This window comes from Streptomyces sp. NPDC020983, assembly GCF_044333485.1.
In the GTDB taxonomy this organism is placed as follows: domain Bacteria; phylum Actinomycetota; class Actinomycetes; order Streptomycetales; family Streptomycetaceae; genus Actinacidiphila.
Genome location: NZ_JBIRRA010000005.1, coordinates 172,881 through 269,988, shown reverse-complemented (window position 1 = coordinate 269,988; position 97,108 = coordinate 172,881). Strand labels below are relative to the sequence as shown.

The 97,108-nt window shown below is 75.4% G+C and carries 78 protein-coding genes and 1 pseudogene (1 of these 79 running past the window's edge); 46 read left to right on the top strand and 33 right to left on the bottom strand.

Features of this window, described 5'->3' with window-relative positions:
• Positions 1–127 precede the first annotated feature (127 nt).
• From ACH4SE_RS12865 to ACH4SE_RS12845, 5 genes are all read right to left on the bottom strand, one after another.
• Positions 128–1,207: a GDSL-type esterase/lipase family protein gene (locus ACH4SE_RS12865; RefSeq protein ID WP_398543388.1), complete on the bottom strand. Its 1,080-nt coding sequence runs from the start codon at positions 1,205–1,207 to the stop codon at positions 128–130.
• Entirely contained in the window at positions 1,204–2,682 is a 1,479-nt protein-coding gene (locus ACH4SE_RS12860) for an MFS transporter (RefSeq protein WP_398543387.1), read from the bottom strand. The genes ACH4SE_RS12865 and ACH4SE_RS12860 overlap by 4 nt, the downstream gene beginning before the upstream one ends.
• 211 nt (positions 2,683–2,893) lie before the next feature.
• The gene (locus ACH4SE_RS12855) at positions 2,894–3,733 is read right to left on the bottom strand and encodes a class I SAM-dependent methyltransferase (RefSeq protein WP_398543386.1); all 840 of its coding nucleotides are present in this window, start codon (positions 3,731–3,733) and stop codon (positions 2,894–2,896) included.
• A gap of 52 nt (positions 3,734–3,785) precedes the next feature.
• A complete protein-coding gene (locus tag ACH4SE_RS12850; RefSeq protein ID WP_398543385.1) occupies positions 3,786–4,619 on the bottom strand; it encodes a cyclase family protein in 834 nt (277 codons plus the stop codon).
• Positions 4,620–4,637: 18 nt separating this feature from the next.
• Positions 4,638–5,873: a serine hydrolase domain-containing protein gene (locus ACH4SE_RS12845; RefSeq protein WP_398543384.1), complete on the bottom strand. Its 1,236-nt coding sequence runs from the start codon at positions 5,871–5,873 to the stop codon at positions 4,638–4,640.
• A 139-nt stretch (positions 5,874–6,012) separates the two neighbouring features.
• On the opposite strand from ACH4SE_RS12845, the gene ACH4SE_RS12840 reads away from it, so the two are divergent.
• From ACH4SE_RS12840 to ACH4SE_RS12830, 3 genes are all read left to right on the top strand, one after another.
• Entirely contained in the window at positions 6,013–6,660 is a 648-nt protein-coding gene (locus ACH4SE_RS12840; RefSeq protein ID WP_398543383.1) for a nitroreductase family protein, read from the top strand.
• Positions 6,661–6,975, top strand: a complete 315-nt coding sequence (locus ACH4SE_RS12835; protein ID WP_398543382.1) for an ArsR/SmtB family transcription factor — start codon at positions 6,661–6,663, stop codon at positions 6,973–6,975. It abuts the gene before it with no gap.
• Between the two features lie 70 nt (positions 6,976–7,045).
• Positions 7,046–8,023: an LLM class F420-dependent oxidoreductase gene (locus ACH4SE_RS12830; protein ID WP_398543381.1), complete on the top strand. Its 978-nt coding sequence runs from the start codon at positions 7,046–7,048 to the stop codon at positions 8,021–8,023.
• A gap of 34 nt (positions 8,024–8,057) precedes the next feature.
• Here the strand turns inward: ACH4SE_RS12830 and ACH4SE_RS12825 are convergent, their stop codons facing one another.
• The 4 genes from ACH4SE_RS12825 to ACH4SE_RS12810 form a co-directional block, all read right to left on the bottom strand.
• Entirely contained in the window at positions 8,058–8,552 is a 495-nt protein-coding gene (locus ACH4SE_RS12825; protein WP_398543380.1) for a MarR family winged helix-turn-helix transcriptional regulator, read from the bottom strand.
• Positions 8,553–8,769: 217 nt separating this feature from the next.
• The gene (locus tag ACH4SE_RS12820; protein WP_398543379.1) at positions 8,770–9,972 is read right to left on the bottom strand and encodes a cytochrome P450; all 1,203 of its coding nucleotides are present in this window, start codon (positions 9,970–9,972) and stop codon (positions 8,770–8,772) included.
• A 15-nt stretch (positions 9,973–9,987) separates the two neighbouring features.
• Positions 9,988–11,184 carry an acyltransferase family protein gene (locus ACH4SE_RS12815; protein ID WP_398543378.1) on the bottom strand — a complete coding sequence of 399 codons (1,197 nt, stop codon included), beginning with the start codon at positions 11,182–11,184 and terminating at the stop codon, positions 9,988–9,990.
• Between the two features lie 118 nt (positions 11,185–11,302).
• Positions 11,303–12,025 (bottom strand): LuxR C-terminal-related transcriptional regulator, encoded by a 723-nt coding sequence (locus ACH4SE_RS12810; RefSeq protein ID WP_398543377.1) that lies wholly within the window; start codon positions 12,023–12,025, stop codon positions 11,303–11,305.
• 283 nt (positions 12,026–12,308) lie between these two features.
• Between ACH4SE_RS12810 and hutH the strand changes: the two genes are divergently transcribed.
• From hutH to ACH4SE_RS12725, 17 genes are all read left to right on the top strand, one after another.
• Entirely contained in the window at positions 12,309–13,982 is a 1,674-nt protein-coding gene (gene hutH, locus ACH4SE_RS12805) for a histidine ammonia-lyase (RefSeq protein WP_398543376.1), read from the top strand.
• Positions 13,966–15,399 carry a phenylacetate--CoA ligase family protein gene (locus ACH4SE_RS12800; protein ID WP_398543375.1) on the top strand — a complete coding sequence of 478 codons (1,434 nt, stop codon included), beginning with the start codon at positions 13,966–13,968 and terminating at the stop codon, positions 15,397–15,399. The genes hutH and ACH4SE_RS12800 overlap by 17 nt, the downstream gene beginning before the upstream one ends.
• 12 nt (positions 15,400–15,411) lie before the next feature.
• Entirely contained in the window at positions 15,412–17,247 is a 1,836-nt protein-coding gene (gene asnB / locus ACH4SE_RS12795; protein WP_398543374.1) for an asparagine synthase (glutamine-hydrolyzing), read from the top strand.
• 51 nt (positions 17,248–17,298) lie between these two features.
• Positions 17,299–18,288 (top strand): carbohydrate kinase family protein, encoded by a 990-nt coding sequence (locus tag ACH4SE_RS12790; protein WP_398543373.1) that lies wholly within the window; start codon positions 17,299–17,301, stop codon positions 18,286–18,288.
• Complete coding sequence (gene metF / locus ACH4SE_RS12785) at positions 18,285–19,232, top strand: methylenetetrahydrofolate reductase [NAD(P)H] (RefSeq protein ID WP_398543372.1); 948 nt, start codon at positions 18,285–18,287, stop codon at positions 19,230–19,232. Before ACH4SE_RS12790 ends, metF begins: the two co-directional genes overlap by 4 nt.
• A gap of 124 nt (positions 19,233–19,356) precedes the next feature.
• A complete protein-coding gene (locus tag ACH4SE_RS12780) occupies positions 19,357–20,784 on the top strand; it encodes a class II 3-deoxy-7-phosphoheptulonate synthase (protein ID WP_398543371.1) in 1,428 nt (475 codons plus the stop codon).
• The gene (gene aroC, locus ACH4SE_RS12775; protein WP_398543370.1) at positions 20,781–21,965 is read left to right on the top strand and encodes a chorismate synthase; all 1,185 of its coding nucleotides are present in this window, start codon (positions 20,781–20,783) and stop codon (positions 21,963–21,965) included. Before ACH4SE_RS12780 ends, aroC begins: the two co-directional genes overlap by 4 nt.
• Positions 21,965–22,537 carry a shikimate kinase gene (locus ACH4SE_RS12770; RefSeq protein ID WP_398543369.1) on the top strand — a complete coding sequence of 191 codons (573 nt, stop codon included), beginning with the start codon at positions 21,965–21,967 and terminating at the stop codon, positions 22,535–22,537. The genes aroC and ACH4SE_RS12770 overlap by 1 nt, the downstream gene beginning before the upstream one ends.
• The gene (locus ACH4SE_RS12765) at positions 22,473–23,204 is read left to right on the top strand and encodes a hypothetical protein (protein ID WP_398543368.1); all 732 of its coding nucleotides are present in this window, start codon (positions 22,473–22,475) and stop codon (positions 23,202–23,204) included. Before ACH4SE_RS12770 ends, ACH4SE_RS12765 begins: the two co-directional genes overlap by 65 nt.
• Complete coding sequence (locus ACH4SE_RS12760; RefSeq protein ID WP_398543367.1) at positions 23,191–24,894, top strand: GH3 auxin-responsive promoter family protein; 1,704 nt, start codon at positions 23,191–23,193, stop codon at positions 24,892–24,894. The genes ACH4SE_RS12765 and ACH4SE_RS12760 overlap by 14 nt, the downstream gene beginning before the upstream one ends.
• Positions 24,894–25,799: a class I SAM-dependent methyltransferase gene (locus tag ACH4SE_RS12755; protein WP_398543366.1), complete on the top strand. Its 906-nt coding sequence runs from the start codon at positions 24,894–24,896 to the stop codon at positions 25,797–25,799. The genes ACH4SE_RS12760 and ACH4SE_RS12755 overlap by 1 nt, the downstream gene beginning before the upstream one ends.
• Positions 25,799–27,145, top strand: a complete 1,347-nt coding sequence (locus tag ACH4SE_RS12750) for a tryptophan 7-halogenase (protein WP_398543365.1) — start codon at positions 25,799–25,801, stop codon at positions 27,143–27,145. Before ACH4SE_RS12755 ends, ACH4SE_RS12750 begins: the two co-directional genes overlap by 1 nt.
• Positions 27,142–28,314 carry a hypothetical protein gene (locus tag ACH4SE_RS12745; RefSeq protein WP_398543364.1) on the top strand — a complete coding sequence of 391 codons (1,173 nt, stop codon included), beginning with the start codon at positions 27,142–27,144 and terminating at the stop codon, positions 28,312–28,314. Before ACH4SE_RS12750 ends, ACH4SE_RS12745 begins: the two co-directional genes overlap by 4 nt.
• Positions 28,311–29,105, top strand: coding sequence for a DUF6182 family protein (locus ACH4SE_RS12740; protein ID WP_398543363.1), 795 nt, complete (start codon positions 28,311–28,313; stop codon positions 29,103–29,105). Before ACH4SE_RS12745 ends, ACH4SE_RS12740 begins: the two co-directional genes overlap by 4 nt.
• A complete protein-coding gene (locus ACH4SE_RS12735) occupies positions 29,102–29,785 on the top strand; it encodes a LysR substrate-binding domain-containing protein (protein WP_398543362.1) in 684 nt (227 codons plus the stop codon). The genes ACH4SE_RS12740 and ACH4SE_RS12735 overlap by 4 nt, the downstream gene beginning before the upstream one ends.
• Positions 29,782–30,633 carry an alpha/beta fold hydrolase gene (locus ACH4SE_RS12730; protein ID WP_398543361.1) on the top strand — a complete coding sequence of 284 codons (852 nt, stop codon included), beginning with the start codon at positions 29,782–29,784 and terminating at the stop codon, positions 30,631–30,633. Before ACH4SE_RS12735 ends, ACH4SE_RS12730 begins: the two co-directional genes overlap by 4 nt.
• Entirely contained in the window at positions 30,627–31,496 is an 870-nt protein-coding gene (locus ACH4SE_RS12725) for a class I SAM-dependent methyltransferase (RefSeq protein WP_398543360.1), read from the top strand. The genes ACH4SE_RS12730 and ACH4SE_RS12725 overlap by 7 nt, the downstream gene beginning before the upstream one ends.
• A 59-nt stretch (positions 31,497–31,555) precedes the next feature.
• On the opposite strand, the gene ACH4SE_RS12720 is transcribed toward ACH4SE_RS12725, so the two are convergent.
• The 4 genes from ACH4SE_RS12720 to ACH4SE_RS12705 all read right to left on the bottom strand — a co-directional run bounded on the left by ACH4SE_RS12720 (position 31,556) and on the right by ACH4SE_RS12705 (position 35,135).
• On the bottom strand, positions 31,556–33,103 hold the full coding sequence (locus ACH4SE_RS12720; RefSeq protein WP_398543359.1) for a metallophosphoesterase family protein: 1,548 nt from the start codon (positions 33,101–33,103) through the stop codon (positions 31,556–31,558).
• Positions 33,104–33,178: 75 nt separating this feature from the next.
• Positions 33,179–33,841, bottom strand: coding sequence for a nitroreductase family protein (locus ACH4SE_RS12715; protein ID WP_398543358.1), 663 nt, complete (start codon positions 33,839–33,841; stop codon positions 33,179–33,181).
• 106 nt (positions 33,842–33,947) lie between these two features.
• Positions 33,948–34,277: an ArsR/SmtB family transcription factor gene (locus ACH4SE_RS12710; RefSeq protein ID WP_398543357.1), complete on the bottom strand. Its 330-nt coding sequence runs from the start codon at positions 34,275–34,277 to the stop codon at positions 33,948–33,950.
• Positions 34,278–34,379: 102 nt separating this feature from the next.
• A complete protein-coding gene (locus tag ACH4SE_RS12705; RefSeq protein WP_398543356.1) occupies positions 34,380–35,135 on the bottom strand; it encodes a LuxR C-terminal-related transcriptional regulator in 756 nt (251 codons plus the stop codon).
• Between the two features lie 608 nt (positions 35,136–35,743).
• Between ACH4SE_RS12705 and ACH4SE_RS12700 the strand changes: the two genes are divergently transcribed.
• The 4 genes from ACH4SE_RS12700 (at position 35,744) to ACH4SE_RS12685 (ending at position 41,397) form a co-directional block, all read left to right on the top strand.
• Positions 35,744–37,411, top strand: a complete 1,668-nt coding sequence (locus ACH4SE_RS12700; RefSeq protein ID WP_398543355.1) for an ABC transporter substrate-binding protein — start codon at positions 35,744–35,746, stop codon at positions 37,409–37,411.
• Positions 37,408–38,388: an ABC transporter permease gene (locus ACH4SE_RS12695; RefSeq protein ID WP_398543354.1), complete on the top strand. Its 981-nt coding sequence runs from the start codon at positions 37,408–37,410 to the stop codon at positions 38,386–38,388. The genes ACH4SE_RS12700 and ACH4SE_RS12695 overlap by 4 nt, the downstream gene beginning before the upstream one ends.
• Entirely contained in the window at positions 38,385–39,305 is a 921-nt protein-coding gene (locus ACH4SE_RS12690) for an ABC transporter permease (RefSeq protein ID WP_398543353.1), read from the top strand. Before ACH4SE_RS12695 ends, ACH4SE_RS12690 begins: the two co-directional genes overlap by 4 nt.
• A 241-nt stretch (positions 39,306–39,546) precedes the next feature.
• Complete coding sequence (locus ACH4SE_RS12685) at positions 39,547–41,397, top strand: dipeptide ABC transporter ATP-binding protein (protein ID WP_398543352.1); 1,851 nt, start codon at positions 39,547–39,549, stop codon at positions 41,395–41,397.
• Between the two features lie 43 nt (positions 41,398–41,440).
• On the opposite strand, the gene ACH4SE_RS12680 is transcribed toward ACH4SE_RS12685, so the two are convergent.
• Entirely contained in the window at positions 41,441–42,061 is a 621-nt protein-coding gene (locus ACH4SE_RS12680; RefSeq protein ID WP_398543351.1) for an L-threonylcarbamoyladenylate synthase, read from the bottom strand.
• Positions 42,062–42,242: 181 nt separating this feature from the next.
• On the opposite strand from ACH4SE_RS12680, the gene ACH4SE_RS12675 reads away from it, so the two are divergent.
• Together ACH4SE_RS12675 and ACH4SE_RS12670 are read left to right on the top strand one after the other, a co-directional pair.
• On the top strand, positions 42,243–43,205 hold the full coding sequence (locus ACH4SE_RS12675; RefSeq protein ID WP_398543350.1) for a slipin family protein: 963 nt from the start codon (positions 42,243–42,245) through the stop codon (positions 43,203–43,205).
• A 250-nt stretch (positions 43,206–43,455) separates the two neighbouring features.
• On the top strand, positions 43,456–45,399 hold the full coding sequence (locus ACH4SE_RS12670) for a discoidin domain-containing protein (RefSeq protein WP_398543349.1): 1,944 nt from the start codon (positions 43,456–43,458) through the stop codon (positions 45,397–45,399).
• 37 nt (positions 45,400–45,436) lie between these two features.
• Here the strand turns inward: ACH4SE_RS12670 and ACH4SE_RS12665 are convergent, their stop codons facing one another.
• Positions 45,437–46,348, bottom strand: coding sequence for an EamA family transporter (locus ACH4SE_RS12665; protein WP_398543348.1), 912 nt, complete (start codon positions 46,346–46,348; stop codon positions 45,437–45,439).
• Positions 46,349–46,766: 418 nt separating this feature from the next.
• Here ACH4SE_RS12665 and ACH4SE_RS12660 point away from each other — a divergent pair, with 418 nt between their 5' ends.
• Together ACH4SE_RS12660 and ACH4SE_RS12655 are read left to right on the top strand one after the other, a co-directional pair.
• Complete coding sequence (locus ACH4SE_RS12660; protein WP_398543347.1) at positions 46,767–47,699, top strand: MBL fold metallo-hydrolase; 933 nt, start codon at positions 46,767–46,769, stop codon at positions 47,697–47,699.
• Between the two features lie 60 nt (positions 47,700–47,759).
• Positions 47,760–48,689 (top strand): glycoside hydrolase family 5 protein, encoded by a 930-nt coding sequence (locus tag ACH4SE_RS12655; protein WP_398543346.1) that lies wholly within the window; start codon positions 47,760–47,762, stop codon positions 48,687–48,689.
• A gap of 10 nt (positions 48,690–48,699) precedes the next feature.
• Here the strand turns inward: ACH4SE_RS12655 and ACH4SE_RS12650 are convergent, their stop codons facing one another.
• Positions 48,700–49,236, bottom strand: a complete 537-nt coding sequence (locus tag ACH4SE_RS12650) for a hypothetical protein (RefSeq protein ID WP_398543345.1) — start codon at positions 49,234–49,236, stop codon at positions 48,700–48,702.
• A gap of 275 nt (positions 49,237–49,511) precedes the next feature.
• On the opposite strand from ACH4SE_RS12650, the gene ACH4SE_RS12645 reads away from it, so the two are divergent.
• From ACH4SE_RS12645 to ACH4SE_RS12625, 5 genes are all read left to right on the top strand, one after another.
• Positions 49,512–51,455 carry a hypothetical protein gene (locus ACH4SE_RS12645; RefSeq protein WP_398543344.1) on the top strand — a complete coding sequence of 648 codons (1,944 nt, stop codon included), beginning with the start codon at positions 49,512–49,514 and terminating at the stop codon, positions 51,453–51,455.
• A 56-nt stretch (positions 51,456–51,511) separates the two neighbouring features.
• Positions 51,512–52,348 (top strand): preprotein translocase subunit SecD, encoded by an 837-nt coding sequence (gene secD, locus ACH4SE_RS12640; protein WP_398543343.1) that lies wholly within the window; start codon positions 51,512–51,514, stop codon positions 52,346–52,348.
• A 125-nt stretch (positions 52,349–52,473) separates the two neighbouring features.
• A complete protein-coding gene (locus tag ACH4SE_RS12635; RefSeq protein ID WP_398543342.1) occupies positions 52,474–53,055 on the top strand; it encodes a hypothetical protein in 582 nt (193 codons plus the stop codon).
• Between the two features lie 52 nt (positions 53,056–53,107).
• Positions 53,108–53,632, top strand: coding sequence for a SigE family RNA polymerase sigma factor (locus ACH4SE_RS12630; protein WP_398543666.1), 525 nt, complete (start codon positions 53,108–53,110; stop codon positions 53,630–53,632).
• Between the two features lie 5 nt (positions 53,633–53,637).
• Positions 53,638–54,405 (top strand): hypothetical protein, encoded by a 768-nt coding sequence (locus ACH4SE_RS12625; protein WP_398543341.1) that lies wholly within the window; start codon positions 53,638–53,640, stop codon positions 54,403–54,405.
• A gap of 102 nt (positions 54,406–54,507) precedes the next feature.
• Here ACH4SE_RS12625 and ACH4SE_RS12620 read toward each other — a convergent pair whose 3' ends face one another.
• Both ACH4SE_RS12620 and ACH4SE_RS12615 read right to left on the bottom strand, forming a co-directional pair.
• Positions 54,508–56,196 (bottom strand): ricin-type beta-trefoil lectin domain protein, encoded by a 1,689-nt coding sequence (locus ACH4SE_RS12620; protein WP_398543340.1) that lies wholly within the window; start codon positions 56,194–56,196, stop codon positions 54,508–54,510.
• 160 nt (positions 56,197–56,356) lie between these two features.
• Positions 56,357–57,112: an ArsR/SmtB family transcription factor gene (locus tag ACH4SE_RS12615; RefSeq protein ID WP_398543339.1), complete on the bottom strand. Its 756-nt coding sequence runs from the start codon at positions 57,110–57,112 to the stop codon at positions 56,357–56,359.
• A gap of 56 nt (positions 57,113–57,168) precedes the next feature.
• Here ACH4SE_RS12615 and ACH4SE_RS12610 point away from each other — a divergent pair, with 56 nt between their 5' ends.
• The 3 genes from ACH4SE_RS12610 (at position 57,169) to ACH4SE_RS12600 (ending at position 61,135) form a co-directional block, all read left to right on the top strand.
• The gene (locus ACH4SE_RS12610) at positions 57,169–57,807 is read left to right on the top strand and encodes a flavin reductase family protein (RefSeq protein WP_398543338.1); all 639 of its coding nucleotides are present in this window, start codon (positions 57,169–57,171) and stop codon (positions 57,805–57,807) included.
• Between the two features lie 109 nt (positions 57,808–57,916).
• Positions 57,917–58,396 carry a hypothetical protein gene (locus ACH4SE_RS12605; RefSeq protein WP_398543337.1) on the top strand — a complete coding sequence of 160 codons (480 nt, stop codon included), beginning with the start codon at positions 57,917–57,919 and terminating at the stop codon, positions 58,394–58,396.
• 1,170 nt (positions 58,397–59,566) lie between these two features.
• Positions 59,567–61,135, top strand: a complete 1,569-nt coding sequence (locus ACH4SE_RS12600; RefSeq protein WP_398543336.1) for a hypothetical protein — start codon at positions 59,567–59,569, stop codon at positions 61,133–61,135.
• Between the two features lie 42 nt (positions 61,136–61,177).
• Here the strand turns inward: ACH4SE_RS12600 and ACH4SE_RS12595 are convergent, their stop codons facing one another.
• Positions 61,178–61,723 carry a hypothetical protein gene (locus ACH4SE_RS12595; RefSeq protein ID WP_398543335.1) on the bottom strand — a complete coding sequence of 182 codons (546 nt, stop codon included), beginning with the start codon at positions 61,721–61,723 and terminating at the stop codon, positions 61,178–61,180.
• 140 nt (positions 61,724–61,863) lie between these two features.
• On the opposite strand from ACH4SE_RS12595, the gene ACH4SE_RS12590 reads away from it, so the two are divergent.
• Both ACH4SE_RS12590 and ACH4SE_RS12585 read left to right on the top strand, forming a co-directional pair.
• On the top strand, positions 61,864–62,781 hold the full coding sequence (locus ACH4SE_RS12590; protein WP_398543334.1) for an NADP-dependent oxidoreductase: 918 nt from the start codon (positions 61,864–61,866) through the stop codon (positions 62,779–62,781).
• Between the two features lie 365 nt (positions 62,782–63,146).
• The gene (locus ACH4SE_RS12585) at positions 63,147–64,655 is read left to right on the top strand and encodes a cryptochrome/photolyase family protein (RefSeq protein ID WP_398543333.1); all 1,509 of its coding nucleotides are present in this window, start codon (positions 63,147–63,149) and stop codon (positions 64,653–64,655) included.
• Between the two features lie 258 nt (positions 64,656–64,913).
• On the opposite strand, the gene ACH4SE_RS12580 is transcribed toward ACH4SE_RS12585, so the two are convergent.
• The 4 genes from ACH4SE_RS12580 to ACH4SE_RS12565 all read right to left on the bottom strand — a co-directional run bounded on the left by ACH4SE_RS12580 (position 64,914) and on the right by ACH4SE_RS12565 (position 69,583).
• Positions 64,914–65,750 (bottom strand): transglycosylase SLT domain-containing protein, encoded by an 837-nt coding sequence (locus ACH4SE_RS12580; protein WP_398543332.1) that lies wholly within the window; start codon positions 65,748–65,750, stop codon positions 64,914–64,916.
• Between the two features lie 363 nt (positions 65,751–66,113).
• Positions 66,114–67,565, bottom strand: a complete 1,452-nt coding sequence (locus ACH4SE_RS12575; RefSeq protein ID WP_398543331.1) for a glycoside hydrolase family 6 protein — start codon at positions 67,563–67,565, stop codon at positions 66,114–66,116.
• Positions 67,566–67,818: 253 nt separating this feature from the next.
• Positions 67,819–68,703, bottom strand: a complete 885-nt coding sequence (locus ACH4SE_RS12570; RefSeq protein WP_398543330.1) for a universal stress protein — start codon at positions 68,701–68,703, stop codon at positions 67,819–67,821.
• A gap of 313 nt (positions 68,704–69,016) precedes the next feature.
• The gene (locus tag ACH4SE_RS12565) at positions 69,017–69,583 is read right to left on the bottom strand and encodes a TetR/AcrR family transcriptional regulator (protein WP_398543329.1); all 567 of its coding nucleotides are present in this window, start codon (positions 69,581–69,583) and stop codon (positions 69,017–69,019) included.
• A 179-nt stretch (positions 69,584–69,762) separates the two neighbouring features.
• Between ACH4SE_RS12565 and ACH4SE_RS12560 the strand changes: the two genes are divergently transcribed.
• Positions 69,763–70,209 carry a nuclear transport factor 2 family protein gene (locus tag ACH4SE_RS12560; protein WP_398543328.1) on the top strand — a complete coding sequence of 149 codons (447 nt, stop codon included), beginning with the start codon at positions 69,763–69,765 and terminating at the stop codon, positions 70,207–70,209.
• Positions 70,210–70,229: 20 nt separating this feature from the next.
• On the opposite strand, the gene ACH4SE_RS12555 is transcribed toward ACH4SE_RS12560, so the two are convergent.
• From ACH4SE_RS12555 to ACH4SE_RS12535, 5 genes and pseudogenes are all read right to left on the bottom strand, one after another.
• Positions 70,230–71,627: a GH1 family beta-glucosidase gene (locus tag ACH4SE_RS12555; protein ID WP_398543327.1), complete on the bottom strand. Its 1,398-nt coding sequence runs from the start codon at positions 71,625–71,627 to the stop codon at positions 70,230–70,232.
• Positions 71,628–71,742: 115 nt separating this feature from the next.
• A complete protein-coding gene (locus ACH4SE_RS12550) occupies positions 71,743–72,966 on the bottom strand; it encodes a hypothetical protein (RefSeq protein WP_398543326.1) in 1,224 nt (407 codons plus the stop codon).
• Between the two features lie 157 nt (positions 72,967–73,123).
• Positions 73,124–77,107, bottom strand: a complete 3,984-nt coding sequence (locus ACH4SE_RS12545; protein ID WP_398543325.1) for a GH92 family glycosyl hydrolase — start codon at positions 77,105–77,107, stop codon at positions 73,124–73,126.
• Positions 77,108–78,063: 956 nt separating this feature from the next.
• Positions 78,064–80,427 (bottom strand): annotated as a pseudogene (locus ACH4SE_RS12540) (GH92 family glycosyl hydrolase); the annotation flags it as partial.
• A 323-nt stretch (positions 80,428–80,750) separates the two neighbouring features.
• Positions 80,751–81,023, bottom strand: a complete 273-nt coding sequence (locus ACH4SE_RS12535) for a hypothetical protein (protein ID WP_398543324.1) — start codon at positions 81,021–81,023, stop codon at positions 80,751–80,753.
• Between the two features lie 179 nt (positions 81,024–81,202).
• Between ACH4SE_RS12535 and ACH4SE_RS12530 the strand changes: the two genes are divergently transcribed.
• Positions 81,203–81,517, top strand: coding sequence for a DUF1232 domain-containing protein (locus ACH4SE_RS12530; RefSeq protein WP_398543323.1), 315 nt, complete (start codon positions 81,203–81,205; stop codon positions 81,515–81,517).
• A gap of 126 nt (positions 81,518–81,643) precedes the next feature.
• Here ACH4SE_RS12530 and ACH4SE_RS12525 read toward each other — a convergent pair whose 3' ends face one another.
• From ACH4SE_RS12525 to ACH4SE_RS12510, 4 genes are all read right to left on the bottom strand, one after another.
• Entirely contained in the window at positions 81,644–81,829 is a 186-nt protein-coding gene (locus ACH4SE_RS12525; protein WP_398543322.1) for a CsbD family protein, read from the bottom strand.
• 16 nt (positions 81,830–81,845) lie between these two features.
• Complete coding sequence (locus ACH4SE_RS12520) at positions 81,846–82,769, bottom strand: YihY/virulence factor BrkB family protein (RefSeq protein ID WP_398543321.1); 924 nt, start codon at positions 82,767–82,769, stop codon at positions 81,846–81,848.
• Between the two features lie 346 nt (positions 82,770–83,115).
• On the bottom strand, positions 83,116–83,937 hold the full coding sequence (locus ACH4SE_RS12515; RefSeq protein ID WP_398543320.1) for a DUF1206 domain-containing protein: 822 nt from the start codon (positions 83,935–83,937) through the stop codon (positions 83,116–83,118).
• Positions 83,938–84,645: 708 nt separating this feature from the next.
• A complete protein-coding gene (locus tag ACH4SE_RS12510; protein WP_398543319.1) occupies positions 84,646–86,475 on the bottom strand; it encodes a protein kinase in 1,830 nt (609 codons plus the stop codon).
• A gap of 489 nt (positions 86,476–86,964) precedes the next feature.
• On the opposite strand from ACH4SE_RS12510, the gene ACH4SE_RS12505 reads away from it, so the two are divergent.
• Genes ACH4SE_RS12505 through ACH4SE_RS12485 form a run of 5 tightly spaced genes read left to right on the top strand, consistent with a single transcriptional unit; the run spans position 86,965 to position 93,355 of the window.
• Positions 86,965–88,584, top strand: a complete 1,620-nt coding sequence (locus ACH4SE_RS12505; RefSeq protein WP_398543318.1) for an ABC transporter substrate-binding protein — start codon at positions 86,965–86,967, stop codon at positions 88,582–88,584.
• Positions 88,581–89,510 (top strand): ABC transporter permease, encoded by a 930-nt coding sequence (locus tag ACH4SE_RS12500; protein WP_398543317.1) that lies wholly within the window; start codon positions 88,581–88,583, stop codon positions 89,508–89,510. The genes ACH4SE_RS12505 and ACH4SE_RS12500 overlap by 4 nt, the downstream gene beginning before the upstream one ends.
• Positions 89,507–90,388 carry an ABC transporter permease gene (locus ACH4SE_RS12495; RefSeq protein WP_398543316.1) on the top strand — a complete coding sequence of 294 codons (882 nt, stop codon included), beginning with the start codon at positions 89,507–89,509 and terminating at the stop codon, positions 90,386–90,388. The genes ACH4SE_RS12500 and ACH4SE_RS12495 overlap by 4 nt, the downstream gene beginning before the upstream one ends.
• Positions 90,381–92,174, top strand: coding sequence for a dipeptide ABC transporter ATP-binding protein (locus ACH4SE_RS12490; protein WP_398543315.1), 1,794 nt, complete (start codon positions 90,381–90,383; stop codon positions 92,172–92,174). Before ACH4SE_RS12495 ends, ACH4SE_RS12490 begins: the two co-directional genes overlap by 8 nt.
• A gap of 2 nt (positions 92,175–92,176) precedes the next feature.
• Positions 92,177–93,355, top strand: a complete 1,179-nt coding sequence (locus ACH4SE_RS12485; protein ID WP_398543314.1) for an LLM class flavin-dependent oxidoreductase — start codon at positions 92,177–92,179, stop codon at positions 93,353–93,355.
• 33 nt (positions 93,356–93,388) lie between these two features.
• On the opposite strand, the gene ACH4SE_RS12480 is transcribed toward ACH4SE_RS12485, so the two are convergent.
• Positions 93,389–96,187: a LuxR C-terminal-related transcriptional regulator gene (locus ACH4SE_RS12480; RefSeq protein ID WP_398543313.1), complete on the bottom strand. Its 2,799-nt coding sequence runs from the start codon at positions 96,185–96,187 to the stop codon at positions 93,389–93,391.
• A 234-nt stretch (positions 96,188–96,421) separates the two neighbouring features.
• On the opposite strand from ACH4SE_RS12480, the gene ACH4SE_RS12475 reads away from it, so the two are divergent.
• Positions 96,422–97,108, top strand: the 5' portion of a protein-coding gene (locus tag ACH4SE_RS12475) for a 2-oxo acid dehydrogenase subunit E2 (RefSeq protein WP_398543312.1). 78 nt of this gene lie beyond the right edge of the window; the window shows 687 of its 765 coding nt (coding positions 1–687); its start codon is at positions 96,422–96,424; its stop codon lies off the right edge, out of view.

Genomic DNA, 97,108 nt, shown 5'->3' with positions numbered 1-97,108 from the left:
ACCTCAACTACCTGGGGCGCCCCCGGGGGGGGGGGGCGCGGGGGGGGGGGGGGGGGGGGGGGGGGGGGGGGGGGGGCGGGGGGGGGCCCCCCCCCCCCCCCCCCGGACCGGGCCTGCGGCGCCCGTGTCAGGGCGCCGCAGGCGGACGCAGCAGGCCCTCCAGCGCCGGGCCGATCCGGGCGGCCAGGACGTGCTCGCCGTCCGCCGTCGGGTGCAGTCCGTCGGCGAAGTGCTCGCCGGCCTCGTCGACGGGGACGACGGACAGGCCGTCGACGACGTGGAGGTTCCGGTCGCCGAGCGCTTCCAGCACCCGGACCGCGGCCACCGTCCCGTCGCGCACCTGCTCCAGCGTCAGCCCGACCTTGTTGGGGATGCGTTCGCGGGTGGGCGACGCCAGCGGGGTGATGACGGCGAGCGGCAGGTCGGGGTGCCCGTCCCGGACGGTCTCGACGAATCCGCACACCGCCGGGCCCCAGCTGCGGGGGGAGAAGCTCTCCCGCAGGTAGACGTTGATGCCCAGTTCGACGGAGATCAGATCGGCGGGGAGGCCCCTGATCGTCCGGGCGACCACCGGGTCGAGGTGCGCCTCGCCGGCGAAGCCGAGGTTGTGCAGCCGCCATCCGCGCCGGGCCGCGGTCAGCGCGGCCCAGGTCTCGGACGGACCGGCGGCGAACATGCTGTGGGTGAGGGAGCTCCCGTAGGTCACCCAGCGCGGGCCCGGCCGCTGCGCGGGCAGCAGCGCGCGGTGCCCGCGGAAGCCGACCTGCGCCACCTGGACGTGGCCCAGGTGCGGCAGCCACACCTCGACGTCGTGCGCCGCGGACCCGGCCTCCGCCGGCTCCGCGGCGCGGGCGGGCGGCGCGAGCGGGACGACGATCTCGCACGCGCCGGAGACGGCGGCCCGCCGCACGAGGGCGCCGTCGACCCGGACGTCCACGGGCGCGCTGTCGGCGGTCACGTTCAGCCGCAGGGTCACCTCGGCGGCGTCGGTGCGGACGCCGAACCGGACGCCGGCGGGCATGGCCGCGTAGCTCGCGAAGCTCTGGGAGAGCGTGGTGGCGAGCCGTCCTCCGGGGATCCGCCGGGGCAGCCAGCCGTCCGCGGTGCGCTCCAGCTCCGCGACCCCGTCCCAGGACAGCACCGGGTCGTCGGGCGCGAGCCACTCCACCGGTCCGGCGGCGACGCCCGGCGCGGCCGTCCCGCTCATGCGTGCTCGCTCCGGAGCCCGGCGCCGGACGGCTCGGCCGCCGGGGCCCCGGTGTCGCCCTTGCCGTCCGCCGCGGCGCTCCTGGGCGCACCGAGGCCCACCGCGGACGCGATCACGCCGACCAGCGAGAAGATGCTGACGGCGACGAAGGCGTGGTGGTAGCTCTGCACCCCGGAGCCGCTGGAGCCGGCCAGCACCGCGGCGCCCACCGCGACACCGAGGCCGCCGCCGAGCTGCACGGCGGACTGGATGAGCGAGGCCGCCAGGCCCTGCTTCTCGTCCGGTACGCCACCGACACCGGCGATGTTGAAGCTGAGGAAGCTGGTGCCGTTGCCGAGGCCGTGCAGGATCAGGGCGGGCAGCAGCGCGGCGGCGTACGAGGCGTGGGCTCCGGCCCGCAGGAACAGCACGATGCCGAGGCCCTGGAGCACCATGCCGATCACGGCCGGCACCCGCAGACCGGCCCGGCGGATGAGCCGGGGCGCGAGGTTGACGGCGACCAGGATCGACGCGGCCATCGGCACGATCGCCATGCCCGCCTGGAGCGCGCTGTAGCCGAGCACGTCCTGGAGGTAGAGCAGCGCGACGAACTGCCAGCCGATGGTCGCGCAGGCCCAGACGACGCCCACGACGTTGGCCGTGGACAGGGTGCGCGAGCGGAAGATGGCGAGGTCGACGAGGGGGTCCTTGCGGCGGCCCTCGATGAGGACGAAGACGGCGAGCAGCACCACCGCGACGGCCAGGCCGCCCACGGTGGACGCGGAGCCCCAGCCGGCGTCGGAGGCACGGGTCAGGGCGAACACCAGCAGCAGCAGTCCGGCGGTCGCCGTGACGGCGCCGACGACGTCGAAGCCGCGGCGCTCCCCCTGGCGGGACTCGTCGGGGGCGACGACGCCGCGCACGAGCGTGAGCACGAGGGCGGCCACCGCGAACGGGACGAAGAAGGTGAGCCGCCAGCTGACCGACGTGAGCAGCCCGGAGAAGACCAGGCCCGCCGCGTAGCCGCTGGCGCCGGTCAGGCCGAACACGCCCATCGCCCGGTTGCGTTCGGGCCCCTCGCGGAAGGTCGTGGTGATGATCGACAGCGCGGCCGGGGCGATGAACGCGGCGGCGACGCCCTTGACCACGCGGGTGAGGATCAGCAGCGACCCGCTGGAGACCAGGCCGCCGACGAGGCTGACGACGGCGAAGACCGCGGTGGCCCAGAAGAACATGCGGCGCCGGCCGAAGAGGTCGGCCGCCCGCCCGCCCAGGAGCAGGAAGCCGCCGTAGGCGACCGCGTAGCCCGAGATGACCCACTGGAGCTGCTGGGCGTCCAGATGCATCGAGTGCTGCATCTTGGGCAGCGCGACACCCATCAGCGAGACGTCCATGGAGTCCAGGAAGAGCTGTGCGCACAGCACCAGGAGCAGCAGGTTGCCGCTGCGGCCCGTGCTCGGCACCGGCACCGAGGCCTGTGATTGACGCTCCGTCATCATCCCCACCGTTCCGTTGCGGCAGACATGGTCTGCAGCTCAATGATTGGGTCATAAACGTAGCAGTGAAATCATCTTTCTTCCAACTGTTTTACAGCAGATGGGAGATCGGTCTTCCGCCGTCCCGGCGCCTGGAAACGCCAGGGCGGCGCCCCGGCCCCGGGCGCGGTTGCCGCGCGCCCGCGGCCGGAGGCACCGCCCCGGCGGCCCGTCAGTCCTGCCTGGTGCCCCAGGCGGTGAAGACGGCGAGCGAGAGGTCGTGGAAGCCGGGGTCGTTCAGCTCCCGGTAGGCGGCCTCGAAGTCCTCGTCCGTCGCCCGGCCCGCGGCGACCGCCGCCTCCCGGGTCTGCTCCAGCGTCAGCTGCCACCACGCCGCCTCGGCGTCGCCGCCGGCGATCCGCTGGAAGCGCGCGTCGTAGCCAATACCGCTGAGCCCCTTGCCCTCCAGCGGCACCGGAAGGGTGCGGGCCCATTCGGTGTCCGTGCCCACGGCGCTCTCCAGATGGTCCCGGAAGGCCCGCATGACGGTGCGGTAGGCCGGGTGCGGGGAGTCCTGGATGGGGAAGAAGGCCGGTTCCTCCAGCAGCAGCACGCCCCCGGGCCTGAGCCAGCCCGCGAGCCGGGCCACGGCCTTCTCCGGGTCCGGCAGGTGGATCACGACGTAGCGGGTGTGGATGAAGTCGAAGCTCCCCGCGGGGAAGTCCTCGGTGTACACGTCGTGCCGCAGCACCTGGACGCCGTGCCCGGCCAGCTCGTCGAGGTAGGTGGTGTCGAGGTCGGTGACGGTCACCTCGGCGCCCTGCTCGGCCAGCCAGCGGGCGACCGAGCCGCCACCGCCGCCGACCTCCAGGACGCGGTGGCCCGCGCGCAGGCCGCGGCGCCGGAAGCTCTCGCGGGTGTGCTCGTCCAGTACGGACTCCAGCAGCCGCAGCCGCTCGCGCTCGGTGCCCACCGCATGGCTGAACACGCCGTCCCTGTACCGCTCCTCCTTCCACTCCCAGCGCTCCCGGGGCGGGTGCACGGAGGCTGACGTACCCGATGATGAGGTCACGTGCGTTCTCCTAGATCGGTTCCGACTCGGGCCCGACGGCCCGCGGAGGCACTCATACGAACGCGAGGACGCGCGCCGGACCGCCCGTTCCCCCGGCGTGCTTGGGCGCTCCCACGACCAGCGTCGCGCCCACGTCCGGGACGGTGTCCAGGTTCGCCAGGTTCTCGATGCCGTACTTCCCCGCCGGGAGCAGCACCCGGTGGGTGAACGGGTCGGCCGGGCGGGTGCCGGGCTCCAGGCTCGGCGTGTCGGTGCCGACCCCGACGACGGAGCGCTCCGTGACGAGGAAGTGCGCGGCCTCCACGGAGATGCCGGGGTAGCGGTAGTGGCCCTCCTTCTCGTCGAAGTTGAGGAAGGCCCCGGGGACACCGATCCGCTCGGACCAGCCGTTGTCGACCGCCACCACGGCCCTGTCCGGGATGCGGCCGTTGCGGCTCTCCCAGCGCAGCAGGTCGTCCACGGTCAGCTCGGTGACGTTGTCGCGCGCCGCGCGCTCGCGCACCCGTACCACCGCGAGCGGGGCGACGAGGGTCTCGGGCGGGATCTCCGCCACCGTCAGCCCGCCGTCGTCGAAGTGCGCGGGCGCGTCGATGTGGGTGCCGATGTGCTCGTTGAACGTCAGCTCGAAGGCGTTGTACTCGTGCTCCGAGAGGTTGGCCAGCCGGGTGATCCGCATCGGCTTCACGTAGAGGTCGAACACCGGCCAGTCCTCGCCCAGGACGTGCGTGAGGTCGCGCAGGACGCCCCGGGGGACGTGGACCGGGGCCGCGCCCTCCGGCCGGGGCTGCGACCGCTGTGCCTGCTCCGGCGGCTGGGCGGTGACGGGCGTGTGCCGGCTCGGCGGCTCCGGGGACGCCGCCCCGAGGATCGTTTCAGGACCGCACATGGCGATTTGCTCCCTCTCTCAGTCCACCAGGGCCTGGTTGACCAGTTGCCGCAGGCGGCTGTGCAGCGGATGGGCGCTGGACGGCATGAGCTGGGTGAAGAACAGGACGGTGATCTCCTCCACCGGATCCACCCAGAAGACCGTCCCGGCCACGCTGTGCCAGGCGTACTCCCCCGGGCTCGCCGGGACGCCGGCCGCGGCCGGGTCCTCGACCACGGCGAAGCCGAGCCCGAACCCGACGCCCGAGGTCGGCATCTCCGAGAAGACCGGCCGCCCCACGGAGGCCAGGTCGGCGCCGCCGGGGAGGTGGTTGCGCAGCATGTGCCGCACGGTGCGCGGTCCGAGGACCCTCGCGCCGTCGAACGTGCCGCCGCCGAGGAGCATCTGGGTGAAGCGGTGGTAGTCGGCGAGCGTGGTGACCAGGCCCGCGCTGCCGGACAGGCACGCGGGGCGGTGCAGCGCGCCGGCCCCCAGGTGGTCGGCCCTGACGGCGCGTCCGGTGGCGGGGTCCGCGGTGTAGAAGGCGGCCAGCCGGTCGGCCTTCTCCGGCGGGACGAAGAACGCGGTGTCGGTCATCCCGAGGGGTTCCAGGACGCGTGCGGCGTAGAAGTCGTCGAGGCCGCTGCCGGAGGCGACCTCGACGACGCGGCCGAGCACGTCGCTCGACACGCCGTAGTTCCAGGCCGTTCCGGGCTCGAAGAGCAGCGGGAAGGACGCCCACTGCTCGCAGCACTCCGCCAGCGACAGACCGGGCGGGGTGGCCCACTCGTAGCCGTTCCGGGTGTAGATCTCGTCCACCGGGTGGGCGCCGTGGAAGCCGTAGGTCAGGCCCGAGGTGTGGGTGAGCAGGTGCTGGATCCTGATGGGCCCGGCGACGGGCGTGGTGACCGGCCGGGAGGCCGGTCCGCGCTGGTAGATCCGGACGTCCTCGAACGCGGGTATGTACCGGCTGACCGGGTCCTGGAGACCGATCGTGCCGTCCTCCACCAGTGTCATCGCGGCGACGGAGGTGACGGGCTTGGTCATCGACCACGCCCGGTAGAGGGTGTCCCCCTCACTGGGGAGGCCGTTCTCGACGTCGCGGTGGCCGTACTGCGCGAGGTGCGCCACCCGGCCCCTGCGCGTCACCGCGATCTGCCAGCCGGGCAGCCTTCCGTCGTCGACGTAGGCGGCGAGGTAGCGGTCGAGACGCTCCAGGCGTCCTGCGTCCAGGCCGACCTCTGCGGGGTCGACTTCGATCTTGAGCTCAGGCACCTTGTCTCCTCGTGATCCCCGGTACCATGGTTCGCAAGTTCGCAACGTATGGAACTATAGGAACAAGGCGGCTCGCACAACAAGGGTTTCCTCGGGCCGAGTTGACATGACCATCGACCGCGAAAGGGGCCTCGGGGCCATGAGTCCACTTGACCTGTCCGTCGACGAGCTGCTCACGACCACACGGGCCGTGCGCAAGCGGCTGGACCTGACGCGCCCGGTGGGACGCGAGGTGATCGAGGAGTGCCTCACGCTGGCCGTCCAGGCCCCGACCGGACGCAACCGGCAGCACTGGGACTTCGTGTTCGTGACCGACCCGCGGCAGCGGGCGGCGCTCGCCGACCTCTACCGGGCCGGCCTCACCAGCCCGCGCGAGCCCGTGGCGGGCACGAACGTCAACCGGGGCGACTCCGCGGGCTGGGAGCGCATCGCGGACAGCGCCCGCCATCTGTTCGAGCACCTGCACGAGGTGCCGGTGCTGGTCGTGCCCTGCGTCCGGGTGGCGGACCGCAAGGACCTCGACTGGCCGGTGCGCCGCGCCAACGTCTACGGCTCGATCTTCCCGGCGGTCTGGCAGTTCATGCTCGCGGCGCGGTCGCGCGGGCTCGGCACCGCCTGGACGACCCCGCACCTGCAGTACGAGCAGGAGGCCGCCGAGCTGCTCGGCATCCCGTACGCCACCGTCGTCCAGACCGCGCTGATCCCGCTCGCGTACACGATCGGCACCGGCTTCCGGCCCGGACCGCGCGTCGCGGCGGCCGAGGTGGCCCACTGGGACCGGTGGTAGGTGCGCACGCTCAAGCACCCGCTCCGCAGCGAGATCCAGCTGACCGACGTCTTCCACGCGCTGAGCGATCCGACGCGGCTGGCCATCGTGCGCGGTCTGGACGGCGTGGGCGAGCGCTCCTGCAGCGGCCTGGACGTCCCGCTGTCGAAGTCCACGCTCTCGCACCATCTCAAGGTGCTGCGGGACTCCGGGGTCACGCACACCCGTATCGAGGGGACCCATCGCCTGATGTCGCTGCGCCGCGAGGACCTGGAGGCCCGCTTCCCGGGCCTGCTGGAGGTCGCCCTGCGGCGGGAGCCGACCCCTTCCGGCTGATCCACCCGGCCGGGAGCCCCCTGCCCGCTCGTGTCAGAACCCGCCCCAACCTGCCCGAGGGAGAGATCCAGTGGACCGGTACGGAGTGACGATCCCGCTGCGGACGGTGCCCCTGTCCGCGCACCGGCGCGTCGTCGAGCAGCTGCCCGACCTCGGCTACACCGACGCCTGGACGGGCGAGGCCGCGGGCCACGACGGCTTCACCCCGCTCGCCCTGGCCGCGGCGTGGGCGCCGTCCCTGCGGGTGGGGACGGCGGTCGTCCCCGTGCAGACCCGCGGGCCGGCGCTGCTGGCGATGACCGCCGCCACGCTCGCCGAGGCCGCGCCGGGCCGGGTGGTGGTCGGGGTGGGGTCGTCAGGACCGCCGTTCGTGACGCGCATCAACGGGATCCCCTTCGAGCACCCCTACCGCCGGGTCCGGGACACCGTGCGCTTCCTGCGGTCCGCGCTGGCCGGCGAGTTCGTCGCGGGCGTCTACGACTCGTTCACGATCGAGGGCTTCCGGCTCGCGTCCGTGCCCCGGCCGGCGCCGCCGGTCATGGTCGGCGCGCTGCGTCCGCAGATGCTCCGGCTCGCGGGCCGGGAGGCCGACGGGCTCATCATCAACTTCCTGACCGTGCAGGACGTTCCACGGGTCGTCGAGGCGATGGGGCCCGAGGGCAAGGGCAAGGAGGTGGTGGCGCGGATCTTCGTCTGCCCCACCAGGGACCGCGGCTTCGCCCGGGCCCAGGGCCGGGCCATGCTCGGCGGGATCCTCAACGCCCGTACGTACTCCGCCTTCCACGACTGGCTCGGCCGCGGGGACGCCCTCGCGGCCAGCCACCGGGCCTGGCGCGGCGGCGACTTCGCGGGGGCCGCGGCGGCGGTGCCGGACGAGCTGGTCGACGCGCTGCTCGTGCACGGCAGCCCGGAGGAGTGCCGTGCGCAGGTGGCGGGCTACGTCGAGGCGGGCGTGGTGACACCGCTGCTCGCCGTCCTCCCCTCCCCCGAGTTCGGGGCGGGTCCCGACGGCATGCTGCGGGCGCTGCGGGCGCTGGCCCCCGTGTGACGCGGCCGGGCCGCGGGGCGGACCCGGCGGCGGCTCACGCCACGTCGAGGATCTTGATCATCAGCCGGGCCAGGGTCCTGCGCTCCGCGGGCGTGAGGGCCTGGAAGGCGCGGTCGAGAAAACCGGGCACCCCGTTCTCGACATCCGCCAGCGCGGCGAAACCGTCGGGCGTGGGCACGATGACGTTGGCCCGGCGGTCCTTCGGATGCCTTTCCCGGCGCACGAATCCCGAGTCCTCCAGCCCGTCGATGCAGCCGACCATCACGCTGCGGTCGATCCGCAGCTGCTCGCTCAGCTCCTGCTGCGAGCACGGGCCGACATCGCTCAGCATCTTCAGCACCAGGTGCTGGGCCGCCGAGATCTCGTAGCCGGTCAGATCGGCGTCGATGGACTTCGCCACCAGTGTCGTAGCCCGGCACAGGCCGACGTCCGGCCGGTCCAGGGCGAGTTTGGCGAAATACTGCTCGCGCTTGATGTCGCCCACGACCCTGCTCGGCGAGGCACGGCGGATTTTCGGCGGGTTGCTCATCTGGATTCCCTCGGGCGGCTCTTCCTGCTGACAGGATAGGCGGTGCCAAGAATGTTTTTCTTCTCTATTTCTTGCACCTTACCGCCTCCGCGACCCGGTGCGCTCCCCTGATCCTGTGAGCTTCGCTGCGCGGGGCGGGGCCGGACAGGAGGCCGCGGGGCGGGGTCGCCGCGGGCCGGCGGCGGCCCCGCCCCGGTGGGCGGCGGGTGGGAGCGCGTCACCACACCACAGGCATGGCCCTCGGACGGAGCGTCAGCAGCCCGCCCAGCCACTCCACCTCCTCGGCCGGCACCGCCAGGCGCAGCGAGGGGAGCCGCTGCGCGAGGACGCCGAAGGCCGTCTGCAGCTCCACCCGCGCGACACCGGCACCCGGGCAGTAGTGGTGGCCGTGGCCGAAGGCGAGGTGGGCGGTGTCGCTGCGCGTCAGGTCCAGGGTCTCCGGGTCGGAGACGCGCCGGACGTCCCGGCCCGCGGCGTGCATCACCGGGATGACGCCCTCGCCCCTGGCTATGTGCGTGCCGGCCAGGTCCACGTCCTCGGTGGCGATCCGCATGAAGCCGATCTCCGACGGCGGGGCGTAGCGCAGGAGTTCCTCGGTGGCCGCGGGCACCAGGTCGGGCTTCTCGGTGAGCAGGCGCCACTGGTCGGGGTGGCGGAGCAGCTGGAAGAGGCTGCGGGAGATGGCGCTGACCGTGGTGTCGTGGCCGGCGACCAGCAGGTTGATGCCGAGCCAGACCATCTCCCGCTCGTCCAGCCGGTCGTCGTCGTCGCGTGCGGCGATGAGCGTGCTGAGCAGGTCGTTGCCGGGGTTCTCGCGGTGCCGGGCGATCAGGCCCGCCACGTAGGCGGCGGACTCCTCGCGCGCCGCGAGGCGCTCCTCCGGGGTGTGCGCGGTGATGCTGACCAGGCGGTCCGTCCACTCCTGGAGCCGGGCGCGGTCCTCGACCGGCGCCCCGACCATCTCGCAGATCACCCATACCGGCAGCACGGCCGCGAAGTCGTGGTGCAGGTCGGCCGGCCGGGGGCCCGCCTCCAGACGGTCGATCAGCTCGTGGGCGATCTCCTCGATCCTGGGCCGCCACCGCTCCGCCTTGCGGGGCGTGAAGGCCGGGGAGATGAGCCGGCGCAGCCGGGTGTGGTCGGGCCCTTCCATGTTCAGCAGGTTGTAGGGGTTGTCGGAGAAGTCCTCGCCCGCGACCGTGCGGACGGCTCCCGGCTCGCGCAGCGCCGCCCGGGACAGCCGCCGGTCGGACATCGCGGCCTCGACCTCGTCGTAGCCGGTCACCATGAGTGCGGTGCTGCCGCTGGGCAGCCGGACCCGGGTCACCGGGCACTGGGCGCGCAGTTCGGAGTACTCCTGCGGAGGTTCGCTCAGGGGTCCGAGCGGGAGCGGGTACGGCAGGAGCGCGTCGTCGGACATGCTGTCGACCACCTTTCAGGCGGTGGGTGAGGGAGAGGGTCCGGGGGCCGCGGAGGACGGCACCGCCGGCGGTGCCGCCGGTTCCGGCTCCGGCACGGCGGCGGGGGCGGCCCGCTTCCCGCCGAGGTACCGCACGGCGGGGCGTTCGACGGCCACGTGCAGCGCCCCCGACAGCAGCAGGGACAGGGCGAAGGCCGCGGCCAGCATGCCGATCGCCGAGGGCGTCGACCAGGTCCGCCCGGCGCCGGTCCACCGGTGCCCGAACACCAGCAGCAGCCGGTGCACCATGTAGAAGGCGAAGGACCACTCGCCCAGCCGGACGGCGGTGGGGGTGGCGAGGACCGAGGACGCCCCGCTGGTGTCGCGCTGCGCGACCGCGGCGATGAGCAGCCCGACGGGCAGCACGGTCACACTGGTCAGGCCGTACAGGAACGGCAGTTGCAGGGACACCGCGTACCCGCCCAGGACGAGCGCGGCGGCCGGGAGCACCCCGATCGGGACGCGCCGCCCGGACAGCAGCAGCTGGGCCAGGAGGATGCCCAGGCAGAATTCCGGGAGGCGGCTGGCCGGCAGGACGTAGACGAACCAGAACTGCCACACCGAGCCGGAGCCGAACGGCAGCGCCGGCGACTGCGGGAGCAGTTCGGAGACGAGCGGCAGCAGGGGGACCAGGAGGGCCGTGGCGGCCGCCCACATCCACAGGTGCCCGGCGCGGATCCGCCGCACCCCGCGCAGGATCAGCGGGAAGCCGAAGTAGAAGAACACCTCGCAGGACAGCGACCAGGTCACGTCGTTGAGGCTGGAGAAGACCGGGCGGGTGGGGAACCACGCGTGGATCAGGAGCAGGTTGGGTAGCGCCTGGTGCGGCGTGGCGGCGGTGCCGGCCCAGGCCAGGAGGGCGAGGGCGGCGCCCCAGGTGAGGATGTGCAGGGGGTAGATCTTGGCCGCCCGGCGCCGCCAGAACCCTGTCGCGGTGTCACGGGGGCGGGCCGACCAGGTGAGGACGAAGCCGCTCAGCACGAAGAAGAAGCTGACGCCCAGCCAGCCGGCGTTCGCGACGACGTCCGCGTACCGCCGGTTGGCGCCGGTACGGGAAAACGGAGCCTCCAGGGAGGCGTGGAACGCGAAGACGAAGAGCACCGCGACGAAGCGCAGCCCGGTGAGGGAGGGGAGCCGGGAGCGGGTGGTCCGTGTACGTGGAGCCGTGGTCATGGAGCGCTCCGGGTCTAGGAGTCCATATTCCAACGTTCGCTAAGCATCGAACCATACGGGCGCACGGCCGGGCAACCGATCAGCGCGCCCCGGGCCGTGCGGCCGGACCGCGGTCCCGTCACGCCAGGTCGAGCACGCGCCCGGCCGGCCCTTCCACGCACCCCGGCCGGCGGACCTGCGCGACGGCCTGCAGCCGGGTCCTGACCCCGAGTTTGCGCAGAATGTTGGAGACGTGGAATTTCACGGTCTTCTGGCTCAGATAGCAGGCCAGGGCGATTTCCGCGTTCGACTGGCCGGCGACCATGTGGGAGTAGATTTCCCGCTCGCGGCCGGTGAGCTTGTCGACCGGCGCGGGAGTGCCGGGGCTGAAGAACGGCAAGTGCGGCAGCACGCTGTCGATGATCTGCACGGCGATTCCGTGCGGCAGGAAGACCTCGCCGCGATCGGCCGCCTGCACCGCGCCCAGGAGATCGGCGAGCGGTGCGTCATGGCACACGAAGACGCGCGCCCCGAGCTGGAGGTACTCCACGATGCGCTGGGCGCAGGCGCCCTGCATCACCATGGCCAGTCCGCTCAGCCAGCGGCGACTCGGCTCCCCGGCCGCCGCGAGGCTCCTGGTGATGACCTCGGAGGGCGAGGACGCCGGATCGTCCGCCACGAGGAGGACGCGCCCCCGCTGTGCGCCGCCGTCCGGGCCGTCCTCCCGTAACTGGGCCGGCCCCACGACCTTCACGCTGGAAACGGAGCGGAGCGCCGCGGCTATACCGGCGGCCAGGATCGACGTCCCCCGAGGGGCGACGACGCAGATGGGTTCTTCAAGACCGTTCGCGAAATCGATCATTGTTGCCCCCTGTAACGACCTCACGGGGATCACCCGCCGGTGGCGAAGCGCAGCAGCGGGCCTTCTCCCTCAATGACCGCCAGATGCTAACCCGCAAACAATCTGCGACACAATGAATTTATTATAGAGTTCACAATGATTCCTCGGCCTCCAAAGCGCCGCATCCCGGCCGAAATGCTGACATGTCAAGGGGATCCGGGGCCCGCCCCTGGCCCTTGGACCAGGGGCGGACTGGCCGGGCGGACGAAGCGCAGGCCGCGGCATCTCGCTGACGATTACCGGCATGATGAATCGAAGCGGGTCCGGGGATGGCCCGAAGTCCGCGCAGCCCGATGGCGCGTCAGTCGAGCTGGACGGCCGGTCCCTCACTCTCCGTGACGTGCTGCGGCTGGCCCGCCCACCGCGGGAGGGCAAGGCCGTCACGGCGGCGCTGAGTCCCGGGGCGGTCGCCGCGGCGCGGCGGAGCGTCCGCCTGCGCGACTCCCTCATCGCCGAACGCAAGCCGATCTACGGTGTGACCACCGGTTTCGGAGACAGCGTCACCAGCCAGGTCAGCCCCGAGCGGGCCGCCCGGCTCCAGCGCAACCTGATCCGCTACCACCTCAACGGCACCGGTCCCGACACCGCGCCCGACGTGGTCCGCGCGACCCTGCTCATCCGGGCCAACGCGCTGGCCCGCGGGAACTCCGGCATCCGCCCCGAGGTCATCGGCAAACTCCTGGAGCACCTGAACGCCGACATCCTCCCGCGCGTCCCCGAGCGCGGGTCGCTCGGAGCCAGCGGGGACCTCGTGCCGCTGTGCTACATCGCGTCCGTGCTGCTCGGCGACGGCGAGGTGCGCTTCGGCAAGAAGTCCGTGCCGGCCGCGGTGGCCCAGCGGGAGGCCGGCATCACGCCGGTGTCCCTGGAGGCCAAGGAGGGGCTGGCGCTCATCAACGGCACGTCCTTCACTGCGGCCTTCGCGGCGATCGCCGCCCACGACGCCGCCTGCCTGGCCCGGGCGGCGGAGATCGCCACCGCCTTCGCCGTCGAGGCGCTGCTCGGCAACACCTCGCACTACGCGGCGTTCGTCCACGACGCCAAGCCGCACCCCGGTCAGCGGACGTCCGCCGCGCACCTGCGCCGGCTGGCCGCGGGCTCGGGCCTGTCCACGACCTACGAGGCGATCCTCGACAGCACCGAACCGCTGCACGAGGACTACCGCCGGCTCGACCACCGGATCCAGGACCACTACTCGGTCCGGTGCGCGCCGCACGTCGTCGGAGTGCTGCGCGACACCCTGAGCTGGGTCGAGCAGTGGCTCACCACCGAGATCAACGCGTCGACCGACAACCCGCTCTTCTCCGCCGACGAGCAGCGGGTGCACCACGGCGGCAACTTCTACGCCGGGCACGTCGGCCAGGCCATGGACAGCCTCAAGGTCGCCACGGCAAGCGTGGCCGACCTGCTGGACCGCCAGCTGGCCCTGCTGGTCGACCCGAAGTTCAGCGCCGGGCTGCCGGCCAACCTCGTCCCGCCCTCGGCGGCCGCCGAGGCCGGCCTGCACCACGGCTTCAAGGGCATGCAGATCGCCGCCTCCGCGCTGACCGCCGAGGCGCTCAAGACCTCGTCCCCCGCGAGCGTCTTCTCCCGCTCCACCGAAGCGCACAACCAGGACAAGGTGAGCATGGGCACGATCGCCGCCCGTGACGCCCGCACGGTCAACGAGCTGACGGGCGAGGTGGCGGCGATCGCGCTGCTGGCCGGGGCCCAGGCCGTCGAGCTGCGGGGACTCTCCCGGGCCGCCCCGTCCGTCCAGCGCGTCCACGCGCTCATCCGGGCCCATGCGCCGTTCGCGGACGGCGACCGCCGCATGGAGCCGGACATCACCGCCGTCAGCGAACTGATCTTCAACGGCGAGCTGGCTCGCGCCGCCGGTTTCTCCCCTGACAAGGATTCCGATGCTGCTGCTGCGTGACACCCGATCCGGGCAGGCTCTCCTCGGCACTGCCACCTCCCACGCGGAACTCGTCCGCGCCAGCCACGCGGGGACGGCCGACCCCGCCGCCCTGGGGGAGAAGTTCACCGCCACCCTGGAGGCCGCCCTCCAGTCCGGGCTGTACGACCGCGCGCCCCTCGCCGAAGCGGCCAGGAAGGCGCGGGCGGCGGACCCGGCGACGGTCGTCGCGGAACTCCTCCCGCAGCTTCCGTTCCTGCCCAAGACCAGCCTCAGCTCCGCCGGGCACCAGGCCTTCACCCGGGAGCTGTCGGACTTCCTGCACTACTACGAGTCGTCCGGGACGACGGGCAACCCGGTCGCGGCACCGAAGTCGCTGGACGACCTGATCGTGAACACCATCAACATCGGGGAGCAGTGGGCGCGCGTCCTGGACCGCGCCGACCGCGCCCTGATCCTGATCAACGCGCCCTTCGCGCCCGCGGCCTACCAGTTCGAGAAGGTCCTGGAATACCTCCAGGTCATGTCGATGCGGCCGTGGGTGGACAACATCACGGGCGACTACACCCGCGTCCTGCGGCTGACCCGCGAGCTCTCCGTCAACGTTTTCGTCGGCCCGCCGTCGCGGCTGCTGGAGATGATCCAGTTCGCCTACCGCAACGACGAGCCGGTCCCGGCCTTCGACAAGCTCCTGCTGATGGCGGAGCAGACCGGCCCGGGCTTCGTCCGGCACCTGGAACGGCTCACCGGCGCCACCGCCTACGTCGCGTCCTACGGGTCGTCGGAGACCGGCACGACCGCGGTCACCTGCGAACGCAACAACCTCCACCTCCAGACGCAGAGCTACCTGCTGGAGCTCACCGACGACTCCGGGACACGGCGGATCGACGGCAGCGCCGACCGCGGCGAACTCGTCGTCACCAGCCTCGACATGCCGGCCCGGCCGCTGCTGCGCTACCGCACGGGCGACCTGGTGGAGATCCCGGGCACGCCGTGCCCGTGCGGGGTGGCCACCCCGCTGCTGCGCACGCTGGGCCGCTCCCAGGACCTCATCGTCCTGGAGGGCAACGGCATCCGGCAGAACGACTTCGAGGCCGCCCTGTGGCCCGCCGAGCACAGCGGGCCCACCGTGCTCAACTACATGCTGGTGATCCGCGGCGACGCGATCGTGTGCCTGGCGACCACCGACACGGACGTCGACGAGGACTGGTCGCGCGGCACGGCGGAGCGCCTGGGCGCCCTCTTCCCCGGTTACGACCTGGTGCTGCGCGCGGTGGAGAAGCTGCCTCCGCTGGCCTCCCTGGGCCAGTACCTGGGGTGGAAGCTGTCCCGCGTCCTCGACCTGAACGACGCGCGCAACTGGGACCGGCTGCCCGCGCCGATCCGCGGCGTCGTGGAGACCACCCTGGCCGACCTGGCCCCCGCATCCCCGCGTTAAGGAGCCTTCGACATGTGCGGCATCACAGGCTGGCTGGACTGGGAGCGCGACGTGTCCGGCCAGGCCGGCGTGCTCTCCCGGATGACCGAGACCCTCGCGCTGCGCGGCCCCGACGGCGCGGGCGCGTGGACCTCCGCACGCATCGGGCTGGGCCACCGCCGGCTCGCGGTGATCGACGTCGAGCACGGGCAGCAGCCGATGCCGGCGTACAGCCCGGACGACGGACGGGAGACGGCGGTCGTCACCTTCAGCGGTGAGATCCACAACTTCCGGCAGCTGCGCGGCGAGCTGGCCGCGCGCGGCCACCGCTTCCGGACCGGCACGGACACCGAGGTGCTGCTGGCCGCCTACGACGCGTGGGGGGAGGACGCCGTCACCCGGTTCGCCGGGATGTTCGCCTTCGCCCTGTGGGACGTCGCCCGGCAGAAGCTGCTGCTGGCCCGCGACCCGCTGGGCATCAAACCCCTCTACTACGCCGAGCACGCCACCGGGGTGGTCTTCGGCTCCGAGCCGAAGGCGCTGCTCGCCAGCGGGCTGGTCGCGGCCGAGGTCGACGCCGAGGGACTGGTGGACGTGTTCACGGTGGCCGCCAAGCGCCCCGGGGACGCGGTCTTCAGCAGCATGCGCGAGGTCCGGCCCGGCCACCTGCTGGCCTTCGAGGCCGGCGGCACCCGGGTGCACCGCTACTGGCAGCTGCGCAGCGCCCCGCACGAGGACGACGTACCGACCACCGTCGCCCGGGTGCGGGAGCTGCTGGGCCGGGCCGTCGCCGAGCAGACCGAGGCCGACGTGCCGCTGGGCGCCCTGCTGTCCGGCGGCATCGACTCCAGCGCCATCACCGCGCTGGGCGCCGGCGCCCTCGCCGCGGCGGGCGCGGAGCCGCTGGCCACCTACTCCGTCGACTTCGCCGGCAGCGAGGAGGAGTTCACCGCGGACGCGCTGCACGTCTCCCGGGACGCGCCGTTCGTCCAGGCGGTGGTGGGGCACCTGGGCACCAAGCACACCGAGGTGCTCGTGGAGCCCGCCTCGCTGCTCGGCGTGTCCGGGACCACGCTGGCGGCCCGCGACGTCCCCGGCGTCGGGGACCTCGACGCGTCGCTGTACCTGCTCTTCCGCGACGTCCGCCGGCATCTGACGGTGGCGCTGTCCGGGGAGGGCGCCGACGACGCCTTCGGCGGCTACCCGTGGTTCGCCGGCGAGGCCCGGCAGCCGACGGACGGCTTCCCCTGGTCGGCCGGCGTCCAGGACCGCAACGCGGTGCTGTCCGCGCAGCTGCGGCAGAGCCTGGACCTGCACGAGCGCCTCGACAACCGCTACCGGGAGGCGCTGGCGGAAGTGCCCCGGCTGGAGGGCGAGACGGGGACGGACCGGCGCATGCGGGAGGTGTACTACCTCCAGCAGACCCGCTTCCTGCCCTTCCTGCTCGACCGCAAGGACCGGATGAGCATGGCCAACGGGCTGGAGGTCCGGGTCCCGTTCTGCGACCACCGCCTGGTGGACTACGTGTGGAACGTGCCCTGGGAGGTCAAGCGGCTGGGCGGCCAGGAGAAGGGCCTGCTGCGCAGCGCGGTGGAGGACCTGCTGCCCGCCGAGGTCGTGCACCGGCCCAAGAGCGGCTTCCCCGTAGGGAAGAGCTCGGCGTACCTCGACTCGGTGCGCGAGGCGGTGTCGGCGATGATCGGCGACCCCGGCTCGCCCGCCATGGACCTGCTGGACGCCGGGGCCCTGCGCGCCATGGTCGACAACAAGGACTGGTTCAACGGCGCGTTCACCCCGCCCCCCGTCCTCCCGCGGGCTCTCCAGCTCGACGGCTGGATGCGCCGCTACGGGGTGCGGGTGGTCCTGTGACCCGCCGGCCCGGCACGGCGCGGGCACCGCAGACGGCAACCGGAGGTTGAGATGCGCATAGCGGTCACCGGTTCGATCGCCACGGACCATCTGACGCACTTCCCGGGCCGGTTCACCGACCAGCTCGTACCGGAGGAGCTGGACCACGTGTCCCTGTCCTTCCTGGCCGACGAGCTGCACGTCCGGCACGGGGGCGTCGCCGCCAACATCGCCTTCGGCCTCGGGCAGCTGGGGCTCGCCCCGCTCCTCGTCGGTGCGGCGGGAGCCGACTTCGCGGACTACGGGGCCCGGCTCGCCGGGCACGGCGTGGACATCAGCGCCGTCCACGTGTCGGCGACCCGCCACACCGCGCGGTTCATGTGCACGACCGACGAGGCCGGCAACCAGATCGCCACCTTCTACGCCGGTGCGATGAGCGAGGCGGCCGTGATCGACCTGCGGGCCCTCGCCTCGGCCGCCGGGGTGGACCTGGTGCTGATCGGGGCGAACGACCCGGAGGCGATGATCCGGCACACGCAGGACTGCCGGGCGGCCGGTCTGCCCTTCGCGGCCGACCCCTCGCAGCAGCTCGCCCGGCTCACCGCCGAGGCCGTCCAGGAGCTGGTCTCCGGGGCGGAGTACCTCTTCACCAACGAGTACGAGAGCACCCTGCTGCTGCACAAGACCGGGTGGTCGGCCGCGGACGTCCTCGACCGGGTCGGCGTCTGGGTCACGACGCTGGGCGGGAAGGGCTGCCGCATCCGGCGGCGGGGCGAGCCGCCCGCCGAGATCAGGGCGGTGCCCGTCGCGCGGCCGGCCGATCCCACCGGGGTCGGCGACGGTTTCCGCGCCGGCTTCCTGGCCGCCGTCGCCTGGGGGGCCGGGCCGCTGCGGGCCGCCCAGCTCGGCTGCGCGGTGGCCGCGGCCGTGCTGCGCTCCGTCGGGTCGCAGGAGTACCGGGTGCGCACCGGCGAGCTGCTGGCGCAGTGCGGTGACGTCTACGGTCCGCGGTGCGCCGAGGAGCTGGCGGCCTGCCTCGGCCGGGTCGGGGTGCGCACATGACGGCCGGCCGCCGGCCCCCGGGCGGGGTGCGCCGTGCGCTGGCCGGCCGCGGCCCGGTCCTCTCGTTCGAGGTCTTCCCGCCGGGGACCCCGCAGGGCGCCACCGCGCTGTGGCGCACCGTCCGTGCGCTGGAGGCGCTGCGCCCGGCGTTCGTCTCCGTCACCTACGGGGCCGGCGGCAGTTCGCGGGACCGCACCCTCGCACTCGCCGAGCGGCTGGCGCAGGAGACGACGCTCCCGGTCCTGGGCCACCTCACCGCGGTGGGGCACTCGGTCGCGGAGCTGCGCCGGGTCGTCGGGCAGTACGCGCAGGCGGGGGTGCTCGACCTCCTCGTGGTGCGCGGCGACCCGCCGTCCGACCCGCAGGGCCCCTGGACCGCGCACCCCGAGGGCGTCCGCCACGCCGCCGAACTGGTCCGCCTGGTACGGGAGTCGGGCGACTTCGGCATCGGGGTGGCGGCCTTCCCCGAACGGCACCCGCGCTCGCGCGACTGGGAGGAGGACATCCGGCACTTCGCGGCCAAGGTGCGGGCGGGAGCCGACTTCGCCGTCACGCAGATGTTCTTCGACGCCGAGGACTACTTCAGACTCCGCGACCGGCTCGACGCGGCCGGCTGCACCGTCCCCGTCATCCCCGCGATCATGCCCGCCACCCGCTACCGGCAGATCGCGCGCTTCGCCGAGCTGAGCGGCGCGGCCTTCCCCGGGGACCTGGCCCGCCGCCTGGAGGACGCGGGCGACGACGCGGCCGAGGGGCACCGTATCGGGGTCGCCCACGCGACCGCCCTGGCCGCGCGGCTGCTGGACCAGGGCGCCCCGGGACTGCACTTCATCACCCTCAACCGGCCCGAGGCGACCCTCGGCATCCACCACGGGCTCGGGCTCTCCGGCGCCCGCCGCACCCCGCAGACGGCTGCCGCGGGAGCGTCCCCCCATGCCCCCTGACCAGTGCGCCACCGCGGGTGCGGCAGCCGTACCCGCCAGGCCCGGCCCGGGGAGACGTGCCCAGGGCGTCCCCCGGACCGCCGGCCGACCCCGGTCCTCTTCCCGCGCCCCAGGAGAACCCGTCATGCAAGCGAACCCGGAGGGCCCGGTGCCGGCGCTGCCCGCCCGGCGCGGCCTGCCCGCGGCGCAGCAGCCCGACTACCCCGACCCGCAGGCCCTGCGCGAGGTGGTCGCCGACCTGGAGGCCTGTCCGCCGCTCGTCTTCGCCGGGGAGTGCGACCGGCTGCGCGAGCGCATGGCGGCCGTCGCCCGCGGGGAGGCCTTCCTCCTCCAGGGCGGCGACTGCGCGGAGACCTTCGCGGCGGTGTCCGCCGACCAGATCCGCAACAAGCTCAAGACGCTGCTCCAGATGAGCGCCGTGCTGACGTACGCGGCACGGGTACCGGTGGTGAAGGTCGGCCGGATCGCCGGGCAGTACGCCAAACCGCGCTCCAGCGCGTACGAGACGCGCGACGGGGTGACGCTGCCGAGCTACCGCGGCGACGCCGTCAACGGGCTCGCCTTCACCGGCCGGTCCCGTACGCCCGACCCCGCCCGGCTGCGGCGCATGTACCACTCCTCGGCGGCGACGCTCAACCTCGTACGCGCCCTGTCCACCGGCGGCTTCGCCGACCTGCGCCAGGTGCACGCCTGGAACCGGGACTTCGTGGCGTCCTCCCCCTCCGGGGAGCGCTACGAGCGGCTGGCCCGCGAGATCGACAGCGCACTGAGCTTCATCCACGCGTGCGGGGCGAGCCCGGAGGAGTTCGACAAGGTCGAGTTCTTCGCCTCCCACGAGGCGCTGCTGCTGGACTACGAGCGCGCGCTGACCCGGGTGGACTCGCGTACCGGCGAGCTGTACGACGTCTCGGGCCACATGCTGTGGATCGGCGAGCGGACCCGGCAGCTGGACGGCGCGCACATCGCGTTCGCCGCGCGGATCCGCAATCCGGTCGCCGTCAAGCTGGGCCCGTCCACGACCGTGGACGAGGCGCTGCAGTACGCCGAGCGCCTCGACCCGGACCGTGAGCCGGGCCGGCTGACCTTCGTCGTCCGCATGGGCGCGAAGCGGATCCGCGACCGGCTCCCCGAACTGGTGGAGAAGGTCACCGCCTCCGGCCTGACCGTGGCGTGGGTGAGCGACCCCATGCACGGCAACACCTACGAGGCCCCCTCCGGTCACAAGACCCGGAGCTTCGACGACGTCCTCGACGAGGTCAGGGGCTTCTTCGAGGTGCACCGGGCGCTCGGCACCCATCCCGGCGGCATCCACGTCGAGCTGACCGGCGACGACGTCACGGAGTGCGTCGGCGGTGGCGCCGAGGTCTTCGTCGGCGACCTGCACCGGCGCTACGAGACCGCCTGCGACCCGCGCCTGAACCACAGCCAGTCCCTGGACCTGGCCTTCCTGGTGGCCGAGATGTACCCGCACCGCGGCGGCCCGGCCCGGCCCGCGCCCGGTGCCGCGGGCGGCGGGGAGCGGGCCGGGGCGCGACCGAGGAGCACCGCATGAACCGACTGCGCTGGCTCACCGCCGGCGAATCCCACGGCCCGGCCCTGGTCGCGACGCTGGAGGGGCTGCCCGCGGGCACCCCGCTGACCACGGAGATGGTCACCGCCGCCCTCGCCCGCCGCCGGCTCGGTCACGGCCGGGGCGCCCGGATGGCGTTCGAGCAGGACACGGTGACCCTGCTCGGCGGGGTACGGCACGGGCTGACGCTCGGCTCGCCGGTCGCCGTCATGGTCGGGAACACCGAGTGGCCCAAGTGGGAGCAGGTCATGGCGGCCGATCCGGTCGACCCGCAGATCCTCGCCGGGCTGGCCCGCAACGCCCCGCTGACCCGCCCCCGGCCCGGCCACGCCGACCTGGCCGGCATGCAGAAGTACGGCTTCACCGAGGCCCGCCCGGTCCTGGAGCGCGCCTCGGCACGCGAGACCGCCGCCCGGGTCGCGCTGGGCGCCGCCGCGCGCTCCTTCCTGGCGGAGACCGTCGGCGTCGAGCTGGTCTCGCACGTGGTCGGGCTCGGCGGGGCGGAGAGCCCGTACGGCGTCGTCCCGCTGCCCGCCGACCAGGACCGGCTGGACGCCGACCCCGTGCGGTGCCTGGACGCCGCCGCCTCCGCGGCGATGGTCGAGGAGATCGAACGGGCCCGCAAGGACGGCGACACCCTGGGCGGCGTGGTGGAGGTCCTGGCCTACGGCGTCCCGGTGGGCCTGGGCTCGCACACCCACTGGGACCGGCGGCTGGACGCCCGGCTGGCCGCCGCCCTGATGGGGGTGCAGGCGATCAAGGGGGTCGAGGTCGGCGACGGCTTCGGTCTCGCCCGGGTGCGCGGCTCCCTGGCCCACGACGAGATCGAGCCCGGCCCCGGCGGCATCCGGCGCAGGTCCGGCCGCTCGGGAGGCACCGAGGGCGGCGTGTCCACCGGCGAGACCCTGCGGGTGCGCGCCGCGATGAAGCCGATCGCCACCGTCCCGCGCGCGCTGGCCACCGTGGACGTGTCCACCGGTGAGGCCGCCCGGGCCCACCACCAGCGCAGCGACGTCTGCGCGGTGCCGGCCGCCGGGATCGTCGCCGAGGCGGTCGTCGCGCTGGTGCTCGCGGACGCCGTGGTGGAGAAGTTCGGCGGCGACAGCGTCGCCGAGACCCGGCGCAACGCCGCGGCCTTCCTCGCACGTCTCGCGGTGCGCTGATGGGCGGCCCGCGGGTCGTCCTGGTGGGGCCGACGGGGGTCGGGAAGACCACCGTCGGCGCGCTCCTTGCCGCGCGGCTCGGCCTGCCGTGCCGCGACACCGACGCGGACGTCGCGGCCGCCGAGGGCCGCCCGGTCGCGGAGATCTTCGCCGGCGAGGGCGAGGAGTACCTGCGGGAGGTGGAGGAGCGCGCGGTGGCCGCCGCCCTCGCCGAGCACCCGGGGGTGCTCTCGCTCGGCGGCGGGGCGGTGCTGCGCGCGCGGACCCGCGCGAGGCTGGCCGGCCGGCCGGTGGCGTTCCTGTCGATGGGGCCCGGGACCGCCCTCGGCCGGTTGCGGCGCGGCGGCGCCCGGCCGCTGCTGGCGGACGACCCGCTCGGCCGGTGGCGCGCGCTGGCGGACCTGCGGCGCCCCCTGTACACCGCGGTGGCCCGGGTGGTGATCGACACCGACGGCCTGGAACCGGACCAGGTCGCCGAGGACGTGATGCGAGCCTTGGAGCTGAGCCATGACGGGCATTCAGGAAAGCTGCAGGAGCACCGGTCCACGGCGGGGCGCACACCCCCGCCCTGACCGGACCGGGCCGCAGGGGCCCGCGGAGCCGCCGGGGCCGCCGGACTTCACCGTCCTCATCGGCGGTGACTTCGCCGGCAAGTCGACCGTCCTCGGCGCCCTGGCGGCGGCGGATCCCGCGGTGCAGGTGCTGTCGACCGACGAGGGGTTCCTCGGCCCGCGGCACCTCCAGGTCGGCCAGCTGCGCCGGCTCGCCGGGGGGCTGCTGCCGCACGTCGGGGGCGACTACACCCCGGACTTCCTGGCCGCGCTGTTCCACGCGGCGGTGGTGCACCTGCGCGACCAGCTGCGCCGCTGCGATCCCGGGCGACCGGTGATCATGGACTCCTATTACTACAAGTTCCTCGCCAAGTGCCGGCTGGCCGGCGCCCAGGAGAGCCCGCTGTTCGCCTGGTGGCGCTCCTACCCGCAGCCGCACCGCGTCATCGAGCTGGACGTGCCGCCCGCCACGGCCTGGGAGCGCTGCGGCCGCGGCGCCGGCCTCAACGCGCTGGAGTTCTACGGTGCCTCCCCGGTCCGGCCCGCCTTCGAGGACTACCAGAGCGACCTGCGCAGGCTGATGCGCGAGGAGGTCCGCCACCTGCCGCTGCGGCGCCTTCCCGCGATCGGCGACCCGTCGGTCACCGCCCACCGGATCAAGGAGGCACTCGCCGATGTCCGCGCCTGACCCCACCGCCTTCCACGACCGCAACGCCCGCTACCGCGCACGGGTCTTCGCCGAACGGGCCCGGCTGCGCGACGCCCTCGCCGACCCGGCCGCCCACCAGCGCAAGGTGCTCCGGGACCTGCTCGACCTCAACGCCGGCACCCGCTTCGGCACCGCCCACGGTTTCCGGCGGATCCGCTCGCTCGACGACTTCCGCAAGGCCGTCCCGATCCACGCCTACGCCGACCTGGCGCCCTGGATCGAACGGGCCGCGGCGGGCGAGGCGGACGTGCTGAGCGCCGATCCGCCCGCGGTGTGGTTCACCAGCAGCGGCAGTACGGGCGCGCACAAGAAGATCCCGGTGACACCGGCCTTCGTGCGCACCACCTTCCTGCCGTTCTACTTCGCCGCCTGGGCTCCCCTGCTGGAGCACTTCCCCGAGGTGCTCGACCGCCCGGACGCCGTGCTCAACCTCAAGCACGACCCGCTGGCGGCCCCGCCGACGCTCGCCGACGGCCGGCCCCACGTCGGCGCCAGCCAGGTCGACTTCGGGGAGCGGTTCGGCGAGCCGCTGGCGGCCGAGCCGGGCTCCTTCGCCCCCTGGGGGACGCTCCCGGTCCCGCTCGCCGCGGACGACCACGAGGGCAAGATGTACGCCCGGCTGCGGCTGGCCATGGAGAGCGACGTGCGGCTGGTGATCGGGATCAACCCGGCGATGGTCGCCGCCCTGCCCTTCCAGCTGCGCCTGTGGTGGCCGCGGCTGCTGCGCGACATCCGCGACGGCACCGTCGCCGGCGTCCCCGCCCGCGACCCCAACCCGCAGCGCGCGGCGGAGCTGGAGCGGGCGGCGCACCGCGCGGGGGAACCGCGGCCGGCCGTCGTGTGGCCGCGGATGCGGGCGCTGTTCTGCTGGACCACCGGCATGGCGAGCCTGTACCTGCCGCGGCTGCGCGAGGAGTACGGGACCGGGGTGACGGCCCTGCCCGCGCCGGTGGCCGCCTCCGAGGGCCCGGTCGGCACCGCGCTGGACCGGCACCCCACCGCGGGAAGCCCCGTCGTGACCGCCTCCGTCCTGGAATTCGCCGACGCCGACGAGGACATCGGCCCCGAGACCCCCACGTGGGACGTGCGGCAGCTCGACGTGGGCCACGACTACCACGTCGTCTTCAGCCACGTCGGCGGCCTGTACCGCTACGCCGTCGGCGACGTGGTCCGGGTCGTGGACCGGGTCGGCGGCGTCCCCCGGCTGGAGTACGCCGGCCGGGCCACGCGCTCGGACGCGGCGGGCGAGCGGCTGCGCGACGCGCAGGTGATCAGGGCGCTGGGCGGCGCCGCGGCGGCGGGCGGGCTCGCCGTGCGCAACGCCGCCTGCCGCGTGGAGCCGGACCCGGGCACCGGGCGCCCCGGCTACCGCTTCGCCCTGGCCCCGGCAGGCCCGTGGAGCGAGGACGAGCTGCACCGCTTCGGCGAACGCCTCGACGAGGAACTGCGGCACGGCTCCGCGGGCTACCGGTCGGCCCGGGAGGCGGCCCGCCTGGCCCCCGCGCGGGTCACCCTCCTGGACGGCGACGCCTTCGACCGCGACTGGCTCGCCGCCGTCGCCGGGGGCACCCGCCCGACGCAGGTCAAGGACCGTCTCTTCCGCCAGGACAGCCGGCAGTGGGACCGGCTGACCGCCCCCGGCCACGCTCCCGCCGACCGAGGTGAATGATGCACCAGCAGACCCGGCTCCCCGGCCACGCCCCCCACTCCCCCGCCGACACCGCACTGGACGCCGTCGAGCGCACCGCCCTGCTCACCGCCGCGCTGCGGGCGGCCGAGAGCCGGCGCCCCGACCGCATCTACGACGACCCGTACGCGGCCGCGCTCTGCGGCGACCTCGGCCCCCAGCTCCTCGCGGAGATCCGGGCGGTGACCTTCCCGCAGGACGCCGAGCGGACGCTGCCCAGCACCCCCGACTACAACGCGATCCGCACCCGGCTGTTCGACGACCTCCTCCAGGACGCCGCACACCGGCAGGGCCTGCGGCAGGTCGTGCTCGCCCCCGCGGGGATGGACTCGCGCGCCTACCGGCTGGACTGGCCGAGCGGCGTCAGGTACTTCGAGGTCGACCGCCCCGCGGTGCTCGCGTACAAGCGCGGGCGCCTCGCGGGCCTGGCCACGCCCCGGGCCGACCACCACGCGGTGGCCGTGGACCTGACCTCCCCGGACTGGGAGAGCCGCCTGACCGCCGCCGGGTACGACCCGGCGGCCCCCTCCGTGTGGCTGCTGGAGGGCCTGCTCTACTACATCCCCGAGGCGGACGCGCACCGCATGCTCGGCCGGGTGGCCGCGCTGATGGCCCCGGGCAGCCGGATCGTCGCGGACATCGTGAACCGCGCCGCGCTGACGCTGCCCGGCATGCGGGGCCTGCTGGAGGTGTTCGAGGGCTGGGGCTGCCCCTGGCTGTTCGGCGAGGACGAGCCCGAGCGGCTCTTCGCGCGCCACGGCTTCGACGTGACGGCGACGCAGCCCGGCGAGGGGGCCGCCGACTACGGCCGCTGGCCCGACCCGGTGCCGCCGCGCGCCGCCGGGCCAGTCCGCCGGGTGTTCTTCGTCCACGGTGCGAAACGCTGATGCGCGTCGTCGTGGCCGGAGGAAGCGTCGCGGGGCTGGCCGCCGCGCTCGCGTTCGCTGCCCGGGGGCACCGGGTCGACGTCCTGGAGGCGACACCGCCACCGCCGGACGGACCCGGAGAATGGCGGCGCGCGGCCGTACCGCAGGCCCTGCACGCGCACACCTTCACCTCGCTCGGCACCTGCCTGCTGCGGGACAGGGCCCCGGAGCTGCTGCAGGAGCTGCTGGCGGCCGGTGCCACGCTCCTGGACCTGACCCGGGCGGCCCCGCGCGGCGGCCCGCCGGTCGCCGACCCGGACCTGATCGGCCTCGCGTGCCGCCGGACCGTCTTCGAACAGGTCCTGCACCGGCACGTCGCGGCCCTGCCGGGTGTCCGCGTACGGCACGGCCGCCCCGTCACCGGCGTGCTGGCCGACGACGGGCGGGTGCGCGGGGTGCGGCTGGGCGGCGAGGAGGTGCGGGCCGACCTGGTCGTCGACGCCACCGGCCGCAGGGGCGCCGCCCGCCGCTGGCTGGCGGCGGCCGGGATCCCGCTGCCCGCGGACCGCGTCGAGCGCTCGGCGATCACCAGCTTCTCCCGGCTGTACCGGCGCACATCCGCGCAGCCGCCCGGCGCGCTCAACCGGGGCAACGCCGCCGGGGGGATCTGGGACGGCTACGCCGCGGTCCTGCACCCCGGCGACGGGGCGACCTTCACCGTCGCGCTGGGCACCCTGCCCGCCGACCGCACCCTGGGACGGCTGCGCGACGCCGGGGACTTCACCCGGGTGGCGGCCGCGAGCCCCTTCCTGGGCCCGTGGCTCGCGCCCGGCGCCGCCGAGCCCGTCTCCGCCGTGCACGCGCTCACCTGCCCGCCGAACGTGCTCCGCGCCGCGGCCGTCCGCCCGCCGGTGGCCGGGCTCTACCCGGTGGGCGACGCGGCGGTGGTCACCGACCCGATCTTCGGGCGCGGCATGTCACTGGCGTTCTCCCACGCCTTCGCGCTGGCCGGGCTGCTGGACACCCACCCCGGGGTGGACGCCGCGCAGCGCGCCGCCGCCGGGCGGCTGGCCGAGACCGCGCTGCGCCCGTGGTTCGAGCACGCGGCCGCCGCCGACCGGTCGCGCACCGCCGCCTGGACCGCCGGGATCCCGGCCGCCGGCTCGCCCGCGTTCGGGCTGCCCGGGGTGACCGCGGGCGAACTCGCGGCGGCGGCCGCCGTGGACGGCACGGTGTGGCGGGCCCTCACCCGTACGCTGATGAGCCTCGACACCCCGCAGCGGGCGTTCGCCGGCGACGCCCTGGCCGCGCGCGTACGGGCCGTGGCCGGCAGCCGGGAGCGTCCCGCGGCAGGAGCCCGGGCATGACGGCGCCGACCACCGCCGCCGCGACCGCCCGGCCGGCGGGCCCGGCCGCCCCGGCGGCGCCCCGCAGGCCGCGCGTGCTCATCGCTCCCGTGACCGTCACCCCGTCCAAGCCGCTCACGCCCTCGCACCTGAAGGGCCTGCTGTGGGCGGACGTGATGTACCGGGCGACCGGCCAGGTGGCCGACGCCGCGCTCCGCTACAGCCACACCGCCTACCACCCCACCGAGCAGACCCTGGGGTTCTGGGAGTTCCTGGACCGCGCGGTGGGGGACGCCGACTTCGGCGCCATGGACGAGGAGGGCATCGGCGCGCTGTACGTGCGCTTCCGGCAGGAGGGGCGGCGCGCGCCCGCCGCGGCCCTGCGCCCCTACGCCGACGCCGTCGAGCACCAGGGGTGGACCCACCCGGCGGCGCTGCGGGTGCTGGAGCTGTGGCAGCGGCACTACGCCCGGCTGGGCATGCACGACCCGGGCCTGACGGCCCACCAGCCGCCGGGCCTCGCCCTGGACGACGCCCTCGGCCTCCTCGCCGCCGACGGGCTGTGCCTGGACCAGCGCCCCATGGGCGGGCCGGTCTACCTCGACCTGACCGCCCAGGGCCTGCCGCTGCGGCAGATCGTGACCGCCGACGGGCGGCCCAACTACCTGGCGTGCGCCCTGCGCGACCTGCTCCCGCTGGCCGGCCGCTACGACGAGGTCGTGCTGCTGTACGACCCGGACCTCGACGCGGACTACCAGCTCCTCCAGCGCGTGCTCCAGGCGCGCGGCCCGGCGGTGCACCGGGTGGCGGTGGGGCGGGTGCCGATCGACGGGCGGATCCGCTCGGCCCGCGAGGGCGGCTGGCACGGCCTGCACGCCGGGGCGCTGCTGGACGCCCTGCTGTCCGGCCACGACCGCGCCGCCGTCGCCCTCGGGGCGCGGCTGTACTTCCTGGCCTGCCTCGGACCGGGGCAGCAGGAGTCCTTCCGCGCCGGGCTCCTCGTCCAGCAGGTCCGGCGGGCCCGGCGGATCCTGGACGCCGGCGGGGCCCCCGGCGCCCCGGCGGCCGAGCTGATCGGCCGTCACCGGCGCGGCCACGCCCACGTCGACGCCTACCGGCTCACCTCCGGCCTGCTGGGGCGGCGCCCCACCCGGCTGCCCCCGGACACCCTGCGGGAGGTGTTCCTGTGACGCCGGTCGGGACGGCCGGGGTGCTCGGCCAGGAGGAGCTGCGGCGCGCGGCCGCGGCCCGGCTGCACCGGGCCCGCCCGGACCTGCTGGACGGCGCCGACGCGGATCTGGAGCGGCTGCTGCGCGCCGCGGACGCCCTCGCGGAGGAGGACGAGCGCGACCCGCGCAGCGCGCACGCCGTCGCGGTGGTGCGCAGTTACGCGCCCGCCCGCTGGGTCGCGCAGGCCTGCGCGTTCGGCCTGTCGCTGCAGTCCCGCCCGGACGCCGAGCGCGTCGCGGCCTGGCGCCGCTCGCTGACCCGCACCGTCTTCCTGGCCGGTGACCCACGCCGCCTCCAGCGCCGCTTCGACTTCCACCACCTGTCCCCCGACGGGTCCGTCGCGTGGTGCGCACCGGGGCCGCCGGCCGCGACCGCGCCGCTGCGCCGGCTGCTCAAGACGCTGCGCGCCTCCGGCGGGGCCCCGGCGATCCCGCCCACCCCGGTGCGCGTCCCCGACGCCGCCCGGCCGGCCCGCCGGGCGCCGCTGCGCCGGCAGCTCTACGTCGCCACGGCGCGCACGCCGCTCCCCCGCCTGCTGGTGCACACCCACCACCTGCTGGTCGAGGCGGTGCTCGACGGACTCGTCGAACCCGGCGACCGGCTCGTCCTGCACCACGTCCCGTCGCTCGGCGGGCTGCGCGCCCACTTCGACGCGCTGCGCGTCGACGCCGAGGAACCGCCCTCCCACGGCACCTCCGCCCCGCCCCGCCTGCGCGCGTGGGCCGCCCTGACCCGAGGAGAACGCCTGTGACCACCTCCGCCCCGTCCGCGCGCGCGGACCGTGCCCGCGCGGAACACCCCCCGATCCGCTGCGGGCTGCACGCCTCCCACACCATGGCCGACCGGATCGTGGCGGGAGCGGGATGGCCCGCGGACGCCGTGCGGTGGCTCCCGTTCGAGGTGGACGACCCCTTCACCGCGCTGCGTGCCGGGCAGACGGACCTCATGGTCGTCAAGTACCTGCCGCGGACGCCCGATCTGGAGGTCAGCCGCCCGGTGTGGCACGACCCGCGGGCCGTGGCGGTGGGCGCGCACCACCCGCTGACCCGCCGCGGCGCCCTCACCCTGGAGGACGTCGCCGACTTCCCGGACTTCCGCTGCCCCGCGGACTTCCCGCCCGAGGTGTGGGACGAGGTGGTGCCCCGCACGGCCCCGTCCGGGCGTCCGATCCGCCGCGTCCACCCCATGACGACGGTGCGGGCCATGGCGGACGTCCTCCTCGCCGGCGACGCCGTCCACCTCTCCTTCCTGTCGCTGGCCACGGCCGTCCCCGCGGGGATCGAGGTGCTGCCCGTCCACGGCCTCCCGCCGGGTCCCGTCGCCCTGGCCTGGCTCCGCGGCACCCCGTTGCCCGGCCACGTGGCCCGCTTCGTGCGGGACGCCGAGAACGCCGAGGCCCGCCGCACGGCGGCCGCGGAGCCGGCCCGGTGACCGCGCCCCGATCCGGCGCCGGGGCCCGGCCGCCGGTGGTGCTGCTGCACGCCCTCGCGCTCGACGCCACGATGTGGCGGGCCCAGCAGCACGCCCTGGCCGGGCGCGGGCACCGGGTGCTCGCCCCGCACCAGCGCGGGTTCGGCGGCACGCCGCTGGGCGCGGAGCCGCCCTCCGTCGACGTGCTCGCGGACGACCTGCGCCGTGCCATGGACGGCCGCGGCGTGGAGCGGGCGGTCCTGGCCGGGGTGTCGATGGGCGGGTACGTGGCCATGGCTTTCGCCCGGCGCTGGCCGGACCGCGTGCTCGGCCTGGGGCTGGTCTCCACGCGGGCCGCGGCGGACGACGCGGCGGCACGCGAGGGCCGGCTGGCGTTCGCGGCCGCCATGGCCGATCCCGCCGCCGCGCCCGCCTGGGCCGCGGCGGCGGCCGGCCGGCTCTTCGGCCCCACCACGCGGGACCGCCGGCCCGCGGTCGCGGCGGAGCTGCGGGCCGCCGGGGCGGCCGCGCCGCCCGCGTCCGTCGCCTGGGCCCAGCGCGCCGCCGCCGAACGCCCGGACTCCGGGCCGCACCTGGCCGCTCTGGCGGTGCCCGCGCTGGTCGCCGTGGGCGAGGAGGACGGCCTCGTCACGGTCGGGGAGGCGGAGGCGACCGCACGCAGCCTCCCCGGCGCACGGCTGGCCGTGGTACCCACCTCGGGCCACCTGCCGCCGCTGGAGACCCCGCACACCCTGACCGGGCTGCTCGCCGACCTGCTCGACGAGGTCGCGGGCACCACCCGCGTCCCCGTCCCCGGCACGGCCCACCGCCCCCTCGTCACCGTCCACCCGGAGGACCTGCCGTGCTGACCGACGACCACGCGGCATGGGGCCACACCGCCTCCACCGGTCTGGGCTTCAGCACCGGGAACATCGTGGACGCGCACTTCGCGGCGTGCGCCGGCGCCTACCGCACCGCCCTGGACCTGGCCGGGGTGCACCGCGGCTGGCACGTGCTGGACGCCGGGTGCGGCAGCGGCACCTTCCTGCCGCTGCTGGCCGAACGCGTCGGCCCGCAGGGCAGGGTGTCGGCGGTGGACCTCGCGCCGGAGAACGCCGCGCTCGCCGGGCGCCGGGCGCGGCAGGAGCTGCCGGGCGGGAGCGGCGCGCCGCCGGTCGACGTCCGGACCGGCGACGTCCTCGACCTGCCCTACCCCGACGGCACCTTCGACGCCGTGTGGTGCGCCAACACCGTCCAGTACCTCGACGACGGCGAACTGCCGCGCGCACTGGCCGAGTTCCGGCGGGTGGTGCGCCCGGGCGGGGTCGTCGCCGTCAAGGACCTCGACGCCGCGCTCCTCACCCTCCGCCCCGGCGACCCCTTCCAGCTCACCGACTTCTTCCGGCACGCCGCCCGGGTCCCCGGCTACGCCCACCAGCTGCTGCGCACCCGGGACCTGCATCTGTGGCTGCGCCGGGCGGGCCTGACCGGCGTCCGCCAGCAGACCCTGCTGATCGAGCACTACGCGCCGCTCACCCCGGCGGCCGCCCACTTCTACGGCCTGGCCACGGCGAGCGTCGCCCGCCAGGCCCTCGACAGCGGCCTCCCGGAACGGACCTGGGCCCCCCTGCTGACCCCGGACCACCCCGGCCACCCGCTGCGCTCCCCCGACGCCTACATCAGCGAGGGCAACGTCGTGGCCGTCGGCACCGTCCCGCCGGACCGGCCGTAGCCGCCGGGCAGCCGTCGCCGGGCGGCAGGGCGGTGTCCGGCCGGCTGCTGCCGCGGGCCTCAGGTGAGCGGGATGGTGAAGTCGTCCTCGACCGGCGGTTCCAGCTCGTGGGGGCGCAGTCCTGTCGCGGCGAAGCAGCGGACGCGGACCGCCGTGGGGGTCACGTCCAGGCGCAGGAAGCTCTTGAAGAACGGCGGGCTGAAGGTGGCCGAGCCCGGTGACAGCACGCGGGTCAGCATGCGCCGCACCGGCAGCCGCAGCCGGCGCCTGCGGCCGGGGCGGGAGGCCACGCCGAGCACCGCGGCCACGAAGCGGGTGCGCCAGGTCACCTCGGCGCCCGCCGCCGTGCGGACGGGGGTGAGGCCCAGGCGGGCGGCGATCACGGCGGCCGCCTGGTCCGGCGTCAGGTCGAACAGCTTCGGCAGCCGCAGCCGGCGGCCGTACAGGCGGCTGTAGAAGGCCAGCGAGTCCGCGCGCAGCGGGTAGCAGCGGAACCGGTCCTCCGTCACGCCGCCCACGGTGACCGGGGGGATGGTGTGGGTGGCGTGCATGAAGGCGCCGCCGCCGCCCGAGACGACGTACTCGATGCGCCGCCCGTCCACGTCGACCGGGTAGTGCTGGTAGTTGTGGATGTCGCCGCCTATCGCCGCGACGAAGCGGTTCCGCGGGTCGCGCACGATGGCGTCGACGGTGCCGCCGCCCTCGATGGGACAGGGGTGGTGCTCGCCGTCGACGTAGAGCGGGGAGCCGGTCACCAGGATCTTCGGCCGGGGCCCGCTCGCCACCCGGGCGAGCCACTCGCCCTGCTCGCGGTCGATCCGGCCGAGCAGCCCGGTGTCTATCCCGATGATCCGCAGCGGCCCGGAGTCCATGGCCCAGTACGGCCCGGGGCACCGGGCGGCCTGCGCGGGCCGGTCCCGCATCCGGCGGGCCCGCGCGAGCCGCTCCTCGTCGACCGCCGCGGGCGACCGCCACAGCAGGGACCGCCACCACGCCGCCGACCCGAACCGCGGGCGGGGCGGGGCCGGGGGCTCCGGGGCGTCGCAGAAGACCCGCATGAAGCCGGTGAGGCCGTCGTACCAGTCGTGGTTGCCGGGTATCGGGTAGATCGGCGCGTCGTAGTCGCGGTAGGGCCGGAAGAACTTCGTGCCGTACTCGTCGGCGCTGCCCACCGGGTAGAGCACGTCGCTGCACAGCACCGCGTAACGGGTGCCCGCCCCGGCCTTCAGCAGGCCGGGGACGACGGCGTACTGCGGGGCGTCGCCCTCGCCGGTGTCGCCGAGCAGGAGGAAGGAGAAGGTGTCGGGGTCGTCCCGCTCGATCAGCAGGTCCTCGCCCGCGGCGCCGCGCTCGATCTGCCCGCGCACCCACTGGCGGCGCCGGTCCCCGGTCGGGTCGCCCAGCAGCGCGGCGAGCGGGCCGTTGCGCGCCTTCCACAGCGTCGCCGGGTTCAGCCACGACAGGTTCGACACCCGCGGCGGCATCAACGCGGAGTACGTGCCCGGTTCCTGAGCCTCCCAGCCGGCGCCCGCGAGCGAGCCACGGGAGGACGGCGGCGGCGCGGAGGAGGCCCCCGGGGAGGCTCCCGACGAGGTGGAAGGCGTCATGGGGCGACTCTAACTCCCCTGCGTGGCACGGAAGACGGAGTCCCTGGAGCTGCCCGCCGGACCGCCGCGGCGGTGCTAGGACCGGCCCTGCTTCCACTGGTCCCAGTGCAGGACGTGCTCGCGCGGGATGCGCGGAGCCGGTCTGAAGTCGGTGCCGATGCTGTAGGCCAGCGGGATGAACGCGGCCAGCATGACCTCGTCGTAGGGGACACCGAGCACCCCGGCCAGCTCCCGCTCCAGCGGGGCCTGCGCGGTCGTCCAGGTCGTACCCAGGCCGCGGGCGCGCGCGGCGAGCATGAAGCTCCACACGGCGGGCAGGATCGAGCCCCAGGTCCCGGCCTGCTCGGCGACGTTCGCCCGGTCGGTGCGCCCCTCCACCGCGGGGATGACGAACACCGGCACCCGGTGGATGTTCGCGGCCAGGTGGCGCAGGCCGTCGAAGACCCGCTCGGTGGAACCGGGGTGGTAGCCCATGCGCCAGGTGTCGCGCGCGGTCAGCCGCTGCCCCTGGGCCACGGAGAGGGCCCGCAGGAAGAGGTCGGCCACGGCATGCCGCTGAACGTCCTCGGTGACGACGACGAAGTGCCAGCGCTGCCGGTTGCGGCCGGTCGGGGCCTGGACGGCGAGGTCCACGCACTCCTCGATCAGCTCGCGCGGGACGGGACGGTCGAAGTCCAGGCGCCGGCGGACCGCGCGCGTGGTCGACAGGAGTTGGTCGGGCGTCAGATCCAAGGTCACTAAATCATCTTAGGGCAGACGATCAGCACGCATACAAATCAGCTGGTGGGCGGCGCGGAACGCCCCACGGGCACAGCCGGGACCAGGCGGAGGCGAGCAGGCGGGATCAGGCGGAGGCGAGCAGGGTGAGCGGCGCGTCGGGGAGCTGGGCGAGGATCGACCCCATGAGCCCGGGGAATCGCGCGTCCAGGTCGTCGCGCCGCAGGGAGATGTAGCGGTGCGTGCCCTCGAGGCGGGTGTTGGTGACGCCGGCCTCGCGCAGGATCTTCAGATGGTGGGAGAGCGTCGACTTCGACAGCGGGATCGCCATCGCGCCGCACGACATCTCGCCGCCGGCCACCAGCCCGACTATGGCCAGCCGCACGGGGTCGCTCAGCGCGTGGAAGAGCACGGCGAGTTCGAGGTCGTCGGCCTTGGGGTGGACCGGAGTGCGCACGGACGGTACCTCCCTTCCCGTGACCGCCGGCCGTGGGCGGGGCCCCGGTTCGCGGACTGCTCGCGGCCTGTCGTTTGACGGTTCAAGGATACTCGACCCTCCTCAGGAGGCGGCTGCCGGAAGGGTGCGGAAGTAGACGACGGCCTGGGTGCGGCTGCGCACCCGGAGCTTGGTCAGCACGTTGGAGACGTGGAACTTCACCGTCTTCTCGCTCAGGTGCAGCGCGGCCGCGACCTCCGCGTTCGACATGCCGGTGGCGACCAGGTCGAGTATCTCCCGCTCACGGGGCGTGAGTTCGCGCAGCGCGCCCTCCTCGGCGGCCGGCTCCTCGCCCTCCCCCGGCGGTACGGGCAGGTGCGGGGCGGCGAGGTCCAGGGCGACGCGGGCGAGCGGCGGCGAGAAGTAGGCGTGCCCGGCGGCGACCGCGCGCACCGCGGCGAGCAGCTCGTACTCCCGGGCGTCGCGGTGCACCAGCGCGCTCGCGCCGGCCCGCAGCAGCGCGCTGACCCGCCGCTCGCTGCGGCAGGTGATCACGACCGCGCCGGCGGCGCCCGCGGTGCGGCCGACCATCGACCGCACCAGGTCGGCGGTGTCCCCGTCCAGCCCGCCGTCCTCCAGGACGACCACGGCGGGACGGGCGTCGACGGACATCCGCAGCACGTGGCGGCTCCGGCAGACCTCGGCGACCACGTCGATGCCGCCGGCCGCGAGGAAGATGGTGCGCAGCCCTGTCCGCATCACCGGACTGCCCGCGCCCAGCAGCACGCGGGTCCCGCCGGGCACCGGGAGGCCGCCGCCTGACGCCGCGGCGCCGGCCGGGCGCGCCGGTGCCTCCGCGGGCAGGTGGGACATCGCCATGGATCCTCCCCTGTGGTGTCGCCGCGGGCGGGCGGCGCCGCGCGCGGGGCCAGCGCCCCGGGCGCGCCTGGAGTTCGATTGTTCCACGTTTTCCGAATCAGTACCCCGTCCGGAACCCGTACGTGCCGGGGCGCGGCCGGGGACGGGCGACGGCCCGCACGGCAGGCGAGCCCCGGGGACATCCTCCGGTCCCGCCCGCCGCCGGCGTCACCGATCACCCGGACCCCCGACCAAAGTCCAGGCCGGTGCGCCCGGTGACGGCCTTTCGGCGGGCACGCAGTCCCGCCTTGCGGCCGAGGCAGCCCGGGCTCCGCACACCGCAGACTGTGCGGCGACCGTTCACGTAGCCGGAGTGACCATGACGACGCAGCCGCCCCGCACGGGATCCGCACCCGGCGCCCACCGGTACCCGCCGGCCGGCGCCGCACCCGTGTCGCGGCCCCGGCCCGCTCCGATCCCCGCCGCGGGGGTCTGATGCCCTGCGTGCTCGCGCCGCCGCTCGTACGGCGGCGCCACATCGACCTGCTGCGGGTCTGCACCGCGGCGTGTCCGGGCCGACCGCCCCGCCCGCCGCCTCGCACCCGACCCGCCCGGAAGAGAGATCCGTCATGCCCACCCCGCTCCGCCGCGCCGCGTCCACCGCCGGCGCCGCCCTGCTCGCGGTCGCCCTCGCGGCCACCACCGGCTGCTCCGCCGACAGCGGTTCCGGCACCGCCGCCCCGGGCGGGAAGCCCGTCAACGGCGGCAGCCTGACCTTCGCCGTCAGCTCCGAGCCGTCCTGCCTCGATCCGCACGTCTCCCCCACCGACGCCTCCGCCGTCATCCAGCGCGGCGTCTTCGACTCCCTGGTCTCGGAGGACACCACCGGCACCGTCCACCCCTGGCTGGCGAAGTCCTGGAAGATCTCCCCCGACGGGCTCACCTACGACTTCACCCTCCGCGACGACGTGCTCTTCCACGACGGCACCCGGCTGGACGCCGCCGCCGTCAAGGCCAACTTCGACCAGATCACCGCGCCGGAGACGAAGTCGGCCTACGCGGCCAGCCTGTTCGGCCCCTCCTACAAGGGGACCGCCGTCACCGGCAAGGACACCGTCCGGGTGTCCTTCAGCCGCCCGTTCTCCCCCTTCCTCCAGGCCGTCAGCACCACCTACCTGGGCATCGAGTCGCCGAAGGCGCTCAAGGCGGGGTCGAGCGCGCTGTGCGCGGGCGGCGCCCACTCCGTCGGCAGCGGGCCCTTCGTGGAGGCCTCCCGGACCGTGGGCCGGCAGATCGTCTTCCACCGCAACCCCGCCTACCGGTGGGGCCCGCAGGACGGCGGCTACAACGGTCCCGCCCACCTGGACACCTTCACCATCCGCTTCCTCACCGACGACACCACCCGGCTGGGCACCCTGACGAGCGGACAGATCGACGCGGCCGTGGTGCCGGTGATCGCGGCGACCCAGGTCCGCACCGACCCGCGCCTGCGCCTGCTGTCCCACCAGTCGCCCGGCGCGGTCTACAGCCTCCAGCTCAACACCACCCGGGCGCCGCTGTCCGACGAGCGGGTGCGCACCGCCCTGCTGCACGCGCTGGACGTCGACAGCCTTGTCACGGCCATCTACATCGGCGTCTACCAGCGCGCCTGGAGCCCGCTGAGCCCGTCCACGCCGAACGCCTACGACGCCTCGCTGAAGGACACCTGGGCGTACGACCCGAAGCAGGCCGCGGCTCTGCTGGACCAGGCGGGCTGGACCGGCCGCGACAAGCAGGGCTACCGCACCAAGGACGGCAGGCGGCTCACCCTGTCGTGGCCCGTCCTCGCCGCCAACGTCACCCGCGACCAGCGCGGCGCCCTCGCCGACGGGATGAAGTCGCAGGCCAAGGCGGTCGGCATCGAACTCAAGCAGGTGACGGTGGACTCCGGCGGCTACTTCAAGGCCGCCTACTCCGCCGGCTACGACGTCCTGGACCTCAGCTGGTCGCGCGGTGACGGCGACATCCTGCGCGGTCTGTACTTCGGCGGCGCCAACCTGGAGAAGGGCGGCCAGAACGCCTCCCGCGTCGACGACCCGCAGCTCGACTCGTGGCTGCTGGCGGCCTCCGCCACCACCGACCCGGCGCAGCGCAGGGCCGCGTACGCGAAGGTCCAGCACTGGGTGCTCGACCACGCCGTGACCATCCCGCTGTACGTCGGCACCTACCTGCTGGGCACCTCGAAGTCGGTGCAGGGCGTCACCTTCGACGTCTCCGGCTGGCCGCTGTTCGCGCGCGCCTGGACCACCGGCCGGTGAAGGGCGCAGGCGTCGCACGCTACCTCGCGGGCCGGGCCGCGGCAGCGGTGCTGGTGGTCTGGGCAGCGGCCACCGTCGCCTTCGCCGTCCTGCACCTGCTGCCCGGCGACCCGGTGCAGATCATGCTGGGCAACGGCTACGCCGCCTCGCCCGGCATGGCTGCCCGCATCCGCCACGACTACGGTTTCGACCGCCCGTTCGCCGTGCAGTACGTCCGGTTCCTCACCCGGCTGCTGCACGGCGACCTGGGCACCTCCTACCAGCAGCAGCGGCCCGTGACCGCGATCGTCGGCGAACAGCTCGGGCCCACGCTCCAGCTGGCCGGCGCGGCCACCGTGCTCATCCTGCTGGTCGCGGTGGTGCTGTCGGTGGCCACCGCGGGCACCGGCGGCGGGCGCGGTCCGCTCGCCCGGCTCGGACGGCTGGGCCGCGGCGTGCTGTCCGGCGCGGAGCTGACGGCGATCTCACTGCCGTCCTTCTGGCTCGGGATGCTGCTGCTGACGGCCTTCTCCTTCCGGCTCCGGCTGCTCCCGGCCGCGGGCGCGGGGGGGTTCGAGGCCCTGGTGCTCCCGGCGGTCACGCTGGCGCTGCCGGCCGCCGGGCTGCTCACCCAGGTGCTGCGGGACGGCATGCAGGCGGCCTGGCAGGAGCCGTACACGCTCACCGCCCGCGCCCGCGGGCTGTCGGAGTGGGCGGTGCGGGCCCGGCACACCCTGCGGCACGCGGCGCTGCCCGCGCTCAACCTCACCGGCTGGTTCGTCGGCCACCTGCTGGGCGGCGCGGTCCTGATCGAGACGGTCTTCGCCCGGCCGGGGCTGGGCAAGGTGGCACTCGACGCTGTCGGGACCCGGGACATGCCGGTGGTGCTCGGCGTGGTGATCGTCGCGGCGCTCGCGTACGCGGCCGTCAGCACCGTCGTCGACCTGCTGTGCCTGGTGGTCGATCCGCGGCTGCGGGTGAGGGGGGCGGCGGTGTGACGGACGTGGAGCAGGCCGCGGGTGCGGCCGTGGAGCGGGCCGTCGGAGCCCCGGCGGCTTCCGGCGCGCCGCGGGGCACGCGGCGGTTGCGACGGTGGCCGCGGTGGCGGCGGGTGCGGCCGGGCACGGCGCTGGCGGTCGCGGTGCTGGTGGTGATCGCCGCGGTGGCCGCCATGCCGTGGCTCTTCACCGACGGCTCGCCGCTGGCCCCGCACCTCGACAGGGTGCTGCGCCCGCCGAGCCTCGCGCACCCGTTCGGCACCGACCAGCTGGGACGCGACGTGCTGACCCGGGTGGTGTACGGGTCACGGCAGTCGCTGGCCACGGGCCTGGGCGCGACCGCGCTGGCAGCCGTCGCCGGACTGGTGATCGGGATGGTCGCGGCGCTGACCGGCCGCGCCGCGGACGCGGTCGTGATGCGGCTGGTGGACGCGCTGCTGGCGCTGCCGTCGCTGCTGGTGTCGCTGCTGGTGCTGACCCTGGCCGGGCGCGGCTCGGGCAGCGAGGCGATCGCCATCGCCGTGCCCACCGCGCTGGGGTACGCCCGGCTGGTGCGTACCCAGGCGATGTCGGTGCGCAAGTCCGGTTACGTGCGGGCGGCGGTGTGCCTGGGGCAGCGGCCGGCCGTCCTGGTGGCGCGGCACGTCCTGCCGAACACCGTCGGGCCCCTCGCGCTCGTCGCGGCGATCGGCACGGGCTCCGCCATCACCTCCGGCGCCGCCCTGAGCTATCTGGGCCTCGGCCCGGAGCCGCCCTCCCCGGAGTGGGGCGCGATGCTCTCCCAGGGCCAGCAGTACCTGCCGGTGGCCTGGTGGACGGGCGTCTTCCCGGGCCTGGCCGTCACGGTCGCGGCGGTCGCGATCAGCGTGGCGGGCCGGAGAATGCACCACAGCTTCGCGGGCCGGAGCGCCGGGTGAGCCCGCAGCGGCAGCGGCCGCACGTACGCCGCCGGGCGACGCCGGCGCCCGCCGCGCCGGGCCCGGAGCGGCGACACCCCGCGCCGCAGCCGGCGGCGGCACCGGCCGCCCCGCACGCGACCGGCCCGGCACCGGCCGTACGCGCCCGCCCGCCCGTATCCGGTCCGCGGCGGCGGTACCCGCCGGGGCGCGGCCCGGCGACGGCGGCACCCGTCCGCCCGCCCGAGAGGAGCACCCGGTCATGACCGACGCCGTCGAGGCCGTCCCCGGCACCGCCGGACCCGCCGATACGGGCCCGCACGGGCCGCTCGTGGCCGATGTCGCGTCCCTGCACGTGCGGTTCGGCACCCCGGCCGGCCCGGTGGAGGCCGTGCGCGGCGTGTCGTTCCGGCTGGCCGCCGGGCGGTCCCTGGCGCTGGTCGGGGAGTCCGGGTCGGGCAAGAGCGTGACCGCGCGCAGCCTGCTGGGGCTGGTCGGCGGCCGGTCAGAGGTGCGGGCCGAGCGCCTGGAGGTGGGCGGCGCCGACGTGCGCCGGTACGGCGAGCGCGAGTGGCGGGCGGTGCGCGGCGTGGACGTCGGGCTGGTCTCCCAGGACGCGCTCGTCTCGCTCGACCCGCTGCGGCCCGTCGGCCGGGAGATCGCCGAGTCGCTCACCGCCCACCGCCGCGCCTCCCGGGAGGAGGTGGGCGCCCGGGTCCTGGAGCTGCTCACCAGGGTCGGCGTGCCCGAGCCGGAGCAGCGGGCCCGGCAGCGCCCGTACGAGCTGTCCGGGGGGCTGCGCCAGCGGGCGCTGATCGCCTCGGCCCTGGCCGGCGGCCCCCGGCTGCTGATCGCCGACGAGCCGACCACCGCGCTGGACGCCACCGTGCAGGCCCGCGTCCTGGCGCTGCTGCGGGAGCTGCGGGACGCGGGCACGGCGGTGCTGCTGATCAGCCACGACCTGGCCGCGGTGGCGCAGGTCGCGGACGACATCGCGGTGATGCGCGAGGGCGTCGTCGTGGAGCAGGCCCCGGCCCGGCGCATCCTGACGGCACCCGAACACCCCTACACGCGGGCGCTGCTGGACGCCGTGCCCGGGCGGCGCCCGCCCCGCGCCCGGACGGCGAGGCCGGACCCCGCACCCGCCGGGGAGACCGCGGGGCCGGGGAGGGCCGGGGGGCCCGGGGCGGTGGCGGGGCCCGCGGCGGCCGCGGAGGCGGAGACGGGGCAGTCGCCGGACCCCGCCGACGCGAGGGCCGCGCAGGCCGGGAAGCAGGCCGGCCCCGGGGCCGCAAAGCCCCGGGAGCAGGCAGGCGCCGGGGAAACCGGGGACTCCGGGGGCCCGGCAGCCGGGCCCGTGCTGGAGGCGAGCGGGCTGCGGTTGCGCTACCGGCGGCCGGGGGGCGGTTGGCGCGAGGCCGTGCACGAGGTGTCCCTCGCTCTCACGCCGGGCCGCACGCTCGGCGTCGTCGGGGAGTCCGGATCGGGGAAGTCCACGCTGGCGCGGCTGGTGCTGGGACTGGAACAGCCTGACGCGGGCTCCGTACGGCTGGACGGCGCCGTCTGGAGCCCTGCCCCCGAGCGGGCCCGGCGGCAGCGGCGGCGGCTCGTCCAGCTCGTGGACCAGGACCCGCTGAGCGCGCTGGACCCGCGCTACCCGGTACGGCGGCTGCTCGGCGAAGCACTGGCCGCGGCAGGGGTCGCCCGGGCGGACCGGCCGGCCGGCTGCGCCGAGCTGCTGGCGATGGTGGGGCTGGCGCCGGAGCACCTGCGGCGCCGGCCGAGGGAGCTGTCCGGCGGCCAGCGGCAGCGGGTGGCGATCGCCCGGGCGCTGGCCACCCGCCCGCGGGTGCTGGTGTGCGACGAGCCGGTCTCCGCGCTGGACGTGTCGCTCCAGGCCCAGGTGCTCGACCTGCTGGCCTCCCTGCGGGACCGGCTGGGCCTGGCGATGCTCTTCATCTCGCACGACCTGGCGGTGATCCGGGAGATCGCCGACGAGGTGATGGTCATGCGGGACGGGCGGGTCCTGGAGAGCGGTCCCGTGGAGCGGGTCTTCGCCGATCCGGCGGACCCGTGGACGCGCGAACTGATCGCTGCGGCACCGGCGTTGTGACCCGGTGGCCGTACCGCCCGCGCCGGGCGGTACGGCCGGCCGGCTACTCGAAGCGCGCGGCGTCCCCCGCGCCGTGGCGCAGGATCTCGGCGCCGCCGCCGGAGAAGTCGACGACGGTCGTCGGCTCGGTGCCGCAGTCGCCGGAGTCGACCACCGCGTCGACCACGTGGTCGAGCCGCTCCTTGATCTCCCAGCCCTGCGTCATCGGCTCGGCCTCGTCGGGCAGCAGCAGGGTGCTGGAGACCAGCGGCGTGTCCAGCTCCGCGAGCAGCGCCTGCGTCACGACGTGGTCGGGGATACGGACGCCGACCGTCCTCTTCTTCGGGTGCTGCAGCTGCCGCGGCACCTCCTTCGTCGCGGGGAGGATGAAGGTGTAGCTGCCCGGGGTGGCCGCCTTCACCGCCCGGAAGACGTCGTTGTCGATCTGCACGAACTGGCCGAGCTGGGCGAAGTCCCGGCAGACCAGCGTGAAGTGGTGCCGCTCGTCGAGCTTGCGGATCGTGCGGATGCGGTCGACGCCCTCGCGGTTGCCCAGCCGGCAACCCAGCGCGTAGCAGGAGTCCGTGGGGTACGCGACCAGCGCACCGTCCCGGATGCTCTCGACCACGCCGCTGATGATGCGCGGCTGCGGATTCTGGGGATGTACATCGAAGTAGCGTGCCATCGGCCCAGCCTAGGGCGGTCCGCCCGGTGACGGTGGTCACCGGGCCGCCGTGGCGGGACGCGGCCGCCGGAACCGAGAGGTGCGGACCGGGCGTCAAACCCTCGCCGAGGTAAGGCGGTTGCCCCCGCGGCGCCGGGCGGCAGGCCGTACCCCTCACGCACCGGACCGGGGAGTGGGAGACATGGAGATCGTCGTTGTACTGCTGATCGTCCTGGCCGTGGTGGGCCTGATCGTGCTGCCGAGCAGCATGCGCGTCGTCAAACAGTACGAGCGCGGGGTGATCTACCGCTTCGGCCGGGTCAGCCCGCTCCCGAAGCAGCCCGGCCCGCGGCTGCTGGTGCCCTTCGTCGACAAGATGACCAAGGTCAACATGCAGGTCGTCACGATGCCGGTGCCCTCCCAGGAGGGCATCACCCGCGACAACGTGTCGGTACGGGTGGACGCCGTGCTGTACTTCCGCGTCGTCGACCCGATCCGCGCGACGGTCGACGTGCAGAACTACCAGTTCGCCATGCTGCAGGTCGCCCAGACCTCGCTGCGGTCGATCATCGGCAAGAGCGAGCTGGACGACCTGCTGTCCGGCCGCGAGCGGCTGCACGAGGGCCTGGAGCTGATGCTGGCCACCCCGGCGACCGGCTGGGGTGTGCACATCGACCGGGTGGAGATCAAGGACGTGGCGCTGCCGGAGTCGATGAAGCGGTCGATGGCCCGGCAGGCCGAGGCCGACCGCGAGCGGCGGGCCAGGATCATCACCGCGGACGGCGAGCTCCAGGCGTCGCAGAAGCTGTCGGAGGCGGCCCGCACGATGGACGCCAACCCGGCGGCGCTGCAACTGCGCATGCTGCAGACCGTCGTGGAGGTGGCGGCCGAGAAGAACTCGACGCTCGTGCTGCCCTTCCCCGTCGAGCTGCTGCGGTTCTTCGACCGCGCGGCGTCGGGCGCGTCCGGCGGCGCGGCCCCGCAGCCGGCGGCGGCGTCCGCCCCGGTGGAGCCCGCCGGGGCGGACGGGGCCGGAGAAGTCGCCGGCGGGGCGGACGGGACCGGCGAACTCGCGGCGGCCGAGGAGCGGGCGGAGCTGCCCGGGGCCGTACCGCCGCAGGCCGCGTCGCCGAAGCCCGCCGGGTCGCCCGCCGCCGAGGCGTAACCCCGCGCCGCGGCACCCGCGCGGGTCCGCCGGCCGTGGCCCGCGCGGGTTTCCGTCGCCCAATCCTGTTACATCAGTTGTTTCATCGTTGCCCCCGCGACAAGCCCTCGCGGCACACCTCTTGACACCCGAGAGGCGTGCCGTCTTTGCTGATGCCCGCGCACACTGATGTCACCGGTGTTTCATTCCGTTTCACCCGGGCCGGGTCGCGCGACCGGTGGTCGGGTCCCGTCAGCAAGGAGAACCGTCCATGAAACGCGCCTTCGGTGCCTCGGCCCTCATGGCCGCCACACTGTGCATGGCCTGCCTGCCGGCCACCGCCACCGCCGCCGCGCACCCGGCCGGCGGGCCCGCCGGCCCGCAGGCACAGGTGTGGCTCACGACCGCCGACGACTCCGCGCAGCTTCAGCGGCAGGCACCGGTCGCCTTCCACGAGGGGGGTTCGGACCTCACGACCGTCACCGTCGACCCCACGCGGCGCTTCCAGCGGATGGACGGTTTCGGCGGCGCCCTCACCGACTCCTCGGCCGCGGTGCTCGGCGCGCTCCCCCGGCAGGCGCGGGACGACGCGATGCGGCGGCTGTTCGACCCGGTGTCCGGGATCGGCGTGAGCTTCCTGCGCCAGCCGGTCGGATCCTCCGACTTCACCGCCGAGGCCGAGCACTACACGTACGACGACATGCCCGCCGGGCAGACGGACTTCGCGCTGCGCCACTTCAGCATCGCGCACGACCGGAAGCTCGTCCTGCCCCTGCTGCGGCAGGCCGGGAAGCTGAACCCGCAGCTCACCGTGCTGGCCACCCCGTGGAGCCCGCCCGCCTGGATGAAGGACTCGGACTCCCTGGTCGGCGGCCACCTCAAGGACGACCCCGCGGTCTACCGGGCGTACGCCCGCTACCTGGTGAAATTCGTGCAGGCCTACGCCGCCGCCGGCGTCCGCGTCGACTACCTGACCGTGCAGAACGAGCCGCAGAACCGCACGCCCAGCGCGTATCCCGGTACCGACCTGCCGGTCGAGCAGGAGGCGAAGGTCATCGAGGCGCTCGGCCCGATGCTGCGGGCCGCCGGGCTGCGCACGAAGATCCTTGCCTACGACCACAACTGGACGACGCACCCCGGTGACGTCGCCACCGCCGAGAAGCTCGGCGAGGACCCGCAGACGGACTACCCGTACGAGATCCTCGACGGTCCGGCCGCCCGGTGGGTCGCGGGCACCGCCTACCACTGCTACTCGGGCGACCCGAGCGCCCAGAGCGCGCTGCACGACGCCCATCCCGGCAAGGGCATCTGGTTCACCGAGTGCTCCGGCTCGCACGGCGCCACCGACACCCCCGCGGAGATCTTCCGCGGCACCCTGACCTGGCACGCCCGTACCGTCACCGTGGGCACCACCCGCAACTGGGCGAAGTCCGTGGCCGACTGGAACCTCGCCCTGGACGCCGACGGCGGCCCGCACAACGGCGGCTGCGACACCTGCACCGCGCTGCTCACCGTCCGGCCGGACGGCACGGTGGCCGCCAACGCCGAGTACAGCACCATCGGGCACCTGTCGAAGTTCGTGAAACCGGGCGCCGTCCGCATCGCCAGCACCAGCTACGGCACCACCGGCTGGAACGGCAGGCTCACCGACGTGGCCTTCACCAACCCGGACGGCTCCACGGCCCTCGTCGTCCACAACGAGAACGACGCGCCGCGCTCCTTCAGCGTCGCGGTCGGCGACCGCTCCTTCGACTACACCCTGCCCGGCGGGGCGCTCGCCACCTTCACGTGGCCCGCCTCCGGCGCGCTGCACACCGCACTGCACCAGCTGGACCTTTCCGGAGCCACCGCCACCGCCTCACCCGGGGGCCAGGGCCCGGCCGCGGCCGTGCTGGACGACGACGGCAGCACCCGCTGGACGAGCGGCACCGCGCAGGCGCCCGGGCAGTACGTGCAGCTCGACCTCGGGCGCCGCACCGCCTTCGGCACGGTGGCGGTCGACACCGGCGACAACCCCGGTGACCACGCCCGCGGCTGGCAGCTGTCCGTGAGCGACGACGGCACGCACTGGCGGACCGCCGCGCAGGGGACGGGTACGGGGCAGCTCACCACCGTCCGCCTGCCCCGCACCGCCGAGAGCCGGTACCTGCGCATCACCCAGACCGGTACGGCCGCCAACTGGTGGAGCCTCGCGGACGTCCGCCTCTACCGCTGACCGCCCGCCGCCCCGCGCCGCGCGCGCGGGGCGGCGGTCACGCGTCCGGGCGGGCGCCGCGCGTCGCGCCCGCGGAGGCGGCCATCACGCACAGCACCGCCAGCCACTGCGACCAGTGCAGGGACTCGCCCAGCACGACGAAGCCGATGACCGCCGCCGTCGCCGGTTCGAGGCTCATCAGGATGCCGAAGACGTGCGGCGGGATCCGGCGCAGCGCCTCCAGCTCCAGCGAGTACGGCACCACCGACGACAGCAGCGCCACCCCGAGCCCGGCGATCAGCACCCACGGCCGGGCCAGGGCCGTACCGCTGTCCGCCACACCGAACGGCACGGCCAGCAGCGCGGCCACGGCCATTCCCAGCGCCAGCCCGTTGCCCTCCGTGGTGTGCCGTCCGAGCGCCGCGCCCAGCAGGATGTAGAGGCCCCAGCAGGCTCCGGCGGCCAGGGCGAGCAGCAGGCCCACGAGGTCGAGATCGCCACGCCCCTCCGCCAGCAGCGCCACACCGGCGCCGGCGAGCAGCGCCCAGAAGGCGTCCAGCCGCCGCCGCGAGCCGCCGAGGGCCACGGCGAGCGGCCCGAGGAATTCGGTCGTCACCGCGATGCCCAGCGGGAGCCGGGCGAGCGCCAGGTAGAAGCAGAGGTTCATCGTCCCCAGGACGGCTCCGTAACCGAGCACCACCGTCCACGCGCGGCGCCCCATCCGCAGCGGCGGCCGCCAGGCCGCCATCAGCACCGCGGCGGCGAAGAAGAGCCGCAGCGCGACGGTTCCGGAGCTGCCGACCGCGCCGAAGAGGTGCTTGGCCAGCGCCGCGCCCACCTGGACGCTCACGATGCCGAGCAGCACCAGGGCGGGCGGCGGGACGGCGCCGAAGGCACGCCCGGCGAGCGCGCGCGGCGAGGGGTGCGGGAGCGGGGCGGCGCCGGTCCCGTCCGCGTTCATGACGGCCATCCGGGGATTCTCCGCGATCGGCCGCCCGGCGGCACCCCCTTTCCTGCCGCCGGACGGGCGCCCGTCCGGCTCAGTGCGTCCGCAGCAGGTACGGGCCGCTCGCCCCGTACGCGCAGACGCAGACGCAGAGGCGGGTGCAGACCGGCCCGTGCACGGGCGCGTACGCCTGCGCCGGGGGGCACCGCTCTCGTTCGCGCGCGGTACCCACGGAACGCGAATCCGCTGCCGAGCGGCGGCGAAAGGCCTGCGCCGTCGTGGCGAGGCGAGGGGCGCACGCCGCTCACGGCTCCTTCCGGGCAGGCGGAGGTGGTGCGCTGCCCGTCCGGCGGCGGACGCGGGGCCGGTGCGCGCGCTGCAACGGAGCCCGGCCGGTGCGGAGGCGGCGTTGCGTGCGCGGGCGGCAGGCTAGGCTCCGCGCATGGTCTGGCCGTTCAGCCGCCCGGGGCTCGCCCCCTACCGCGGCATCCTCGAGGCCGCCGCACCGGCGGAGGGCGGCAGCGGGGTGCGGGCGACATGGCTCGGGGTCTCCACGCTGCTGTTCGACGACGGGGAGACGGCCCTGATGACCGACGGCTTCCTCTCCCGTCCCGGGCCGCTGCGCTGCCTCGGCCGGATCGCCCCGGACGAGCGCGTGGTGCGCCGCTGCCTGGCGCGGCTGGGCGTCAGGCGCCTGGCGGCCGTGGTCTGCGCCCACTCGCACTACGACCACGCCCTCGACGCCCCGCTGGTGTGCCGCCTCACCGGCGCCCGCCTGGTGGGCTCGGCGTCGACCGCCCACATCGGCCGCGGCGGCGGCCTCCCCGAGGACCGGCTGGCCGTGCCGGCCGAGGGCGAGCCGCTGGAGTTCGGCGCGTTCACGGTGACGCTCCTCGCCTCCCCGCACAGTCCCGGCGACCGCTTCCCGGGCACCGTCGACCGCCCCCTCGTGCCCCCGGCCCGGCTGCGTGCCTGGGCGACCGGCACCTCGTACACCGTCCACGTGCGTCACCGCCGCAGGGCCCTGCTCGTCCACGCCAGCGCCAACTACCGCCCCGGCGCGCTGGCCGGGGTGCGGGCCGAGACCGTCTACCTGGGGGTCGGGGCGCTCGGCCGGCAGAGCGCGGCGTTCCGGACGGCCTACTGGGACGAGGTCGTGGCCGCCACCGGCGCCCGCCGCGTCGTGCCCGTGCACTGGGACGACTTCACCCGGCCGCTCGAGCGCCCCCTCGTCCCGCTGCCGCGGATCGCCGACGACCTCGCCACCAGCATGGACTTCCTCCTCCACCGAGCGGCCGCCGAACGGGTGGAGGTCGCCCTGCCGGTGGCATGGCAGCCCGCGGACCCCTTCGCCCCGGGCCGCGCCCCGGCGTAGCCGCGCACTGCCGCGCGCCCCGGCCGCTGCCGCCGGTAGATTGCCCCCGGGGAGGCGTCGATGCAGCCAGGACTCGGGCGCGGGATCAATTTCGGCAACGCGCTGGACGCGCTGCCCGGCGGACCCCGGCTGCCGCTGGACGAGCGGTACTTCGACGAGGTGGCTTCGGCCGGCTTCGACACCGTCCGGCTGCCGGTCCGGTGGTCCGCGCACGCCGGGACCACCGCTCCGTACACGATCGACCCGGCGTTCCTCGCACGGGTGGACGCCGGGGTGCGCGCCGCCCTCGACCGCGGACTGAACGCCGTGGTGAACGTCCACCACTACCAGGAGATGAGCACCGCCCCCGACGCGCACCTGCCGCGTTTCCTCGCCCTCTGGCGGCAGATCGCGGCCCATTACGCCGGCCGCTTCGGACAGCTCTCCTTCGAACTGCTCAACGAACCGGGCGGCCGGCTCACCGCGAGCCGCTGGAACACCGTGCTGGCGCAGGCGCTCGCGGCCGTCCGCGCGTCGGATCCCGAGCGCACCGTGGTCATCGGCCCCGCCGAGCATAACGACCCGCGCGCCCTGCCCGCCCTCGCCGTCCCGGACGACGCCCACCTGGTGGCGTCCTTCCACTACTACGCGCCCTTCGGCTTCACCCACCAGGGCGCGGGCTGGGTCCCGGGCGCCGAAGGGTGGCTCGGCCGGTCCTGGGGCGGCGCGGCGGACGAGGACGCCGTGCGAGCCGATCTCGCCCGGGCCGCGGCGTGGGGGCGCGAGCACGGACTCCCCCTTTTCGTCGGCGAGTTCGGCGCCTTCCAGGCCGCGGCGACGGACTCCCGCGAGCGGTGGACGGCCTTCGTGCGCGCCGAGGCCGAGGCCCTCGGCATGAGCTGGGCCTACTGGGAGTTCGGCACGGACTTCGGCGCCTTCGACCCCGCCCGCGGCGTCTGGCGCGAGCCCCTCCGGCGGGCCCTGCTCGGCGGGGCGCCGCCCGCGCCCTGACGCGCCGGCCTCAGCCGCCGGGGGCCGGGGCGGGCGGGGCGGCGGGGCGCCCGAGCGTGAAGACGAGGCTCACCGGGTCGACACGGGCGGGCAGGACGGTGCCCTGCGCGGCGGCGCCGAACCGGTAGCTGTGGACCTCCACCTCGACCTCGAACGGCTCGACGCCCGCGCCGCCGATCCGCAGCCGGAGCCGTACCTGCGGGTGGTCGTCGTGCGTGGGAGGGGCCGAGGCGACGGCGAGCACCAGCGCCGTCGCCTCCAGGCCGCCGGCGGCGAGCCGCAGCGTCAATTCCCGCTCCTGCCGGGCGTTCACGGCGGTGGAGTAGCCGACGAGGCAGACGAACACCCCGAACACCGCCAGCACCCCGGCGACCGGCACCAGGCCGCCGTGCGTCCCGCCCGCCCCCGTCACAGCGAGGACGGCGCACACCACGGCGCCGCCGCACCCGGCCACCGCCAGGAGCACGCCGACGACGCAGGCGACGGCGGTGATCACCGGTCCCTTGGGATCCAGCAGCGCGGGCTCGGGTTCGGCGGTTGCGGCCACGGCGGCAGCGTAACCGCCCGGGCACCGTCAGGTCCCGGGCTTCGCCGACCGCCCCGGCCCGCTGCCGCGGCCGGACCCGCGAACCGCTCGGACGCGGCGCCTCCCGGGTCCCTCCGGCCCCGCGAGGCATCTCGCCTCCCAGCGCCGTCTTCATTACCGTGGCCGTACGTGCACTTTCCTGATCGGCGTCCGCCGGTTCCGGCCCGCGCGGTGACGGCCGCGGCGGCGGGAAGGCCGGCGAACGCCCCTTCGACGACGCCGAGGAGATGGTCTCCGTGCCGGGGACGACGCACAGGCGACGACGGACCGCGGCCGCCGTGAGCGCGCTCGCGCTGTTCCTCGCGGTGGGCCCCGCCGCGGGCCCGGCGCACGCGGCGGCGGTCTACGACCGCCGGCCCGCGGCGACGGCCGGGCTGTTCGCGGTCAACGGCCCGGACCACGCCGCGGCGCAGCAGTTCAGCACGGCCGGGCGCCACGTCCGCAGCGTCAGCGCCTTCCTGGTGAGCGCCTCACCGGCCGGGACGCTGGACGCGCAGATCCGCACCGACGTCGCCGACCCGGCCACCGCGGTCGCGGAGGGCCGGGTCGAGCTCGCGGACCTCGGCGGCGCCGGGGAGGGGTGGGTCGACTTCCCCGTCGACGCCGAACTGGCGGCCGGGCAGGACTACTACCTCGTCGTGCAGGCGAGCGGCACCTCCGGCAGCGTGGTGTGGAACGGCGTCAGGTCCGCCGTCCCCGGCGCGCTGCCGTCGTGGAACTACGACGTCGCCTACTGGGGCGGCTGGCACGCGTACGACTCCGGCACCCTGGCCACCACCCACGCCGCCTTCGGGATCGGCCTGACCGGCGCGGACGCCTGCGGCGCGTCCCACACCTGCTACCGGCCGGTCCCGGCCGGGGATCTCGCCGCCACCACCGCCGGGCTGCTCGGCAACGGCACGACCACGGTGGCGCTCTCCCCCCTCGATGCCCACGGCGCCTCCTACGTGCCGGACAGCAACGTCCTGCGGCTGCCGGACGGCGACTGGCGCTACCTGCCGGACGGTGCCGCGCAGCCCGTGACCGTACCGGCCGGCGACCCCGGTGCCGCGGCGCAGATCGCCGCCTCCCGGGCCTGGCTCGCCGCGGGCACCGTGCCCGGCCGCACCCCCGCCGAGAGGGACGCCGCCGCGCGGGCCCTGCTGACGCTCCGTCTCCTCACGCAGCCGAACGGGGCGGTCGCGGCGGCCTGGTACGGCGCGTGGAAGTACTCCTGGCCGCGCGACGCCGGTTTCACCGCCGCCGCCTTCGCCGCCACCGGCCACACCGACGAGGCCTACCGGATACTGGCCTACAACGCGCGGACCCAGCGCGCCGACGGCACCTGGGACGCGCGCACGCGGCTCGACGGCTCCGGCCCCCCGGACAGCCGGCACTGGCAGCTGGACGCCAACGGCTGGGTGCCGTGGGCGGTCTGGGAGTGGTACGAGGCCGCGCCCGGGGCGCACCGCGAGCGGGAGCTGCGCGCGCTCTACCCGATGCTGGAGAAGTCCGAGGACCACGTGGCCGGTTCGCTGGATGCCGGCGGGCTGCCGCCCGCGTCACCGGACTACTGGGAGATCGCCACCGCCGCACCGAACATCGGCACCGCCGCACCGCTGCTGTCGGGGCTGCGGGCCGCGGCCGACCTCGCGCGCGTCACCGGCCACCCCGCCGACGCGCACGCCTGGACGGACGCCGCGGGCCGGCTATCCGCCGGGATCGCGCGGGACTTCGCGCCGGGCGGCTACCCGCGCACCGCCGACGGCCTGCACGGCCGGGACGCCGCGGTGACGTTCATGGCGCCGCCCTTCGGCCCCGCTCCGGACGGGCTGGCCGGCGCGGTCGACGCCACCTACCGGGCCCTGCTGCGCCCCGGCGGCGGTGTCGTGCCGGGCGACGACCCCGGCCACCCCTGGGCCGACGCCTGGGGCCCCGAGACCGCCTTCTTCGCCCTGGCGTGGTCCGGCACGGGCCGTCCCGGCGCGGCGGGCCAGGTCGTGGACTGGCTGCTGGGCCACCGCAACATGCTCGGCGAGCTGCCCGAGCAGGTCGACCCCGCGGGCAACCCGGCGTCCGTCGTCCCCCTCGCCTGGACCGGCGCCGTCACGCTGCTCGCCCTCACCCAGCTCGACGGGCACCGGCTGCCCGTCCCGCCGGTCCGCTGCGCGCCCGCCGGCCACGGGCGGTACGGCGGCTGACGCGCCGTCTTCCGCAAGGCCGCACCCGGCGGTGACGGACCGGCCACACTGGGCTCATGCTCCCTCACCGCAAGGCGTGCGCCACCGCGTTCGCCACCGCCGTGCTCGTCCTCGGGCCCGCCGTCTCGGGCTGCTCGGACTCCGGCGGCAGCCCCGAGCCGGCGCCGCCCTCCGGCGCGCCGCGCACCACCACGACGTACACCGCGAGCCGCCCCGACTCCGGCCCGCCGACCGCCGAGGACATGCGGACGACCGCCGTGCGGCTGCGCGAGCGCGCGAAGTCCCTCGGGCTCCAGGCCACGGACGTGACGGTGACGGGCGACGTCGTCACCATCGAGGCCCCCCGCGCCGACGCCGACCGGGTGGCGCGGATGACGGCGACGGCCCTGCTGGAATTCCGCCCCGTGCTCGACCCGGCCGGCGCCGCGGGCGGCGGTCTCCGGCAGCGCTACGACGCCATGGTCTGCGACGGCACCACACGGGCGGTCACCTCGCTGCCGGACGGCCCGACCGTGGCCTGCGACCGCCGGATGAAGCAGAAGTACCTGCTCGGACCGACCGCGCTGCCCGGCGCCGAGGTGAGGACCGCGACAGCGGCCTTCGACTCCGCCAACGGCAACGGGTGGCTCGTCGACCTCTCCTTCACCCCGGCCGGCTCCACCCTCTTCACGGAGATCACCACCACCCTGTCGCGGAACACGCAGCCCGCCGACCAGCTCGCCATCGTGGTCGACGGCGAGGTCGTCTCCGCCCCCGCCATCAGCTCCCCCATCACCGGCGGCCAGGCCCAGATCAGCGGCAGCTTCACCCGCGACAGCGCCCAGGCCCTCGCCGCCGCGGTCTCCAGCGGCGCCCTCCCCGTCCGGCTCACCGCCAACGGCCGGTCCCGGTAGCCCGGCCCGCCGGGAAATGGCGGCGGGCGTGCAACCTCCACGGCGGTGCGGGAGTGAAGGAGGGAGGAGGAGCCGCGGGGGTGCTCCTCCCGTCGGAACCGGGAACACCGTTACGGAGGAGCTCCATGAAACTGCGTCATCTCGCGTCGGCCGCGGCCGTCGCCACCGCGGCCACGGTCGCCGCCGCCACCGCGCACGCGTCCGCCGCCCCGGAGCCCGCGGCCGCCGGGGCCGGGGCGAAGGCCGCGGCGCACGCCCCGGCCCACGCCGCTCCCGCCACGGCAGCCCCCGCCGTGGCGGCGAAGGCGCCCGGCGTGCTGGTGGTCGGGCCCGGACAGCTGGTGGACGCCGGGCACGGCCAGTACCTGAAGCTCACACGGACCGAGCGGTGCATCGGTACGCCGCCGGAGGACTGGGCCACGTGCAAGAGCGTGGTCGACGGGAACCAGGGCGCGGGGACGGTGAGCCTGCAGAGCACGGGTGACGCCTCGGGCACGCTGTACTCGCCGCTCTACATCGGCGACGGCCGGGCGGCGCGGATGACGGTGACCGCGGGCGGCGTCACCTACCAGGTGCAGGTGGTCACGCTCGGCGGGCACCCGGGGTACGCGACCGGGTACGTCTGGGGCGCCCCCGGCCAGGGCCCCGGCGCCATGTCCGAGGTCACGGTGTACGACGCCGCGGGCACGGTCCTTGCGCACTTCTGACGGGCCGTTGCTCGACGCCTCCGCGGTCGGCGGCGACGTCCCGGGACACCGGCTGTCCCGGGACGCCGCCGGCGCGGAGGCCTCGCCGGACTTCGAGTCGTGGGCGGCGCCGCGGTGGTCGCGGCTGGTGCGGACGGCGTACCTGCTGACCGGCGACCACCACGAGGCCGAGGACCTGGTGCAGACGACCCTCGCCAAGGTCTACGCCGGCTGGGCGCGTATCGGCCAGCTCGACGAGCCCGACGCCTACGTCCACCGCGCGCTGGTGAACAACAACCTCAGCAGGTTCCGCCGGCGACGGGTCGTCCACCTGCTCACCCCCCGGCTGCCGGAGCGGAGCCGGCCGGAGACCACCGCCAGTGTCGAGACCCGGGCGTCGCTGGTCGCCGCCCTCGCCGCGCTCCCGCCGCGCATGCGCGCGGTGGTGGTGCTGCGCTACTGGGAGGACCTGGGCGAACAGCAGGTCGCCGACGTGCTCGGCTGCTCGGTCGGCAACGTCAAGAGCCAGGCGAGCCGGGCCTTGCGCAAACTACGGGATCATCCGGCGCTGGCCGCCGCGGAGAGCGGGGAGAGGTGACGGGCGTGAGCAGCGACCGGCAGGAGGGCCGGGGCGGCACGGCCCCCGGGGACTCCCGCGAACTGGAGGAGCGGGTGCGCCGCGCCCTGTCCGACGCGGCGGGCGCGATCGAGCCCCGCCCCTGGCACGCCGGGCAGGTGCTGGGGCGCGCGGCGCGCCGGCGGAAGAGGCGGGTCGCGGTGTGGCTGCCGGCGCTGGGCGCGGTCGCGGCGGTGGCCGCCGTGGCGGTGGTGGCGGGCGTGCCGCGCGGCCCGGACGAGCCGGGCCCGGTGGCGGCCGCCCCGGTGCCGCGGCCGCACCCCGCCACTGCCTCCTCCCCCGCGCTCGTCTGGCCCGCCGTGCGGGTGGTGGCGCCGGGCAGGGCGTTCGGTATCGGCGGGGGGCACCGGATGCGCGTCACCCCCGGGGAACGCTGCGTCGACTGGGACGACGGCACCGGCTGGGACTGCCGGGACGAGTCCGACAAGGACGGGAACCAGCCGCAGGGCACCGTGGGCATGCAGGGCTTCGGCTACGGCGGCGGCACCCACGTCCTGCTGGTCTACCGGGGGCCGGCCGTGCCCGCGCGGATGGCCGTCACCACCCGGGGCCGCGTCCGTCCTGCGCAGGTGGTGACGCTCGCGGTGCACCCGGGGTGGGCGGGCGGGTACCTCGACCTCCCGGCGTCCGCCCTGTCGCACGACCCGCTCGACATCTCCGCCGTCACGGTGTGGGACGCGAAGGGCAGGGTGCTCGCGTCGCTCGCCGAGCCCTCCGCCCGCACCACGCCGTGAGGGGGGCGCCGCGGCACGGTGGCCGCGCGCCCGGCGCGCGCTGACCGGCCGCGGGGACCCCCGGTACCGGCCGCGGGCCGCGGCCGGTACCGGGGGCGCTGCTCAGGCCAGGGCGAATTTCTGGGCGCCGGAGCCGTTGCAGTCCCAGATCTGCAGCCGCGTGCCGTTGGCCGTCGCGCCCGACGGCGAGTCGATGCAGCGGCCGGTGGTCGGGTTGGACAGCGAGCCGTCCGCGCCGGCGACCCAGTTCTGGTAGCCGCCGCCGTTGCAGGTGGCCAGCTGGAGCTTGGTGCCGGCCGCGTTCACGCCACCGGCGATGTCCAGGCAGCGGCCCAGGGTGCGCAGGGTCTGGCCGCTCCAGGTCCACTTCTGGTCCTGGGCGGTGGCCTGCTGGCAGTCCCACAGCTGGACGGCGGTGCCGTCGCCGCCGGTGTCGTCACCGGCGACGTCCACGCACTTGCCGCCGGGGCCGTAGATCGGGGTGCCGATGGCGAAGGCCTGCGCGCCGGAGCCGTTGCAGTCCCAGATCTGCAGCCGCGTGCCGTTGGCCGTCGCGCCCGAGGGCGAGTCGATGCAGCGGCCGCTGGTGGGGTTGCGCAGCGAGCCGTCCGGCTGCCTGACCCAGGACTGGTAGCCGCCGGTGTTGCACGTGGCCAGTTGCAGTTTGGTGCCCGCGGCGCTGTTGCCGCCGGCGATGTCCAGGCACTTGCCGAGGGTCTGGAGGGTCTGGCCGCTCCACGTCCAGTGCTGGTCCTTCGCCCCGGACTGGCAGTCCCACAGCTGGACCGCGGTGCCGTCGCCGCCGGTGTCGTCACCGGCGACGTCCACGCACTTGCCGCCCGGGCCGGTGATCGCCTGGCCGGTCACCGAACCGCCGGTGCCCCCGGAGCCGGGGCCCTTGTTGTAGACGGCCACCGAGTCGATCACCAGCTTGCCGCCGGAGACGGTGGCCGCGTTCGGGCCGCCGCCGAAGGCGTCGGGGAAGCCGCCGCCGATCGCCAGGTCGTAGATGATGAAGAAGGGGTGGTCGACGGCGTCGGCCCAGGTCGTGGCGTCCACCTGGTTGGCGCTGACGGTGAAGAAGTTGCTGCCGTCGAGGTAGAAGCGGATCTGCTCGGGCGACACCGAGCGGTCGATCTCCGCCGCGTAGTCGTGGAAGCCGGTCTGGCAGCCGGAGCAGGCGCGCTCGCCCGAGCCGATGCCCGTCGACTCGTTGCACGGACCGCCGGGGTTGACGCCGCAGTGCAGGGTGCTGAAGTCGGAGCTGCGGCCGTTGATGTCCTCCATGATGTCGATCTCGCCGGACTTCGGCCATGTCACGCCGCTGCGCAGCGGCGCGCCGAGCATCCAGAACGCGGGCCAGTAGCCGGCGCCGTTGGCGGTGCTGACGTTCGGCTGCTGGAGGACGGACTCGATGCGGACGACGCCGCCCGCGGGGGCGCCGAAGGTGGCGGCCTGGGTCTCCACGCGCCCGGACGTCCAGCCGCTGCGCGCGTCGGAGCCGGAGTGCTGCGCCTGCAGCACCAGGTGGCCCTGGCCGTCGTAGTACACGTTGGACGTGCTGCTGGTCATGGTCTCGATCTCACCGGTGCCGAAGGTGCTGCCGGGGCCGGTGTCGTACTTCCACAGGCCCTGGTCGATGCCGGTGCCGGCGGCGCCGTTGAAGTCGTCGCTCCAGGTGAGCGAGAAACCGGACGGCGGCGCGGGCACCGCCGCCTCGGCGGCCGGTGACGCGGTGACGGTGGCCGCCACCGTGGCCACCACGACGGGGAGCGCAGAGAGCGCTCTCATCCACGCACGGCGTCGTGCTCGCAGGAAATTCCAGCGCATAGGTCCAACTCCAGGGAGAAGGCGTGAGGTCCGCATGTGCACCGCGCGGGGGCGCGCGGAAGCCCGTCAGCGCGCCGCGCGGAGCGGGCGGCACCGACGTGTCATGTACACAGCTTGGGGATCAGCCGAGCGTCCGGCAAGACGCCTGACCCGTTTCGCCGAACAGCTCCGCGGACAGGCCCAGGTGCCGGTGCAGCGCCTCGCGGCCGTGCGGGGTGACGGTGACCGCGCGCGTGGTGCCGACACGAACGACCCAGCCCTCGTCGAAGGCGTGGCGGCACAGGGCGCCGCCGACCGCGCCGGCCAGGTGCGGCCGGCGCTCCGTCCAGTCCAGGCACGGCCGCACCGAGGGCCGCCGGGTGCCCGCCGGCACGGTGACGCCGAGACCCGCGAGCCACTCCGCCCCGGCGCCGGTGAGGCCGAGCCCGTGCTCCGGGTCCAGCAGCCGCCGCTCGATCATCGCGTCGGCGACGGCCACCCCGAGGGCCCCGGCGAGGTGGTCGTAGCAGGTACGGGCGTGGGCCAGGGCCCGCCGGCGGCCCGCTCCCGACAGCGTGCGCGGGGACGCGGCACGCTCGGGCGCCAGCGCCGCCAGGCTCTCGATCACCTCCGCGACCTGCGGACCGGCCAGGCGTACGTAGCGGTGCCGCCCCTGCCGCTCCTCGGCCAGCAGGTTGCCGCGGACGAGCGCGTGCAGGTGCTCGGTCGCGGTCGACCGCGCCACCCCCATGTGCCGCGCCAGCTCCGTCGCCGTCCAGGCCCGGCCGTCGAGCAGCGCCACGCAGAAGCCCGCCCGGGTGCCGTCGGCCAGCAGTGCCGCCACGGAGGCCAGATCGGGGCCGGTCCCTCGCTCGCGCCGTACGTCCATGCACCCCATTGTCGCCCCGGACGCTTCGGCCGCCGCCGAACCGGCCCGCTCCTAGGCTGCCGGGCATGGACACCGCAACGCCGGACGCGCCGGCCACCACCGTGGAGATCGAGCCCGCCATCCTGTACTTCGGTACGCCCGTGGTGCTGCTGTCGACGGAGAACGAGGACGGCTCCTTCAACCTCGCGCCCATGTCCTCCGCCTGGGCGCTGGGGCGCACGGTCGTGCTCGGCCTGGGCGGCGAGGGCCAGACCGCCCGCAACCTCGCCCGCCGCCCCGACGTGGTGATCAGCCTCCCCTCGGCCGGGCAGTGGCCCGCGGTGGAACGGCTCGCGCCACTGACCGGCCGCTACCCGGTGCCCGCGGGCAAGCCGGCGGGCTGCCGCTTTGAACCCGACAAGTTCGGCGCCGCGGGCCTGACCCCCGAGCCCTCCCGCCTGGTCCGCCCGCCCCGCGTCGCCGGCTGCCCGCTCCAGCTGGAGGCCCGCGCCGAGCGCGTACGGACCGGCGCCGCCGGCGGCTTCGTCATCGCCGAGGCCGCCGTCCGCGCGGTCCACGCCGACCCCCGCATCGTCGTCCCCGGCACCGACCACGTCTCCCCCGCCGCCTGGAACCCCCTCATCTACAACTTCCGGCACTACTTCGGCCTCGGACCGGAGCTGGGCCACACCTACCGCTCCGAGACACCCCCGGCGGCGGACTGACGCGGGCCGGGACCGCCGCTCCCCCGGCGGCACGGGTGGTGACAGTCCTGTTGCAGGAAGTGTGGCCTCCGTCACAGTCACCGGGCTCGGCCTCTGCTGGACTCGCCCGATGGCCTACGCCCTGTTCGCCCTCCTGCCCGGGTGCCCGATCGCCGCCCTGGCCCTGGCCGGTTACGGCCTCGGCCGCCACCGGCTGCGGCAGGCCGGCCTGCAGGAACGGCTGCGCTCGCTGGCCGCGCTGCTGGGGGCCGTCGCGGCCGCCGTCTGCACCGTCGGCCTGCTCTGCCTGACCGGCGCGATCCTGGAGACGGACGACTCCGGGGCCGACTCCTCGCCGCTGCTGCCGTGCCGGGTGGCGGGGCATCCGGAACGGGCGGCGCACGTGACCGGCTACCGGGTGGAGTACGTGCCCCTCCGCTTCGTCTGCGAGACCGCGGACGGAGGCGGCTACCGGGCCGCGGCGGTACCCGGCTGGGTCAACCCGGCCGCGGCCGGCTTCGCGCTGGCGGCCGTGGTGTGCGCGTGCGCCGCGGCGGTCGAGGGCGAACGGCGCGCCCGCCGCGCCGCGGCCGCCGCGCAGAGCTCCTGACGGGAGCCGACGCGGCCGAGCCGGGGGCCTGCCCCCGGCTGCACCGCCGCAGGCGCCGTGCGGCGTCACGCCCGCAGCCGGCCCCCGCGCCCGGAGTTGCCCGGACCACCGGTGCCGGTCGGCGCGCGCTCCCCGCACTCCGCCGGGGGCAGCACGGCACCTGTGCGGCCGTTCGCCCGGATGCCGGCCGGACACACCCGTGTGCGCGGGGCACGCCGCGACAGCCGACCAGATCGCCCGCCACCGGCTCCCGTCCGTGCCGCAGAAGTCCACCGACCGGCGCGGGGCGCGCGAGCGGCACTCCGTTCCGTCCGAAGCCATGAGCCCCACCGGGACCGGCGAATTCCGCGTCGTCCTCGCCGATGTGGTCGGCCTCCCGGCACCGGACGCCGCCCGCCGCCGCAGGGAACGCGGAACGCGCCGCCGTCCCCGACCGCCTCACCGGCCTCGGCACCGGCGGCCGACCGCTGGACGGAGCGGCCCGCCCTCTCCCCCGTGCCCGGCCACTGCAGGACCACTGCGGGCTCAACCTCTCATCCAGAATCTGCGGCCGGTCTTCGTGGGCGAGCCCCCCGGCCATCAGAAGATCGCGCCAGTCGACCAGCTGCAGGCCCTCGACAAACCGGTCGACGTCCCCGGCGGCGAAGAGCACGACTGCGGCCAGCGGGCGCTCGCCGTCCTGACGGCTGTCGACGAGGTCGGCGGCCGGCGAGCGCAAGGCATCAGCCACCTCCTGCTGTACCTCCGGACAGGCACGCCGGATCCACTCCACCGGACGCGCACCGATCACGTCCTGTTCCACGCCCGCCCCCTCGTGGCAGGGCGGCCCGCTTCTCGCCGAAGTCCCGGGCCGCCCCCGGCAACCCACCCCGGCGCCGAACCGGAGACGCCAAGCACGGCTCAGCGCGACCGTCTGCGTACCGTATCGCCGCCCTCGGGCACGCTCCGGGAGGGACCTTCCGCGGGCAGGTGCCCAGCGGCGGGTGTGCCCCGCACGGTGGCGGCACCCGCGACGCGCTTCTGCGCCGCCCGCACGCCGTCGGGCGGACCCCCGGGGCCGGCCCGGCGACCGCGGCGGTGCGATGCCGGGGCTTCGCCCGCGCGTCGGCCGCTGTTCGCCTTGCGCGGCTAGTGTCCACACGCCCGGTCCTGCGCAGGGAAGGCACGTCCATGAGCACCCCGCTCCACCGCACGCCGGACCGCCGGTCCGATGCCGTCACCGCGCGGGGCCGCGGACGCCAGGAGCGGGGGCGTGCCGCGGGGCCGGCGGAGCGCGGGCTGCTCGCCGTGCAGGCCGGTGCGGGGAACCGGGCCGCCACCGCGATGGTGCAGCGTGCCGGGAACGCGGACGCGAAGGGGAAGGCACCCGAGGGCGGCGGGAAGGGCGCGCCGGCGTCGCCGGGCTACCGCGACCGGATCGCGGCCGTCCTGGACCGGCTCAAGAAGAATTTCGAGGTGATCGACACCTTCGTCAAGAACGTCCAGGTGCCCGCCAACGCGGGCTACGCGCAGCACGCGGCCGCCACCGCCGACGACGCCCTGAAGCACTCCGCCGCCGCCTCCGGGGGCGCCGCCGGGTCGGAGAGCCTCGTCGCGGAGGCCGTGGGCGCGGCGCTCGGCGGCATGGAGGCGGCCAAGGCACGCAAGGACGCCGCCAAGCACAAGGCCGGGGCCGCCTTCCACGGGGCGAACAAGAAGTTCACCTCCAAGGCGGCCGAGGCGGTCGTGGGCGCGGCGAGTGCCGGGAACAACGCGCTCGGTGTCGCCAAGGAGCTGACGAAGGCCGAGAAGGCGCTGCACGCCGCGCAGGCGGCCGAGGTGAGCGGCATCGGATCGAGCGTCGTGGGCGCAGTGAAGGGGGCGCGCGCCGCGCGCCGCGTCGGGCTGACAGCCCGCAAGTACCGCGCCCTGAAGGGCATCGAGCGGCCCGGCCGCACGGGCGAGGAGGCGCTCGCCCGGCTCCGGTCGGCGCGCGACGACGCGGAATGGGCCGCCGCCGAGGCGTACGTGGCCCTCGACGCGCAGTGGGACCACGAGGGCGGGGACCGGCTGGACCGGGTGTCGGAGGCGATCGACGCCGCCTGGTCGGCGATGGGCGAGGCCCGGGACGCGGGCCGGGACCTGCGGCGCGCCGAGGACGTCAACACGATGGACACCGCGCTGACGTACGCGCTCGGCAAGCAGCGCAACAAGATGGGCAAGCAGGCGCTCACGGCCGTGGGCGAGTCCACCAAGGCCGCCGGCGGCATCGTGACGGCGATCGCCGCGACCGCGGGAGGAGCGGCGCTGGCGAGCAACCCGGTCGGCTGGGGCCTCGCCGCGGGCGCGGCCGGCCTCATCCTCGGCGTCACCGCCTACAAGGCGGGCCGCGCGGGCACCAAGCGCTACGACGGGGCCCGCCACCCGGACCGCTGGGCGGCGGAGGGCGCGACGGCGGCGGAGCCCGCGTCCCGCGGGGACGCGCTGAAGGAGGCACTGAAGTTCTGGAAGAAGGTGGAGAACGGCGAGCGCCAGGCCATGGCCCGCAGGATCTACGCCCTCGCCGCGGGCCCGTCCGTCAGGGGAAGCGGCGACACCTCCGCGCAGATGCGGGAGTCGGCCAGGGACCTCCTCGTCGCCCTCAAGGCGGGCCCCGCCGACCAGCGGCTGACGCCCGAGGAGTGGGCCGCCTCCCTCGACGACCCCGCCGGAACGGCCGCCTGGGTCAAGGAGATCGCGGAGCAGCTGTCCTCGGCGTGACGGCGCGGCCCGGCGCCCGGCCGGCGCGGTCGCGCCCCGCGCTCAGTGCGTCAGCGCGTTCGCGCTCACGATGAACAGCCCGAGCAGGACGTCCACCAGGCCCACGCGGCAGGCCGGCGCCCAGCCCTGGCCGGCCGCCCGGGCCGCCAGCAGCCCCCACCCGAAGAGGGCGGCGGTGTTGACGACGAGGACGACGCCGACGGCGCCCTGCTCGCCCCACCAGCCGGCGGCGGCACCCAGCAGCGCGGCCACGGTGGGGAGGACCGCGGCGACGAGGGGCCACTCGGCGAGCACCGAGCGCACGCTCTCCGCGGTGGCCCGCTTCCCGCCGGCCGTCCAGTGGGCGACGGCGTGCGCGTAGCCGTGCGCCGCTGCGGCGGCCAGGGCCGCCACCAGGATCCACAGCGCGTCGTAGCCCGGGTTGTGCGTGCCGCCGTCCTCGTCCAGGGCGGAGGCGAGGGCGCTGGCGAGCACCGTGCCGTACACGCCGCCGAACAGCAGTCGCTGGAGCGGCACGCCCAGCGGCGCGGCGGGCGTGCCTTGCCCCGCGCCCTCCGGCGCGGCGCCGCCCCTCGGCGGAAGCGTCATCGCTCCACGATGTCACCGTGCCCGCGGGTGCGGCACGGGGGCGCGCCGCGCCGCCTTCCGGATCGGCGACCGGGGCCGTGGTGGGATGGGGGTGGCGGAGCAACGGAACGCGGAGAGGTCGGGAGATGGCCGGGAAGACCATGCGAGCGATTGTCTACGAGACGTACGGCGGGACGGAGGTGCTGCGCGAGGCCCAGGTGCCGATGCCGAAGGTCGGCCCGGGCGAGGTGCTCGTCAAGGTGCGCTGCGCGGGGGTCAACCCGGTCGACTGGAAGCTCATGGCGGGCGGGCTCGACGGCATGATGGACGTGGTGTTCCCGGTGGTCCCCGGGTGGGACGTCTCCGGCACCGTGGCGGAGGTCGGCATCGACGCCCCGGAGTTCGCCGTCGGCGACGAGGTGATGGGCTACGCCCGCAAGGACTACGTGCACGGCGGCACGTTCGCCGAGTACGTCAGCGCGCCCGTGCGCACCCTCGCGCCCAAGCCCGCCGCGCTCGGCTGGGCGCAGGCCGCCGGACTGCCGCTGGCCGGGCTCACGGCCTACCAGGTGCTGACGCGCCTGCACACGCGCGCCGGCGACACCGTGCTCGTGCACAACGCGGCGGGCGGCGTGGGCTCCTTCGGCGTGCAGATCGCCCGCTCGCTGGGCGCCCGCGTCATCGGCACGGCCTCCCCGCGCAACCACGAGCGGCTGCGCGCGCTGGGCTGCGAGCCGGTGGAGTACGGCGACGGGCTCACCGAGCGGGTCCGCGCCCTGGCCCCGGACGGCGTCGACGTCGTGGCCGACTTCGTCGGCGGGGTCCTGGACAGCACGCTCGCCGTCCTGGCCCCGGAGGGGCGGCACGCGTCCATCGCCGACCCCGCCGTGACCGGCTCCGGCGGCCAGTGGATGTGGGTGCGGCCGGACGCCGGGGACCTCGCCGCGCTGGGCCGGCTCGCCGACGCGGGCGACCTCGCGGTGGAGGTCGCGGAGACCTTCCCGCTGGGCGACCTCGCGGCGGCGTTCGCCCGCAGCCAGGAGGGCCACGCCGCCGGGAAGATCGTCGTCGAGGTCTGAGGCCGCGCCCCGGGGCGGTCGGGTCCGGCGGCCCCGGGCCCCGCACCGTCGCGCCGCCCCGGGCGGCCCGGTCGGGGGTGCGCCCTCCCGCGCCCCGGCAGGGCGGCGGCTGCCGCCGGGGCGGCGGAGGCGCGGCAGCTCGGCGGCGGCTCCTCCGGTCGCCGGTGCGGGCGCAGGACCCGCCCCGACCCCGACGCCCGGGCACACCGGAGTGACAGCCCGTCCGCCGGACCGGGCGGCGGGCGGCGGGCGGCGGGCACGGCGTACCGGCCGCCGGGGCGCGCCTGCGGGCCTGCGGGCCCTGCGTCGCCGATCATGCTGCCGACGGCCGGCGCGGCGCCGGAGCACGGCAGCGGGAGGTGGCCATGGCTGATCCGCACTGGTTGTTCGGCGACCAGCTCGGCCCCGCCTTCCTGCGGCCGGACGCGCGGGAGGCGGGTCCGCACCGCGACAGTCCCGTCGTGATGATCGAGGCGCGCTCGGTCTTCCGCCGGCGGCGCTTCCACCGGGCCAAGGCCCATCTCGTGCTCTCCGCGATGCGGCACCGCGCCGCCGAGCTCGGGAACCGCGTCCGCTACGTCCGGGCCGAGACGTACCGTGACGGGCTGCGCGAGGCGGTGCCCTCCGGGCCGGTCACCGTGCACCACCCCACCTCGCGTGCGGCGCTGGCCCTGGCGGAGCGTCTGGAGCGGGTGCGGGTGCTGCCCGCCCGCGGTTTCCTCGTCCCGCACGACGCCTTCGCGTCCTGGGCGGCCGGCCGCGAGGGGCACCGGCTGCGCCTGGAGGACTTCTACCGCTGGGTCAGGCGCACGCACGGGCTGCTGATGGACGGCGCGGAGCCGGCCGGCGGCCGGTGGAACCTGGACCGCGACAACCGCGAGCCGCCGCCCGCCACCGCCACCCTCGGCTCCCCCGCGCCCTACCGCCCGCGGGAGGACGACATCGACGCCGAGGTCCGGCACGACCTGGACCGCTGGGAGCGCGACGGTGACGTGAGCTTCGCCGGACGGGACGGGCCGCGGGTGTTCCCCGCCACGCGCCGCGAGGCCCTGGCGGCGCTGCGCCGTTTCGTCGGCACCCGGCTGGCGGGCTTCGGTCCGTACGAGGACGCGATGCTCGCCGGGGACCAGGTGATGAGCCACAGCCTGCTGTCGTCCTCGCTCAACCTCGGCCTGCTCGACCCGGCCGAGTGCGTGGAGCGGGCGGAGGCGGCCTGGCGGGCCGGCGAGGCCCCGCTGAACAGCGTCGAGGGCTTCGTACGGCAGGTCGCCGGGTGGCGCGAGTACGTCTGGCAGCTCTACTGGCACTTCGGTGAGGACTACCGGCGGCTCAACGCCCTCGGGCACCGCGGCCGGCTGCCGCGGTGGTTCACGGAGCTGGACGCGGAGGCGGTCACCGCGCGGTGCCTGTCCACCGTGCTGGCCCAGGTCCGCGACACCGGCTGGACGCACCACATCCCGCGCCTGATGGTGCTGGGCAGCCACGCCCTCCAGCAGGGGTGGGACCCCGCCGCGGTGACCGGCTGGTTCCACCGCAGCTTCGTCGACGGCTACGACTGGGTGATGCTGCCCAACGTCGTCGGCATGTCGCAGTACGCCGACGGCGGCCGCATGACGACGAAGCCGTACACCTCGGGCGGCGCCTACATCGACTCCATGAGCGACTTCTGCGGATCCTGCGCCTACCGCCCCGGGGACCGCACCGGCGACCGGGCGTGCCCGTACACCCGTGGCTACTGGTCCTTCCTGCACCGCCACCGCGAGCGGCTCGGCGCGAACCCGCGCACGGCGCGTGCCGTCTCGGGCCTGGACCGCCTCTCCGACCTCGACGCGCTGCTGCGCGAGGAGCGGCGCCGGGGGGACGGGCCGCCGTGACCCGGCCGGCGGCGTGCCGACCGGGACCGCCGGCAAGGACCGGTCGCCCCGGCTTCCTCCCACCGGGACGGCGACCGCCACGGCCCCGCACCGGGCCGCCCGCGTCCCGCCGCCCACCGCGGAGGACGGCGCGGGCGGCACCGTCACCCGGCCGTGACGGGGCGTACGCGCTCAGGCAGGACGACGGGAAACGCCGAAGGGCGGCGGGGCCGGTGTGGCCCCGCCGCCCTTCGTCTGCTGCTTTCCGGCGGTGACGGATCAGTACGCGGAATCCACGTTGTCCATCGTGCCGTAGCGGTCGGCCGCGTAATTGCAGGCCGCGGTGATGTTGGCGACCGGGTCGTAGATGTTGTGCGACGTACCGGCCACGTGGAAACGGTCGAACGTCGGGTCGATCACCTGGAGCAGACCCTTCGAGGGAATGCCGTTGCGGGCGTTGATGTCCCACAGGTTGATCGCCTTCGGGTCACCGCTCGACTCACGGATGATGTTGCGGTGGATTCCCTCGTACGTGCCGGGGATCCCCTTCTTGTGCATGATGTCGAGCGACTCGCGGATCCAGCCGTCCAGGTTGTTCGCGTAGGTCTTCGCGGCCGGCTTGGACGCGGTCACGTGCTTCTTCGGCACGGCCTTGGTGATGCTCTTCTTCACGACCTCGGCACGGTGGGCCGAGCGGTTCGCGGCGGCCTTCTTCGCGGCGCGCTCGTTCGCCTCGGCTGCGGCCTTCCCCGCCGCCGCGTCGGCGGCCTTCTTCTTGGCCGGCGCGGTCAGGTCCGCCTTGGCCTGAGCCTTCGGCGCGGCCAGCGCGGTCTTCGGCGCGGCCTTCTGCTGCGTGGTGCCGGTGGCCGCCTTCAGCTGCGCCGTACCGCTTCGCGCACCGAGTTCCTTGGCGTGCGTGACGGCGGACGCCGAGACCCCGGCCGTGCTGCTCGCCGCGGACGCCGAACCGGCGCCGGCGGTCGCTTGCAGCCCGGTGACGGTCAGCACGACCGCGGCAGCGGCGCCTGCGCCGGCTGCGGTGACCTTGTGCTTGGTCGACATCTGGTTGAACTTCGCGAACGTCGGGCGCTTCTTCGGAATCATGGGGAGCTGCATGGGGGAATTACCTCTTCCGTAGCGGGACCCCTGAAGTGTTAGGGGGCGGCGATCCGCGGGTCAAAGACCCCCACTACGGCGTGCTTTCGTAGTGCGCTCATTCGGCGCCGATATGCCGCGCAACCGGGCGGCGGGCGTCTACTAAGCGGCCTCGTATGTGATCCACGCCCTGTAGAGGGCATCACGTCGGGGCGCTTTTCCTCTCACCGGAAGCAAGGGCGGACGTGCGTTGCGTGAGCGGAAAAGGTGACGCCGGTCACGCGGAAATGGCATTTCGGCGCGCTCCGGTTCACCCGGCCGCGGACGTGCCGCGGCGGCCGGCCCGGAACTGCGGGCCGGCCGCCGCGGTGGAGCGGGAGCGGGTCAGGACACGGTGCAGGCGGCACCGTTCAGGGTGAAGGCGGTGGGCGAGCCGGTGCTGCTGCCCGTCCCCTGGAAGCCGAAGTTCGTGGAGCCGCCGGCCGGGATCGTCCCGTTGTAGCTCAGGTTGGTGGCGGTCACGGAGGCGCCGGACTGGGTGGCGGCGGCGTTCCAGGCGCTGGTGATCTTCTGGTCGCCCGGGAAGGTCCACTTGAGGGACCAGCCGTTGAGGCTGGTGCTGCCGTTGTTGCGCACGGTGACGTCCGCGGTGAAGCCGCCCGTCCAGGCACTGGGGACCTTGTAGGTGACGGAGCAGCCCGAGCCGGTCGGCGGGGTGGTCGGCGGCGTCGTGGGGGGCGTCGTCGGCGGGGTGGTCGGCGGGGTGGTGGGAGGCGTCGTCGGCGGGGTCGTCGGCGTCGTCGTCGGGTCGGAGGCCCCCGCGGACGCGAGCGCGTAGGCCACGTCCGGCAGGAAGGTGCCCGCGGCGCCCGCGCAGCCGTCGGCCTCACCCGGGGGCTTCACCCAGAGGAAGGCGTCGATCGCCTGGTCACCGGTGTTCGTCGTGGGGTAGGTGCCGATCGCCCGGCCGGACGGGTCGCACCACTCCCCTCCCGATGCCGGGCCGTTGCCGTTGCGGCTGGTGTCGACGACGGCGTGCAGGTTGCCCGGGTTGCCCAGGGCGGACAGCACGTTCTTGGCGTAGTTGACCTCGTTCCCCGTGGTGTTGAAGTTGGAGACGTTGGTGAAGAAGCCGTCGGCGTTGTTCAGGATGCCCGCGCTGCGCAGCCGGTTGGCCTGCTCCGAGGCGCTGTTCCAGGCCGAGTGCCCGCCGTCCAGGTAGACCTTGGCGTTGGGGTCGGCGGCGTGGATGGCGGCGCCCGCCCGGGAGAGCGAGGCGAAGCGGTCGGACTGCTGCTGCGAGGAGAGGCACGTCGTCAGCGAGACGGAGTCGGGCTCCAGGATGACGATCGTCCGCCCGCTGCCCAGCCCCGCGGCGAAGCTGCGCACCCAGGCGTCGTACGAGGAGAGGTCCGGTGCGCCGCCGGCGGAGGCGCCGCCGCAGTCGCGGTTGGGGATCTCGTACACGGCCAGCACCGGCACCTGCCCGGCGGCGGCCGCGGCCGAGGTGATCTTCTGGACGTCGCCGGTGATGGTGGACGGGCTGTAGTTGGCGAACCAGACCGCCTGCGGCTGGGAGGCGATCCGCCGGGCGATGATCGGCTCGCGGGAGTCGCCGGGATTCGCGGCGACCCAGCGGTTGACCTGCGAGTTCGGGTCCTTGTAGAGCTGCGTGCCGGTGGGCAGGCTGCCCTGGGCCGCGGCGCCGGCGGAGATCTCGGTGCCGAGCGCGATACCGGCGGCGGCGAGGCCGGTGGCCACGCCGAGCGCCAGGGCCTTCCGCAGCCGCGGCCCGCGAGCGGCGGCCGGTCCGTCAGGGCGGATGGGGGGTGTCACAGTCGTCCTCCGTGCTCTCGTGGGGGGAGAGGGCGGGCCCTCGGGTGAGGGCCGGGTGCGGCGGGGCGTTCCATGGGAGCGCTCCCGCGCAACCGGCCCCGAGCCTAGCCAGTGCGGCCGAGCTGCGTAATCCCTGTGCGGCATGCACTTTCCGCCAAATGGGAGCGCTCCCATTCATGGGCGATGCTCCGGGGCCGGATCCGCGGGCCGGGCTCCCGCCGCCGGAGCTTCGCCGGACGGGCGGGGCCGGGCGTCAGGAGGCCGCCGGGGCGGGCTCCCCGGCCGGGACACCCGCCCCCTGCGGCACCACGGCCACCGGGCACTCCGCGTGGTGCAACAGGGCATGGCTGACCGGTCCCAGGTGGAGCCCCACCGCGCCGACGCGGCGCCGCGCACCCACCACGAGCAGGTCGCCGGCCGCCGACGCCGCCAGCAGCGGCGTCCTCGCCTTCGCCTCCACGGCGCTCGCCCGCACCGCGACCTCCGGGTGCTCGCGGCGGGCGGCGCGCAGCGCCTCGTCGAGCGCGCGCTCGGCCGCCGGCCGGTCCGCGCCCGCGTCCCCGCCGCCCTCCGGGCTGCGCCAGGCGTGCAGGGCCTCGACACCGGCGCCGCGGGCCCGCGCCGTGCGGAAGGCGAAGCGCGCCGCGTCCGGCGCGTCGTCCGCGCCGCCCACCCCGAGGACGACGCTGCCGAAGCGCCCGGAGACGTTCGCGTCCCTGCCCCGGACGACGACGACCGGGCAGGGCGCCTGGCCGGCCACCGTGAGGCCCACCGAGCCCAGCAGCATGTCGCCGAGCTCGCCGCGGCCGCGGTTGCCCACCACCAGGGCGTACGCCTCGGGCGCCGCCCGCAGCAGGGCGCCGAACGGGTCGTCGGCGACGTCCTGCACCGACAGCGGGACCCCGGGCCCGAGCCGGGCGGCCCGCTCGCGGGCGTTGTCCACGACGGCGGCGTCCCGGGCGGGCTGGCCGGGCCGCACGGCGGCGAGCCGGGGGGCGGGCCGCACGTAGTGGTCCCACAGCGACGCGTGGAGGATGTGCAGCGGCAGGCCCAGGCGTGCCGCCTCGGCGACGGCCCAGTCCAGGGCCCGCAGACTCCCGTCGGATCCGTCGACGCCGACCGTCAGTGGCTTCGTCATGGCCCTGCACCCGCTTCCCGGCCGCGCACCGTCTCGCACCGTCTCCTTCCACCGTGCCCCCCGTGGCGGCAGGCGGCACGGCGGACCCGGGCCGCACGGCGGCCGGCTTCGCAGCGCGGGCGGGCCCGGAGTGCCCCGTGCGGCCGGGACGACCACCGTGCGCCGCCCTCGACGGGGCCCGGCCGCGCTGACCGCCGGCCACTGACGCCGACGGCTCCTGGCGCGTCCCGGACGCCTCGTACGACCCGCAGCAGTGGGGCAACGAGTACACCGGGACCAAGCCTGGAACTACGCCTTCACCCCGGGCGGCCGGTCACCGGCCGGGGCGGGCGGCGAGGCCGTCGCACAGGACGGCCGTCATGACCTCCTGGTCCGCGGGGGCCGCCGGGTCGCGGGACCGGCCGCGCAGCGCGTGCAGCAGGCCCGACAGGAGCGCCATCAGGTCGCCGGCGCCGAGGTCGGGGCGTACGGCGCCGCTGCGCTGGGCCCGCGCGAGGAGGCGGCCGACCTCCTCGCGCAGCTCCCCCGCGGTGGCGGCGAGGGCGGTCTGCAGCTCGGCCCCGGCGCCGCCCAGGGCGTCGACGAGATCCTGCTTCGGGGCGGCCTCGCGCACCATGTGGGCGACGAAGCCGAAGAAGGCGGCGCCCGGGTCGGCGGCGTCCGCCGCCTCCCGCGCGCGGGCGGCGAGCTCGCGCAGCCGCTCGTGCACGACGGCCTCGAAGAGCGCCTCCTTGGTCGGGAAGTGCCGGTACAAGGTGCCCGGGCCGACCCCGGCCCGGCGGGCGACCTCGTCCAGCGGCACCCCGATCCCCTCCTCGGCGAAGGCGTCCTGCGCCGCCCGCAGCAGCAGTTCGCGGTTGCGCCGCGCGTCGGCCCGCATGAACCGTCCACCTCTCTCCCCGTGAACCCCGCAACCGGGGCGCACTCTCCGGTACTGTTCAACCGGGGCGCGCTCTCCGCTTTCCTCGCCCCGATCCTAGACCGGTCCCCGCAGGCCCGGTCCACCGACGGCGGGTGCCGCAGCGCGGCCCCGCCGGACCCTTCCGGAAGGACACCAGCATGCCGAGCACCGCCCGCGCCACCGCCGAACGCTTCCTCGCCGCCACGACCGGGGCCGACCTCGGGGACCTCGCCGACTGCTACGCCCCGCACACCGTCATCGAGATGCCCTTCGCCCCGCCCGCCCTCCACCCGGTCCGCACCGAGACGGACCGCGAGTCCCTGCGCGCCCGTTTCCGGGCCGGCGCCGCCGTGCGCCGGTACGAGCGCGTCACCGGCGTGCGGATCCACGAGACGGCCGATCCCGAGGTCGTGATCGTCGAGTACGACCTGCACGGACGGCTCGTCGGCGGCGGGGAGCCGTTCACGCTGTCGTTCCTGATGGTGATGACCGTCAGGGACGGCCTGATCGTGCACACACGCGACTACGCCGACCCGATCGCCGGCGCGACCGCCCTCGGCCGGCTGCCCGCCCTCCTCGAAGCCCTCGCCGCGCCTCGGGCGTAGCCGGCGCGGCCGGCCGGGCGTCAGCTCCCGTGCGCGGCGCGCTCCGCGGCGATGAAGTCCCGGTACCAGCGGTAGCTGTCCTTGGGCGTGCGGCGCAGCGTGTCGTAGTCGACGCGGACGATGCCGAAGCGGCGGTCGTAGCCGAAGGCCCACTCGAAGTTGTCCAGCAGGGACCACACGTAGTAGGCGCGCACGTCGACGCCCTCGGCGACGGCCTGGGCCAGCGCGTCGAGGTGGTCGCGGAGGTAGGCGACACGGTCGGTGTCGTGGACCGTGCCGTCCTCGTCGGGGACGTCGGCCTCGGCGGAGCCGTTCTCGGTGACGACCACGGGCGGCAGGCCGGGGTAGCGGCGGGTGAGGTCGACGAGCAGGTCGCGGAAGGAGGAGGGGACCACCGGCCAGCCCATGGTGGTGCGGCGGGCGCCCGGGTCGCCCCAGGTCTCCTCGGCGCGGATGTCGACGGCGGTGCGCAGCGCCGGATCGGCCTCGCGGTAGGGGGCGTCGGCGACGGTGATGGGCCGGTAGTAGTTGACGCCGCAGAAGTCCAGGGGGCGGGAGGCGAGCGCGAGGTCGCCGTCACGGCGGAAGGAGAAGCGGCTGATGTCGCCCCACAGGTCCTCCTCGCCCTCCGGGTAGCGGCCGAGGAAGATCGGGTCGAACCAGCAGCGGTTGTGCAGGATCTCGGCACGCCCGACGGCCTCGGCGTCGGCCTGCGAGCCGGTGGCGGGCAGCAGCCGGTCGGGGTTGAGGGCGATGCCGACCTCGCGGGCCCCCGCGGCGCGCAGCGCGTCGACCGCCAGGCCGTGCCCGACCAGCAGGTGGTGCACGACGGCGAGGGCGCCGTCGCCCTCACGGGTGCCGGGCGCGTGCCGCCCGACGGCGTGGCCGACGAAGGCCGTGCAGAAGGGCTCGTTGAGCGTCATCCAGCGCCCCGCGCGGTCGGCGAGGCGGTCGGCGACGACGGCCGCGTAGTCGGCGAAGGCCTCGGCGGTGTCGCGGACCCGCCAGCCGCCGGTGTCCTCCAGCGTCTGGGGCAGGTCCCAGTGGTAGAGCGTGGGAGCCGGTTCGACACCCGCCGCGAGCAGCTCGTCCACCAGGCGGTCGTAGAAGTCGAGGCCGGCCGCATTGACCGCTCCCCTGCCCTCCGGCACGATCCGCGGCCAGGCGACCGAGAAGCGGTACGTGTCGGCGCCCAGGTCGCGCAGGAGGGCGACGTCCTCCTTGTAGCGGTGGTAGTGGTCGCACGCGATGTCGCCGGTGGCACCCTCGGCGGTGGCCCCGGGCGTGCGGGAGTACGTGTCCCAGATGGACACGCCGCGGCCGTCCTCGCCGGTGGCGCCCTCGATCTGGTAGGCCGCGGTGGCGGCGCCGAACCGGAAGCCGCGCGGGAAGCGCGGGGCGGCGGGGGCGGACGTCATGGGGCGGCTCCTCGTTCTGTCGATCTTCGCGGCCGCCACCTTACGCGGCGGCCGCCGCGGCCCGTCGGAGGGCCTGCCCCCGGGCGGGTCCCGGCGCCCGCCCGGGGGCGCCGGGTCACACCCGGCTGGCCACCCCGCACGTGCGCTCGTTCGAGAGCGGCCTGCTGCGGTCGTACGGGTCGATGGCCGGCCCGGAGGGGGTGACGCCCGGGGCGGTGCCGGGGAGCGGGTGCAGGAAGCCGTCGTACGGGCCGCAGCCCGCGCCGCCGAAGGAGGCCCCGACCTTCACGAGCTGCACCTTGCCGCGCGCCGACCGCGGGAACCACTCGGTGTCCACCACGCGCCGCGCGACGAGCCGGGTCACCGGCCCGTTCGGATCCCCGGTCCTGGTGAAGGCGTAGACGAAGCTGTAGTCGGCGTGCACGCGCACGGCGCCGTGGTCGGCGGCGGCGAAGGTCATGCGGCCGCGCACCTTGACCACCGTGCCCACCGGCCGGACCTCCTGCGGGTCGTACCGGGTGAACCAGACCGTCGGGTCCTTCGTCCGGCTGGGCGAGCGCAGCGCGGCCTTCATCACGGCCGGTTCGCCGTTGGCCGGGTCGATCACGCGCAGGGCCGCCGCCGGGAAGCCGCCGCGCAGCGCCGCCGGGTCGAGGTCGGCCGCGACGAGATACGCCCTGGTCTCCTCCAGCGCGGCGGCGACCTGCCCGGCGGTCACGCCGCCGACGGCCGTGGCGTGCGGTGGCTGGATGCCGGCCGCGCCGTCGGCCCAGCCGAGCGCGGGTGATCCCGCGAAGGGGTGGCTCACGGTGGGGATGCCGGGGTCCACGGCCGGGGGCGGTGCGCTCGGCGGCGCGGTCTCGGGCGGGAGCGGCGTGCTGCCGGCGGGGTCCTGGCCGGCGCCGGAGGCGTTGTCGTGGCTGCCGGAGGAGTGCCAGTGCCCGCGGACCAGCGCCCGCGCGCCGGACGGGTTGACGGCGATCAGCGCGAGCACCGCCACCACCACGACGACCAGGCCCGCCCGGAGGCGGTCCCGCCACGACCGCCGCCCGTCCCGCCGCATCTCCCGCCAGGCGGGCCCGGTCCGCCACCCCGCCGGCTCCTGGGGCCGGCGCCGCCCGCGGCCCCACCGGCGCCTGTCGCGCCGCTCGCGCTCCGCCGCCGCCTCGTCCTCGCGCCGCAGCCGTTCCGTCACCATGCGGGCGCGCGCCGAGGGTTCCTTGGGCGCGGTCGCCCTGATCGCGCCGAACGTGTCCCCCGCGAACTCCTCCCACACCGCCTCGGGTACGGCGGACGGCTCGTCGTCTTCCTCACGCGGAGGCGGGGTTGCGGTTGTCATCAGGTGCCCTTGGTCTCGCCGGAAGTCGGCAGAGACTACCGCACGCCTGAACTGCTGTTCGCACGGCCCCGGGGACGCGCGGCGCGGCCCGGGGATGCGCCGCCGGCCCGGACGCGGGGGGCGTCCGGGCCGGCGGATGGTGCGTCGTGGCGGGGTGTCAGCCGCGGGCCAGCAGCTCCACCTCCGCCAGTGAGGTCGCGTCCGGGTCACCGTTGCCGGCCGTCACCACCAGGCGGTAGGAGGTGTACGCGCCGGGGTGGGCGATCTCGAACGGGCGGGTCTGCAGGCGGTCGGTGAACGTCTGGCCGGTGCGCGTGTCGAGCGTCCTCCAGTGCACGCCGTCCGTGGAGCCCTGCAGCCGCCAGCTCCGCGGGTCCTGGGCGGCCGCGGTGCTGCCCGAGGTGAGGGTGTAGAAGGTGGCCTCCTTCCCGGACGTCGCGGACCGCCCGGACGTCGCGGCGGTGTCACCGGCGAAGGTGTACCGCACGGTCGGGTCGGCGGCGGGGAAGGTGACCGCGGTCTTCGAGGTGTTGTCGAAGAGCCTGCTCACGTCCGTGCCGTCGCCCGCGGTCGCGGTGCCCTTGCCCGCGCCGGTCAGGTCGGCCAGCGGCTGCGGGGTGTCACCGGGCGCGGTCAGGGACGGCGGCAGCGCGTCCTTGCCGCTGCCCCATTCCGAGGGCCGGGGGCCCATCGTGAAGTCCAGGCGCGCGCCGGAGGAGAGCTGGGCCTGCGTCAGGTACACCTTGTCCCACGGCTTGCCGTTGACCTTCAGCGCCTGCACGTAGACGTTGCTGCCGCTGTTCCCCGGCGCGTTGACGACGATGCTGCGGCCGTTGTCCAGGTGGACGGTGGCCCTGGTGAACAGCGGGGAGCCGATCACGTAGTTGTCGTTGCCGACCTGGAGCGGGTAGAAGCCCAGCGCGCTGAAGACCTGCCAGGTGGCGGTGGCGCCGTTGTCCTCGTCGCCCGGGTAGCCCTGGCCGATCGAGCTGCCGGTGAACAGCCGCCGCTGGATCTCGCGGACGGCGGCCTGGGTCTTGGCCGGGGCGCCGGCGTAGTCGTACATGTACGGGATGCCGAAGGACGGCTGGTTGCTCATGCCCAGCTCGCCCATCCGCACGTCACGGGCCTCCAGCATCTCGTGGATGGTGCCGTTGTACCCGCCGCCGTCGCCGTCCGCGGTCTCCTGCGTGGCGAAGAACGCGTCGAGCTTCTTTTCCAGGCCCTTCCGGCCGCCGTAGAGCGCGGCGAGGCCGTTCGGGTCCTGCGGCACGGTGAAGGCGTAGTTCCAGGCGTTGGTCTCGGTGTACTCGTTGCCCCACTGCTGCGGGTCGTACGAGGCGTCCGGGACGCGCCAGGAGCCGTCGGCGTCGCGGCCCTCGAAGAAGCCGACGTTCGGGTTGAACAGCCTGGTGTAGTTCTGGGCGCGGCCCAGGAAGTACGCCGACTCCTCCCGGTAGCGCTCGCGCTCGGCACGGGAGGTGTGCGGGGCCCCGGCGAGCCGGGCGGCCATCATGCCGATGCCGTAGTCGTTGATGTAGCCGTCCAGCGACCAGGAGACGCTGCCGCCGACCGAGGTGCTGGTCCAGCCGTTGAAGACCGAGGTGTCCAGGCCCTTGCGGCCCACCCCGCCGGCCGTCGGGACGACGGTGGCGTTCTTCACGGCCGCCTCGTAGGCCGCCTTCGCGTCGAAGTTGCGGACGCCCTTGGCGAAGGCGTCGGCGAAGGCGACGTCGGAGCTGGTGCCCGTCATCAGGTCGGCGTAGCCCGGCGAGGACCAGCGGGCGGTCCAGCCGCCGTCCTTGTACTGCTGCACGAAGCCGTCGGCGAGTTCTCCGGCGGTCCCGGACTCCAGCAGGGAGTAGGCGGGCCACTCGCTGCGGTAGGTGTCCCAGAAGCCGTTGTTGACGTAGACCCTGCCGTCGACGATCTTCGCGCCGGTCTGCGTGGGCGTGCTTTCACCGGTGGCCGGGGAGAAGGGGCTGGCGTACCTGTACACCGGCCGGGCGGCCGTACCGGTGTTCTCCGCGCCGGAGTTGGGATACAGGTTCATCCGGTAGAGGTTCGAGTAGAGCGTGGTGAGCTGGTCCGGGCTCGCACCCTGCACCTCGACCTTGCCGAGCCTGGCGTTCCACTGCCGTTCGGCGTTCTTCTCGACGGTGCCGAAGGACGTGCCCTTCGGGATCTCCAGGTCCAGGTTCTTCCTCGCCTGGTCGGCGCCGATGAAGGAGGTGGCGATCCGCATCGTCACCGTCCGGTCGCCCGAGGTGTCGAAGGCGGCGTAGCCGGTGACGTTGTCACGGCCCTGACCGGTGACCTTGGTGGCCGTGCCCGGGGCGCGGTCGAACTCGCCGTGCACGTACATCCGCGTCGCGGCCTCGCCGCCGCCGGTGTTGACGTCCGACCAGCCGTCGAGGGTGCCCCTCGCGGCGTCGAAGGTCAGGCCGCCGTTGTCGTCGACGTTGTCGAACAGCAGGTTGCCGTGGTCACCGGGGAAGGTGAAGCGGAATTCCGCGGCGTGGTCGGTGGGCGCGATCTCCGCCTTGATGCCGTTGGTGAAGGTGACGCCGTAGTAGTGCGGCTGCGCCACCTCGTCCTTGTGGTCGAAGGCCAGCGCGCGCTTGCCGCGGTTCAGGTCGGGGGTACCGGACGCGGCGGACGGCATGACCTGGAAGGTGTCGCGGTCGCCCATCCAGGGGCTGGGCTCGTGGCTGATGCCGAGCGCCTGGAGCGCGGGGAGGTTGTCGGCGTTGTTCTGCGCCGCGTAGCTGTACTCCCAGCTGGTCGAGCCCGCGTCGGTGACGGGGGTGAAGAAGTTGAAGCCGTTCGGGACGGCCGTCAGCGGCAGGTTGTTGCCGCGTGAGAAGGAGCCGGAGGAGTTGGTGCCGCGCCGGGTGTCGACGTACCCGGCGTAGCTCGCCGAGCGGTCGGGGGCCGGGGCGGAACCGATGACCAGATCGTCGATCCAGCCCTTGAACCGGGTGTTCGCCCCGGCGGCCGCGCTGCCGGCCGGGTTGTCGTAGCCCAGCAGGATGCGGTCGACCGTCCTGCCCGCGGCGACCCTGCCGATGTCGGAGGCGACGGCGTTCCACTGCGAGGCGTAGAGGATCTTGGCGGCGCCCTGGCCGCCCGGGGTGAGCGGCACGCCGTTCTGGTCCTGCGCCGGTGTGCGCAGCCCGCTGAGGTAGCTGCCGTCGGTGAAGTGCAGGTCGATCGAGGCGTACGTGCTCGGGTACGCCAGGTCCGCGCCCGTCAGCTCGGGGAAGATGTCGTACGACAGCCGTGTGTCGCGCCGCACCGGGATGTGCACGTCGTAGAGCTTGTTGTACGCGTGAACGGCGCCCGGCCGGGTGTGGGTGCCCGCGTACTCCAGGGCCTTCCGGCCGCTGAAGCCCACGTCCGGCCTGACGTTCGGCCCCGAGGAGGGGCCCTTGCCGATCTCGGTGGTCATGCCGGCCACGGGCGGGGGCGCCGCGGAGCCGTCGGACAGGACGAGGTCGGCGAGCTGCACGATGGAGCCGCTGGTGTTCGCCGTGACGTCCAGCCGGTAGTAGCGGTAGGCGCCCGGGTGGGCGACGTCGTAGACGTTGCTCCTGAACCGGCCGCTGAACTTCACACCGCTGCGGGAGTCGACGGTGGTCCAGTCGGTGCCGTTCGCGGAACCCTGGAGGGTGAAGTCCCTGGGGTCGCGCTCCGGGGAGTCGTTGGCGGACGTGAGCGCGTACTTCTTCACCGTCACGTCCGCCGCCAGCTGGTACCGCACCCAGCCGGTGGCGGCGAAGGCGAGCCACTTGGTGTTCGGGTCCTCGTCGGCGGCGTTCTTCGCGACCTCGTTCGGCGGGTTGTCCGAGCTCGCCGTCACGCCCGTGATCTCGTCCCTGACACTGCCGGGGAGCACGGGCAGCGTGCCCGCGGTCACACCGGAGACCTCCGGCTCGCCCTTGGCGTCGGTCTCCGCGGTGTCGGTCCAGGTCGGCTGCGTGTCACCGGGCTCGAAGGACGTCGTGAAGGCGGGGGCGCCGCCGCCCGCCCGCGCGGTGTCCGCGTGCGCGAGTGCGCCCGCGGGCACGGTCAGTGCCATCGACACCGCGCCCGCCAGCGCGGCTCTGGTGAGGGTGCGGCGCAGTGGGCCACGTCTCATGGGTGCTGCCTTTCTCCGTGCGGATCCGGTGTGCTCGCGGGCCCTCATGCGTCACGCCCGCTCAGCGCGTACAGCGCCAGCCGGGGGTCGTCGGGCAGGGTGAGCGAGACCGCGGTCCTGGTGCTGTCGAGGGGGACGGCCAGGTGCCAGATGCTGACGCCGACGCCGTCGGGCGCTCCCTGCGCGTCGTAGCGGCTGCCGGCGTGGACCGCCGGGTCCTCGCCGAGCCGCGGGGATCCCGCGGCCCAGTCGGTGGCGGCCAGCCGGACGGCGGCCGAGGTGCCGTCGGAGTAGGTGACGGTGGCGGTGCCGTCCACGTCCCCGTGGTGGGCGGTGAGCAGCACGTCGAGCGCCGAGTAGCCGCGCGCCACCAGCGGCACGGTCTGGCCGTGGGCGGTCGCGAAGTTCGGGGCTGCGCCGGTGGTGTCGGGGAAGCGGTACGCGTGGCCGCCGAGCACGCCGAGGCCGGGGGCGGGCAGGCTCTCGGCCGGGAAGCCGGTGCCCGTGCCGTCGAAGTCCGCGCCTGCGGTTCCGGCCGTGCCGACGCCGTCGACGTCGTACTGCGCCGACAGGTCCTGCACGCAGGAGCCGGTCGCGGCCGTGCAGCTCGCCGTCGTCACCGAGACGGGGACGGTCCTGGTGGCCGTCGGCCCGCCGGCCTGGGTCACCGTGACGGTCACCGGGTAGGTGCCGTCCGGGGTGCCCGCGGGGGCGGTGAGGTGCACCGGCACCTGGTGGGTGGCCGGCAGCGTGCCGGAGGTGACCTGGAAGGAGGTCTGCCCGGGGTCCGCGGTGAGCGGGGCGGGCGCCGAGACCGTGACGGTGCCGGAGGCGCTGCCGGGCGCGGTCAGGACGGCGGAGACCGTGACGTCGGCGGCGGTGCCGCCGCCGAGGACGCCGACCGACGCGGGCGACACCGCGGCCGCGGTGCGGACCTGGGTACCGGCGTCCGTGTCGAGCGCGGGCGGGGCGTCGGAGCGCCCGGTGCCCCACGCCGAGGGCGCGGCGCCCAGCGTCAGCGCGATGTCCCTGCCGGCCCTGATGTCGCCGGTCGTGACGTAGGTACGGGTGAGGGTGCGGCCGCCGAGCCGGGCCGACTGGACGTAGCGGTCGGTGTCCGAGCTGCCGGGGGCGGTGACGGTCAGCCGGCCGTGCGGGTAGTACCGCTTGTCGAGCGTCACGTCGACCCGGCTGAACAGCGGCGTGGACAGCCCCCACAGGTCGGTGCCCGGCTCCATCGGGTAGACACCGATCGCCGAGAGCACCTGCCACGCCGACATCGTCCCGAGGTCGTCGTTGCCCGTCACGCCGTTCGGCGCGTCGGTGAAGAGCGTCAGCGCCGCGTGCACCACGTCGGTGGTCTTCCACGGCTGCCCGGTCGACAGGTAGGTGTACGGCGCGCCGAGGTCGGGCTCGTTCTGCGGGTTGTACTTGTCCTGGTTGTAGTACGCGTAGGGGCCGTTGACCCACACGTCGCGCGCGGTGCCGGCCGGGTCCTCCAGCAGCCGGTCGTAGGCGAAGAAGGAGTCCAGCCGGGAGTTGGCCGCGTCCGCGCCGCCGATCAGGCGGACGAGGCCGGGCACGTCCTGCGGGACGAGCCACATGTACTGCCACGAGGTGCCCTCGTGGAAGCCGACGCTCTGCGCCGGGTCGGAAGGCCCGGTGAAGCCGCCGTCGGTGTCACGGGCCCGGAAGAACCCGGTGGCCGGGTCGAGGATGTTGCGGTAGTTCTGGCCGCGGGCCAGGTACCGCCGCGCGTCGGCGGTGTGGCCGAGGGAGCGCGCCATGCCGCCCAGCGCGGCGTCCGCGAGGGCGTACTCCAGGGTGGCCGAGGGGCCGTGCTGGAAGTCGTTGTCGCCCGGCTTGCCGGGGTGCTCGGGGGCGTAGGGGACGTAGCCGCCCGCCAGGTACTCCGCGTCGGCCTGCCGCCCGGCCGCCTGCGAGGACGCCGGGGGCACGGTGTCCGCGTGCTTCTTCAGCGCGCGGTACGCCTCCTCCTCGTGGCCCTTGAGCAGGCCCTGCCGGTAGGCGTCCACCAGGAACGGCGTGACGGGGTCGCCGGTCATGATGTTGGTCTCGGCCGTCGCGTACCCCCAGCGCGGCAGCTGGCCGCTCTGCTCGGCCACCTTCAGCAGCGAGAGCGCCATGTCCCGGGACTCGCGCGGGGCGAGCAGCGAGAGCAGCTGCTGCTGGGTGCGGTAGGTGTCCCACAGCGACCAGTTCTGGTAGTACGTCGCGCCGTCGCCCGCGTGCACCTTCTCGTCCCAGCCGGTGTAGCGGCCGTCGACGTCGCTGCCGACGTTCGGGGCGAGGAAGGAGCGGTAGAGCGAGGAGTAGAACGTGCGCTGCTGCTCGCCGCTGCCGCCCTGCACGCGGATCCCGGCCAGGCGGTCCTGCCAGGCCTGCTTCGCCGCGGCCGCGGTGGCGTCGAAGCTGCCGTGTCCCTCGGCGGCGAGGTTCTTCGCCGCGCCTTCGGCGTCCACCCAGGACAGCGAGGTCACGGCGGTGACGCTGCGGTCCCCGGTGGTGTCGAAGCGGACGTAGGCGCCGCCGAGCCCGGTCGAGGTGGAGGTGCGCGCGCCGGCGGTGACGTCGGTGCCCTTCCAGGTGCCGTACGAGGCGAAGGGCCGGTCGAACCGGGTCTCGGTGTGGAGGGTGTACGGCCGGGTGTCCTGGCAGAAGCCGCTGCCGGTGATCGAGGTGACCACGGTGCGGTCGTCGAGCACCGTCACGGTGCTGCTGGTGACCTTGTGCAGCGCCTGCCCGGAGTTGAGCAGGACGTTGGCCCGGTCGGTCGGCGGGAAGGTGTAGCGCTGCCAGCCGGTGCGGTCGGTGGCGCTCAGCTCGGCGGTGACGCCGGTGCCGAGGGTGACCTTGTAGTAGCCGGGTGACGCGCTCTCGTCGGCATGGCGGTACGGCGCCGCGTAGGCGGCGTCGTCGGTGGCGGTGACGGCGCCGGTCGTCGGCAGGACGGGCAGGTCGCCGCCGAGACCGCAGCCCACGCCGGAGAGGTGGACGGCGCTGAAGCCGCGGATGTGGTCCTCGTCGTAGTCGTAGCCCGTGTTGTGGCCGGTGTCGGGCGAGAGCTGCACCATGCCGAAGGGGACGGCCGCTCCCGGGTAGGTGTTGCCGTCGTTCTGGGTGCCGATGAACGGGTTGACCAGGTGGGTGAGGTCGCCGGTGGCGCGGGCGCCGCCGGCGTCCGCGGCCGCGGCGGGGAGCGGCGCGATCGCCGCCCCGGCTGCCAGGAGCGCGGTGGCCGCGGCCACCGCGGCTGTGCGCAGACGCTGCGTTCTTGGAGGCATACGTCCTCTCTCCATTCTCTGACAACGTTGTCAGAGCGTCGGGTTCGCCTGTCGCGCAAGGGACTTGAGGTACGGGAAACGCGCGTGGGTCGTGAGGAATCTTGTCCTCCGCGCTCCGCGGCGTCAATGATGTAGGGGTAAACAATCCTGGCGGCAGGGCCCGCCGGCCCGCCCGGGCAGCCCTCCTGCCCCGCCCGCGCCGCCGACCGTCCGCCCTGGTCGGCGGTCCCGCCACCGTGGTGGCGGGACCGCGCGGGCAGGCCGCCCGCCGGCCGGTGCGGCGGGCGGGCGAGGGGTGGGTCACGGCGCCCCGGCGGCGGGGCCGGGCGGTCGCGCCGTCAGCTCGGCGGCGTCCGGCGCAGCGTCAGGCGTGCGGTGTAGGCGGGTTCTTGCTCCCCGCAGCTCCACACGAGCGCGGGCACCGCGTACCGGGGGTCGTCCGCGAGCCAGTCCGCCGCCGCCTGCAGGAGGTCCCCCGGGTTCTGCCCGGCGAGGACCAGCGTGCCGTCGTCCTCCACGGCGACCCACAGGTCGACGTGCGAGTTGACGAACGCTCCTGCCCGCTCCCTCAGTTCCTCGGCAGCGGATCGGCTGTGCGCGAGCTCTGTCACGGTCACTCTCCTCCGGTGAACGAACGACTGCACCTCGTGTTCCCCGCCGCGCGCCCTCCATCCTCCCCCGGCGCGGCGGAACCTGCCGACCCGTCACCGCGCGCGCCGGCTGCGCATGCGCCCGGCGTACGGGGAAGACGGAAGGGGAGCCGTTCGACGACGGCACGGAGGTGGTGCGGATGGACGGCAGGGAGCGTGCGCTGCTGTGGCTGCTGGCGGTGGTCGCCGTGGTCAGCCTGGTGGTGGCGGTCGGGCTGCTGGTCCGGCTGGTGAAGTTCCGGAACCTGCTCAAGGCCTCGGGCGTGCCCATGTCCCGCAGGACGACGTTCTGGGCGTCGGTGGCCTACCTCGTCTGGCCGGTGGACCTCCTTCCGGATCCGGTGTACCTCGACGACATCGGCTTCCTGCTCATCGCCCTGCGCACCCTGCACGCGGCGGCGCGCAGCCGCAAGGCGGTCCGCTCCGGCGGCGGAGGGCCCCGCGACGGCGGGTGACCCCGGCCGGGCACGCCCGGGACCGGGCCACCCTCCGCCCCGGCCCGGACACGGCGAGCCGGGCCCGGACACGGCGACTCCCCGCGTCCCGGCCGGGACGCGGGGAGTACGGCACGAGGCCCGCGGTCAGTGCTCGCGCAGGCGCTTCACCGCGTCCTTCGCCTTCTTGCCGGCCTGACGCATGTCGCCCCTGGCCTGCTCACCGCGGCCCTCGGCCTCCAGCCCCTCGTCGTGCGTGACGCGGCCGACCGTCTCCTTGACCTTGCCGGTGGCCTGCTCGGTGCGCGCGCGGGTGGTGTCGTTCTCGCTCATGGCGTGCTCCTCTCGTTCACCGGGTCGCCTTCCCCCGTACCGGCGCGTCATGGATCCCGCCCCGCCTGCGCGTGCCGGGCGGGTACGCCGCCGCGTCGCCGCCGCCCTGCTCAGCCGCCGCCGGGGCCGCGGCGCGGCGCGCCCGCTCGGCGTTGTAGTGGGCGCCGACGAGCAGCGCGAGATTGCTGAACCACAGCCACACCAGGAAGGCGACCGCGCCGGACAGCCGGCCGTACAGCCGGTCGTACGTGCCCAGGCGGGTGGTGTACGCCGCGAAACCGGCCGAGCTGAGCAGCCAGAGGCAGATGGCCACACAGCCGCCCGGCACGGCCGCCCGCAGTCCGCGCGCCACGGGCGGCCCCGAGCGGAAGAGGATCAGCACCGTGGCGGCGGCCACCGCGACGAGCCCCGGCCAGCGCAGCGCACGCCACGCCGCGAACAAGGGACTGCCCACGTGCAGCACGTCACCGGTCCTGCGGGCGAGTTCACCGCTGACCACCACGCAGATGGTGCTGCACACCATCAGGACCAGCAGCAGGAGCGCGGTGAGGACCACCCGCGGCGCGGTGCGCCAGGCGGGCCGGTGGTCGGCCACGCCGTGGATGTGGTGCAGCGCGCGCCGGAAGACGGCCGCGTAGCTGCACGCGGCCCAGGCGGCACCCGCCCCGCTCACCGCGGCCAGCGAGGTCGTCGAGGAGGCGTCCTCGGCCATGTGGCGCAGCGCGTCGGCGACGAGTGGACGGGACTCCCCGGGCATGAGCGCCTCGAGTCCGCCCGGCACCCCGCTGCCGTCGGGGCTCCCCGTCAGCCCCACCAAGGACAGCGTCATCAGCAGCGCCGGGAAGAGGGCCAGCACCGTGTAGTACGTCAGCGCGGCGGCCCGCTCGGTCGCGTCCTTGTCCCAGGCCGACGCCATGGCCCGCGCCAGGGTCCCGAGCACGTCCGGCACCGTGGCCGTCCACCGTCTGCGCCGCCGCGGCCCGCCGGCCGGTCTCCCCCGGCCGGCGGGCCGCGGCGTGCCCTCGCGCGTCGCCATGAGCTCTCCCTGTCGCCGCATCCCGGGCCGTAGCCCTCTCCTGAAGGTCTGTCCGCGTTCCGGCGTCCCACGCGGAAGGCGGGTGAGCGGTCCGGTCCTCTCCCCGGACGGAGGCGGCCGGCAGCCGCCGCGCGGGCCCCGGCGGACCCGCGCGGTGGGCGGCGGGCCCCTCCTGCGCCTTCCGCGCGGGACGGCCGGAACGGGAGGGCCCCCGTCCGCGGCCGTACGCGGCACGCCCCCGCAGGCGCTCTCAGAACCGGCGCCAGCGGGCCGAGGCGAAGGAGAACAGCCCGAAGAGGAGCAGCCCGGCGGCCGTGACCACCAGCAGCCACGGCCCGGCGGGGGTGTGCGCGAAGGACCGCAGGGTGTCGTCCAGGCCCTTGGCCTCGTGCGGGTCGAAGCGCACGGCAGCGACGAGGACGAAGACACCCGCGCCCACGTAGACGGCGCCGCGCGCGGTCCCGCCTCCGGCCCCGGCGGCGGTCACGGCCTGCCGCATGCGGGCGCCCATCCTGCCGGTCTCCAGCTTCTCCAGGAACTTCCGCCGCACCGCGCGAAAGGCGATCACCGCGCCCGCCGCGCACAGGGCCACACCGGCGGCGCCGACGATCCAGCGCCCGCCGGGCTTCTCCAGCACGGTGGCCGTCCAGTCCTTGGACTTCGAGTCGCTGCTGCTCGAACCGCCCGATCCGGCGGCGAAGGTGGCGGTCCCCCAGCACACCGCGGCGTAGAAGACCGCCCGGCCCGCCGACGCCAGCCGCTTGCCCGCGCCGTCCTCGCCCTCGGCGAGCACGGCCTGGGCCGCGCGCCACAGGGCCATGCCGGCGATCCCCACCACGAGCAGCCACAGCAGTGCCGTGCCGAAGGGCTGCGCCGCGATCTGCCGCAGGGCGCCCTGGCGGTCCGCCTGGCCGCCGCCGTCGCCGAAGGCGATCCGCAGGGCCAGGCTGCCGACGAGCAGGTAGAGCACCCCCCGCGCCGTGAAACCCGCCCGGCCGGCCGGGCGGAGTACGTCGTGCACCTCGGACTGCGCCCGCGGGGCCGTGACCCGTTTCGCCTGCTCTGCCTGCATCGCCGCCTCGCTCGTTGGTCTGGGGGTGGATGGGAGCGGTCGCGGTCCGCCGCACCGGGCGGCCGTCCGTGGCGGCCGTCTTCCCCCGTCGCACGTTCGCACGCACGATCGGGCCGGCAGGTCCCGCTCCGCCCGCACCGCACCCCGCCCGGACGCCTGCCTCTCCGGCGGGGCAGGCGTGCCGCTCGCGGGGCGGGCCGGTACGCGGCGGGCCCGCCGGCCCCGCCCGCGCCCGGGAGGTGAGCGCGGGGGCACCCGCCGGGGCCGCCGTCCCGCCGTGCCCGGCGGGCACGCCGCGGCCGTCCCCGCGGCCTCACGCCGCCCGGGGGTGCCCGCTCCCCCGGGGGGCAAGGCGGCAGGCGGCGGGAACCGGCGCCCCGGCCCGCTCCCGGCGCGGCCCGCGCCGCCGCCCGGGCGGCGGCGCAGACACCGTCCCGCGTGTCCGGTCACGGCACGATCCGCCGCGTGAGGGTGCGTCCCGGCGCGGCGGGTGCCCGGCGGCGGGACCGGAGGAGGCGCCGCAGGTGTGCGGGCCCCGCTTCCGGGCACACGCCCTGTGGGCCCCCCGGGGTGTCCGTTTCCCCCACGGGGCCGGCGGCGCCGCCGCCCGGCAGCGCCCGGCCGTCCTTCCCCCTGGCGTCCGAGCGCACCGGTCCGCCCGGACACGCCTGGGCGGCGGCACCCCCTCCCGGCGGGCGCCGCGGCGCGTCACGAGCCCTTGGGATAGATCTCCTTCACCTTGCCGTGCGGGTCGGCCTCCAGGTAGCCGGCGCCGTAGTCGTCGACGAGGTAGACGAGGAGGGAGGGCGTGTCGTCGAACAGGTCGGGCTTGGCGACGACGTAACGCAGCGTCGGATGCGGGACCTTCAGGGTCTGCTCGGCCTTGGACAGCAGTTGCGGCAGGGCGTCCCAGTCGTAGTCGGAGAGGTTGACGAGGGCGTCGCCGGGGTCCAGCGTCTCGTGCGGTTCGCGGGTGACCTCGCCGCGCCGGTAGGTGAGGTCGTCGAGGCTCTTCGGGTCGGCGGGAGTGGGCGCCTCGGCCGTCGCGAAGTCGGTGTAGACGGTGAACTCCCTCAGTTTCGTGCCGCTCATGTGGGGCTTCATCGCGGCGATCACGGCCCGTACCGCGGCCGGCGTGAGGAGCGTCCCCGAAGGCGCGGCGGAGGATCCGCCGGAGACGCCGCCGGTGGATCCGGCGCTGTCCCCGGCGCCCGGCGTCGGCGTGCCGAGCGATGCGAGCGGTCCGGCCGCGCTGTGCCGGGGCGCCGACGACGCGCCGGTACGGGAGCCGTCCGGACCGGCGTGCGGCACCAGCTGCCACACGCCGAATGTCACCAGGCCGATGGTCGTGGTGGAGGACAGCACCGCGAGCGCGATGCGGCCGGTCCTGCGCCTGCCGGGGTCGCGGCCCGCGGGGGCGTGCGGGGCGGGCGTGCCGTGGGACGGCGGGCCGTAGGACAGGGGCGTGTACGGCGGCGTGCGTCCCAAGCCGTGGGCGGCGGGCCCGGGGTACGGACCCGGCAGGCCGGGCGTTCCCCCGCCGGGTGTCCCGGCGTCCGGGGGGTACGGGGTGCCGCCCTGCCCCGGGAAGGGCGGCGCGAGGTGCACCGTCCCGGTTGACGGGGCGGCGCCGCGGTGGGGCGAGGCCGCCGGTCCGCCGGACGGGGCGGACCGCTCGGCGGCGGCCAGCAGTTCGTCGATCCGGTCGGCGTCGGGACGGGAGCGCGGGTCCTTGACCAGCAGCGCTGTCAGCAGCGGACCCAGCGCCCCGGCGCGCTCCGGGGCGGGCAGCGGTGCGTCCAGCACGGCGGCGAGCGTGGCCAGCGCGGTGGAGCGGCGCAGCGGGTGGCGGCCCTCGACGGCGACGTACAGCAGCATGCCCAGGGACCACAGGTCGGAGGCGGGGTCGCCCTCCTGGCCGCGGATCCGCTCGGGTGCGATGTACTCCGGGGAGCCGATGAGGGCGCCTGCCGCGGTCAGCGCGGTGGCGTCGCGTACCGCGGCGATGCCGAAGTCGGTCAGCACCGGGGTGCCCACCGCCGGGGACCCGCCGGGGGTGGCGCCGGACGTGCGCAGCAGTACGTTGCCGGGCTTGACGTCACGGTGCTGGATGCCCGCGGCGTGCGCGGCTCTGAGCGCGCTGAGCACCCCCCGCCCGACCCACGCCGCCTCCGGCACGGTGAGCGGCCCGCGGGCCAGCCGTTCGGACAGGCTGCCTCCCGCCACCAGTTCCATGACGAGCCAGGGGTAGGGGTGTTCGGGGGTGTCGACGATGTGGTGGATCGTCACCACGTTCGGGTGCTGGATGCGGGCCAGTGCCCGCGCCTCGCGCAGCACCCGCGCACGCATCAGCCGCGCGGCCTCCGGGTCCGCGGCCGCCTCCGCCAGGTCCGGCGGCCGCACCTCCTTCAGGGCGACCTCGCGGTCCAGCGCGGTGTCCCTGGCCCGCCACACCAGCCCCATGCCCCCGCCGCCGAGACGTGTCAGCAGCTCGAAGCGGCCGTCGACGACCCGCCCGTCCAGCCCCCCAGCATTCATGGCGCACATCGTAGAGGAACGCGTCACGCTCAGTTGCCGCCCGTCGCACGGCGGCCGGGCCACGGGCGGGTACGGTCACCGTCCCGCGCGGGGCGGCGCGGGCGGCCGTGTCCGCCGGGGGGGGGTGGGGCACGCCCCGTGGGCGCCCCCGTCGTGCGGGCGGATCGGCGCGGCGGCGGCCGGCCCGGCGGCCGCCAACGGGGCCGCGGGCCCCGGCTCGTGCCCCCGGCCGGCGCGCGGCGGCCGCACCGCGGGCGGGCGGCCCGCTGCCGCGCGGCGGGCGGGGCGGCCGTACCTCGGTCGGGCCCGGGGCGCTGACGGCGGCGCTCCCCCGCGGTGCCCGGCCCCGGGAGCCGCGGCGGGGCCCGGGACTTAAGACCCGCTTCATGTCCGGGCCCTTTGCTGGTGGCCGGCCGGCGCCGACCGCCGGACGCGGACATCCACCGGACGGCCCCTGGCACGGGTGTGCCGGGTGAGAGGGGAGGTCGCGTGCCGTATCGACGCGGACGCGGGCGCAGCCGGTATGCGGCGGCCGCCGTGCTGCTGCTGGGCACGCTGGTGGGGTGCGGCACGGCGCAGGCCGGGGGCGGCGGCCAGGTGCTGCGCTTCGCCACCGACACGCAGCCCGACTGCCTGGACCCGCAGGTCAGTCCGGACGACATCACCGCGGTGATCGACCGCAACATCTTCGACTCGCTGGTCGACGTGACCTCCGACGGCACCGTGCACCCGTGGCTGGCCACGCGCTGGAAGGTGTCGCCGGACGGGCTCGTCTACACCTTCACCCTGCGCGAGGGGGTGACCTTCCAGGACGGGACGCCGCTGGACGCGGCCGCCGTCAAGGCGACCCTGGACCACGCGGTCGCCCCGGCGACCAAGTCGCAGTACGCGGTCAACCTGATCAGCGGCTACCGCGAGGCCACCGTCCTCGACCCGCACACCGTCACGGTGCGCCTGGCCCGGCCGAGCGCCTCCTTCCTGCAGGCGCTCGGCACGCCCTACCTGGGGATCCAGTCGCCCACGTCGCTGCGGGAGAACGCCGGCAAGCTGTGCCGGCACCTGGTGGGCAGCGGGCCCTTCCGGTTCACCGGCTGGAAGACCAACCGCAGCATCGACATGGTGCGCAACGACGCCTACGACTGGGGGCCGCAGGGCAGCCACGCGGGCCCCGCGTACGTGCGCGGCCTGCAGATCCAGTTCGTGCCGGAGAACTCGGTGCGGTTCGGCATGCTGACGAGCGGCCAGACCGACGTCGCGGGCGGGCTGCCGCCCGCCGAGGCCGGCACCCTGTCGCGCGCCTCCGGCTTCCGCCTGGCCGTCGCGCAGGCGCCCGGCGGGGTCTACACGGCCTTCTTCAACTCCCGCCGGGGGCCGCTGAAGGACGAGCGGGTCCGGCTGGCGCTGACCCGCGCGGTGCGGATCGACCAGCTGGTCAAGAGCATCTACTTCGGCCGCTACCAGCGGGCCTGGAGCCCGCTCAGCCCGGCCACCGTCGACTACGACCCGTCCCTGGCCGGCAGCTGGCGCTACGACCCGGCGCTCGCCGCCCGGCTGCTGGACCAGGCCGGCTGGACCGGCCGGGACCCCCAGGGCTACCGCACCAAGGACGGCCGGCGGCTGACCCTGAAGTGGCCCTACACCCAGCAGCTGATCCGCGAGCAGCGCGACATCCTGGGCCAGGGCATCCAGGCCGAGGCGCGCAGGGCCGGCATCGACATCGAGTACGTCAAGGAGGACGCCGGCGCCTTCATCAAGGACATCGTCGCCGGCAACGCCGACATGCACGCCTTCAGCTTCGAGCGGGCGGAACCGGACGTGCTGCGCTACCCGTTCGCCTCGGACCAGACCCTGACCCACGGCGGCGGCAACGTGTTCGGTGTCCGCTTCCCGCAGCTGGACGGCTGGCTGGACGAGGCGGCCCGGTCCGGTGACCCGGCCGTGCGCGCGGCCGACTACGCGAAGGCGCAGCGGTACATCGTCCGGCACGCCGTGGCCATGCCGCTGTACGTGCCGCAGTACCTGGCCGGGGTGTCCGGCCGAGTGAGCGGACTGCGCTTCGACGCCCAGTCCGACCCGGTGTTCTTCGACGTCAGACTGGAGGGCTCGTGAGCTGGCTGAGATGGCTGGTACGCCGCCTGCTCCTGGCGGTGCTGGTGGTGTACGGGGCGGCGACGGCCGGCTTCCTGGCGCTGCGGCTGACCCCCGGGGACCCGGCCCGCACCCTGCTCGGGCTGACCGTGCCCGACCCGCAGCAGCTGACCCTGGTGCGCCACGACCTGGGCTTCGACCGGCCGCTGGTGGTGCAGTACGGGATCTACCTGGGCCACCTGGTCCGCGGCGACCTCGGGCTCTCCTACCAGCTGCAGGAGCCGGTGAGCACGGTGATCGGCTCGCAGCTGTGGTCGACGGTGCAACTGGCGCTCAGCGCCCTGGCGCTGGCGCTGCTGTTCGCGGCACTGCTCGCGGTGAGCAGCGCCGGACGGTGGCCGGTGCTGCGCGGGCTCTTCTCCGCCGTGGAGCTGTCGCTGACCGCGGTGCCCTCCTTCGGCGTCGGGGTCCTGCTGCTGACCGTCTTCTCGTTCCGGCTCACCGTCTTCCCGGCGGCGGGCGGCAGCGGTCCGAGCGGCCTGGTGCTGCCGGCCGTCACGCTGGCGCTCAGCCTCACCGGGGTCTTCGCCCAGGTGCTGCGGCACGGGCTGGAGGAGGCGCTGGAGCAGCCGTTCACGCTCACCGCCCGGGCCCGCGGCACCGGTGAGACGGCGGTGCGGCTGCGGCACGCGGTGCGGCACGCGCTGATCCCGCTGATCACGCTCTCCGGCTGGACGGTGGGCACGCTGCTGGGCGGCGCCGTGGTGGTCGAGACGGTCTTCAGCCGCCAGGGCCTCGGCCAGGTGGTCGCCGTCGCGGTCGAGCACCGCGACTTCCCCGTCGTGACCGGCGTGATCGTGGTGACGGCGAGCGTCTTCGCACTGCTCAGCATCGTGGTGGACGGGCTCTACCGGGTGGTCGACCCGCGGCTTCGGGAGGTCGTGTGAGCAGCGTGGTGACGGTCGCCGGGCAGACCGTGCAGGCGGATGCGGTCCCCCGCACCGCACGCGGCGGGCGGCTGGGCCGGGCGGTGCTGGCCGGGGCCTGGCTGGTCCTCGCGGTGGCGCTGCTGTGCGCCCTGCGCCCGGGGCTGGTGGCCGGTCAGGACCCGAACGCGGTGGACCCCATCTCCTCCTTCGCCGGGCCCGGCCGGGCCCATCTGCTGGGCACCGACGAGCTGGGGCGGGACGTGTTCAGCCGGGTGGTGCACGGCGCGGCGCCCTCGCTGGCGATCGGCTTCGGCGCGACCGCGTTCGCGCTGGTGCTGGGCACCGCCCTCGGAGTGCTCGCGGCGGTCGCCGGGCGTGCGGTCGGCGCCGTGGTGATGCGGCTGACCGATGTGCTGCTGGCCATCCCCGGACTGCTGCTGGCGCTGCTGGTGGTCGCGGTGCTCGGGCCGGGGACGCTCAACGCGACGGTCGCGATCGGCTTCGCGATGATGCCGGGCTTCGTCCGGATCGCCCGCGTCCAGGCGCTGACGGTGCTGGACTCCGGTTACGTGCGGGCGGCGGTGACCTTCGGGCGCCGCAGCCCCGGCATCTACCTGCGGCACCTGCTGCCCAACGCGGTGCCGCCGCTGCTGGTGCTGGCCACCGCCACCGTCGGCACCGCGATCATCTCCGGCTCCTCGCTGAGCTTCCTGGGCCTCGGGCCCGGCCAGCCGTCCCCCGAGTGGGGCGCGATGCTCGCCGACAGCCGGGACTTCCTCGACATCTCCGTCGGCGGCGCGCTGTGGCCCTGCGCCGCGATCATCGTGACGGTCCTCGCCCTCCAGGTCGCCGGGCGCGACCTGCGCGCCCGGTTCGAAGGGAAGCGGCATGGCTGAGACGCTGCTGGCGGTACGGGACCTGCGGGTGAGCTTCGCCGCCCCCGGCCGCGAGGTCGCCGCCGTCCGCGGCATCGACCTCGACCTGCACGCCCACGAGTGCCTGGCGGTGGTCGGCGAGTCCGGCTCGGGCAAGAGCGTCACCGCCCGCGCGCTGCTGGGGCTCGCCGGGCCGGGCGCCACCGTCCGGGCGCGGCAGCTCAGCGTGGCGGGCACCGATCTGCGCGGCCTCACCGAGCGGCAGTGGCGGCGGGTCCGCGGCGCCCGCATCGGCCTGGTGTCGCAGGACGCCCTCACCGCGCTCGACCCGCTGCGCACGGTCGGCGCCGAGGTGGCCGAGGCGCTGCGCAACCACGAGCGCCCGTCCCGGCCCGCCCGCGCCGAAAAGGTGCTCTCACTGCTCACCGAGGTGGGCCTGCCGGAACCCGCGCTGCGCGCGGGGCAGCGCCCGTACGAGCTCTCCGGCGGCCAGCGGCAGCGGGCGCTGATCGCCTCGGCGATCGCCGCGGGACCCGCGGTGCTGGTCGCCGACGAGCCGACCACCGCGCTGGACGTGATCGGGCAGGCGCAGCTGCTGGAACTGCTCGCCGCCCGCCGGGACGCGGGCACCGGGCTGCTGCTGATCAGCCACGACCTGGCGGTGGTGGCGCGGCTGGCGGACCGGATCGCCGTGATGTACCGCGGCCGGATCGTGGAGCAGGGACCGGCCGCCGCGCTGCTGGCCGCGCCCGCGCACCCGTACACCCGCGAGCTGCTGGCCGCCGTCCCCGGCACCAGGCCCAGGGGGGTGCGGCTGAGCACCCGCACGGGGGCCGCGGCGGCGGGCGGCGCCGCGTGCGGCTACGCACCGGTGTGCCCGCTGGCCACCGACCGGTGCCGCACCGAGGAACCGCCGGCCGCGGAGACCGGCCCCGGGCACACGGCGCTGTGCTGGCGCACCGCGGAGCGGCTGCCCGCGCCGCCCCCGCTGCCGGTCCCGCGGAGCGCTCCGGTGGGCGAGCCGGTCCTGGAGGTCTGCGGGCTGGCCCGCAGCTTCGGCGGGCGCCCCGCCGTGCGCGAGGTGTCCTTCACCGTCGGGCGGGGCGAGAGCCTCGGGGTGCTGGGCGAGTCGGGGTCGGGCAAGAGCACGGTGGCCGCGATGGTCATGGGGCTGCTGGAGCCGGACGCCGGCACCGTGACGCTGCTGGGCACGCCGTGGTCCGGCCTGCCGGAGTCGCGCCGCCGTCCGCTGCGCGACCGGCTCCAGCTGGTGCACCAGGACCCGCTGAGCGCCTTCGACCCCCGCTACTCGGTGCAGCGCATCGTCGGCGAGGCGCTGGGTGCGACGAGCCCGAGGGCCGCCGCCCGCCGCCGTGAGGAGATCACGGCCCTGCTGCAGCGCGTCGGCCTGGACGCCGGGCTGCTGGACCGCCGCCCCCGCCAGCTCTCCGGCGGCCAGCGCCAGAGGGTCGCCCTGGCCCGCGCACTGGCGCCGCGGCCGGAGGTGCTGGTGTGCGACGAGCCGGTCTCGGCGCTGGACGTCTCGGTGCAGGCGCAGATCCTCGACCTCTTCGCCGAGGTGCGGGCCGAGCTGGGGCTCGCGACCGTCTTCATCTCGCACGACCTGGGCGTCATCCGGCACACCTGCGACCGGGTGATCGTGCTGCGCGCGGGCACCGTGGTGGAGTCCGGGCCGGTCGAGGACGTGTTCCGCGCACCGGCCCACCCCTACACCCGGGAGCTGCTGGCCGCACTGCCGTCACCCACCGCATCCGTCCGCACCGAACCCACCACCACGAGGAGTTGACGATGTCGCCAGCCGCGTCACCGCCGCCCGTCGCCCCGCTGTCCGTGCTCGACCTGGTCCCCGTCAGCGCGGGCGGGACCCCGGGCGACGCGGTGCGCCGCAGCATCGACCTGGCCCGGCGCGCGGAGGCGGCCGGCTACCACCGCTACTGGCTGGCCGAGCACCACCTGTCCCCCGGCCTCGCCGGGGCGTCGCCCGCGGTGACGGCGGCGCTCGTCGCCTCGGCCACCGAGCGGATCCGGGTCGGCAGCGGCGCGGTCCAGCTGGGCCACCACACCCCGCTGTCGGTCGTCGAGCAGTTCGGCCTGGTCGAAGCGGCCTTCCCCGGCCGGGTGGACATCGGGCTCGGCCGCTCCCCGAGCCGCCCCTCGGTGCCGCCGCGCGGCGCCGGCACGGCGGGCGGCGCCCCGCCCGCGGCGGCGGCACGGCCGGCCCCGGCCGGCCGGCGGCTGGAGAGCGGCCTCTACCTGCCGCCGCCCTACCGGCACCCGCCGACCGGTCCGGTACGCGACCGGACCGCCCGGATGTTCGAGCTGATCACCCTGCCCGGCGCGGAGGCCAACGGATACGCCCGGCAGGTGGACGACATCCTCGGCCTGCTGGCCGGCACCCACCGGGTCAAGGCCGAGGGGCCGGTGCGGGCGGTGCCCGGGGAGGGTGCCCGGGTGGAGGTGTGGGTGGTCGGCAGCAGCGCGGGCGAGAGCGCGGAGGTCGCCGGGGCGCGCGGCCTGCCGTTCGCCGCCAGCTACCACATCAGCCCCGGTACGGTCCTGGAGGCCGTCGACGCCTACCGGAAGGCGTTCCGGCCCTCGGCGCAGCTGGCGCAGCCGCGGGTGCTGGTGTCCGCCGACGTGGTGGTCGGCACCGACGACGCGCACGCCGCGCACCTCGCGCTGCCGTTCGGCCGCTGGGTGCTCAGCTCGCGGGTCGGCGAGGAGGGCGCGATACCGTTCCCGTCGCCCGCGCAGGCGGCCGCCGAGCCGCTGACACCGGCCGAACGGGAGCTGGTGGCGGACCGGGTGGAGACGCAGGTGGTCGGTTCGGCGGCGACGGTGGCGGCGAAGCTGCGCGTCCTGCAGGAGGCCACCGGGGCGGACGAGCTCATCGTCACCACCATCACCCACGACCACGCCGACCGGGTGCGCTCCTACGAGCTGCTCGCCCGGGAGTGGTACGGCTGAAGCGCCGGGGCCGCGGCCGGCCCCGGCGGCCCGTCAGCGGGTCTCGGCCACCATGCGGGCCAGGGCGGCCCGTGACCGGATCCCCAGCTTCCGGTAGATCCGGGTGAGATGGACGTCGACGGTGCGCGGGCTGAGCCCGAGCTGCTGGGCGATCTCCCGGGTGCGCTTGCCGGTGCTGGCCGCGTCGGCCACCTCCCGCTCGCGGTCGGTGAGGGCGGCGAGCGAGTCGCCGCCGCTCTCCGGCTCCGGGCGGGCGGCGGGACGCTGCTCGGCCACCTGCTGGTACTGGCCGTCGGCGTCGGCGTAGAGGAGGCTGGCGCCGCTGCGCCGGGCGAGCTGCTTGGCGAGCACCAGCAGTGCCGCCGCGGTGTCGGGGTCGGCGGCCCGGGTCGCGGCGGCGGCCGCGTGCACCAGCGTCCTGGCCTGGAGGCAGGTCATCCGGGACTGGCAGAACGCCTTGGCCGCGTCGCGCAGCAGCGCGGCGGCGATCGCGGCCTGGCCGTTGTGGTCGGCCATGTGGCCGCGGGCCAGCAGCACGAACCCGCGGTGCTGCGGCAGGGTGGCGCTGGAGACCGTGCGCTGCATCCAGGTGTCGGCGTCGGCACCCGCACTCAGCGCGCTCACCGTCAGGCAGGCGAAGGCCGGGGCCTGGAGGGACGCGGGCAGGTCCGGCAGCTCGGCGCCGCCGCCCGCCGACAGCAGCAGGCTGGCCGACAGCTCCGGGTCGCCGGACAGCCCGGCGGCGTCCGCCAGGCAGAGGGCGGCGATCTGGCTCCAGCGCGAGTCGCTGGACAGGTCCGCGGTGTCCGTGAGCTGGCTCAGCAGGGTGTTGCTGCCGCAGACCAGCTCGTCGGTGAGCAGCATGTTGCGCCACTCCACGCACAGCAGCAGGGCGCGCTGCGCGTCGTCGCCGGCCGGCAGCGCGCTGTGCGCCTCGGCGATGGTGCGGGCCGCGTCGGTGAGCCGTCCCAGGGACTGGTAGGCGAAGGCGAGACCGTTGAGCATCACCGGCTGCAGGTGGTAGTGGCCCTGGCCGCGGACGATGCCCAGCCCGCGGCGCAGGTGCCGCTCGGCGTCGTCGAAGCGCAGCAGGATCACCTCCGTCCAGCCGAGGACGGCCAGGCACTCCAGGTGGCTGCCGACGATTGCGGCGTCCGGCAGCGAGTCCACCAGGTCCCCCGCCTCGGCCACCACGTCCGCCGCCGCCGTGCTCGCCCCGTCGGCCACCAGGCGCAGCGCGTGCAGCGCGAGCCCGGTCGCCTCCGCGGCCGGCTGGCGCTGCGCGCGGGCGTACCGCAGCGTCGCCTCGACGTCGGTGGCGGCGGCGGCGTTGCCGCTGAGGAACTCCACGATCGCCCGGGTGCAGCGCAGTACGGCGAGCTGGTCGGGCCGGTCCGCGGGCGCCTGCGCGACGGCCGTGTCCAGCATCGCGCGCGCCTCCACGTCGCGGCCCAGGGTCGCCTCCAGGGAGGCGCAGAACACGATCGCCTGCGTCTTGACCTCCGGCGAGGCGTGCTGCGCCGCCACCTGGATCTCGCGCACCACGTGGTGCCCGGCGCCGTCCTCCTCGGTCAGCAGCAGGATCTGGGTGAGCGCTATCAGCAGGTGCACGCTGGTGTCGTAGCGGCGGTCGTCGTCGGGCAGCCGGCGCAGCGCGGAGCGCAGCCAGCGGGCGGCCGCGGCCGGGTCGTTGGGCAGCGTGTCCTGCGCGGCCTGGACCAGCACCGCGTGGTCGTCGGGATGGACGCCCTCGGCGAGGTCGATGTGCTCGGCCAGTTCGGTGGCGGGGGTGCCGCGCAGCGCGAGCGCGCCGATCGCCCGGCGGTGCGCGCGCGAGAGCCAGGAGAGCGAGGCGCTCGCCCTGATCACCGTGGCCACCAGCGGATGTCGGAAGACCAGCTTGTGACTGGCGGTGAGCCGCAACACGTCGCGCCGGCGCAGTCCGTCCAGCGCGGCGCCGGCCCGGCGCGGGTCCAGGTCGGCGACGGCCGCCAGCTGGGCCAGGTCGAAGCGGGGGCCCAGGATGGTCGCCGCGGTGGCGACCGCCGACTCGGCCGGGTCGAGGGAGGCGAGTTCGGCCAGCAGCCGGGTGCCGAAGGGACCGTCGAGCGCGGGGATGCCGTTGCCCGCGGCCTGGGCCTGGGCGAGCGTGAGCAGGTAGAGCGGGTTGCCCTCGGCCTCGGCGTGCAGGCGCCGCAGGTCGGGATCCGTCGGCTCGGTGCCGAGCAGCTCGGCCGACTGCTCCTCCGTCAGTGCGGGCAGCACCACCCGCCGTACGCCGCCGCAGGCCGCGAACTCCGCGAGCGCCCCGCGCAGGGCGGCCGGCGACTGGCGCGGGCGGTGGGCCGCGACCAGCAGCAGCGGGGCCTGCGCCGGCCAGCGCAGCAGGTGTTCCACCAGGCCCACCGAGACGCTGTCGGCCTGGTGCAGGTCGTCCAGCAGCAGCACCAGCCCGTCGCCGGATAACTTCTCCAGCAGCGCCCGGACCGGTGCGTAGAGGGTGCACCCGAGCGTGCCGCGGTCGGGGCGGGACAGGGCCGCGCGGACGGCGTCGGAGGCGAGCAGCCGGTCGAGCTCCGTCCCGCTGTCGTGCCCGCGCAGGGCGTGCCGCAGGGGGTAGAGCGGCAGGTGCGCCTGCGCGGCGGGTGACGCGCCGCGCAGCACGGTCAGGCCGCGCGCGCGGGCCCGGTCGGCGAGCTCGGTCAGCAGCGTGGTCTTGCCGGCGCCGGGGTCGCCGGCCAGCTCGACGACCGCGGCCCCGCCGTCCTGCACGGTCCCCAGCACGTCGAGGACTTCCGCCAGTTCGGCACGGAGCATCACAACTGTGTTCACGCGTTCCCCCTGTCGCTGCGCGATCCCTCGCGCGACTCGCCGCGCCCGGCCGACCGGCCCGGTCCGGGCGCTGGCGGCGGAGCTGCCACTCGCGGACGTGTCCGTACCGGCGAGAGCGCCGGGCGGGCCGATCCACTGTTTGACCGGCCACAGTCAGGATGATTCGAAGCTTAGCTCGGGGCAAGACCGGCCCAGCAGGATGGCTCCGTTCCGTGCGACGACGGGAGAGACGCGATGACCGACATCCGGGCGATGGCCAGGGAGCGGCGCCACACCCTCTACTTCCTCGGCGAGATCCGCGGTATCTCGCCGGTCTTCCTGGACACCGAGGTCGACATGACCGGGGTCCGGGCCCACCGGCAGGCCGCGCGGGAGGCGGGGACGAGGCTGTCCACGGTGACCTACGTGCTCCGGGCCGCCGGGCGGGCGCTCGCCAAGCACCCGGAGGCCAACGCGGCGGTGCGCGGCCGGTGGCGCCGGCGGGTGGCCCGCTACGGGCGGGTGAACGGCAAGGTGACCTTCGACAAGACCTTCAACGGACACCGGGTGGTGGCCTCCACCGTGCTGCCCGACGTGGACCGGGCCGAACTCGGCGAGCTGCAGGAGCAGATCGGCCGGATCCGCGACGGGGACCCGGCCGAGCTGCCGGAGTTCGCCGGGATCCGGCTGCTGCACCGGCTGCCGCAGCCACTGGCCGCCGCGGCCTTCCGCGCCAGGACCAGGCCGCTGGCCGGCCGCGACCTGGTGCTCGGCACCTTCGCGGTCACCTCCCTGGGCCACCGGCCGGTCGACGGCTTCCACTCCGTCGGCGGCACCACGGTGACCTTCGGCGTCGGCCGCACGCTGGAGCGGCCGGTGGTACGGGACGGGGCCGTCACCGTCGCGCCGGTGCTGCGGCTGAACCTGGCGTTCGACCACCGG

Excerpts from the sequence above, each read along its gene's own strand:
- ACH4SE_RS12865 (WP_398543388.1), bottom strand. The coding sequence starts at position 1,207 with ATGAGCGGGACGGCCGCGCCGGGCGTCGCCGCCGGACCGGTGGAGTGG.
- ACH4SE_RS12860 (WP_398543387.1), bottom strand. The coding sequence starts at position 2,682 with ATGACGGAGCGTCAATCACAGGCCTCGGTGCCGGTGCCGAGCACGGGC.
- ACH4SE_RS12850 (WP_398543385.1), bottom strand. The coding sequence starts at position 4,619 with ATGTGCGGTCCTGAAACGATCCTCGGGGCGGCGTCCCCGGAGCCGCCG.
- ACH4SE_RS12840 (WP_398543383.1), top strand. The coding sequence starts at position 6,013 with ATGAGTCCACTTGACCTGTCCGTCGACGAGCTGCTCACGACCACACGG.
- ACH4SE_RS12825 (WP_398543380.1), bottom strand. The coding sequence starts at position 8,552 with ATGAGCAACCCGCCGAAAATCCGCCGTGCCTCGCCGAGCAGGGTCGTG.
- ACH4SE_RS12820 (WP_398543379.1), bottom strand. The coding sequence starts at position 9,972 with ATGTCCGACGACGCGCTCCTGCCGTACCCGCTCCCGCTCGGACCCCTG.
- ACH4SE_RS12815 (WP_398543378.1), bottom strand. The coding sequence starts at position 11,184 with ATGACCACGGCTCCACGTACACGGACCACCCGCTCCCGGCTCCCCTCC.
- ACH4SE_RS12810 (WP_398543377.1), bottom strand. The coding sequence starts at position 12,025 with ATGATCGATTTCGCGAACGGTCTTGAAGAACCCATCTGCGTCGTCGCC.
- hutH (WP_398543376.1), top strand. The coding sequence starts at position 12,309 with ATGATGAATCGAAGCGGGTCCGGGGATGGCCCGAAGTCCGCGCAGCCC.
- ACH4SE_RS12800 (WP_398543375.1), top strand. The coding sequence starts at position 13,966 with ATGCTGCTGCTGCGTGACACCCGATCCGGGCAGGCTCTCCTCGGCACT.
- asnB (WP_398543374.1), top strand. The coding sequence starts at position 15,412 with ATGTGCGGCATCACAGGCTGGCTGGACTGGGAGCGCGACGTGTCCGGC.
- ACH4SE_RS12790 (WP_398543373.1), top strand. The coding sequence starts at position 17,299 with ATGCGCATAGCGGTCACCGGTTCGATCGCCACGGACCATCTGACGCAC.
- metF (WP_398543372.1), top strand. The coding sequence starts at position 18,285 with ATGACGGCCGGCCGCCGGCCCCCGGGCGGGGTGCGCCGTGCGCTGGCC.
- ACH4SE_RS12780 (WP_398543371.1), top strand. The coding sequence starts at position 19,357 with ATGCAAGCGAACCCGGAGGGCCCGGTGCCGGCGCTGCCCGCCCGGCGC.
- aroC (WP_398543370.1), top strand. The coding sequence starts at position 20,781 with ATGAACCGACTGCGCTGGCTCACCGCCGGCGAATCCCACGGCCCGGCC.
- ACH4SE_RS12770 (WP_398543369.1), top strand. The coding sequence starts at position 21,965 with ATGGGCGGCCCGCGGGTCGTCCTGGTGGGGCCGACGGGGGTCGGGAAG.
- ACH4SE_RS12765 (WP_398543368.1), top strand. The coding sequence starts at position 22,473 with ATGACGGGCATTCAGGAAAGCTGCAGGAGCACCGGTCCACGGCGGGGC.
- ACH4SE_RS12760 (WP_398543367.1), top strand. The coding sequence starts at position 23,191 with ATGTCCGCGCCTGACCCCACCGCCTTCCACGACCGCAACGCCCGCTAC.
- ACH4SE_RS12755 (WP_398543366.1), top strand. The coding sequence starts at position 24,894 with ATGCACCAGCAGACCCGGCTCCCCGGCCACGCCCCCCACTCCCCCGCC.
- ACH4SE_RS12750 (WP_398543365.1), top strand. The coding sequence starts at position 25,799 with ATGCGCGTCGTCGTGGCCGGAGGAAGCGTCGCGGGGCTGGCCGCCGCG.
- ACH4SE_RS12745 (WP_398543364.1), top strand. The coding sequence starts at position 27,142 with ATGACGGCGCCGACCACCGCCGCCGCGACCGCCCGGCCGGCGGGCCCG.
- ACH4SE_RS12720 (WP_398543359.1), bottom strand. The coding sequence starts at position 33,103 with ATGACGCCTTCCACCTCGTCGGGAGCCTCCCCGGGGGCCTCCTCCGCG.
- ACH4SE_RS12705 (WP_398543356.1), bottom strand. The coding sequence starts at position 35,135 with ATGGCGATGTCCCACCTGCCCGCGGAGGCACCGGCGCGCCCGGCCGGC.
- ACH4SE_RS12700 (WP_398543355.1), top strand. The coding sequence starts at position 35,744 with ATGCCCACCCCGCTCCGCCGCGCCGCGTCCACCGCCGGCGCCGCCCTG.
- ACH4SE_RS12685 (WP_398543352.1), top strand. The coding sequence starts at position 39,547 with ATGACCGACGCCGTCGAGGCCGTCCCCGGCACCGCCGGACCCGCCGAT.
- ACH4SE_RS12680 (WP_398543351.1), bottom strand. The coding sequence starts at position 42,061 with ATGGCACGCTACTTCGATGTACATCCCCAGAATCCGCAGCCGCGCATC.
- ACH4SE_RS12675 (WP_398543350.1), top strand. The coding sequence starts at position 42,243 with ATGGAGATCGTCGTTGTACTGCTGATCGTCCTGGCCGTGGTGGGCCTG.
- ACH4SE_RS12670 (WP_398543349.1), top strand. The coding sequence starts at position 43,456 with ATGAAACGCGCCTTCGGTGCCTCGGCCCTCATGGCCGCCACACTGTGC.
- ACH4SE_RS12665 (WP_398543348.1), bottom strand. The coding sequence starts at position 46,348 with ATGGCCGTCATGAACGCGGACGGGACCGGCGCCGCCCCGCTCCCGCAC.
- ACH4SE_RS12660 (WP_398543347.1), top strand. The coding sequence starts at position 46,767 with ATGGTCTGGCCGTTCAGCCGCCCGGGGCTCGCCCCCTACCGCGGCATC.
- ACH4SE_RS12655 (WP_398543346.1), top strand. The coding sequence starts at position 47,760 with ATGCAGCCAGGACTCGGGCGCGGGATCAATTTCGGCAACGCGCTGGAC.
- secD (WP_398543343.1), top strand. The coding sequence starts at position 51,512 with ATGCTCCCTCACCGCAAGGCGTGCGCCACCGCGTTCGCCACCGCCGTG.
- ACH4SE_RS12635 (WP_398543342.1), top strand. The coding sequence starts at position 52,474 with ATGAAACTGCGTCATCTCGCGTCGGCCGCGGCCGTCGCCACCGCGGCC.
- ACH4SE_RS12620 (WP_398543340.1), bottom strand. The coding sequence starts at position 56,196 with ATGAGAGCGCTCTCTGCGCTCCCCGTCGTGGTGGCCACGGTGGCGGCC.
- ACH4SE_RS12615 (WP_398543339.1), bottom strand. The coding sequence starts at position 57,112 with ATGGGGTGCATGGACGTACGGCGCGAGCGAGGGACCGGCCCCGATCTG.
- ACH4SE_RS12610 (WP_398543338.1), top strand. The coding sequence starts at position 57,169 with ATGGACACCGCAACGCCGGACGCGCCGGCCACCACCGTGGAGATCGAG.
- ACH4SE_RS12605 (WP_398543337.1), top strand. The coding sequence starts at position 57,917 with ATGGCCTACGCCCTGTTCGCCCTCCTGCCCGGGTGCCCGATCGCCGCC.
- ACH4SE_RS12600 (WP_398543336.1), top strand. The coding sequence starts at position 59,567 with ATGAGCACCCCGCTCCACCGCACGCCGGACCGCCGGTCCGATGCCGTC.
- ACH4SE_RS12595 (WP_398543335.1), bottom strand. The coding sequence starts at position 61,723 with ATGACGCTTCCGCCGAGGGGCGGCGCCGCGCCGGAGGGCGCGGGGCAA.
- ACH4SE_RS12590 (WP_398543334.1), top strand. The coding sequence starts at position 61,864 with ATGCGAGCGATTGTCTACGAGACGTACGGCGGGACGGAGGTGCTGCGC.
- ACH4SE_RS12585 (WP_398543333.1), top strand. The coding sequence starts at position 63,147 with ATGGCTGATCCGCACTGGTTGTTCGGCGACCAGCTCGGCCCCGCCTTC.
- ACH4SE_RS12580 (WP_398543332.1), bottom strand. The coding sequence starts at position 65,750 with ATGCAGCTCCCCATGATTCCGAAGAAGCGCCCGACGTTCGCGAAGTTC.
- ACH4SE_RS12570 (WP_398543330.1), bottom strand. The coding sequence starts at position 68,703 with ATGACGAAGCCACTGACGGTCGGCGTCGACGGATCCGACGGGAGTCTG.
- ACH4SE_RS12565 (WP_398543329.1), bottom strand. The coding sequence starts at position 69,583 with ATGCGGGCCGACGCGCGGCGCAACCGCGAACTGCTGCTGCGGGCGGCG.
- ACH4SE_RS12560 (WP_398543328.1), top strand. The coding sequence starts at position 69,763 with ATGCCGAGCACCGCCCGCGCCACCGCCGAACGCTTCCTCGCCGCCACG.
- ACH4SE_RS12555 (WP_398543327.1), bottom strand. The coding sequence starts at position 71,627 with ATGACGTCCGCCCCCGCCGCCCCGCGCTTCCCGCGCGGCTTCCGGTTC.
- ACH4SE_RS12550 (WP_398543326.1), bottom strand. The coding sequence starts at position 72,966 with ATGACAACCGCAACCCCGCCTCCGCGTGAGGAAGACGACGAGCCGTCC.
- ACH4SE_RS12545 (WP_398543325.1), bottom strand. The coding sequence starts at position 77,107 with ATGAGACGTGGCCCACTGCGCCGCACCCTCACCAGAGCCGCGCTGGCG.
- ACH4SE_RS12530 (WP_398543323.1), top strand. The coding sequence starts at position 81,203 with ATGGACGGCAGGGAGCGTGCGCTGCTGTGGCTGCTGGCGGTGGTCGCC.
- ACH4SE_RS12525 (WP_398543322.1), bottom strand. The coding sequence starts at position 81,829 with ATGAGCGAGAACGACACCACCCGCGCGCGCACCGAGCAGGCCACCGGC.
- ACH4SE_RS12515 (WP_398543320.1), bottom strand. The coding sequence starts at position 83,937 with ATGCAGGCAGAGCAGGCGAAACGGGTCACGGCCCCGCGGGCGCAGTCC.
- ACH4SE_RS12510 (WP_398543319.1), bottom strand. The coding sequence starts at position 86,475 with ATGAATGCTGGGGGGCTGGACGGGCGGGTCGTCGACGGCCGCTTCGAG.
- ACH4SE_RS12490 (WP_398543315.1), top strand. The coding sequence starts at position 90,381 with ATGGCTGAGACGCTGCTGGCGGTACGGGACCTGCGGGTGAGCTTCGCC.
- ACH4SE_RS12485 (WP_398543314.1), top strand. The coding sequence starts at position 92,177 with ATGTCGCCAGCCGCGTCACCGCCGCCCGTCGCCCCGCTGTCCGTGCTC.